This window comes from Streptomyces sp. NPDC029152 (assembly GCF_055564355.1).
In genome coordinates this window covers 167,775-280,881 of record NZ_JBVHWR010000002.1, presented here as the reverse complement: position 1 = coordinate 280,881, position 113,107 = coordinate 167,775, and the positions used below count along the sequence as shown (strand labels likewise).

The 113,107-nt window shown below is 73.6% G+C and carries 100 protein-coding genes and 2 pseudogenes (1 of these 102 running past the window's edge); 50 read left to right on the top strand and 52 right to left on the bottom strand.

Going from position 1 to position 113,107, the window contains the following annotated elements; translation table 11 throughout:
* The 9 genes in view from ACZ4V6_RS05130 to ACZ4V6_RS05090 are tightly spaced (at most 45 nt apart) and all read left to right on the top strand, a layout consistent with a single transcriptional unit that may run on beyond the window.
* A protein-coding gene (locus tag ACZ4V6_RS05130) for a Rossmann-like domain-containing protein (protein WP_467822621.1) crosses the window boundary here: on the top strand, positions 1–660 show its 3' portion. Its footprint begins 189 nt before the window's first position; the window shows 660 of its 849 coding nt (coding positions 190–849); the start codon falls outside the window, past its left edge; its stop codon occupies positions 658–660.
* Positions 657–1,763 (top strand): PLP-dependent cysteine synthase family protein, encoded by a 1,107-nt coding sequence (locus tag ACZ4V6_RS05125; RefSeq protein ID WP_467822620.1) that lies wholly within the window; start codon positions 657–659, stop codon positions 1,761–1,763. The genes ACZ4V6_RS05130 and ACZ4V6_RS05125 overlap by 4 nt, the downstream gene beginning before the upstream one ends.
* Positions 1,760–2,821: an enolase C-terminal domain-like protein gene (locus tag ACZ4V6_RS05120; protein ID WP_467822618.1), complete on the top strand. Its 1,062-nt coding sequence runs from the start codon at positions 1,760–1,762 to the stop codon at positions 2,819–2,821. The genes ACZ4V6_RS05125 and ACZ4V6_RS05120 overlap by 4 nt, the downstream gene beginning before the upstream one ends.
* A complete protein-coding gene (locus ACZ4V6_RS05115) occupies positions 2,805–4,067 on the top strand; it encodes an MFS transporter (protein ID WP_467822617.1) in 1,263 nt (420 codons plus the stop codon). Before ACZ4V6_RS05120 ends, ACZ4V6_RS05115 begins: the two co-directional genes overlap by 17 nt.
* A gap of 14 nt (positions 4,068–4,081) precedes the next feature.
* On the top strand, positions 4,082–4,888 hold the full coding sequence (locus ACZ4V6_RS05110; RefSeq protein ID WP_467822615.1) for a class I SAM-dependent DNA methyltransferase: 807 nt from the start codon (positions 4,082–4,084) through the stop codon (positions 4,886–4,888).
* A gap of 45 nt (positions 4,889–4,933) precedes the next feature.
* On the top strand, positions 4,934–6,535 hold the full coding sequence (locus ACZ4V6_RS05105; protein WP_467822614.1) for an ABC transporter substrate-binding protein: 1,602 nt from the start codon (positions 4,934–4,936) through the stop codon (positions 6,533–6,535).
* On the top strand, positions 6,532–7,482 hold the full coding sequence (locus ACZ4V6_RS05100; RefSeq protein WP_467822612.1) for an ABC transporter permease: 951 nt from the start codon (positions 6,532–6,534) through the stop codon (positions 7,480–7,482). Before ACZ4V6_RS05105 ends, ACZ4V6_RS05100 begins: the two co-directional genes overlap by 4 nt.
* The gene (locus tag ACZ4V6_RS05095; protein ID WP_467822611.1) at positions 7,479–8,300 is read left to right on the top strand and encodes an ABC transporter permease; all 822 of its coding nucleotides are present in this window, start codon (positions 7,479–7,481) and stop codon (positions 8,298–8,300) included. The genes ACZ4V6_RS05100 and ACZ4V6_RS05095 overlap by 4 nt, the downstream gene beginning before the upstream one ends.
* The gene (locus tag ACZ4V6_RS05090) at positions 8,297–9,910 is read left to right on the top strand and encodes an ABC transporter ATP-binding protein (protein WP_467822610.1); all 1,614 of its coding nucleotides are present in this window, start codon (positions 8,297–8,299) and stop codon (positions 9,908–9,910) included. Before ACZ4V6_RS05095 ends, ACZ4V6_RS05090 begins: the two co-directional genes overlap by 4 nt.
* 416 nt (positions 9,911–10,326) lie before the next feature.
* Here the strand turns inward: ACZ4V6_RS05090 and ACZ4V6_RS05085 are convergent, their stop codons facing one another.
* The 5 genes from ACZ4V6_RS05085 to ACZ4V6_RS05065 form a co-directional block, all read right to left on the bottom strand.
* On the bottom strand, positions 10,327–11,979 hold the full coding sequence (locus ACZ4V6_RS05085; RefSeq protein ID WP_467822608.1) for a TlrC/CarA/OleB/SrmB family ABC-F type ribosomal protection protein: 1,653 nt from the start codon (positions 11,977–11,979) through the stop codon (positions 10,327–10,329).
* Positions 11,980–12,426: 447 nt separating this feature from the next.
* Positions 12,427–13,347 carry a LysR family transcriptional regulator gene (locus ACZ4V6_RS05080; RefSeq protein ID WP_467822606.1) on the bottom strand — a complete coding sequence of 307 codons (921 nt, stop codon included), beginning with the start codon at positions 13,345–13,347 and terminating at the stop codon, positions 12,427–12,429.
* 52 nt (positions 13,348–13,399) lie between these two features.
* Positions 13,400–13,978: a Dps family protein gene (locus tag ACZ4V6_RS05075; RefSeq protein WP_467822605.1), complete on the bottom strand. Its 579-nt coding sequence runs from the start codon at positions 13,976–13,978 to the stop codon at positions 13,400–13,402.
* Between the two features lie 417 nt (positions 13,979–14,395).
* Positions 14,396–15,112, bottom strand: coding sequence for an alpha/beta fold hydrolase (locus ACZ4V6_RS05070; protein WP_467822604.1), 717 nt, complete (start codon positions 15,110–15,112; stop codon positions 14,396–14,398).
* Positions 15,113–15,151: 39 nt separating this feature from the next.
* The gene (locus ACZ4V6_RS05065) at positions 15,152–16,123 is read right to left on the bottom strand and encodes an alpha/beta hydrolase (protein ID WP_467822603.1); all 972 of its coding nucleotides are present in this window, start codon (positions 16,121–16,123) and stop codon (positions 15,152–15,154) included.
* Between the two features lie 356 nt (positions 16,124–16,479).
* Here ACZ4V6_RS05065 and ACZ4V6_RS05060 point away from each other — a divergent pair, with 356 nt between their 5' ends.
* The 7 genes from ACZ4V6_RS05060 (at position 16,480) to ACZ4V6_RS05030 (ending at position 24,794) form a co-directional block, all read left to right on the top strand.
* Positions 16,480–18,357, top strand: coding sequence for an amidohydrolase (locus ACZ4V6_RS05060; protein ID WP_467822601.1), 1,878 nt, complete (start codon positions 16,480–16,482; stop codon positions 18,355–18,357).
* A gap of 99 nt (positions 18,358–18,456) precedes the next feature.
* Positions 18,457–19,119, top strand: coding sequence for a hydrolase (locus ACZ4V6_RS05055; protein WP_467822600.1), 663 nt, complete (start codon positions 18,457–18,459; stop codon positions 19,117–19,119).
* A 46-nt stretch (positions 19,120–19,165) separates the two neighbouring features.
* On the top strand, positions 19,166–19,699 hold the full coding sequence (locus ACZ4V6_RS05050; protein WP_467822598.1) for a DoxX family protein: 534 nt from the start codon (positions 19,166–19,168) through the stop codon (positions 19,697–19,699).
* Positions 19,680–20,417 carry a YoaK family protein gene (locus ACZ4V6_RS05045; RefSeq protein ID WP_467822597.1) on the top strand — a complete coding sequence of 246 codons (738 nt, stop codon included), beginning with the start codon at positions 19,680–19,682 and terminating at the stop codon, positions 20,415–20,417. Before ACZ4V6_RS05050 ends, ACZ4V6_RS05045 begins: the two co-directional genes overlap by 20 nt.
* Positions 20,418–20,963: 546 nt before the next feature.
* Positions 20,964–22,208 (top strand): MFS transporter, encoded by a 1,245-nt coding sequence (locus ACZ4V6_RS05040; RefSeq protein ID WP_467822595.1) that lies wholly within the window; start codon positions 20,964–20,966, stop codon positions 22,206–22,208.
* A gap of 388 nt (positions 22,209–22,596) precedes the next feature.
* Positions 22,597–23,661 carry an AraC-like ligand-binding domain-containing protein gene (locus ACZ4V6_RS05035; protein WP_467822593.1) on the top strand — a complete coding sequence of 355 codons (1,065 nt, stop codon included), beginning with the start codon at positions 22,597–22,599 and terminating at the stop codon, positions 23,659–23,661.
* 137 nt (positions 23,662–23,798) lie between these two features.
* The gene (locus tag ACZ4V6_RS05030) at positions 23,799–24,794 is read left to right on the top strand and encodes an alpha/beta hydrolase (protein ID WP_467822592.1); all 996 of its coding nucleotides are present in this window, start codon (positions 23,799–23,801) and stop codon (positions 24,792–24,794) included.
* Positions 24,795–24,864: 70 nt separating this feature from the next.
* Here the strand turns inward: ACZ4V6_RS05030 and ACZ4V6_RS05025 are convergent, their stop codons facing one another.
* Both ACZ4V6_RS05025 and ACZ4V6_RS05020 read right to left on the bottom strand, forming a co-directional pair.
* Entirely contained in the window at positions 24,865–27,162 is a 2,298-nt protein-coding gene (locus tag ACZ4V6_RS05025) for an ATP-binding protein (RefSeq protein WP_467822590.1), read from the bottom strand.
* 243 nt (positions 27,163–27,405) lie between these two features.
* Positions 27,406–28,059, bottom strand: coding sequence for a TetR/AcrR family transcriptional regulator (locus tag ACZ4V6_RS05020; protein ID WP_467822589.1), 654 nt, complete (start codon positions 28,057–28,059; stop codon positions 27,406–27,408).
* A 350-nt stretch (positions 28,060–28,409) separates the two neighbouring features.
* On the opposite strand from ACZ4V6_RS05020, the gene ACZ4V6_RS05015 reads away from it, so the two are divergent.
* From ACZ4V6_RS05015 to ACZ4V6_RS05005, 3 genes are all read left to right on the top strand, one after another.
* On the top strand, positions 28,410–28,808 hold the full coding sequence (locus tag ACZ4V6_RS05015; protein WP_467822587.1) for a VOC family protein: 399 nt from the start codon (positions 28,410–28,412) through the stop codon (positions 28,806–28,808).
* 96 nt (positions 28,809–28,904) lie between these two features.
* Positions 28,905–29,561, top strand: coding sequence for a CatB-related O-acetyltransferase (locus tag ACZ4V6_RS05010; RefSeq protein ID WP_467822586.1), 657 nt, complete (start codon positions 28,905–28,907; stop codon positions 29,559–29,561).
* Between the two features lie 470 nt (positions 29,562–30,031).
* Positions 30,032–30,364, top strand: coding sequence for a plasmid stabilization protein (locus ACZ4V6_RS05005; protein WP_467822584.1), 333 nt, complete (start codon positions 30,032–30,034; stop codon positions 30,362–30,364).
* A 349-nt stretch (positions 30,365–30,713) separates the two neighbouring features.
* On the opposite strand, the gene ACZ4V6_RS05000 is transcribed toward ACZ4V6_RS05005, so the two are convergent.
* The 5 genes from ACZ4V6_RS05000 to ACZ4V6_RS04980 form a co-directional block, all read right to left on the bottom strand.
* Positions 30,714–31,943, bottom strand: coding sequence for a cytochrome P450 (locus ACZ4V6_RS05000; RefSeq protein ID WP_467822582.1), 1,230 nt, complete (start codon positions 31,941–31,943; stop codon positions 30,714–30,716).
* A 69-nt stretch (positions 31,944–32,012) separates the two neighbouring features.
* Positions 32,013–32,825 (bottom strand): SDR family NAD(P)-dependent oxidoreductase, encoded by an 813-nt coding sequence (locus ACZ4V6_RS04995; RefSeq protein ID WP_467822581.1) that lies wholly within the window; start codon positions 32,823–32,825, stop codon positions 32,013–32,015.
* A gap of 161 nt (positions 32,826–32,986) precedes the next feature.
* A complete protein-coding gene (locus ACZ4V6_RS04990) occupies positions 32,987–34,198 on the bottom strand; it encodes a PP2C family protein-serine/threonine phosphatase (RefSeq protein ID WP_467822579.1) in 1,212 nt (403 codons plus the stop codon).
* A 212-nt stretch (positions 34,199–34,410) separates the two neighbouring features.
* On the bottom strand, positions 34,411–35,409 hold the full coding sequence (gene ku, locus ACZ4V6_RS04985; RefSeq protein WP_467822578.1) for a non-homologous end joining protein Ku: 999 nt from the start codon (positions 35,407–35,409) through the stop codon (positions 34,411–34,413).
* A 285-nt stretch (positions 35,410–35,694) separates the two neighbouring features.
* The gene (locus ACZ4V6_RS04980) at positions 35,695–37,074 is read right to left on the bottom strand and encodes a SpoIIE family protein phosphatase (protein ID WP_467822577.1); all 1,380 of its coding nucleotides are present in this window, start codon (positions 37,072–37,074) and stop codon (positions 35,695–35,697) included.
* A gap of 569 nt (positions 37,075–37,643) precedes the next feature.
* Here ACZ4V6_RS04980 and rfbB point away from each other — a divergent pair.
* Positions 37,644–38,636, top strand: a complete 993-nt coding sequence (gene rfbB / locus ACZ4V6_RS04975) for a dTDP-glucose 4,6-dehydratase (RefSeq protein ID WP_467822576.1) — start codon at positions 37,644–37,646, stop codon at positions 38,634–38,636.
* 182 nt (positions 38,637–38,818) lie between these two features.
* On the opposite strand, the gene ACZ4V6_RS04970 is transcribed toward rfbB, so the two are convergent.
* Positions 38,819–40,222 (bottom strand): APC family permease, encoded by a 1,404-nt coding sequence (locus ACZ4V6_RS04970; protein WP_467822575.1) that lies wholly within the window; start codon positions 40,220–40,222, stop codon positions 38,819–38,821.
* Complete coding sequence (locus ACZ4V6_RS04965; RefSeq protein ID WP_467822573.1) at positions 40,215–41,906, bottom strand: amidohydrolase; 1,692 nt, start codon at positions 41,904–41,906, stop codon at positions 40,215–40,217. Before ACZ4V6_RS04965 ends, ACZ4V6_RS04970 begins: the two co-directional genes overlap by 8 nt.
* Before the next feature lie 118 nt (positions 41,907–42,024).
* Between ACZ4V6_RS04965 and ACZ4V6_RS04960 the strand changes: the two genes are divergently transcribed.
* Positions 42,025–42,624: a TetR/AcrR family transcriptional regulator gene (locus ACZ4V6_RS04960; protein WP_467822571.1), complete on the top strand. Its 600-nt coding sequence runs from the start codon at positions 42,025–42,027 to the stop codon at positions 42,622–42,624.
* 342 nt (positions 42,625–42,966) lie between these two features.
* Positions 42,967–43,170: a cold-shock protein gene (locus ACZ4V6_RS04955; protein ID WP_467822569.1), complete on the top strand. Its 204-nt coding sequence runs from the start codon at positions 42,967–42,969 to the stop codon at positions 43,168–43,170.
* A gap of 490 nt (positions 43,171–43,660) precedes the next feature.
* Here the strand turns inward: ACZ4V6_RS04955 and ACZ4V6_RS04950 are convergent, their stop codons facing one another.
* Entirely contained in the window at positions 43,661–43,981 is a 321-nt protein-coding gene (locus tag ACZ4V6_RS04950; RefSeq protein ID WP_467822568.1) for a DMT family transporter, read from the bottom strand.
* Positions 43,978–44,628 (bottom strand): FMN-dependent NADH-azoreductase, encoded by a 651-nt coding sequence (locus ACZ4V6_RS04945; protein WP_467822566.1) that lies wholly within the window; start codon positions 44,626–44,628, stop codon positions 43,978–43,980. The genes ACZ4V6_RS04950 and ACZ4V6_RS04945 overlap by 4 nt, the downstream gene beginning before the upstream one ends.
* Before the next feature lie 110 nt (positions 44,629–44,738).
* On the opposite strand from ACZ4V6_RS04945, the gene ACZ4V6_RS04940 reads away from it, so the two are divergent.
* Both ACZ4V6_RS04940 and ACZ4V6_RS04935 read left to right on the top strand, forming a co-directional pair.
* The gene (locus ACZ4V6_RS04940; RefSeq protein ID WP_467822564.1) at positions 44,739–45,290 is read left to right on the top strand and encodes a TetR/AcrR family transcriptional regulator; all 552 of its coding nucleotides are present in this window, start codon (positions 44,739–44,741) and stop codon (positions 45,288–45,290) included.
* 196 nt (positions 45,291–45,486) lie between these two features.
* A complete protein-coding gene (locus ACZ4V6_RS04935) occupies positions 45,487–46,518 on the top strand; it encodes an LLM class flavin-dependent oxidoreductase (protein WP_467822562.1) in 1,032 nt (343 codons plus the stop codon).
* 309 nt (positions 46,519–46,827) lie between these two features.
* On the opposite strand, the gene ACZ4V6_RS04930 is transcribed toward ACZ4V6_RS04935, so the two are convergent.
* The 10 genes from ACZ4V6_RS04930 to ACZ4V6_RS04885 all read right to left on the bottom strand — a co-directional run bounded on the left by ACZ4V6_RS04930 (position 46,828) and on the right by ACZ4V6_RS04885 (position 56,839).
* Entirely contained in the window at positions 46,828–47,706 is an 879-nt protein-coding gene (locus tag ACZ4V6_RS04930; protein WP_467822560.1) for a Cgl0159 family (beta/alpha)8-fold protein, read from the bottom strand.
* An 80-nt stretch (positions 47,707–47,786) separates the two neighbouring features.
* Positions 47,787–48,707: a TIM barrel protein gene (locus ACZ4V6_RS04925; RefSeq protein ID WP_467822558.1), complete on the bottom strand. Its 921-nt coding sequence runs from the start codon at positions 48,705–48,707 to the stop codon at positions 47,787–47,789.
* Between the two features lie 147 nt (positions 48,708–48,854).
* Entirely contained in the window at positions 48,855–49,064 is a 210-nt protein-coding gene (locus ACZ4V6_RS04920) for a hypothetical protein (RefSeq protein ID WP_467822556.1), read from the bottom strand.
* Positions 49,065–49,231: 167 nt separating this feature from the next.
* Positions 49,232–50,047 carry an HAD hydrolase family protein gene (locus tag ACZ4V6_RS04915; protein WP_467822555.1) on the bottom strand — a complete coding sequence of 272 codons (816 nt, stop codon included), beginning with the start codon at positions 50,045–50,047 and terminating at the stop codon, positions 49,232–49,234.
* Positions 50,044–50,874, bottom strand: coding sequence for an inositol monophosphatase family protein (locus ACZ4V6_RS04910; protein ID WP_467822553.1), 831 nt, complete (start codon positions 50,872–50,874; stop codon positions 50,044–50,046). The genes ACZ4V6_RS04915 and ACZ4V6_RS04910 overlap by 4 nt, the downstream gene beginning before the upstream one ends.
* Complete coding sequence (locus ACZ4V6_RS04905; protein ID WP_467822551.1) at positions 50,871–51,674, bottom strand: HAD family hydrolase; 804 nt, start codon at positions 51,672–51,674, stop codon at positions 50,871–50,873. Before ACZ4V6_RS04905 ends, ACZ4V6_RS04910 begins: the two co-directional genes overlap by 4 nt.
* Before the next feature lie 103 nt (positions 51,675–51,777).
* Positions 51,778–52,563 (bottom strand): HAD family hydrolase, encoded by a 786-nt coding sequence (locus tag ACZ4V6_RS04900; RefSeq protein WP_467822549.1) that lies wholly within the window; start codon positions 52,561–52,563, stop codon positions 51,778–51,780.
* Entirely contained in the window at positions 52,551–53,693 is a 1,143-nt protein-coding gene (locus ACZ4V6_RS04895; protein ID WP_467822547.1) for an ABC transporter ATP-binding protein, read from the bottom strand. The genes ACZ4V6_RS04900 and ACZ4V6_RS04895 overlap by 13 nt, the downstream gene beginning before the upstream one ends.
* 7 nt (positions 53,694–53,700) lie before the next feature.
* Positions 53,701–55,557, bottom strand: coding sequence for an ABC transporter permease (locus ACZ4V6_RS04890; protein WP_467822545.1), 1,857 nt, complete (start codon positions 55,555–55,557; stop codon positions 53,701–53,703).
* Between the two features lie 67 nt (positions 55,558–55,624).
* Positions 55,625–56,839 carry an ABC transporter substrate-binding protein gene (locus tag ACZ4V6_RS04885; RefSeq protein WP_467822544.1) on the bottom strand — a complete coding sequence of 405 codons (1,215 nt, stop codon included), beginning with the start codon at positions 56,837–56,839 and terminating at the stop codon, positions 55,625–55,627.
* Positions 56,840–57,125: 286 nt separating this feature from the next.
* Between ACZ4V6_RS04885 and ACZ4V6_RS04880 the strand changes: the two genes are divergently transcribed.
* The 3 genes from ACZ4V6_RS04880 (at position 57,126) to ACZ4V6_RS04870 (ending at position 60,181) form a co-directional block, all read left to right on the top strand.
* Entirely contained in the window at positions 57,126–58,433 is a 1,308-nt protein-coding gene (locus tag ACZ4V6_RS04880; RefSeq protein ID WP_467822543.1) for a phytase, read from the top strand.
* A gap of 138 nt (positions 58,434–58,571) precedes the next feature.
* Positions 58,572–59,540 carry an inorganic phosphate transporter gene (locus tag ACZ4V6_RS04875; RefSeq protein WP_467822542.1) on the top strand — a complete coding sequence of 323 codons (969 nt, stop codon included), beginning with the start codon at positions 58,572–58,574 and terminating at the stop codon, positions 59,538–59,540.
* The gene (locus ACZ4V6_RS04870) at positions 59,537–60,181 is read left to right on the top strand and encodes a DUF47 domain-containing protein (RefSeq protein ID WP_467822540.1); all 645 of its coding nucleotides are present in this window, start codon (positions 59,537–59,539) and stop codon (positions 60,179–60,181) included. Before ACZ4V6_RS04875 ends, ACZ4V6_RS04870 begins: the two co-directional genes overlap by 4 nt.
* An 86-nt stretch (positions 60,182–60,267) precedes the next feature.
* On the opposite strand, the gene ACZ4V6_RS04865 is transcribed toward ACZ4V6_RS04870, so the two are convergent.
* Positions 60,268–61,011 (bottom strand): GntR family transcriptional regulator, encoded by a 744-nt coding sequence (locus ACZ4V6_RS04865; RefSeq protein WP_467822539.1) that lies wholly within the window; start codon positions 61,009–61,011, stop codon positions 60,268–60,270.
* Between the two features lie 167 nt (positions 61,012–61,178).
* Here ACZ4V6_RS04865 and ACZ4V6_RS04860 point away from each other — a divergent pair, with 167 nt between their 5' ends.
* Complete coding sequence (locus tag ACZ4V6_RS04860) at positions 61,179–62,204, top strand: Gfo/Idh/MocA family protein (protein WP_467822537.1); 1,026 nt, start codon at positions 61,179–61,181, stop codon at positions 62,202–62,204.
* 386 nt (positions 62,205–62,590) lie between these two features.
* Here ACZ4V6_RS04860 and ACZ4V6_RS04855 read toward each other — a convergent pair whose 3' ends face one another.
* From ACZ4V6_RS04855 to ACZ4V6_RS04830, 6 genes and pseudogenes are all read right to left on the bottom strand, one after another.
* On the bottom strand, positions 62,591–63,127 hold the full coding sequence (locus ACZ4V6_RS04855) for a hypothetical protein (RefSeq protein WP_467822536.1): 537 nt from the start codon (positions 63,125–63,127) through the stop codon (positions 62,591–62,593).
* A 328-nt stretch (positions 63,128–63,455) separates the two neighbouring features.
* Positions 63,456–63,893 (bottom strand): annotated as a pseudogene (locus ACZ4V6_RS04850) (pyridoxamine 5'-phosphate oxidase family protein); the annotation flags it as partial.
* 12 nt (positions 63,894–63,905) lie between these two features.
* Entirely contained in the window at positions 63,906–66,593 is a 2,688-nt protein-coding gene (locus ACZ4V6_RS04845; RefSeq protein WP_467822535.1) for a SpoIIE family protein phosphatase, read from the bottom strand.
* 190 nt (positions 66,594–66,783) lie between these two features.
* Positions 66,784–67,206, bottom strand: coding sequence for a DUF6003 family protein (locus ACZ4V6_RS04840; protein ID WP_467822533.1), 423 nt, complete (start codon positions 67,204–67,206; stop codon positions 66,784–66,786).
* Positions 67,207–67,356: 150 nt separating this feature from the next.
* Positions 67,357–67,629, bottom strand: coding sequence for a DUF4190 domain-containing protein (locus ACZ4V6_RS04835; protein ID WP_467823132.1), 273 nt, complete (start codon positions 67,627–67,629; stop codon positions 67,357–67,359).
* Positions 67,630–68,115: 486 nt separating this feature from the next.
* Positions 68,116–68,487: a MerR family transcriptional regulator gene (locus ACZ4V6_RS04830; protein ID WP_467822531.1), complete on the bottom strand. Its 372-nt coding sequence runs from the start codon at positions 68,485–68,487 to the stop codon at positions 68,116–68,118.
* Positions 68,488–68,548: 61 nt separating this feature from the next.
* Between ACZ4V6_RS04830 and ACZ4V6_RS04825 the strand changes: the two genes are divergently transcribed.
* Together ACZ4V6_RS04825 and ACZ4V6_RS04820 are read left to right on the top strand one after the other, a co-directional pair.
* Positions 68,549–69,118, top strand: coding sequence for an RBBP9/YdeN family alpha/beta hydrolase (locus ACZ4V6_RS04825; RefSeq protein WP_467822530.1), 570 nt, complete (start codon positions 68,549–68,551; stop codon positions 69,116–69,118).
* A 405-nt stretch (positions 69,119–69,523) separates the two neighbouring features.
* Entirely contained in the window at positions 69,524–69,712 is a 189-nt protein-coding gene (locus tag ACZ4V6_RS04820; protein WP_467822529.1) for a DUF6381 family protein, read from the top strand.
* A 237-nt stretch (positions 69,713–69,949) separates the two neighbouring features.
* Here ACZ4V6_RS04820 and ACZ4V6_RS04815 read toward each other — a convergent pair whose 3' ends face one another.
* On the bottom strand, positions 69,950–70,513 hold the full coding sequence (locus ACZ4V6_RS04815; protein ID WP_467822527.1) for a dihydrofolate reductase family protein: 564 nt from the start codon (positions 70,511–70,513) through the stop codon (positions 69,950–69,952).
* A gap of 349 nt (positions 70,514–70,862) precedes the next feature.
* Here ACZ4V6_RS04815 and ACZ4V6_RS04810 point away from each other — a divergent pair, with 349 nt between their 5' ends.
* Complete coding sequence (locus ACZ4V6_RS04810) at positions 70,863–74,621, top strand: S8 family peptidase (RefSeq protein WP_467822525.1); 3,759 nt, start codon at positions 70,863–70,865, stop codon at positions 74,619–74,621.
* Positions 74,622–74,774: 153 nt separating this feature from the next.
* Here the strand turns inward: ACZ4V6_RS04810 and ACZ4V6_RS04805 are convergent, their stop codons facing one another.
* On the bottom strand, positions 74,775–75,467 hold the full coding sequence (locus tag ACZ4V6_RS04805) for a TetR/AcrR family transcriptional regulator (protein ID WP_467822524.1): 693 nt from the start codon (positions 75,465–75,467) through the stop codon (positions 74,775–74,777).
* A 164-nt stretch (positions 75,468–75,631) separates the two neighbouring features.
* Between ACZ4V6_RS04805 and ACZ4V6_RS04800 the strand changes: the two genes are divergently transcribed.
* Entirely contained in the window at positions 75,632–77,152 is a 1,521-nt protein-coding gene (locus ACZ4V6_RS04800) for an APC family permease (protein WP_467822522.1), read from the top strand.
* A gap of 88 nt (positions 77,153–77,240) precedes the next feature.
* Entirely contained in the window at positions 77,241–78,875 is a 1,635-nt protein-coding gene (locus ACZ4V6_RS04795; RefSeq protein WP_467822520.1) for an amidohydrolase, read from the top strand.
* A 350-nt stretch (positions 78,876–79,225) separates the two neighbouring features.
* Here the strand turns inward: ACZ4V6_RS04795 and metX are convergent, their stop codons facing one another.
* The 3 genes from metX to ACZ4V6_RS04780 all read right to left on the bottom strand — a co-directional run bounded on the left by metX (position 79,226) and on the right by ACZ4V6_RS04780 (position 83,307).
* Positions 79,226–80,362 carry a homoserine O-acetyltransferase MetX gene (metX, locus tag ACZ4V6_RS04790; protein ID WP_467822518.1) on the bottom strand — a complete coding sequence of 379 codons (1,137 nt, stop codon included), beginning with the start codon at positions 80,360–80,362 and terminating at the stop codon, positions 79,226–79,228.
* Between the two features lie 5 nt (positions 80,363–80,367).
* Entirely contained in the window at positions 80,368–81,729 is a 1,362-nt protein-coding gene (locus ACZ4V6_RS04785) for a bifunctional o-acetylhomoserine/o-acetylserine sulfhydrylase (protein WP_467822517.1), read from the bottom strand.
* A gap of 552 nt (positions 81,730–82,281) precedes the next feature.
* Positions 82,282–83,307: a helix-turn-helix domain-containing protein gene (locus tag ACZ4V6_RS04780; protein ID WP_467822516.1), complete on the bottom strand. Its 1,026-nt coding sequence runs from the start codon at positions 83,305–83,307 to the stop codon at positions 82,282–82,284.
* A gap of 68 nt (positions 83,308–83,375) precedes the next feature.
* Here ACZ4V6_RS04780 and ACZ4V6_RS04775 point away from each other — a divergent pair, with 68 nt between their 5' ends.
* On the top strand, positions 83,376–84,692 hold the full coding sequence (locus ACZ4V6_RS04775) for an MFS transporter (protein ID WP_467822515.1): 1,317 nt from the start codon (positions 83,376–83,378) through the stop codon (positions 84,690–84,692).
* A gap of 475 nt (positions 84,693–85,167) precedes the next feature.
* On the opposite strand, the gene ACZ4V6_RS04770 is transcribed toward ACZ4V6_RS04775, so the two are convergent.
* Positions 85,168–85,329: a hypothetical protein gene (locus ACZ4V6_RS04770; protein ID WP_467822514.1), complete on the bottom strand. Its 162-nt coding sequence runs from the start codon at positions 85,327–85,329 to the stop codon at positions 85,168–85,170.
* 67 nt (positions 85,330–85,396) lie between these two features.
* Positions 85,397–86,779 carry an APC family permease gene (locus ACZ4V6_RS04765; RefSeq protein ID WP_467822512.1) on the bottom strand — a complete coding sequence of 461 codons (1,383 nt, stop codon included), beginning with the start codon at positions 86,777–86,779 and terminating at the stop codon, positions 85,397–85,399.
* 460 nt (positions 86,780–87,239) lie between these two features.
* On the opposite strand from ACZ4V6_RS04765, the gene ACZ4V6_RS04760 reads away from it, so the two are divergent.
* Entirely contained in the window at positions 87,240–88,154 is a 915-nt protein-coding gene (locus tag ACZ4V6_RS04760; protein ID WP_467822511.1) for a YceI family protein, read from the top strand.
* 96 nt (positions 88,155–88,250) lie between these two features.
* On the opposite strand, the gene ACZ4V6_RS04755 is transcribed toward ACZ4V6_RS04760, so the two are convergent.
* Complete coding sequence (locus tag ACZ4V6_RS04755; protein ID WP_467822510.1) at positions 88,251–90,527, bottom strand: FlgD immunoglobulin-like domain containing protein; 2,277 nt, start codon at positions 90,525–90,527, stop codon at positions 88,251–88,253.
* A 279-nt stretch (positions 90,528–90,806) separates the two neighbouring features.
* On the opposite strand from ACZ4V6_RS04755, the gene ACZ4V6_RS04750 reads away from it, so the two are divergent.
* The 4 genes from ACZ4V6_RS04750 to ACZ4V6_RS04735 all read left to right on the top strand — a co-directional run bounded on the left by ACZ4V6_RS04750 (position 90,807) and on the right by ACZ4V6_RS04735 (position 94,116).
* On the top strand, positions 90,807–91,388 hold the full coding sequence (locus tag ACZ4V6_RS04750) for an HD domain-containing protein (protein WP_467822509.1): 582 nt from the start codon (positions 90,807–90,809) through the stop codon (positions 91,386–91,388).
* A gap of 94 nt (positions 91,389–91,482) precedes the next feature.
* On the top strand, positions 91,483–91,965 hold the full coding sequence (locus ACZ4V6_RS04745) for a hypothetical protein (RefSeq protein ID WP_467822507.1): 483 nt from the start codon (positions 91,483–91,485) through the stop codon (positions 91,963–91,965).
* Between the two features lie 276 nt (positions 91,966–92,241).
* The gene (gene nadE, locus ACZ4V6_RS04740; protein WP_467822505.1) at positions 92,242–93,072 is read left to right on the top strand and encodes an ammonia-dependent NAD(+) synthetase; all 831 of its coding nucleotides are present in this window, start codon (positions 92,242–92,244) and stop codon (positions 93,070–93,072) included.
* 162 nt (positions 93,073–93,234) lie between these two features.
* Positions 93,235–94,116 (top strand): SDR family oxidoreductase, encoded by an 882-nt coding sequence (locus tag ACZ4V6_RS04735; protein WP_467822504.1) that lies wholly within the window; start codon positions 93,235–93,237, stop codon positions 94,114–94,116.
* A gap of 117 nt (positions 94,117–94,233) precedes the next feature.
* Here the strand turns inward: ACZ4V6_RS04735 and ACZ4V6_RS04730 are convergent, their stop codons facing one another.
* Positions 94,234–94,911, bottom strand: a complete 678-nt coding sequence (locus tag ACZ4V6_RS04730; RefSeq protein WP_467822502.1) for a hypothetical protein — start codon at positions 94,909–94,911, stop codon at positions 94,234–94,236.
* 208 nt (positions 94,912–95,119) lie between these two features.
* Positions 95,120–95,524, bottom strand: a pseudogene (locus ACZ4V6_RS04725) (protein kinase domain-containing protein); the annotation flags it as partial.
* A gap of 439 nt (positions 95,525–95,963) precedes the next feature.
* On the opposite strand from ACZ4V6_RS04725, the gene ACZ4V6_RS04720 reads away from it, so the two are divergent.
* Complete coding sequence (locus ACZ4V6_RS04720; RefSeq protein ID WP_467822500.1) at positions 95,964–96,908, top strand: RICIN domain-containing protein; 945 nt, start codon at positions 95,964–95,966, stop codon at positions 96,906–96,908.
* An 81-nt stretch (positions 96,909–96,989) separates the two neighbouring features.
* Here the strand turns inward: ACZ4V6_RS04720 and ACZ4V6_RS04715 are convergent, their stop codons facing one another.
* From ACZ4V6_RS04715 to ACZ4V6_RS04700, 4 genes are all read right to left on the bottom strand, one after another.
* Positions 96,990–97,709 carry a VOC family protein gene (locus tag ACZ4V6_RS04715; protein WP_467822498.1) on the bottom strand — a complete coding sequence of 240 codons (720 nt, stop codon included), beginning with the start codon at positions 97,707–97,709 and terminating at the stop codon, positions 96,990–96,992.
* A 61-nt stretch (positions 97,710–97,770) separates the two neighbouring features.
* Positions 97,771–98,079 (bottom strand): non-oxidative hydroxyarylic acid decarboxylases subunit D, encoded by a 309-nt coding sequence (locus tag ACZ4V6_RS04710; RefSeq protein WP_467822497.1) that lies wholly within the window; start codon positions 98,077–98,079, stop codon positions 97,771–97,773.
* A gap of 55 nt (positions 98,080–98,134) precedes the next feature.
* Complete coding sequence (locus tag ACZ4V6_RS04705) at positions 98,135–99,565, bottom strand: non-oxidative hydroxyarylic acid decarboxylases subunit C (RefSeq protein ID WP_467822496.1); 1,431 nt, start codon at positions 99,563–99,565, stop codon at positions 98,135–98,137.
* Between the two features lie 71 nt (positions 99,566–99,636).
* Positions 99,637–100,227 carry a non-oxidative hydroxyarylic acid decarboxylases subunit B gene (locus ACZ4V6_RS04700; protein ID WP_467822495.1) on the bottom strand — a complete coding sequence of 197 codons (591 nt, stop codon included), beginning with the start codon at positions 100,225–100,227 and terminating at the stop codon, positions 99,637–99,639.
* 97 nt (positions 100,228–100,324) lie between these two features.
* Between ACZ4V6_RS04700 and ACZ4V6_RS04695 the strand changes: the two genes are divergently transcribed.
* Entirely contained in the window at positions 100,325–101,224 is a 900-nt protein-coding gene (locus tag ACZ4V6_RS04695; RefSeq protein WP_467822493.1) for a helix-turn-helix domain-containing protein, read from the top strand.
* 55 nt (positions 101,225–101,279) lie between these two features.
* Here the strand turns inward: ACZ4V6_RS04695 and ACZ4V6_RS04690 are convergent, their stop codons facing one another.
* Positions 101,280–102,302, bottom strand: coding sequence for an Lrp/AsnC family transcriptional regulator (locus tag ACZ4V6_RS04690; RefSeq protein ID WP_467822491.1), 1,023 nt, complete (start codon positions 102,300–102,302; stop codon positions 101,280–101,282).
* Positions 102,303–102,409: 107 nt separating this feature from the next.
* Between ACZ4V6_RS04690 and ACZ4V6_RS04685 the strand changes: the two genes are divergently transcribed.
* From ACZ4V6_RS04685 to ACZ4V6_RS04655, 7 genes are all read left to right on the top strand, one after another.
* Positions 102,410–103,831 (top strand): MFS transporter, encoded by a 1,422-nt coding sequence (locus ACZ4V6_RS04685; protein WP_467822490.1) that lies wholly within the window; start codon positions 102,410–102,412, stop codon positions 103,829–103,831.
* Positions 103,828–105,057 (top strand): amidohydrolase, encoded by a 1,230-nt coding sequence (locus ACZ4V6_RS04680; RefSeq protein ID WP_467822489.1) that lies wholly within the window; start codon positions 103,828–103,830, stop codon positions 105,055–105,057. Before ACZ4V6_RS04685 ends, ACZ4V6_RS04680 begins: the two co-directional genes overlap by 4 nt.
* Before the next feature lie 126 nt (positions 105,058–105,183).
* Positions 105,184–105,651 carry a hypothetical protein gene (locus tag ACZ4V6_RS04675; RefSeq protein WP_467822488.1) on the top strand — a complete coding sequence of 156 codons (468 nt, stop codon included), beginning with the start codon at positions 105,184–105,186 and terminating at the stop codon, positions 105,649–105,651.
* 442 nt (positions 105,652–106,093) lie between these two features.
* The gene (locus ACZ4V6_RS04670) at positions 106,094–106,483 is read left to right on the top strand and encodes a VOC family protein (RefSeq protein WP_467822487.1); all 390 of its coding nucleotides are present in this window, start codon (positions 106,094–106,096) and stop codon (positions 106,481–106,483) included.
* Positions 106,484–106,491: 8 nt separating this feature from the next.
* The gene (locus tag ACZ4V6_RS04665) at positions 106,492–107,856 is read left to right on the top strand and encodes a PP2C family protein-serine/threonine phosphatase (RefSeq protein ID WP_467822486.1); all 1,365 of its coding nucleotides are present in this window, start codon (positions 106,492–106,494) and stop codon (positions 107,854–107,856) included.
* 62 nt (positions 107,857–107,918) lie between these two features.
* Complete coding sequence (locus tag ACZ4V6_RS04660; protein WP_467822484.1) at positions 107,919–108,122, top strand: alpha/beta fold hydrolase; 204 nt, start codon at positions 107,919–107,921, stop codon at positions 108,120–108,122.
* Positions 108,123–108,170: 48 nt separating this feature from the next.
* On the top strand, positions 108,171–108,932 hold the full coding sequence (locus ACZ4V6_RS04655) for a ZIP family metal transporter (RefSeq protein ID WP_467822483.1): 762 nt from the start codon (positions 108,171–108,173) through the stop codon (positions 108,930–108,932).
* A 26-nt stretch (positions 108,933–108,958) separates the two neighbouring features.
* Here the strand turns inward: ACZ4V6_RS04655 and ACZ4V6_RS04650 are convergent, their stop codons facing one another.
* Positions 108,959–109,858, bottom strand: a complete 900-nt coding sequence (locus ACZ4V6_RS04650) for an aminoglycoside phosphotransferase family protein (protein WP_467822481.1) — start codon at positions 109,856–109,858, stop codon at positions 108,959–108,961.
* 305 nt (positions 109,859–110,163) lie between these two features.
* Here ACZ4V6_RS04650 and ACZ4V6_RS04645 point away from each other — a divergent pair, with 305 nt between their 5' ends.
* Positions 110,164–110,580 carry a PGPGW domain-containing protein gene (locus ACZ4V6_RS04645; RefSeq protein WP_467822479.1) on the top strand — a complete coding sequence of 139 codons (417 nt, stop codon included), beginning with the start codon at positions 110,164–110,166 and terminating at the stop codon, positions 110,578–110,580.
* A 28-nt stretch (positions 110,581–110,608) separates the two neighbouring features.
* On the opposite strand, the gene ACZ4V6_RS04640 is transcribed toward ACZ4V6_RS04645, so the two are convergent.
* From ACZ4V6_RS04640 to ACZ4V6_RS04630, 3 genes are all read right to left on the bottom strand, one after another.
* The gene (locus ACZ4V6_RS04640; RefSeq protein WP_467822477.1) at positions 110,609–111,109 is read right to left on the bottom strand and encodes an SMI1/KNR4 family protein; all 501 of its coding nucleotides are present in this window, start codon (positions 111,107–111,109) and stop codon (positions 110,609–110,611) included.
* Between the two features lie 126 nt (positions 111,110–111,235).
* Positions 111,236–111,793, bottom strand: coding sequence for a pyridoxamine 5'-phosphate oxidase family protein (locus ACZ4V6_RS04635; protein ID WP_467822476.1), 558 nt, complete (start codon positions 111,791–111,793; stop codon positions 111,236–111,238).
* A 66-nt stretch (positions 111,794–111,859) separates the two neighbouring features.
* Positions 111,860–112,282 carry a DUF3291 domain-containing protein gene (locus ACZ4V6_RS04630; RefSeq protein WP_467822474.1) on the bottom strand — a complete coding sequence of 141 codons (423 nt, stop codon included), beginning with the start codon at positions 112,280–112,282 and terminating at the stop codon, positions 111,860–111,862.
* Between the two features lie 192 nt (positions 112,283–112,474).
* Here ACZ4V6_RS04630 and ACZ4V6_RS04625 point away from each other — a divergent pair, with 192 nt between their 5' ends.
* Positions 112,475–113,044, top strand: coding sequence for a TetR/AcrR family transcriptional regulator (locus ACZ4V6_RS04625; RefSeq protein WP_467822472.1), 570 nt, complete (start codon positions 112,475–112,477; stop codon positions 113,042–113,044).
* The last annotated feature ends 63 nt before the right edge of the window (positions 113,045–113,107 follow it).

Sequence of the window (113,107 nt, the reverse complement as noted above, 5' to 3'; positions counted from 1 at the left end):
GCCGAGGCCGTCGGCAGTTGCGCCGTCGAGCCCGGGGCACTGGCCGACGGCGCGGTCGAGGACTGCGTCGGCGCGGACGTGGCCCGGCTGCTGGAGCATCCACTGCCCCCGGTGCGCGTGGCGGCGCTGGACGCCTACCTGATGCACGTCACCCCGCACACCCCGGAGCACGGGGCACGGGCCGTGACGCTGCCCGCCGGGACGTCGCTGGAGAAGTCCCGGGCCCGGGCGCGGGCGGTGACCGAGCTGCTGGACCTGCCGCCGGGGGCGAGGGTGCTCGTGGTGGGGGTGGTCAACTCCTTGCTGGAGGCGCTACGGGCGCGGGGCCTGGAACACGTGCCGTGCGACCTCAAGGGCGGGGTCACCGAGTGGGGCGAGCCGGTCGTCACCGACGCGCTCGCCGAGGCCGGCCGGTGCGACGCGCTGCTGGTGTCCGGGATGACGCTGGGCAACGGGACCTTCGAGCCCCTGCGCACGCACGCGCTGCGGCACGGCAAGCAGCTGGTGATGTTCGCCCAGACCGGCAGCGCCGTGCTGCCCCGCCTCCTCGGGCACGGGGTGAGCGCGGTGTGCGCGGAGCCGTACCCGTTCTTCTGGCTGGACGGCGGTCCCGGCACGCTCCACCGCTACCGCGCCGGCCGTCCGGGAGGCGCCCGGTGACCGCCCCCGCCGCGACCGCCGTCCGCCCCGTCGCCCGTCCGGAGCTGCTCGCCCTGCTCGGTCGCACGCCCGTCGTGCGCGTCACGGCCCGGCTCCCCGGACCGCACCCCGGGTTCTGGGCCAAGCTCGAAGGGCTCTCCGCGGGCGGGATGAAGGCCCGGGCCGCGGTGTCCATGCTGATGGGTGCCCGCGAGCGCGGCGAGCTGCGCCCCGGCGCCCCGGTGGTGGAGTCCACCTCGGGCACCCTGGGCATCGGCCTGGCCTTCGCGGGACAGGCCCTCGGCCACCCCGTCGTGCTGGTCGGGGACAGTGAACTGGAGCCGTCCATGCGGCAGTTGCTGCGCGCCCACGGGGTGCGGCTGGAGATCGTGGACCGGCCCGCACCGCAGGGCGGCTGGCAGGCGGCGCGCCTGGCCCGGCTGCGGGAGCTGCTGACCGTCCTGCCCGGCGCGTACTGGCCCGACCAGTACAACAACCCCGACAACACCGCCGGTTACGCCTCCCTGGCCGCCGAACTCGCCGCGCAGCTCGACCACCTGGACGTCCTGGTGTGCAGCGTCGGCACCGGCGGACACAGTGCCGGCATCATCGGCCCGCTGCGCCGGCACTGGCCCGCGCTGCGGCTGATCGGTGTCGACTCCACCGGCTCCACCATCTTCGGCCAGCCCGCCCGGCCCCGGCTGATGCGAGGGCTGGGCAGCAGCATCCACCCGCGCAACGTCGCCTACGACGCGTTCGACGAGGTGCACTGGGTCGGCCCGGCGGAGGCCGTGGACGCCTGCCGCCGGCTGGCCCGCGGAAGCTTCGTCAGCGGCGGCTGGAGCACGGGCGCCGCCGCCCGCGTCGCCGCCTGGGCGGCCCGCGTCCATCCCGGCGCGGTCGTCGCCACCGTCTTCCCCGACGGTCCGCACCGCTATCTCGGCACCGTCTACGACGACGACTTCGCCGCCGCCCACGGCCTCGACCCCGCCACGGCGGCCACCCGTCCCGTGGAGATCCCGCACCCGTACGCGGTCGAGGCCACCGGCTGGACGCGGTGCGCCCGCGTCACCGACCCGCTGGGGGACGCCCCCTCTCCACATCCCCCGGAAAGGAACCCATGAAGGCCGGCCTGCGCACCGTACGGCTCGAACTGGCCGAGCCGCTGCGCATCTCCCGCTCCACGATGTCCGCCCGCGAGGCCGTGTGGCTGAGCATCACGCACGAGGGCGCCACCGGGCACGGTGAGGCCGTCACCAGCGTCTACTACGGTCTCGACGCGGCACGGCTGGAACGGCTCCTCGCCGACGCCGGCGCGGCCCTCGCCCGCTTCCCCGGGCCCGAGAGCGCGCTGGAGTCCCTGCACGCGGGCGAGTGGCCCGGCGACGGCACTCCCCCGGCCGTCACCGCCGCCGTCGAGGCCGCCCTGCTCGACCTCGCCGGCAAACGCGCCGGCCGTCCCGTCCACCGGCTGCTCGGCACGCCCGGGGCCCCGGTCGCCGCCACCGCGCGCACGATCGGCATCACCTCCCCCGCGCGTGCGGCGGCGCAGGCCCGTTCCCTCGCGGCGAGCGGCTTCGAGGTGATCAAGGTCAAGGCGGGCTCGCCCGATCCCGAGGACGACGTCGAGCGGGTGCGTGCCGTCCGGGCCGCCGCGCCCCGGGCCCGGCTGCTGCTGGACCCCAACGGCGCGTGGAGCGCGACGGTGGCGGGGGCGCTGCTGCCACGGTTCGCCGACCTCGGCGTCGAGGCCGTCGAGCAGCCGCTCGCGCCGGGTGACCCGGAGGCGCTGGCGGCGCTGGCCGCCCGCTCGCCGCTGCCGGTCATCGCCGACGAGGACGCCGTGTCGCCGGAGGACGTGCGGCGGCTGGCCGGCCGCGTCCACGGCGTCAACGTCAAGCTCGCCAAGTGCGGCGGGACGCACGCGGCGCTGCGCATCGCCGAGGCGGTCGAGGACAGCGGCACCGAGCTGATGCTGGGGTGCCTCACCGCGAGCAGCCTCGGTCTCGCGCCCGCCGTGCACCTCGCGGGGCGGGCCCGCTGGGCCGACCTGGACGGGCATCTGCTGCTCGCGCACGATCCATGGACCGGCATCGGCGGCGAGGACGGCCGGGTGCGGGCCGGCGGGCTGCCCGGGCTGGGTGTACGGCCGCGGGGGGTGAGCCGTGCAGACGTGGCGTGAGATGCGCCGCTTCCCGCTCGCGGTGCGGCTGCTGCTGGTGAACCAGTTCGGCGTCAACACCGGCTTCTACCTGCTCATCCCCTACCTCGCCACCCACCTGACCGAGAACCTCGGCATGTCGGCGGCGGTCGTCGGGGGCGTCCTCGGCATCCGCAACCTCAGTCAGCAGGGCCTGTTCGTCGTCGGCGGCTCCGCCTCCGACCGGCTCGGCGCACGCGGCGTCATCATCGCCGGCTGCGCGCTGCGCACCGTCGGGTTCGCGCTGTTCGCGCTGGGCGACGACCTGGCGGTGCTGCTCGCCGCGTCCGTGCTCAGCGGCTTCGCCGGGGCGCTGTTCAACCCCGCCGTGCGCGCCTACATCGCCCAGGAGGCCGACGAGCGCAAGGCGGAGGCGTTCGCCCTGTTCAACGTGTTCGCCACCACCGGAGCGCTGGTCGGGCCGCTGCTGGGCGGCGCGCTGCTCCTGGTGGACTTCCGCGCCTCGGCCCTGACCGCCGCCGGTGTCTTCGCCGTCCTCACCGTCGCGCAGGCCCTGGTCCTGCCGGCGCGGAGGACCGCGCCGAGCGGGGGCACGGTGCTCGGCGACTGGCGGGAGGTCCTCGGCAACCGGGCCTTCCTCGCCTTCGCGCTCGCCATGGTCGGCATGTTCACCCTGGAGAACCAGCTCTACCTGCTGCTGCCCGACGGCGCGCGCCGGGCCACCGGCTGGGAGGGCGCCGCCGGGCTCGTCCTCCTCGTGGGCACCCTCGCCAACCTCTCCTTGCAACTGCGCCTCACCCGCGTCCTGAAGGAGCGGGGGGACCGGGCCCGCTGGATCGCGGCGGGGCTGGGGCTGATGGCGCTGGCGTTCCTGCCGCCCGTCCTGGTCCCCGCCGCCTCCGGCGGGCCGGACGGCACGGCGGACGCGGTGCTGCGCGCCCTGCCGGTACTGGCCGGGGCGCTGCTGCTCCACCTCGGGGTGATGGTCGCCCAGCCCTTCGTGATGGAGCTGATCCCCGGCTTCGCCCGCCCCGAGCTGACCGGCACCTGCTTCGGCGTCTTCTACGTCGTCTCGGGCATCGCCGCCGCCGTGGGCAACACGGTCGTCGGCCGGGCCATGGACGTCGGGGAGCGGAGCGGCGCCGGCTGGCTGCCGTGGGGGTGCTGCGTCCTGTTCGGGCTCGCGTCCGCGCTGGGGGTGACCTGGCTGCACCGGCTCGGGTCGCTGCCCACGCCGTCGAAGCCCGTCGTACCCGCGACGGCCTGAGGAGGGACACCGCCATGACGACGACCGCGAGCGCCCGCAACCTGCTCACGGACGACCCCGGGCTGTACGAGGCCCGTTTCCCCGACCCCGGGCGGCTGGCCGGGCGCTGGGCGGAGGACTGCCTGCGCCGGCACGGAGCGGGGCCGCGTGTGCTGGACATGGGCTGCGGCACCGGCCGCGACGCCGCCCGTCTGCACGGTGCCGGCCGGCGGGTGACCGGCGCCGACCTCTCCGAGGCGATGCTCGCCCACGCCCGCGTCCGCCATCCGGGACCGGAGTACGTGCGGGCGGACCTGCACGGCTTCGACCTCGGCCGGGGGGTGTACGACGCCGTGGTGTGCCTGGACAGCGCGCTGCTGTACTGCCACACCAACGACCAGCTCGACGGCTTCCTCGCCTCCTGCCGCCGCGCGCTGTGCCCGGGCGGCCTGCTCGTCGCGGAGATGCGCAACGGCGCGTACTTCCTCGGCCGCACCGACCTGCTCGACGCCCCCGCCGTCCACGCGTTCGTCCGGCGGGGCGTGCGCTACCGCTCCACCACGACGCTCACCGTGGACCGCGCGGCCCAGTTGCTGCGCCGCACCCGCGTGTGGACCGTCGACGGCGTGCCGGAGCCCGTCGAGCAGCGTTCGGCGTGGCGACTGCTGTTCCCGCAGGAGCTGCGGTACGTGCTGACCGCCCACGGCTTCGAGGTGCTGGAGCTGCACGACGGGCCCGGCCCGCGCACTGAACCGCCCTGGCACGAGGGCCTGGAACCCGGCCGCACCACCGACGCCGACCGGCTGCACGTGGTGGCCCGCCTGGCCGGCCCCGCCTCCTGACACCTTCCGGCACGCATCCACCGACACCCACCCGAGGAATTCCGCATGTACGACATGACGTCCCGTCACCGACCCTCCCGCGACCGCTTCCCGGGCCTGCGCCGGCGCGGCTTCCTCGCCGCCGGCGTGGCCGGCTCGCTCGGCGCGCCGGCCCTCACCGGGTGCGTCGGCTCCGGCGACGGCGGCCACGGCGCGGACAAGGGCGGCGTCCCGAAGCGGGGTGGGCGGCTGCGGGCCGCGTTCGTGGGCGGCGGCGCCGGCGAGACCCTCGACCCGCACCTGTCCAACCTGTTCGCCGACGTGGCCCGCGCCAAGGCCCTCTTCGACAAGCTCGCCGACTACGGCGCCGACCTGTCCGCCCGGCCCCGCCTCGCCGAGAGGTGGGAGCCGAACAAGACCCTGGACCGCTGGCGGGTCACCCTGCGCGAGGCCGCCTTCCACGACGGCGGTCCGGTCACGGCCGAGGACGTGCTGTACAGCTACCGCCGCATCGCCGACCCGGAGCGGGCGTTCCGCGCCAAGGCGTCCCTGGAGCCCATCGACCTCGACGCGAGCCGGGCCACGGGGCGGCGGACGGTGGAGTTCGTCCTCAAGCGGCCCACCGCCGAGTTCCCCGACGTCATGGCCGCGTTCGGGGCGTACATCGTGCCCGAGGGCGCGGCCGACTTCGACAGGAGACCGGTCGGTTCCGGCCCGTTCCGCTTCGTGTCGTTCGCCCCGGGCCGCTCCGCGGTGTTCCGCCGCAACGACGACTACTGGGACGGCGCCCCGTACCTGGACGAGATCGAGTTCGTCACCGCCAACGAGGAGTCGGCCCGCGTCAACGCCCTGCTCGGCGGGCAGGTCGAGTACGCCCACGAGCTGAACCCCACCACCGCCCGCGCCCACGAGGGCAGGGGACGGATCGAGATCGTGCGGCTGCGTGGCAGCACCATGCAGGCGTTCTGCATGAAGACCGACCGGCCGCCCTTCGACGACAAGCGGGTCCGCCAGGCGTTCTTCCTCATCGCCGACCGCGCGGAACTGGTCGCCGGCGCCCTGTCCGGCGCCGGCGAGGTGGGCAACGACCTGTTCGGCAAGGGCTACGAGTACTACGCCGACGGCCTGCCCCAGCGCGAGCAGGACCTCGGCAAGGCCCGCGCCCTGCTCAAGCGGGCCGGCGCCGAGGACCTCCGGGTCACCCTGGACACCTCCGCCGTCGCCGCCGGGTTCATCGAGGCCGCCGGCATCTTCCGCGACCAGGCGAGGAAGGCGGGCGTCACCGTCGAGGTGAGGACGGGCAGCAAGGACTCCTACTGGAGCGACATCCTCGACAGCGGCACCCTGTGCTGCTACCGCTCCGGCGCCATGCCCATCGAGGCGCACATCTCCCAGCGGCTGCTCACCGGCTCCACCACCAACGCCACCAAGTGGCGGCACAAGGACTTCGACGCCTTGTACCAGCAGGCCCAGTCCACCCGTGACAAGGCCGCCCGGACCGCGGTGTACGAGCGGATGCAGCGCCGCCTGTACGCGGAGGGCGGCTTCCTCGTCTGGGGCTTCGCCGACTGGATCATCGGCACCGCGCGCGCCGTCCGCGGGGTCGAGACGGACGCGCCCGCCAACACCCTCGACTGGGCCCGGTTCGACAAGGTGTGGCTGGCGTGAGCGGACTGCGCCTCGTCGCCCGGAGGCTGATCACCGGTGCCGTGCAGACCGTGGCCGTGGTGCTGCTGGTCTTCGCGCTCACCGAGGCACTGCCGGGCGACGCCGCCGTCGCCCTCGCCGGGGACCAGCCCGACCCGGCCCGCATCGAGGCCATCCGGGAGGCGATGGAGCTGGACCGACCGGCGTGGGAGCGGCTGGCGGAGTGGACGGCTGGGCTGCTCCACGGCGACCTCGGCACCTCCCTGGCCTCGGGGCGGCCGGTCGGCCGGTACATCGCCGACGGTTTCGGGCCGACCCTGGTGCTGGCGGCGCTCACCGTGGCGCTGCTGGTGCCGGCCGGCGTCGGGCTCGGAGTGCTGGCCGCCCGTCACGAGGGGCGGTTCGCCGACCGGCTGATCAGCTCGGTGACGCTCGGCGTGTACGCGGTGCCCGAGTTCGCCTTCGGGGTGCTGCTGGTGACGGTGTTCGCGCTGCGGCTGGGCTGGCTGCCGCCGACCGCCGTCGGTCACGGCACCGACCTGCTCGGGCACCCGGCGGCACTGGTGCTGCCCGTGCTGGTCCTGCTGTCGCGGCCGGTGTGCTCCCTGGCGCGGCTGGTGCGCGCCGGCATGATCGAGGCGCTCGCCTCCCCGTACGTCGCCCAGGCCCGCCGGTACGGCGTCCCCGGCGTCCGCGTCCGCTACGCCCACGCGCTGCCGAACGCCGCCGCTCCCGCCGCCCAGCAGCTCGCCCGCACCGTCGACTGGCTGCTGTGCGGTGTCATCGTCGTGGAGGCGCTGTTCGTGATCCCGGGTCTCGGCACGGTGCTGCTGGGAGCCGTCGCCGAGCGCGACGTGCCCGTGGTGCAGGGGCTCGCCGTGGTGTTCGGCGTCCTGACCGTCGTACTGAACCTGGGCGCCGATCTGGTGGCACACCGGCTGGCGCCGCGGGCGGGGGCGGCCGCGTGAACGAGCCGCGTACGGGCCGTTTCGCCTTCGGTCTCGCCGTCGTCACCGTGCCGCTGGCCCTCGCCCTCCTCGGTCCGCTGTTCGCGGGGGAACCGGGGCCGCGGGGCGTGTCGTTCACCGTCGGCGGCGGCCACTGGCTGGGCACCGACTTCGTCGGCCGTGACGTGTGGAGGCAGGTGTTGCACGGCGGACGACCGGTCGTGCTGACCGCGCTCGCCGCGACCGTCCTCGCGTACGCCGTGGCCCTGCCCGTGGGGCTGTTCGTCGCGCTCACCCACCGCCGTCGGCTGGAGGAGCTGCTGATGCGGCCGCTGGACGTGGTGCTCGCCGTGCCGTCGCTGCTGCTGGTCCTTCTGACGGCGACCGTGTTCTCGCCCGGGCCCGTGGGTCTGGCGCTGCTGGTCACGCTGGTCAACGTGCCCGACGCGGCCCGTCTGGTGCGCGCCGCCGCCGCCGAGGCCGCCGCGCGTCCCGCCGTGGAGGCGCTGCGCATGCAGGGCGAGACGTGGGGGCGTATCGCCGTCGGCTACGTCGGCTGCTCCATGCTGCGCACGCTGGCCGCCGACGCCGGGACGCGGCTGACCGGGGTGCTCTACCTGGTCGCCACGGCGGCGTTCCTCGGCGTCGGGGTGGCGCCGGACGCCGCCGACTGGGCCGTGATGGTGGACCGCAACCGCACCGGTCTGTTCGTCCAGCCGTGGGCCGTGGTCGTCCCCGCCCTGCTGATCGTCGCCCTGACCACGGGCACCAACCTGCTCTTCGACGCCGCGCTGGACAGCGGCGGGAGCCGGACGCGGAGGAAGGAAGCACGCCCGTGAACGAGGCAGCCGATGTGGCGGGGACCGGTGACGGCAGCGGTGCCGCCGCGCGTGCCGTGGCGCGGATCCGCGACCTGCGCGTCGAGTTCGACGGCCGGGCCGTCGTGGACGGCGTGAGCCTCGACGTCCTGCCCGGCAGGGTCACGGCCCTGGTCGGTGCGTCCGGCAGCGGCAAGACCACCACCGGGCTCGCCCTGCTCGGTGAGTACCCGCCCGGCGCCCGGGTCACCGGCGAGGTGCACCTGCCCGGCACCGGGCCGGTCGGTTACGTCCCCCAGCATCCGGCGACCGTGCTCAACCCCGCCCGCCGCGTCTCCGCGCTGCTCACCGACATCGCCCGCGCCCAGGTGCGCGAGCTGCCGCGCGGCCGGCGCCGGGCGGCGGCCCGCGAACGCGTCCTGCGGGCCCTCGAAGAGGCCCAGCTCTCCGGCGCCGGGTCGCTGCTGCGGCGCTACCCGCACCAGCTCTCCGGAGGCCAGCAACAGCGTGTCGTACTCGCCCAGGCGTTGCTGCTCGGCGCGCGGGTCGTCGTCGCCGACGAACCGACCACCGGGCAGGACGCCCTGACCAAGAGCCGCATCGTCGAGCAGTTCGCGACGGTCGCGGCCCGCGGCATCGGCGTCGTCCTGCTCAGTCACGACCTCGACGTCGTCCGTGCCCTCGCCGACGACGTGCTCGTCATGCGGGCGGGCCGGGTCGTCGAATCGGGTCCGGCCGAGCGGGTGTGGCGAACGCCGCGGCACGCGTGGACCCGCGAACTCCTGGACGCCGAGAGGGGGTTCCGGCCACCGGAGGGCCCCGTGGGCGGCGGTCCGCCGGTGCTGCGGATCCGGGGGCTGACCGCCCGCCACCGCGACGGTGCGCGGGGTCCGGCCGTGGTGCTCCGCGTGACCGAACTGGACCTGCGCGCCGGCGAGTGCCTGGCCGTGGTCGGCCGGTCGGGCAGCGGCAAGACCACCCTGGCCCGCTGCCTGGCCGGGTTGCACCGCGACCACGACGGGGAGGTCCTCCTCGACGGCGTACCGCTCCCCCGCAGCCTGCGCGACCGCGACCGCGGCCGGCTCGCGGCGGTGCAGTACGTCTTCCAGGATGCGCGCGACGCCTTCGACGAGCACCGTCCGGTCTTGACGCAGGTCGCCCGCACGGCGATCCGCCTGCGCGGCACCGACACGGACGCCGCGACGCGGGAGGCACTGGCCACGCTGGGCCGCCTCGGGCTCGCCGAGGAACTGGTGCGGCGTCGTCCGGGCGGGCTCTCCGGGGGCGAACTCCAGCGGGCGGCCCTGGCCCGCGCGCTGCTGGCCCACCCCCGCGTCCTCGTCTGTGACGAGGTCACCTCCGGGCTCGACACGGTCACCCGCCGGAGCATCCTCGACGCCCTGACCGCGCTGGTCCGCGACCGCGACGACCTGTCCCTGGTCCTGATCACCCACGACCTGGACACGGCCGCCCTGGCCCACCGTGTCGCCGTGCTGGACGCGGGCGCGCTGGTGGAACAGGGCCCGGCGCGGCGCGTGCTGACCGAGCCGCGGCACCCCTTCACCGTCTCCCTGGTGGAGACCACCGAACACCTGGCCACCGCCCGGTCCCCTCGGGCCACCGGCCCGTGACGCGCCGCGCACGGTGACGGCCGGCCTCCCCGGGAGAGGGGCCCGGCCGTCCTTCCCCGGCCGGACGGCGACTGCGCTTCGAGGCCCGTCGCGCCGCAGCCCTGTTCACCTTCGCGGTGCGGTCCGGCCGCTCATCACCCGTACCGCCCGGCGAAGAAGCCCTCCGGGGCCGCCTCGGTCGCCTGCCCCGTGGTGACGGACGCGCCCCGTCGCCTGTTCCGCCGCACCCTCGCACGCGGCCCCGCCGGTCCCTGCCGCACGCGCGGCATCGGCGCCGCCCCGGTCCTTGTCCGTGAGCGGTTCGCGCGGTGCCACGGGCAGGCCGGCCGCGGCACCGCACGAGCCGCACGTGGCCGACGGGGTTCACGACGGCCGGGAGAACCCTTCTCGGCCGGACGGAGGGGGGCAGCAATCCATCACGCCGTCAGGACCCTTCCGGCCTCCGGAAGTTGCAGATGATCGCCCTGGAACCGCGCCCGCAGTGCGCGATCGTGGGTGACCAGCACGATCGCCCCCGGGTAGCCGGTCAGTGCCTCCTCCAGTTCCTCGACCAGCGCCGGTGACAGGTGGTTCGTCGGCTCGTCGAGCAGCAGGAGGTCGGCGGGCTCCGAGACCAGTCGTGCCAGATCCACGCGGCGGCGCTGGCCGTACGACAGCTCCCCCATGCGCAGCCGCAGTTCCGCGGGGCGGAAGAGGCCGAGGGCGAGCAGGGCGTCGGCGTGCTCGTCGGCAAAGCCCACGCGACCCAGCCCGAACGCCTCGGCCACCGTCAGATCCGGCGGCCACGGCGTCTCGTCCTGGCGCAGATGACCCACCCGGCCGGGCACCCGCACCGAGCCCTGGTCCGGCCGCAGCTCACCGGCGAGCAGCTTCAGCAGCGTCGTCTTGCCGGCGCCGCTGGGGCCGGTGACGAGGAGCCGGCCGCTGCGGCCGAGGGTGAGGGAGCGCAGGTGCAGGCGGTTTCCCACCCGTACGTCCGACAGCTGGGCGGCGGGGAGTTCGGCGGAGGCGGTGCCGGTGCCTCCGTCCGCCGCGTTCCCCGCCGTCGCCATGCGCGCCGTGAAGGCCAGCGGGTCCGGCGGCGGCGTCACCGGGTTCGCGGTCAGCCGCTCGACCCGCTCGCGGGCGTTGCGGATGCGGGCCATCGCACCGTGCGCCCGGCCGCGGGCCCGGAAGCCGCCGTGGCCGAAGTTGGCCGGCGGCGCCTTGCGCGGGATCGTGGCGAGGCGGACAGCGTGGCCGGCGGCCAGCCGCTCGTTGCGGACCAGTTCGGACCGCCACTCCTCGTGCTCCTGGAGCCGGCGGCGGCGCTCCGCCGCCTTCGCCGTGCGGTAGCCGGTGTAGCCGTCGCCGTAGCGGGTGACCTTTCCCTCCTCGGCCTCCAGGACCGTGGTCGTCAGGCGCTCCAGGAAGACGCGGTCGTGGGTGACCGCGAGCACCGTGCCGCGGTGCGCCCGCAGTTGCGCCTCCAGCCATTCCACGGCCCGATCGTCCAGGTCGTTCGTCGGCTCGTCCAGAAGCAGCAGCTCCGGGCGGCCGGCGAGGACGCCGGCCAGGGCGAGGCGGGAGCGCTCGCCGCCGGAGAGGGTGCCGAGCCGGCGCTCACGGCAGAGAGCCGGCAGGCCCAGGTGGTGCAGCGCGATGTCCACCCGGTGGTCGGCGTCGTATCCGCCTCGGGCCTCGTAGCGTCCGAGGAGCGCGGCGTAGGCGGCGAGGGCCGCCGGGTCCTCGCCGTCACCGAGCTCCTGCTCGGCCCGGCGCAGCTCCGCCTCCAGAGCACGCAGGTCCGCAAGGGCCAGGTCGACGGCGTCCTGGACGGTGGCGGTCGGGGGCAGGGGAAGGGTCTGCGGCAGATAGCCGACGCCGCCTGCGGCGGTCACGGTCACCTCGCCGCTGTCCGGACGCTCCCGACCTGCGACGAGCCTGAGGAGCGTGGACTTGCCGGCGCCGTTGTCGCCGATCAGCCCGGCCTTCTCGCCCGGCTTCAGCGTGAAGGAGACGTGGTCCAGCACGGTGCGGCCGGGGTAGCGCTTGGTGACGTGGCAGAGAGCGACTTGTGAGGTGTGCAAGATCGGATCCCTCCTGGCCGTGCGGGCTTCGGCCCGGGCCGGATCGGGGTGGACGGCTGCGCGGCGAGGCGCGGCGACGGCGGAGCACTGCTCTACGCGGTCGGCGCCGGTGATCTCACAGGGAACCCATGTGAAGGACAGTACGTCACGAGGAGCCATATGACAAGACGATACGTCTCGCCTTGTTGGATGTGTTCGCGCGGACGGCGAGCTGCTCGAACGTGCGTGCAGATCAGAAGCCCCGGCAAGGTGCCGGACGTGACGGTGACGAGGGGCTGAACCATTCGACCGGCGTCGAGGACCTCCGCGTACGAGCCGTCGGCCCCCACGACGGCCTGCCTGTCCGGTCCGGCCGGGCGCTCACGGCCCGCTGGACACCCCCCGCACCACCGCCGTCCCCGGCACCACTGCGGGTCGTCGAAGCGGGTGCCGTCCGTCCGGATCCTGTCATGTGATGTGCTTCAGCAGCGCGGCGACTGCGGGGGGCGCCTCTCCGGGAGGCCGTACCACCATGATCTTCCAGTTCGGGGCGTGCCGCCGGAACGGGTGCCGGCGCAGGTCGTCGAACCGGTCCGCGATCGACCTGGGCATGATGCACACGCCCAGGTCGTTGCGGACCAGTTCGGCCGCCGCGACGATGTCGTTCACCTCGAACGTCGTGCTGTGTTCGACGCCGGCGGCGCGGAAGGCCCGGTCGACCGCGTAGCGGATGGCCCAGCCCGGCGAGAAGTCGACCACGGGCAGTCGGGCGAGGTCGGCGAGGTCGACCTCGCCGTTCGGCTTCGTCGTGGGGAGTTCCCTGCGGGGCGAGGCCACGAGCACCATGTCCTCGCGGGACAACAGGCGGGTGGTCAGTCCGCGTTGCTGTTGCCGGTCCAGTGCCACGACCGCCAGGTCCACGGTGCCGTCGCGCAGGGCCTGGCGGATGTCGGCGACCGCGGCCTGCCGTAGCTGCACCACGACGCCTGGGTGCTCCGTACGCAGCGCGGCCAGTGCGTGGTGCAGCCCTGCCCATACGCCTTGCATGGTGCCGACCGTGATCCGTCCGCGTAGCTGTCCCTTGACGGCGTCGACCGCTTCCCGGGTCAGTTCGGCGGCGCGCAGGGTGGCCCGGGCGGCGGGGACGAAGGCTTCGCCCGCCGGGGTCAGGGCGACGCGGTGCGTGGTGCGGTCGAAGAGGGGAGTGCCCAATTCGCGTTCCAGGGACCGGACCGTGCCGGACACCGCGGACTGGACCACGTGCAGGCGCCGCGCCGCCGCCGTGAAGCCGCCCGTGTCGGCCACCGCGACGATGACTTCCATCTGCCGCAGATCCATCGTCAGCTCCCGCTCGCCCAGCGCCTCGCCCCGTGCGAAGACGACCGTCACCGCTGCATCGTATGCGGGCACGAGCAGCGGCTCGGGCGTCGGCGCAGTGGGTTCAGGAGCGGACGAGGGGCGTGTCCACCAGGTGTTCGGCCAGGAACCAGGACTGCAGCTCGCCGGTCCTGATCACCTGCGAGACGAAGAGGTCGTTGGTGCCGTCGTCGCCCAGTTCGGCGGTGCGCGCGGCGGCGTCGTGGGCCTCGACGAGAATGGTCTCGTGGGCTTCCAGGAGCCGCGACAGCATCGCGGGGACCTCCTCCACGCCGTCCGGGGGCCTCGGGATCGACGTGATCTCCGCGACGTGGCGGGGGTCGCCCACCGCGACGCCGCCGAGTGACTGCACGCGCTCGGCCAGGGCGTCGACGAGTTCCAGCTGCTCACCCGCGTGCTTGTCCAGCACCAGGTGCAGCTGGTAGAAGGTCGCGCCGCGCATCAGCCAGTGGTGCTTCTTGTAGAGGCCGTACAGGATCTGTGTGTCCGCCAGGACCTTGTTCAGGCGCTGGCAGGAGTACATCCGGGCCTCGTACGACAGGCCGAGCGGGAACTGCTTGACGGTCCCGAAGTCCTGGATCACCTCGCCCTTCTGGTGCAGCCACGGCTGGCTGCCGCTCACGTGATGGGAGCTGGTGGTCATGATCCGCCTCCTGCGGTGCCGTGCTGTGTGTACTCCGACGACGCTAGACGGCACCACGGCGTCCACTTGCCCGACAGCGCATGCGCCGATGCCCGCCAGCGCACGGCGGTCGAAACCGGCGTTCGCCGTCGGGCAGGCATCCGTGCGCCGGCGGGCTCCGGCCCTCCCCCGGCCCTTCTGAGGATGCGCCCACCGCGCGCCGGCCGGCCCGAAGCCACACGCGGGACGCCTCGTCGTCGGGAGGAACCAGGTGCTGTCGGCCCGGCCGTCCGGAGCCGTCCGAAGGCGAGTGCGGGCCGCACCGCACCCGCACCGCCCGTGGGGGGGGCGGACAGGGGACGACCACGCGCGAAGGCCGCGCGGTCCCTCCGGGGGACGTCCGCGCGGCCTTCGTGCCGGCTGCCGATGACAGCGGTATCAGGTGGTGGCGCGCACCGCGTCGCGGATCAGCGCGGCGACCTCCTCGGGCCGGGAGACCGCGACGGCGTGCGAGGCGCCGTCGATCTCGACGACCGTCGCTCCGGCCCGCTTCGCGCCGAAGCGCTCCACCTCCGGGTTGATCGCCTCGTCCGCGCCGGCCACGAGCGCCCAGGACGGCTTGGTCCTCCACGCCGCGACCGAGGCCGTCTCCGTGAACGTCGAGGCGGCCAGCGGACGCTGTGCCGCCGCCAGTACCTTGGTGACGGCGGCCGGAACGTCGGCGGCGAAGACGGCCGGGAACGCCTCGGCCTCGATCGTGACCTCGACCGCGGGCTCTCCGCCGTCGACCGGGTACGTCCTCTCCGTGAGATTGCCGGTCAGCGGCGACAGCGGGAAGCGCCCCTGCAGCTCGCCGAGGCTCTCCCCTTCTTCGGGGATGTAGGCCGCGATGTAGACCAGGCCCACGACGTTCTCCGCGGCACCGGCCACGGAGATGACCGCCCCGCCGTAGGAGTGGCCGACCAGGACGACCGGGCCGTCGGTCTGGGAGGCCTGCGAGGCGATGTAGGCGGCGTCGGAGGCCAGGCCGCGCAGCGGGTTCGGCGGCGCCACCACGGGAATGCCCTGGTTCTGCAGCTCCGCGATGACGCCGGACCAGCTGCCGGCGTCCGCGAAGGCACCGTGGACGAGCAGGACGGTCGGAGTGGTGGTCATGCGTGTGCTCCTTGGATCGGGGTGAGTCGGGCCGGCACGTCAGCGGGTGTGCAGCGCGGCGCGCAGGACGGTGACGGCCTGGGTGATGGCGGCCTGGGCGGCGTGGGTCCCGCGCAGGGCGTTGAGCATCACGAAGTCGTGGATGACGCCCTGGTAGCGGACGGCGGTGACGGGCACGCCGGCCTCGCGCAGCTTGTTGGCGTACGCCTCGCCCTCGTCGCGCAGCACGTCGGCCTCGCCGGTGATGACCAGCGCCGGGGGAAGGCCGGTGAGCTGCTCGGTGGTGGCCCGCAGCGGCGAGGCGGTGATCTGGGCGCGCTCCGCCTCGTCGGTCGTGTACTGGTCCCAGAACCACTGCATGCCGTCGCGGCGCAGGAAGTAGCCCTCGGCGAACTGGTGGTAGGAGGGCGTGTCGAAGCTCGCGTCGGTCACGGGGTAGAAGAGGACCTGCGCGGTGAGGGGGACGTCACCGCGTTCCTTGGCCATGAGCGTCAGCGCCGCGGTCATGTTGCCGCCGACGGAGTCGCCGGCCACGGCCAGCCGCGTGCCGTCCAGCCCCTTGGCCGCGCCCTGCCGGACGACCCACCGGGCGACGGCGTAGTTCTGCTCGACGGCCACGGGGTAGCGGGCCTCGGGCGAGAGGTCGTACTCGGGGAAGACCACGGCGGCCTCGGCGCCGACGGCGAGTTCGCGCACCAGGCGGTCGTGGGTGTGGGCGTTGCCGAAGACCCAGCCGGCGCCGTGGATGTAGAGGATCACCGGCAGGGTGCCCTCGGCCCCGGCGGGCTTGACGATGCGGGCGCGGACGCTGCCCGTCGGGCCGCCGGAGACGGTGGTCCATTCTTCGTCGACGTCCGGCAGGGCGATCTCGCCGGACTGCACCTCGTCGACGGCCTTGCGGCCCTCGGCCGGCGGCAGGTCGAACAGGTAGGGCGGGTTGGCGGTCGCCTCGGCGAACGCGGCGGCGGCCGGTTCCAGTACGGGCTGAACCGGCTCGGCGGTGTGCGACATGTGAACTCCTGGGACTCGTGCTCGTGCCGGCGTTTCCGGCGAAGCGGCCCTCGGCGGATCGGGGATCCGCCGGGCCGGCCACCGCCACGCTAGGAGCGCGTGGACAGCCGCTGTTGCCCGCCTGCGCACCGCCTCTGACCTCACCGTGCACGGTGGGGCGTCGAGTGCGCTGTCGGGCAAGTTCCCGTGCGCCGACCAGAAACCGGGCCAGGACCGTCCGGCATAGCGTGACCGGCGAAGCAGCCGCAGCACGGTCCCTCGTGCGCCTCGCCGCGACCCCGTCCGGCTCGAGCACGCGGCCCCGACACGGATCCCACGCCGTACGTCCCGCAGGAGGTTGTCGAAAGGTGTCCACGATGCCGGTAGGCGGGCTGATTCCCCGCGCCACCGACGACGCGGCGGACCTCGTCGTCCGCAACGCCAAGATCCACACCGGCGATCCCCGTCTCCCGCAGGCCGAGGCGATCGCCATCCGCGACGGCGTCATCACCGTCGTCGGCGGTGACAAGGACGTGGCCGGCCAGGTCGGACCCGCCACGAGAGTGGTCGACGCGCTCGGCCGCAGGATGCTCCCCGGCCTCAACGACGCCCATCTGCACGTGATCCGCGGCGGCCTCAACTACGTGCTGGAGCTGCGCTGGGACGGCGTCCGGAGCCTGCGGCAGGGCCTGGCCATGCTGCGGGAGCAGGCGGCCCGCACGCCCGAGGGCCAGTGGGTGCGGGTGGTCGGCGGCTGGTCGGCCGAGCAGTTCGCCGAGCGGCGGCTGCCCACCGTCGCCGAGCTGAACGCCGCCGCACCGGACACCCCCGTGTTCGTGCTGCACCTGTACCAGTCCGCGGTCCTCAACCGCGCGGCGCTCAAGGCGGTGGGCTACGACAAGGACACCCCCGACCCACGGGGTGGCCAGATCATGCGGGGACGCGACGGCGAACCCACGGGCATGCTGCTGGCGGCCCCGAGCGCCCTGATCCTCTACTCGACCCTGGCCAAGGCACCGGTACTGGACGAGGAGCACCGGAAGACCTCCACGCGTCACTTCCTGCGGGAGCTGAACCGGTTCGGACTCACTTCGGCGATCGACGCGGCGGGCGGGTTCCAGAACTTCCCCGGCAACTACGAGACGGTCACGGAACTGGCCAGGGAGGGCGAGCTGTCCCTGCGCATCGCCTACCACCTCTTCCCGCAGACCGCGGGCCAGGAGATCGACGACCTCACCCGCTGGATCGGCATGGTCCGCCCCGAGGACGGCGACGAATGGCTCCGCCTCAACGGCGCCGGGGAGAACCTCACCTGGGCGGCGGCGGACTTCGAGAACTTCGCCGAGCCGCGCCCCGAGCACGCCCCCGACTACGAGGCGGAGTTCGAGAGGGCCGTGCGTCTCCTCATGGAGAACGGCTGGGGCTTCCGCCTGCACGCCACCTACGACGAGACCATCCGCCGCGACCTCGCCGTGTTCGAGAAGCTCGCCGCCGAAGGGCTCTTCCCCGGCGGGAACCGTTGGCTGTTCGACCACGCGGAGACCGTGTCGGCCGACAGCCTCGACCGCATCGTCGCCCTCGGCGGAGCCATGTCGGTGCAGAACCGGCTGTCCTTCCAGGGCGAGGCGTTCGTCCGCCGCTACGGGATCGGAGCCGCCGCGGACGCGCCGCCGATCCGGGCGATGCTGGACCGGGGCCTGACCGTCGGCGCCGGCACCGACGCCACCCGGGTCTCCTCGTACAACCCGTGGGTCGCCCTGCACTGGCTGGTCACCGGCCGTACGGTCGGCGATCTGACCATCCGTCCGCCGCACAACCGGGTCGACCGGGAAACGGCGCTGGAGATGTTCACCACGGCCGGTGCCGCGCTCACCGGTGAGCAGGACCGCAAGGGTGTCCTGCGCCCGGGCTTCCTCGGAGACCTCACCGTGCTGTCCCAGGACTACTTCACGGTTCCGGACCCGGAGATCGCGCACATCGAGGCCCTGCTGACGGTCGTCGGCGGCCGGATCGTCTACGCCGCCGGCGAGTACGAGGGCGTCGACGAGCAGGTGCCTGCGGTGACGCCCGAGTGGAGCCCGGTGGCACACTTCGGCGGCTACCAGGCGGCCCCGGCGCCGGGCAGGTCGGGAGTCCGCCAGGCCGAACTCCTCGGCGAGGCCGCCGCCGAGTCGGAACAGCACCGGCAGTGGCGGGCCCGCCGCGGCCTCGCTCCGGAGCACGACGGCCCGGTCCTCGACCCCTGCTTCCTCTGAGCCGGACGCACCGCGATCGAGCCGGCCCCAAGACCTTCTCCCCCACCTCACGGACGACCGTCCGTGAACGTCGTGCACCACTCACCGAAAGGCATACTCATGGTCGACATCGCCGAGGTCACCGCTGCTCCCGCCCCGGACCTGCTGACCCCTGACAACTGTGCGGTGCTGTTCGTGGACCACCAGCCGCAGATGTTCTTCGGCACGGGCAGCGGCGACCGCACCGCCATCATCAACGCGACCGTCGGTCTGGCGAAGGCCGCCAAGGTCTTCGACGTTCCCGTCGTGCTGAGCACCGTGGCCGCCGAGTCCTTCTCGGGCCCGCTCATGCCGCAGCTGGCGGACGTCTTCCCCGGCCAGAAGATCATCGACCGCAGCACGATGAACGCCTGGGAGGACGAGGCCTTCGTCGAGGCCGTCAAGGCGACCGGCCGCGAGAAGCTCGTCATCGCCGGCCTGTGGACCGAGGTCTGCGTCGTCCTGCCCGCGCTGTCCGCGCTCGCCCAGGACTACGAGGTCTACGTCGTCACCGACGCGTCCGGCGGGGTCAGCCCCCAGGCCCACGAGCACGCCGTCCAGCGGATGGTCCAGGCCGGCGCGGTGCCGGTGACCTGGGTGCAGGTGCTCCTCGAACTCCAGCGTGACTGGGCGCGCACCGAGACGTACCTGCCCGTCATGGACGTCGTGAAGGAGCACGGCGGCACCTACGGTCTCGGTGTCGTCTACGCGCAGGCCGTCATCGGCGAGCACGCCGCCGGCTGACTCGTTTCCCACAGGTGACGGACGTCAGGAACAGGCGGACAACGCGATGGACAGCGGATTGTTGGTGCTCCGGCTGGTGGTGGGACTCCTCGTCGCCGGGCACGGAGTGCAGAAGGTCAGTTTCCGGCTGGGGGGTGACGGGCTGGCCGGAGGCACCGAGGAGTTCCGCCGGGACGGCTTCCGCGGTGGGAGACTCACCGCGCTCGTCGCGGGCGGCAGCCAGATCGGTGCCGGCCTGTTCCTGGCGGCCGGTCTCCTCACTCCCCTGGCGGCGACGGCCGCCATGGGAGTGATGACGGTGGCCGCCACCGTCAAGTGGCACAAGGGGCTGTGGGTCCAGAACGACGGCTACGAGTACCCGCTGGTCCTCGTGGCCGTCGCCGCGGCCCTCGCGCTCACCGGCCCGGGTCGCTGGTCGCTCGACCATCTCCTCGGGCCGGTCCCCCGGCCGCTGTGGGTCTCCCTCACGGCGATCGTCCTCGGCCCGGCCAGTGGACTGGTCACCCGCGCCGCGCTGCGGCGCCCCGCCGCCGGTGGCACGACGAACGGAAGGACGCGGCATGCGAAGGCTGCTGGCTGACGCCGCCCGGACACTCGTCCCGCCGAGGGGCGACCGGCACGGACCCCTGCCGCCGCTGATGCTGGTGCTGACGGTGGTGACCGGTCTCGTCGACGCCGTGAGCTATCTGGCGCTCGGCCGGGTCTTCGTCGCCAACATGACCGGCAACGTGGTCTTCCTCGGCTTCGCCCTGGCGGGCGCGCCGGGGCTGTCCGTATCCGCATCCATCGTCTCGATGGTGTCGTTCCTCACCGGAGCACTGGCCGGAGGGCGGTTCGGCACCCGGTTCGCGGCGCACCGCGGCCGGTTGCTGGCCGCGACGACAGCCGTCCAGGCCGTCCTCGTCGCCGGGACGGTGACCGCGGCCGCGATCGCGCACGGCGAGGTGACCAGCCCGGTCCGCTACACCCTGATCGTGCTGCTCGGCATCTCCATGGGCATGCAGAACGCCGTCGCCCGGCGGCTCGGCGTCCCGGACCTCACCACGACCGTCCTGACACTCACCCTGACAGGACTGGCCGCGGACTCCTCCCCGGCCGGCGGGGCGGCCCCCCGGCCCGGTCGGCGCGTCCTCTCCGTCCTCGCCATGTTCCTCGGGGCCCTCGTGGGCGCCCTGCTCCTGGAACACGCCGAACTCCTCCTCGTTCTGGGGCTGTCACTGCTGCTGCTCGTGGTGACGTCGACAGCCGCACACCGCCTGTCGGCCTCCGACCCCGCCTGGACCAGACCGCCGTCATGAGGCTCGCGGCCGGTCCGGCTCGAGCGCCACCGGGGCGGCGCTCGAGCCGGACGGCCTCGAACCTCCCCGGCGTCCTGCTCGCGCCGCCCTCCGGTGTGCCGGCCGACCGTCACGGCCGGCCCAGGGCGCTCCTGGCCGTCCGGTTCACCATGCCTGCCGTCCCCGCCGCATCGACCGTGCTCGCGTTCCAGGACGCCCTCGCCCCGGGCATCCTTCCCGGTCCCGCCCTCCTGCCGGGCTGCGGCACGGCACCGAGGCGAAACGGTCACGAGGACCACTCACGGGGCTCCTGCCCAAAAGTGCCCGGGAGGAGAGACCCCGGACGCGGGCGAGGAGGCCACGGGCGAGACCGAGCCGTCGCGCTCCGGCTCCGCCGGCTCATCTCCGATCGAGATGACTGACTTCACGAACCATCGCACCTGGTGCGGAAGACCGGGGCACGGCCGGACGCTTACGCCTGCGTGACGGCACCGAAGAAGCTGCCGGCCACCGCGCAACGCTTCCGTCCCGAGCCCGTCCTCCGGCTCTCCCGTCAAGAAGGTGTACATGTCCGAATCAACCGACGCCCAGAGCCCGCACCGCTCCGAGACCGCTGTGACTTCACCTGCCGTGCCGGGCCGGCTGGTCGCGCTCCTGGCCGTCGCCTCCGGCATGACGGTGGCCAACCTCTACTACGCCCAACCCCTGCTGTCCACGCTGAGCGATGTGTTCGGCATCAGCACGGCCACGGCCGGCGCCCTGATCACCCTCACCCAGGCCGGCTACGTGATCGGCATGCTCTTCGTGGTCCCGCTGGGCGACCGGCTGGAGAAGCGCAACCTGATCACCGTCCTGCTCACGGTCACGGTCCTCTCCCTCCTGGCGGCGGGACTGGCCACCAGTTTTCCCATGCTGCTGATCGCGTCGCTGGTCAGCGGCGCCACCTCGGTCGTCGCCCAGGTCCTGGTGCCCCTTGCCGCCGGCCTCGCTCCCGACCACGCCCGGGGCCGTGTCGTCGGCCGGGTGATGAGCGGCCTGCTCACCGGCATCCTGCTCTCCCGCACGCTCAGCAGTCTGGTCTCGGACCTCGCCGGCTGGCGCGTCGTCTTCCTCGGCTCCGCGGCCCTGACGGCCGTACTCGCCGTGGCCCTGCGCGCAGCCCTGCCACAGCACGCGCCCACCACGTCCCTTCCCTACCACCGCGTGCTGCGCTCCACCTTCGAACTGGTACGCACGCACCCCGCGCTGGTGCGCCGCGGTCTCTACCAGGCGGCCATGTTCGGCGCCTTCAGCGCGTTCTGGACCACGGTCTCGTTCGTCCTGACCGGCCCCCGGTTCCACTACTCATCGGTCGGAGTCGGTGTGTTCGCCCTCGTCGGCGCGGCCGGTGCGGCCGTCGCCCCGTTCGCCGGTCACTGGGCCGACCGGGGGCTCGTGCGCCCCATGACCGGCATCGCCTTCGTGGTGGCCACTTCGGCCTTCGTTCTCGCCGGGTTCGGCGGACACAGCGTCGTCCTGCTCGCCCTGGCCGCGATCCTCATCGACGTGGCCGTCCAGGCCGGCCTCGTCCTCGGCCAGCACACCGTCTACCAGCTCGATCCCGCCGCCCGCGCCCGCCTCAACAGCGCCTTCATCGCCATGTTCTTCGCCGGCGGCGCAGCAGGTTCCCAGCTCGGCTCCGTCCTCTACCACGCCGGAGGCTGGAGCGCCCTGACCGTTCTCGGCGCCGCCCTTCCGCTCGTCGCCCTCCTCTACTGGAGCACCGAACGGCGGGAGCACGCGGCGGCGGAACAGGGCACGACGGGCCCGTGACGCTGCCACGGTGGCCATCGCGCAGAGCACGCGCCGAGGACGGCGCGGGGGCCGGACCGCGCCGTGCGCACGGGGGACGCGCACCCGGCGGGTGACGAGCCGGCGCCGTCCGGGCGCCCGAGCCCCACTCCTGCTGCCCGTCTCCGCTCGCGTGATTTCTGCCTGCGGTTCTGCCTGGGCTCGACAGCCGTGCGCTGCTTGGCTGTTCCTCGCGGGTAGGAACCGGGCCTCGCCGAAGCGGCACGGTTGTGCTCCGGCGAGGCCGCCGCCCGTACGAGGAAACGTCCGGCCCTGCCGGGCACCGGCCGCCGTCGCCCAGGGAGAGGCGGCCGTCCGTTCCGTTCCCGTGCCTCGCAGCCCTCGGACGTTCCCCTGAGCGGAGAGCAACGTGAGCTTGGTGCTGACAACCACTTCCGTACCGGACCAGGACAAGGTCGCGTACTGGAACGAGGTGGTGAGCAGGACGCTGGTGCCGATGACGGTCACCCCGCGGGGCGACGGCCCGTTCGACGGCCGGATCGCCACCCACCGCCTCGGGTATCTCCAGGTCTCCACCCTGGAGGCCGATGCAGAACGGGTCAGCCGCACCCCGGCGCTGATCGCCCGGTCGTCCGAGGCGCTGATGGCGGTCGGAGTCCAGATATCCGGCACGGCCACCTTCGTCCAGGACGACCGGCGGGCGGAGATGTGCGAAGGAGACCTGGTGGTGTACGACACGACACGGCCGTACTCCTTCGACTATCCGCGGCGATTCGCCGCGCACGTCTTCCAACTGCCCCGCCGCGCCCTGGGTGTGCCGGACAGCGACATCCGCCGGGTGACGGGCGATGCCATCGGCACGGAGGACGGCTTCGGCGCGGTGCTGCTCCCCTTCCTGGCCACCCTCGCCTCCTCGGCCGGCAGCTACCCCGCGGCCGTTGCGACCCGGCTGGCCGGCAACGTCGTGGACCTGCTCGCCACCCTGGTCGCCGAACGGGTCCACCCCGGCGGCGCCGCCCCGGACACCGCCCGCGGCCACCTGCTGATCCGGGTCCGCGAACACATCGACCGGAACCTGGGTGACCCGGGTCTGTCTCCGGAGAGCATCGCCCGGGAATTCCGGATCTCCGTCCGGTACCTGCACCGGTCGTTCGAAGGCGAGGGGATCACGGTCGCCCGGCTCATCCAGCAACGGCGGCTGGAGGAGTGCGGCCGGGAACTGGCCCGCCGCGCCAGGACGGTTCCCACCGTGTCCTCGGTGGCTCAGCGGTGGGGCTTCGTCAGTCCCGCCCACTTCAGCCGTGCCTTCCGCGCCGCCTACGGCGTCTCCCCTCGTGAATGGCGGAGCCTGCGCACCGCCCAGGACCAGGGCGGGCGACCGCCGGCCGACGCGCCGACACCGTCGTCGGCGGGGGCCGACCGGCCAGGGACCGGCTTCCCGGACCCGGCGAGCAGGGTGCCTTCGGGGCCGTGAGCGCCTGCCCCGTGCCCGCGCCGGCACCGCCCGGTCCCCGCGGCCGCACCCTCGCCGCCCCTCGCTCCGGTCACGTACCCGGTGCGCCGCACCACCGCCTCGCCCCGTCCCGCTAGGCCTTCTCGGCTGGAGACCGTATGACCGACTTCGCCCCCTCTCCCCACCCCCGTACGGTCCTGAACCGGTCCACCCGGGCGTTCGTGGACAGGTACGGCTGCCCACGGCCGGCGCACGCCCCGGACCCGGAACAGGCGAGGCTGGTTCTGGCCCGCATCCAGGCGCGGGGCGGCGCCGGCCCTCTCGACGAGGAAGCCACCTCCACCCAGTGGTTCACCCTGCCGGGCGGCCCGACCGGTCACGTACGGGTGCAGGTGGTCAGGCCCTCCGACAGCACCGGCAGGATGCCCGTCGTGCTCTTCCTGCACGGGCTGGGCTGGGTCCTGGGGAACGCCGGCACCCACGAGCGCCTGGTGCGCGCGTTCGCCCTCGGCACGGACGCGGCCGTCGTCTTCGTCGAGTACCGGCGCGCCCCGGAGGCGCAGTACCCGGTCGCCGTCGAGCAGTGCTACGCGGTGGCGAGGTGGATCTGTGAGCGGGGCGGGGAGATCGGCCTGGACGGGAGCCGGATGGCCGCCGTGGGCGACTCGGCCGGCGGCAACCTGGTGGCGGCGCTGACCTTGCTCGCCAAAGAGCGCGGTGACGTGCGTCTGCTGCAGCAGGTGCTGCTGTGCCCGGTCACCGACGCCGACTTCGACACCCCTTCGTACCAGGAGTTCGCCGAGGGGTACTTCGTCGGCCGCGAGACCATGCGTTGGTTCTGGGACCAGTACCTGCCCGACGTGCGGCAGCGGAGCGCGGCCACCGCATCGCCGCTGAGGGCGACCGTGGACCAGCTCACCGGACTTCCCCCGGCACTGGTGGTCACCAGCGAGGCCGACGTGGTACGCGACGAGGGCGAAGCCTATGCCGCCAAGCTGCGTGCGGCCGGCGTGGCGGTGGTCTCCATGCGCTACCACGGCACCATCCACGACTTCATGGTGCTCGATCCGCTGTGCGACACCGACACCGCCCGTGCCGCCCTCGTCCAGGCTCTCGACACCGTGCACGTCGCTCTGCACCGGCATCGCGGATGACCCTGGTCCTTCGCCTCCCGCCTCCCGGCGGCCTCACCGAAGCCGGCCGGGCCACGGCGGCAGGCGTCCCTCACACGGCCGGGAGCGAGTCCAGGAGCTCCTGCGCCTTCTTCAGGACCACGCTGTCGGCCGCGTCGCCGAGGTCGAGGGCCTGGCTCAGGCAGGAGCGGGCTTCCGTGCCTTCTCCCAGTCCGATCAGGGCCTCGCCCAGACCCACGAGCGCGCTTCCCTCCATGTGGGGCATGCCGACGCGCTGGAACTGGGCCACGGCCTCGCGGTGGTGGCCGGCGGCCTCGCTCCACTGCTTCAGGGCGGTGTGGTCGAGACCGAGCGCGTAGGTCGTGTGGGCACGGGTCATGTCGGAGACGTGCCCGCTGACCGGGCGGTCCGGCGCGTCGAGGAAGGCGATGATGCGTCTGTGCTGGGCCCGCGCTTCCTCGGCACGGCCGAGGAAGCGCAGGGCGGAACCGTAGGTGACCATGGCGCCCAGCCAGCCCTCGCAGTCGTCGGCCTTTTCGTACAGGTCTATGGAGGCGAGGGACTTCTCGGCGGCCGCCCGGGCCTCGCCGAGCTTCCGGTGCGCGGCTGCCGCGTGCGACAAGGCCGAGGCCTGCTGGGGGACGTTCCCGGCTCGGCGAGCGCACCGCAGGCCTTCCTCGGCCTGTTCGATGGCCTCGCGGTACCTGTGGTCGCACTCGATCAGGGCCCAGGCGTGCATGTTGTGGTGGAAGGCCTGCAGGCCGGGGTCGCCCAGCGCGGCGGCGGCCCGGCTGGAGAGGTGGTAGACCTCGGACCAGTGCCCCCAGAAAACCCACAGATCGCAGAACCACTCCATGGCATCGGCGGTCTCCACGACCCGGGTGTGCTCGCCCTTGCGCGCGGCGCTGTGCAGCGCCGCGCGCCAAGAGGGGGCTTCGCTCTGGAGCCACGCCCGGGCCTCCTCGGCGTCCTCCAGGGCGACCAGGCCCTGCCAGGAGGACGGCGGAGCCCCGTACCGGGGCTTGTACCAGCGGCCGGCGACCACGGCTGTCTCCAGCAGCCAGGCGCGCAGCCGGTCCTCGGCGGCTTCCCGCGGGCCCGGTTCCTCCTCCTGGGACAGCCGTGCGCGGGCGAACAGCCGTATCAGGTCGTGCAGTTGGTAACGGCCGGTGAAGGCGGCCTGCAGCAGTCCGGCCTCGACCAGCTCCTCCATCACGTCCTCGGCCTCGAAGACCCCCGTCCCGGTCAGCGCCGCGCCGTACGCGGCGGTCATGTCCGGGCCGGGGACCAGGCTCAGCAGCCTCAGCATCCGTGCGGCCTGGCCGCTCAGCTCCCGGTAGGACAGCTCGAACGCCGCCTCCACCCGCACGTCACCCGCTGCCAGGGCGCCCAGACGGCGCTCCTCGTCGGCCAGGCGGCGGACCAGGTGGTCGACACTCCAGCCGGACCGCACGGTCAGCCAGTTTCCCGCCACGCGCAGGGCCAACGGCAGACGTCCGCACAGCTCCGCCACCCGGGCCACGGCTGCGGCTTCCGCGTCCGCCCGTTCCGCGCCCAGGATGCGGCGCAACAGCTCGACCGCCTCGTCCTGCGCCATCTCCGACAGCGACAGCCGGTCGACGTCCTCCAGCCCCGTCAACGGCCTCCGGCTGGTGACCACCACCAGGCTCCGCCCGCCCGCGGGCAGCAGCGGACGCACCTGCCCCTCGTCGCGCGCGTTGTCCAGTACGACCAGGCACCGCCGTTCGCCCAGCAGCGCTCTCAGCAACCCCGCGCGCCCGGCCGCGTCCTCCTGTGCCAGCCGTCGATCCGACACGCCCAGGGCCTTCAGCAGCTTCAGCAGCGGCTCGGCCGGGTCCACGGGAGCGTCCACCCCGCGCAGGTCCACGACGAAGCACCCGTCGGAGAACGACTCCGCCAGGTCCGCCACCGCCTTCAGCGCCAGCGTCGTCTTCCCGCACCCCGGGGGGCCCGAGACGACCGACACCGGCACGCCCCCGCCGGTCCCCGCCCGTTCCGCCGCTTCCCGCAGCCGGGCGAGTTCCGGACCGCGCCCCGTGAAGTCCCCCACCGATCGCGGCGGCACCGTCGTCCCGGCCACCGCGACCGCACGCGTCGCACGCCCGGCCCGCGCGGCGGCGAGCAGGGCCTCCCGCTCCCGCTCCGCGAGCCCCAGCCCCTCCGCCAGCGCCACCACCGTACGGCGCTGCGGAACCCGGCTGCGCCCCCGCTCCATGTCACCGATCGCCCGGACGCTGACACCCGACGTCCCGGCCAACTCCTCCATCGTCAGGCGCGCCTGCTGCCGCAGAGCACGCAGAACGACCCCGAACGGCTTCTGCCCGGACATGATCACCCCTGTTCTCCCCGGACCGAAGAATAGCTTCATCCCGCAAACTGTTGAACATTCATGGAATATGGAAGTGTGCCGCCCCCACACCGGCGCCTCCACGCCCCGCCCTGCCGAGTCGGCGAGGACCCGTGGCCGCGCACCCGGGCCCACACGACCGGGTGCCCGTCCGCGGGCGGCGCGTCGGCCGCTCGGGGGTGCCGCGTCCGCCGGCACCGACGCTCGTCCGGCATGCCCCCGGCGACGCGGCCGTTTCGGTGGGTCGCTCTCGCGATGCCCGGCTCACGCCGTGGCGTAGTCGGCGAGCGAAGGCTCCAACAGGCCGAAGGCGCTGTCCGCCTCCGCGGTGACGGTGGCGGTGATCCGGGCGTCGTCCTGGCCGGTGAGGGTGAGTTCCTGGATGCGCTGGAACAGGGTGCGGTGCACGGCACCGAGCAGGGCTGCGGCGGTGCGGGGGACGATGTCGCCGCGGGGCGCGCCGGTGGCATCGGCCAGGGCGTCGGCCAGGGCGGCTTCCCGCAGGTCGTGCAGGTCGCGCAGCCGGGCGGAGAGGGTGGGGCTGTCGGCGATCATGCGGGCGAAGTCGGGGCCGGAGAACCCGGCGACCGGGTCGGCGTCCGCGGCCGCGCGGGCGAAGGCGCGGCGCAGGGCCGACAGGGCCGACTCGCCGGACCGGCGGCCGGTCACCGTGGCGGCCAGGGAGGCGGTGAAGGCGTCCTGGTGGTCCAGGGCCAGGTCCTCCTTGCGCGGGAAGTAGTTGGTCACCGTCTTTTTCGCCACCCGCGCGGCGGCGGCGATCTCGGCGATGGTGGTCCGTTCGAAGCCCTGGGCGAGGAACAGACCGGTGGCGACGTCGGAGATGAGCTGCCGGGTCTCCTGCTTCTTGGATTCCCGCAGGCCGGCATGGGGTGCGGACGAGAGGGCGTCAGTACTCATGGAGCAATCTTACTACCGTTGTATTTTTATGTTGACACCCAAGGAAGCATCGGACTAAGTTTACGTCCGTCGTAAATTTTTCTTGAGGCGAAGAACGGACGTGCCCGTGCTCGAACCCCGTCCCGTCACCCTTCGGACCGCACCCGTCGTGACCGGCCCGGCCCCGGCCCTGCGCGACGACCGCGCCCCGGCTCCGCCCCGCGGCGATCAGCGTTCCGTCCGCGCCCTTCCCCCAACCGGCCGACGGGTCCTCCCGAAGGCCCACCCCCTGCCGCGCCGCTCCGGCTGCTGACCCGCACCCGCACCTCCCCCGTCCGGGGACCCGCCGAGAAACCTCTGAGGAGAATCACTTGCAGATCACCGCGTCCACCGTCTCGCTCACCGTCGACGACGTCGCCGCGTCCCGGCGGTTCTTCACCACCCACCTCGGTTACGCCGAGCAGGCCGCCGCCGACGGATTCGCCTCCCTGTCGCGCGGCGACGCCGCGATGGACATCGTCCTGCTCGCCCGCGGCACCGGGGTGCTGCCTGCCGACCAGCGCGACCAGCACGCTTCCGGCCTGATCCTGGCCTTCACCGGCACCGGCATCGAGGACGAGGAGAAGCGGCTGCGCGCCGAGGGCGTCGAGATCACCATGCCGCTGCGCGAGGAGCCCTGGGGCGAACGCCTCTTCCAGGTCACCGACCCCAACGGCGTGATCGTCCAGTTCGTCGAGTGGGTCGCCCCGTCCGGCCCCGAGGACGCCTGACAGCCCACCGTGTCAGGCCGCGTCCGGGCCCTGCCCCCGCGATCGCACGGCCCGGACCACGTGCGACATCCCGAGACCCGGCGAAGGAGCTCGACCTTGTCACCTGATCCGACCACCGTTCACCCGCTGCCCGCCCACGACCGCGTGGTGTTCCTGAAGCCCCTGGTCACCTCACCGAAGATCGCCGTGGGCGAGTACACCTACTACGACGATCCGGACGACGCCACGGGCTTCGAGCACCGCAACGTCCTCTACGCCTACGGACCGGAGCGCCTGATCATCGGCAGGTACTGCGCGATCGCCTCGGGGACCAGGTTCCTGATGGCCGGTGCCGGACATCCGGCGATGGGGGCGTCCACGTACCCGTTCACCATGTTCGGCGGACGGTGGGCCGAACAGACGCTGGACATCGTCACCGCCATGCCCGGCCGCGGCGACACGGTCGTCGGCAACGACGTGTGGTTCGGCTACCAGGCCACCGTCATGCCCGGAGTACGGATCGGCGACGGTGCCGTCATCGCCGCCGGCGCGGTGGTCACCGCGGACGTGCCGCCGTACACGATCGTCGGCGGCAACCCGGCCCGTCCGATCCGCCGACGGTTCGACGAGGCCGACGTCGACCGGCTCCTGCGCGCCGCCTGGTGGGACTGGCCCGCCGACCTGGTCACCGAGCACGCCCGCACGATCATGGCCGGCACCCCGGCCGATGTCGCACGCGTCGCCGCCCGGCACGGCCTGGAGAAAACCCCGTGACACGGGTGCCGGTCGAGGAGCGCGCGCCGGCGGGCGGTGGACCGTACGCGATCACCGCAGGGCCCGACGGCGCCCGGTGGACGGCTCCGGAAACCCGCGCCCCGGCCCGCGTCTCCCCGTGACCGCTGTCCCAGCCCGGGGAACGGCCCGGTCCGGCAACAGTTCGACGTCCTGGTCACACCTCTGCGCGACCTCGCCACCGGCGTCGGGCAAGGCGGACACGGGCCGGACGGCGGCCGGGGCGATCGCCGGCAGCGGCAACGGCAGCAGGTGCGCGCCGAAACCGCCCGCCAAGAGGACAGGGGGCGGTGGCAGGTGCCCCGGCACGCCGCCGAAGCCGGGGCACAGGGAAGCCCGACCGCCGCCCCCGCAGCCGTTTCACCTCCGCGCCGGGGGAAACCCGCATGCGGCCCATGGAGCCGACGGGTGCGCCCGGAACGCTCCGTGCCGACACCGGAAGGAGAGCGATCATGCCCGCAGGGTCCAGCTCGAAGCGGGAACGCCAGTACGAGCACATCAAGGACAGCGCCGAGGAGCGAGGTGCGTCCGAGGGGCGGGCCAAGGAAATGGCCGCCAGGACGGTGAACAAGGAACGCGCCCGGTCCGGGGAGGCGAAGTCGTCGAGCAGCAGCTCGACGAAGGGCAAGTCGCCGTCCCAGCGAGGCGGGGAAAGGTCCGGCGGCTCCAGCGGCGGCGGTGAGGGCCCGACCCGCGACCAGCTGTACGACGAAGCGAAGAAGAAGGGCATCGAGGGCCGGTCCACCATGAACAAGGACCAGCTCGCCAAGGCCCTGGGCCGCTGACCGCCTCCGGCGGCGCCCCGGCGACGCATGCGAACCGTGCGCGTCCTCCCTCGGCCCCTCCGGCCGGCGGTGGCTCCCGCCGGGTGGAGGAGAGGGAGGACGGCCGTCCTCCGCCGGGCCGGCAGGGCGGTGCTCACCGAGGCGGGGCACCCGGCGGGTTCGCGGCCGGCACGCGTGCGGTGCCGTACGGACCGGCGGCCGTCGCGCGGTCGGTCCCGCGGGCCCGCTCGTGAGCGCCTCGGTCGCCGGGGTGGTGCGGAGACGGCACCGGCCCCACGGGGCACGGCCCCGGTCAGCACGGGTCACGGCCCCTGCCGACGCTCCGCGTCGGCAGGGGCCGTGACCCGTGCTACTCGAGGGGCCGGATGATCATTCCGCTGCGCGGCCGGGCGGGAATGCGGTTCAGGGGAATGGTCAGGTCCTGCGGCGGAACGTCGTACCGCAGGTCGGCCAGGTGCCGGGAGAGCGTCTCCAGGACACCCACGGTCATGGCCTCTCCGGGGCAGCGGTGCCCGGTGCGGGGGTCGGCCCCGCCCTGGGGGATCAGTTCGTCCCTGCCGGGCGGGTGGTCGAGGAACCTCTCGGGACGGAAGACGTACGGGTCCTTCCACAGGCGTTCGTCATGGTTCTGGCCGTAGACGTCCAGCAGGACGAGGCCGCCGGCCGGGACGTGGCGGCCCTGCCAGGTCAGGTCGGCGACGGCCCGGCCGCCCAGGAAGGGGGCGAAGGGGTAGAAACGGCGGACCTCATGGGCGAACGCCGTGGCGAACCCCCTCTCGCCCGACCGGAGCCGCTCCTTGTGTTCGGGCCGGCGGTGCAGGGCGTGCGCGGCGAAGGCCACGAACCAGCTCAACGCCGTGGTGGGGCGAATGACGTTCAGCAGTTCCACCGCCGCGATCCGAGGTGCCAGCTCGGCGCCGGAAGCGTCGCGGTGGCGGCAGACGCGGTCCAGCACGGAATCCGCCGGGGCCCGGACCGCCCCGGCCCTCACCGAGGTGACGAGGTCGGCGAACCGCCGTTCTTGGCGGGTGCGGGCCCGCCTGGCCCGCCAGTGCCGGGGACCCGCCGTGGCGAAACCGTCCACCATGGCCACCAGGTCCCGCGCCAGCGGACCCTCCTCGTCCTCCGTGAGCGGGACGCCGGCCCACCGGCAGACCCCGCGCGTGATCACCGGGCCGACGGCGTCGAAGAGCACCACGTCCGGCTGCGCCCGCCAATGCGGCACGGCCTCGTTCCAGGCGGCGGCGATGTGCTCGGCCGAGCCCGTCACCGCGTCGGTCTCCAGCAGGGGCAGGAAGAACGACTTGCGCTGCCGGTGGGCGTCACCGTCGAGGGTGTGGACCGCCCCGTGGCCGAAGAGCGTGCTCAGGACCGGGCCGGGAAGCGCCCCGTGCCGCCGGACGTGCTCCTCGTCGTAGAAGAAGCGGACCGCGTCCGGCCCCCGCACGGCGAGTGCCGGCCGGCCGAGGACACGGAGGTTCAGCGCGGTGTCGCCCTCGGCACGCATCAGGTCGGGCAGCCAGGCGTAGCCCTCGGTCAGCAGGGCCAGGGACTCGGGGACCAGTCGTCGGGGACTCATTTCCCTGAAGTGCCCACGACGGCGGCCGCGACACCGGCCCGATCCGGCGGCCTCATGACCGGCACGGCGTCACTCCCGCCGCTCGGAGTCCTCCCCGGCCCCGGTCCCCGGCTCCGCCATCCGCCGGTGGGCCGCCGCCTTGACCCCGTCGGGCAGCACCTTCCCCGCCCACCCCTGCGCCTTGGCCTTCAGCGACCCGGTCACGACCTTCTTCTCGCCCCTCACGATCGCCTCGAACGCCTGCTCGGCCACCTGTGCGGGGTCGTCCTTCTTCATGGTGCCCATCCGGGTGTCCTCCGCCATGCCCGCCCGGTCGAAGAAGTCCGTGTCCGTCGGCCCCGGCATGAACGAGGTGACCGTCACGCCGGTGTCCTTCACCTCTTCGGCCAGCGCCTGGGCGAACGACTGCACGAACGATTTGGAGGCGTTGTAGACGGGCTGGAACGAACCGGGCATCGTCGCGGCGACGGAGGAGGTGAAGGCGATCCGGCCCGCACCGCGCGTCACCATGGCCCGCAGCAGCGGCTTGGCCAGCCGTACGGTCGCGGTGACGTTGAGGTCGATGACCTCCTGGTCGTCGGCGAGGTCGGTGTCGACGAAGGCTCCTCCCCGGCCCACCCCCGCGTTGAGGGCGGCCACGTCGATCGTCAGCCCGTCGAGCGCGTCCAGCAGCCGGTACCGGCCTTCGGCGGTCCGGAGGTCGGCGCGCACCGCGCGGACCTCCACGCCCGTCTCCCGCAGGTCCCGCGCGGCGGACTCCAGTCGTTCGTCCTCGGCGTTCACCACCAGGTCGTAACCGTGCAACGCGAACTGCCGGGCCAACTCGTGGCCGATTCCGCTGGACGCGCCGGTGATCAAGGCGAGTGGCCGTGTGTCGTTCATGACGTGCGGGTAACCGCCACGCCCGGTGCCAAGCCCCGGGAAAACGCACGCGGCCGTCGCTCTCGGGTCACCGTTGCGGTCGGCGCGGTCGACGGCGCTCCCCCAGAGCCGGCGGGGTGGCTCGGCCCGCCGCTCGTCGTGGACCGTGACGGCACCCGGGGTCAGGGGGTGAGGTCGTCCTGGTGCCCGCCGCGCCACTCGGCCAGCAGGACGGTGGCGTCGTCGTCCATCCGCCCGGCGTGGTGGTCCAGTACGGCGCGCATGAGACGGCGCAGGGACTCGTGGAGGGTGAAGCGGTCCGAGTGGTGGCGCAGGACGAAGTCGACGAAGCGGTCCTTGCCGAATTCGTTGCCGTCCGCGTCGCGGGCTTCGATGACGCCGTCGGTGTAGAGCACGAGCCGGTCTCCGGGCTGCAGCTGTTCGCGGCACACGGTGACCGGGAGCTCGAAGTCGGTGCCCATGGGGCCCGCGGGCGGGCAGGTCAGAGTGGTGCTGACGCGCTGGTCACGGATCAGGATGGGCAGGTGGTGGCCGCGGTTGATCCAGGTCAGCTCACCACTGGTGACGTCCAGGTCGGCGAGGACGCCCGTGACGTAGCGCCTGGTGCCGAACTGTGCCAACAGCGCCTGTTCCACCGCCCGGCTCGCCTCGGGCAACGACGCGCCTTGGCGGCGGGCGCTGCGGCAGGCGGCCACGGCGACGTTCGCGGTGATGCCCGCGGCGGTGTCGTGTCCCATCGCGTCGAAGACCGCCAGGTGCAGGGTCGTGCCGGCCAGTGCGAAGTCGAAGGCGTCGCCGCCCAGGTCGTAGGCGGGCTCCAGCACCGCGCCGACGGTGACGTTGTGGCCGGCGTAGGCCGGGGGCGGCATGAGGTTCGTCTGCATCTCCGCCGCCACGTTCATCGGCGCGCTGCGCACCAGCCGTGCGTAGGAGTCGCTGAAGGACCGCTTGCTCAGCAGCAGCAGCGCGAGCACCGAGGCCACATCGCTCAGTACCTGCTGCGGCCGCTCGTCCTCGGCGACGTCCGTGCGCAGCACCCCCAGGCGCTCCACACCGTCCGTGATCGGTGTCCACCACCGCCGCCGCCCCCGCCTGCCGCCGACTTCCGCGACGCTCTCCACCTGCTGCCAGGCCCGGCCCGGCAGCGTGCCGTCCACCCGCAGTTCCTCACCGCCCTCCCCCGCGTCGAGCCCGCGGCCGGTGACCTGCCGCATCACCCGGTCCTGGAGATCGACCAGGAACACCGCGCTGTCGTACAGCCCCAGGGGCCGGACGTGTTCGGCCACCAGGCGCGGCAGCGCCTCCAGGTGGGTCGTGTGGGAGACCTGGATCAGGTCCATCAGCGCCTGGGACGCGCGCCCTCGATCGATCACGTGAACCAGTCTCCCCGCACCCTGCGCACCAGTCACCCCGGCCTCGTCACACCAGCTCCTCAGGGCACCTCCCGGCGAACGGTCCCGGGGAACACCGGTGCGGCGGCCGCCGGTGAGAACGGTCGTGGCCGGCCGCCGTCACGCCCCGGCGGATTCCCGCTCAGGAGCGGCCCACCACCGTTCTCCCGTCGCCGGCCGTGTCCGGCGGGGGCTCAGGCGGTGCGTCCGCGGGAGGCCGTCTTCTTCGCCGGGGCCTTCTTCGCGGCGGTCTTCTTCGCCGGCGTCTTCGTCGTCCTCCTCACGTCCTGCCCGGCCTTCGCGGCCGGCTTCCCCGTCGGGGTCTTTCCCCCCGAGGTCTTTCCCTCCGGTGTCTTCTTCGCCGGTGTCCTCTTCGCCGCGGTCGCCGGCTCTCCCTCGCCGGTCTCCCCGGGGGCGGCGCGGGACTCGCGGGCCTGCCTCAGGCTCATCTCCAGGGCCGTCGTCAGGTCCAGGATCCGGCCGCCGTGCTCCGGCTCGGGCGCCTCGGGCAGGGCCTCGCCGGAGATCTTGGCGGCGACGACCTCCTCCACCGCCTCGCGGTACTCGTCGCGCAGGTCCTCCAGACCGGCCCCGCCGAGGGCGTCCACCAGGGCGTCCGCGAGGTTCAGTTCCCGGTCGGGGACGGCGACGTCCGTACCGGGGGCGAGTCCCTCGGGAGCGCGGACCTCGTCCGGCCAGAGCAGGCCGTGCAGGACGATCGTGTCGCCGATCACCCGGAGCATGCCCAGACGCTCACGGCCCCGCAGCGCGAACTTCGCGACGGCCACCTTGTCGCTGCGCCTCAGCGCCTCCCGCAGGAGCGCGTACGGCCTGGCGGCCGGTGCCCTGCCCGCCGCCAGGTAGTACGCGGCACCCATCTGGAGCGGGTCGATGCTGTCCTCGGGAACGAAGGTGACGATCCCGATCGTCCTGGCGGTGGGGATCGGCAGGTGGGACAGGTCCTCGTCGGTGATCGGGATGATCGTGCCGTCCGCCTCCTCGTACCCCCTGCTGATCTCCTGGGCGGTGACCTCGCGGTCCTCGAGCTCGCAGAACTTGCGATGGCGGATCCGGCCGCCGTCCTCCGTGTGGATCTCGCGGAAGGGGATCGCGTGGCTCTCGGTGGCGTTCACGAGCTTGACCGGGACCCTGACCAGGCCGAACGAGATCACGCCGTTCCAGATGGACCTCACGTGCAGCACCTTTCCGGTCGCCTGCCGGCCGATGCTGCCATTTTGTCCTACTTCGCATCTTTCCTCCTGCCGGGGTTCCGGCCGCCGCCCCCGGGAGCCCGGCCGGGTCCGGCGCGGCCACGCCGTACCGCGCGGGACCGGCGGCGTGGGCGCGGCGCCCGCCGACGAGCGGCACGGCGGTCGCGGGCCGTGGGTGCCGGGACGGCGGGACGAACTGCCCTCCCGGGCCCCGGTGCGCAGGCGAAGAGGCGGTCCGGCGAGGGGACGGCGAGCGCGGCGGCCGGGTCAGGAGCAGGCGTAGCCCGTCAGCGGCGGGGTGCGCAGGGCGATGACGGCCTTGTCGTCGTGGCCTTCGTCCGGGCGGTGGGCGACCAGCGCCCGGCACAGTTCGTCCGGCGGCAGGCCGGCCAACCGGGAGGCGGTGACGGCCAGGGCGTCCAGGCCCCGGTCCAGTGGCCGGCCGGGAACCTCCACGAGTCCGTCGGTGAAGAGGATGACGGTGCTGTCCACCGGGACCGCCTGGCAGTGGTCCGGGCGCGGCAGGTCGGGGGCCACCCCGAGGGGGACCCCGGGCTCGGTGTCCAGGTAGCGGACCCGTCCGTCCGGCAGCAGCAGGAGCGGGGGCGGGTGTCCGGCGCTGGACCAGCACAGCCGCCAGGCACGGTCGACGGGCTCCAGCCGGGCGAGCAGGGCCGTGGCGATGGGCGCCTCGTCCAGGGCGGCGCCCATGATGCGGTCGAGCCGTGCGAGGGAGGCGCTGGGCGGGGCGCTCCTGTCGAAGTACAGGGCCCGCAGCATGTTGCGGATCTGGGACATGTCGGCCGCGGCCCGCAGGTCGTGCCCGACGACGTCGCCGATCACCGCTGCGCATGCCCCGTCGGGCAGCAGCATGGCGTCGTACCAGTCGCCGCCCACGGCGGCCGGGACGCTCGCCGGGCGGTAGGCCGCGCCGGCGGCGAAGGGCCGCAGGTCGGGCAGGCGGGGCAGCAACAGCCGCTGGAACTGTTCGCTGCTGTTGCGGACCTGCTGGTACAGACGGGCGTTCTCGATCGCCACCCCGGCCGTACCGGCGAGCGCGCGGATCACGCCTTCGTCGTGCCGGTCGAAGGGCTGCCCGTCCTTGCGTTCGGAGAGGTAGAGGTTGCCGTACACCCGTCCTCGTACGCTGATGGCGACGCCGAGCAGGGTGCGCATGGGCGGGTGTCCGGGCGGGAAGCCCGCCGACTCCGGGTGATGCGAGATGTCCTTGACCCGCAACGGCTCGGGGTGGTGGATCAGATGTCCCAGCAGGCCCCGCCCCCTCGGCAGCTCCACCCCTTCCAGGTCGCCCAGCTCCTTGGCGGTGAGCCCCAGGGGGATGAACTCCTCCAGGAGCCTGCCCTCCTGGTCGAGCACTCCCATGGCACCGTAGCGGGCGCCCACCAGATCCATCGCCGTGCGCACGATGCGGCGCAGCACCATGGGCAGCTCCAGCTCGCCGGTGATGTTCACCACCGCCTGGAGCAGTTCCTGCAAGGTGCTCTGCGCGCGGGCCAGGGCGTGCAGCTGCTCGCCGATCCGGTTCAGGTCGGAGCTGAGGGGCAGGTCGAGCAGCGAGGTGTAGGGCTCGGCCGGGCTTTCGTCGACCGGGTCGTCGCCCGCCGGCCTCTGCCAGTCCGCCGCCATCGCGCCCGCCTCACGTCCGCCGTCCGCTCAGGATGCCCCGCGTGCCCGTCCCCTGCCCGCCGCGTCCGCTCGCCGGGCGCACGCAAGCCGGAGCCGCTGCTCGAATCGGCTCCCGCCACCCTCACCCTACAGCCGGACGTGTACCGCCCACGGGCAGCCGGCCGGCGTGACACCGCGCCTCCCTGGCCTCCCTGGCGGGAAAGAGCGTTCTGCCCCGGCGGGCTGTTCGGGGGCAGCGGCGGTTCGCCGGCCGCACGAAGTGCTGCGACAAGTCCGAGGTGTGCGTGCGGGTGCCGGGTCGGGAAGACCCGCGCGTACCGCCCGGCCACCGCATCGGGGCCTCGACAGGCGCCGTGGTGGGTGCGGACCCGGCCACGCCGGTCCCGGACGGCAGCCGCGACACCCCCGGCGCGGACACGTCCACCGTCCTGGACAATTCGTCCGTGCGCGGAACCCGCCGCGGGGAAGGGCCGACCACCGGTACGCGGTGGGGAGGCGACGCCGCGCCGCGGGCACCCGCCGTGCACCGGCTCCCTTCCCGGCGACCACAGCGAGGTACGGATCTCGTCATGCCCCTCACACGCATTCTCGTCACCGGCGGCGCGGGTTTCATCGGTTCGCACTACGTCCGCACGCTGCTCGGCGCCGACGGGCCCGGTGACGTGAGCATCACCGTGCTCGACAAACTCACCTACGCGGGCAGCCCCGCCGGCCTCGACCCGGTCCGCGGCCACGCCGGTTTCCGGTTCGTGCGGGGCGACATCCGCGACCGGGACCTGGTCACCGCGCTGGTGGCCGAACACGACCAGGTCGTGCACTTCGCCGCGGAGTCCCACGTCGACCGCTCCCTGCTGGACCCGGCCGGGTTCGTCACCACCAACGTGCTGGGCACCCAGACCCTGCTGGAGGCGGCGCTGCGCCGGCCCGGGGGCGGCGCGCGGTTCCTGCACGTGTCCACCGACGAGGTGTACGGCTCCCTGGCCGAAGGCTCCTGGCCGGAGAGCGCCCCCGTGCGGCCCACCTCCCCCTACGCCGCGTCGAAGGCCTCCTCCGACCTGATCGCCCTGTCCTACCACCGCACCTTCGGCCTGGACGTGCGCGTCACCCGCTGCTCCAACAACTACGGCCCCCACCAGTTCCCGGAGAAAGTCATCCCGCTGTTCATCACCAACCTGCTCGACGGCCGCAAGGTACCGCTGTACGGGCAGGGTCTGAACGTGCGGGACTGGCTGCACGTCGACGACCACGTACAGGCCCTCGAACTCGTGCGCGCCTCGGGCCGGCCCGGCGAGGTGTACAACATCGGCGGTGGCACCGAACTGACCAACGAAGAACTCACCGCACTGCTGCTGGACCTGGCCGGAGCCGGCTGGGACAGCGTGGAACACGTACGTGACCGGCCCGGACACGACCTGCGCTACTGCGTCGACTCCACCAAGATCACCACCGAGCTGGGTTACCGCCCGCGCAAGGACTTCGCCCGGGGCCTCGCGGAGACGTTCTCCTGGTACCGCGACCACCGCCCCTGGTGGGAGCCCCTGAAAGCACGTGCCGCCCTGTGAACGACGACCGCGGTCACCCCGAACGCTGCCACCACGGGCCTGGCGGCCACGGCGTTGCCCGGCCGACCGCCGACGGCGTGTGCGGGCAGGTGCCCGATCGCCCGAGGGCGCTCAGGAAGCGGGTTCCGCACCACAGGGGCGAGGACAGCCGGAGAACCACCCCGTCCAAACGCCCTCCGGGCTCACTCCCCCGGGTCCGGCGTCCGCGCGGGGCGGCGGAATCCGCCCGTGCGGAGCGCGAGGACCGCCACGCCCAGCAGCGCCCAGAGGACGCCCACGGTCTTGGCCGGGGTGTCCAGGCTGATCCACAGCGCCGCGTTGACGACGAACCCGAGGGCCGGCAGCAGCAGTTGCAGCGTGACGGCGACGGGCCCGCGGGCCTCCGCCCGCCCCGCGCGCCGGTCGCGCACCCAGAACCCGATCACCGCGATGTTCACCGCGGCGAAGGCGACGTAGGCGCCGAAGTTGATCAGCGACGCGGCGCTGCCGAGGTCCAGGAAGACGGCGGAGGCGGCGACCAGGCCCACGACGAGCACGTTGACGGCGGGGACGCCGGTGCGCGGGTCGATCCGCCCGAAGACCGCGCGCGGCAGCATGCCGTCGCGCCCCATCGCGAAGAGCAGCCGCGCCGCGCTCATCTGCTGGGTCAGGCCGCACCCGAGCACGGCGGTGAGGTAGCCGCCCACGAACACCGCCTGGAACGCGGCACCGCCGATGTACTCGGCGATCTCCGGTGAGGCGCCCACGATGTCGCCCACGGCCGAGACGTCCGGGAAGAGCGTCTGCATGGCGTAGGTGACGGCCAGGAAGAACACCCCGGCGGCGGCCACGATGAGCAGGATGGCCCGCGGGATGTCCCGGCGCGGGTGCTCGGCCTCCTCGGAGAGCGTGGAGACGGCGTCGAAGCCCAGGAAGGACAGGGCCAGCAACGACGCGCCGCCGAACAGGTCGGGCAGCGACACCGTGGCCGGGTCGAACCCGGTGGTCCCGAAGGACCCGCCGTGGGTGACGACGGCACGCACGGCGAACACGAGGAACGCGACGGCCACGCCGGCCTGGACGATGACGAGCGCCACGTTCACCTTGGCGGCCATCTTCACGCCCACCAGGTTCAGCACGGTGCAGACCACCACGGTGGACAGCACCCACACCCACGCCGGGACGGCGGGGACCACCGCGCCCATGTAGATCGCGGCCAGCAGGGCGTTGAGCATGGGCAGCAGCACGTAGTCGAGCGTGGCGGACCAGCCGACCAGGAAGCCCACGGGTGATCCGAGCGCCTTGCCGGCGTACGTGTACACGGATCCTGCGGAGGTGATGCGGCGGGCCATCCGCGCGTAGCTGAGCGCGGTGAGTCCCACCGCCGCGAGCACGGCCAGGTAGGCCAGCGGCACATGGCCGTCGGTCGCCTCGGAGACCAGGCCGAAGGTGTCGAACACCGCCAGCGGCGCCATGAAGGCCAGGCCGAGGAAGACGACGTGGCGCAGCTTCAGGCTGCGGCGCAACCGTGCGTCGTTCGAGGCGTCCGGGGCCCGGCCGACGGCGGACGAGGCGCCCTCGTCGGCGCACGGGGAGAGGTCAGGCATGGGCGTGACCGCCTTCGGCGTGGGCGGAGCAGGAGGTGAGCGCGCCGTAGTGGCCGGCGGTGGCGCGCGCCGTGGCGGCCTCGTGGACGACCTCGCCGCCCACCCAGGTGATCTCGGCCCGCTGCTGCAGCAGCGCGGCCGGGTCCGGTTCGAGCGCGTAGAGGTCCTCGGACCAGGCGACGAGGTCCGCCCGGGCCCCCTCGCGGACGACGCCGTACTCGTCCTGACGGTGCCAGGCCCAGGCGCCCTCGGCCGTGTAGCCGCGCAACGTGTCGTCGAGCCCCAGGCGTTCCTGCGGGGTCCAGGCGTCCTCGCCGTCCAGTCCGGCCCGCGTCAGCGCCGAGTAGAACCCGACCAAGGGGTCCATCTCCCCCACCTGCCAGTCGCTGGAGAGTGCCACGTGGGCGCCGGAGGCCATGAGCGAGCGCAGCCGCCAGGCACGGTCCCAGCGGGCCTCGCCGATGTTCTCCATCCAGGTGCCGGCCACGAGGTCCGGGGAACAGTGGCGCGGCTGCATGACGGCGGTGACGCCCAGCCGGGCGAAGCGCGGCAGGTCCTCGGGGGCGAGGCACTCGACGTGCACGATCCCGTGGCGGCGGTCGCGCGTGCCGTTGGCGCGCGCGGCGTGCTCGATCGCGTCCAGTGCCAGGCGGATACCGCCGTCGCCCGTCGCGTGGGTGTGGGTCTGGAAGCCGAGGCGGTCCAGTTCGGTGATGACCCGGGTGAGTTCGCCCAGCGGCGCCGAGGGGTGGCCGCGGTGTCCGGGCCGGTTGGCGTAGTCCTCGAGCATCCAGGCGTTGTGGGGCTCGATCACGTCGTCGGCGTAGAGCTTGACGGGGCCGAAGGCCAAGCGGTCACCGCCCGGTGCGGAGTCGGCCGCGGCGCGCAGTCGCCGCCGGAACGCGCCGTCGGATCCCATGGGGTGGAAGAGCGCCGCGATGACGCGGGAGCTGAGGCGCCCTTCGTCCCGGGCACGCTGGAACAGGTCGATCTCCGCGAGCGGGACCTGCGGTTCCACCACGGTGGTGATGCCGGAGGCGGTGGCCATCTCGAGGCTGCCCAGCAGTTTGCGGTAGCGCCGCTGCGGCGAGTACATGGGGATGTCGCGCTGCAGGCCGGCCAGACCTGCCGTCGTCATGGCGCTGGTGTAGAAGTCGGTGACCCATCCGGTCGCGCGGCCGTCGGCGTCCCGCTCCGGACGGCCCCAGGGGATGTCGCCTCCGTCGTCCAGGCCGAGCGCGCGGACGGCGGCGTCGTTGAGCCACACCGAGTGCTGGTCGTAGGTGGTCACGAAGACGGGGCGGGAGGTGATGCCGGCCAGGTCGCGGGCGGCGGGCCGCCGGCCGTGGACCACCGAGTAGACCGCGTTCTCGGCGCAGATCCAGGTCAGGTCCGGGCGCGCGTCGGCGAGTTCGGCGATGCGGCGGCGGACCTCCTCGAGGGTCTCGGCTCCCTCGAGGCTCACGGCGTCGGGGTCGAAGCCGAGCAGCAGGTGGTTGTGGCTGTCGATGACGCCCGGCGTGAGGAGGCCGCCGTCCAGGCGGCGGTGCTCGCGTGCCGCGGGGGTGTCCGCCGCCTCACCCACGAAGGCGATGCGCCCTCCGGTGATGCCGACGGCGTCGGCCCAGGGACGGGCGTCGTCGAAGGTGCGCACACGAGCGCCGGTGATCAGGGTGTCCAGCATGGTTGGTCCTCGGTTCTGGGACGGGCCGCGAAGGTGTGCCGAGACGATGCGCGCATTATTTGTCACCGGCGTCAAAGAATGGGTCGAGTGTGCTGAGGGCCTCGGCTACTGTCAAGGCATGGCCCGCCCCAAGAACCAGGACGAACGCCGCGCCCACCTCATCCAGGCGGTCATCGACACGACCGCCAGTACCGGGCTGCGCTCCCTCTCCCTCGCAGACGTGGCACGCAATGCCGGCCTGACCCGAGGGGCCGTCCTGTACTACTACGACGACCTGGACGCCCTGCTGAGGGAGGCCTACCGCGCGGGCATGGAACGCTTCTGCGACCGGCGGGACGCGCTGCGGGAGACCGTCGGGGACCCCGCGCGACTGCTGGGCGAGACGATCCGCGCCGGGCTGCCCACGGGGCCCGACGACGCGCTGATGCGCCTGCTGTACGAGTTCGACGTGCTGGCGGGAAGCTCCCCGCTGCACACCACGCTGGTCGAGTCGATGTACGAACGGCAGTTGGCCACGTACCGGGCCGTGCTGGAGCGCGGTACCGACGCCGGGGTCTTCAGCCTGTCCCTGGACCCCTCGACGGCGGCTCTGAACCTCGTGGCGCTGGAGGACGCCTACGGCCTGCACATCGTGGCCGGCAACGGTCAGATCGGCGTGCCGCAGGCCGTGCGGGCGATGTTCGACGCGGCACGCGCGTTCGGCGCACCGGCTGCGTGACAGGGTGCCGGGCACAAGGGTTCAGGTGCCCTGTGCCCGCCGCGCCGGGCGCCTGGCCGAGCGCCCTCGTCAAGGACGCCGGCCGCCCGGGGGCCGGGCTTCCCCGTCCGCCGGAAGCGGGCCCACCGCTCGGTCCGCGCCCCCTCGACGCCGTGCCGCACCCTTCGGAGCGGCCGAGCCGCTCCGGGGGGTGCGGAGGGCCGTGGTGGCATGCAGGGGAGTGAGGTCGGGCGACGACCAGCGTTTCGGCTTCCCCGTTCCCGAACCGACGACGATGATCGACCACCCGGCGTGGCAGCACACGGCTGCCCGGCGTCCGTTCCCCGCGGGAGGAGACAGACCATGGCCACCGGCACAGTGAAGTGGTTCAACTCGGAGAAGGGTTACGGTTTCATCGAACAGGACGGTGGCGGGCCGGACGTGTTCGTCCACTACTCGGCCATCGCCGGCGGCGGCTACCGGGAGCTCGGCGAGGGCCAGAAGGTCCGCTTCGACATCACCCAGGGGGACCGAGGCCCGCAGGCGGAGAACGTCAGCCCGGCCTGAGACCCCGATCGGCTCGTGGGCCGGCATGGGGCCGGTCCACGGCCCGGCGCGGACACCCCGGCGCGCGGTCGGGCCGGGAGTCACTGGCATCCGCCGGGGCCGAGCCGGCGGCGCGTTCGACAGCGACCTTCCCCGGGGAGGCCGGGTCCCGGGCGCTCACCGGTCGGCGCGGCCGCCCCTTCCGCGCCGGCCGGGTCCGCGTCGACGCCTCCGTCCCGCGCCCGGCGGCCGACATCGAGCACCGAGGCCGGCGGCCCGGCCGCCGCGGTCTCCCGGCCACGCGTGCCGCACCCGCACGGCTGAGGCGTCCCCCGCCGTGCGGGTGCACGGTGTTCCGGCGGCCGCGCGGCAGGACGGTGCGGCCGGGACGGTCACCCGGGCCGGCCGCACCGTCCGTCGCGGGGTGCGCCGTCCTGGACCGGGGCCGCGGGCGTTGCCGTGGCGCGGACTTCCGCCGGAGCCGCCGTCCGCCGACGCACGGTTCACTCCCTCACTCCGCCGATGTGGCGCGCGCGAGGGCCACACCGGCGACGACGAGGGCCAGGGCGGCGATGCGGCCGACACCGACCGGGTCCTTGTGGACGACGATGCCCAGCACGATCGCGCCCGCCGCACCGATCCCGGTGAACACCGCGTACGCCGTGCCCACCGGCAGGTCCCGCATCGCCAGGGACAGCAAGTACACCGCCAGGGCGGCGAGAAGGAAGCAGACCAGGGTCGGCAGCGGCCGGGTGAAGCCCATGGTGGGCCTGATGCTCTGTGACCAGGCCACCTCCACGCCGCCCGCGGCCAGGAGCAGCAGCCAGTTCACAGTTCTCCCCCCAGCGTCCGGGCGGCGGCGAGGGCCGTGTCACGGGACTCCTCGTGCTGGGCGCGCCGGCCGGCCAGGGCCGGATCGACGAGGGAGTTGACCAGCTCGGTGCCGACGAAGGTGACGTCCTCGACGGCGTAGTGCCCGAGGAAGAAGTCCCGCAGATAGCGCTCCTGGTGGTCGTACGGGTGGCGGGGCGTGCCGGGGCCGTACGCGCCGCCGCGGGCGTGGGTGACGACGAACCGCCGCGGGGCCAGGTTCATCTTCGGGAAGGTCACCTGGTCGATCCACGCCTTGAGGGAGGCGGGTATCGAGAAGTTGTACATGGGTGCGGCGATCAGGACGACGTCCGCGGCGAGGAGTTCGGACAGCAGGGGCTCGATCACGGCCCAGGCCTCGGACTGGGCCGGGGTGCGCACGGCCTCCCGGTAGCGGTGCGGGTCGGTGATCCCCTGTTCCAGCACGTGGTCGCACAGCTCGGTCCACGCCTCGCCGATGAAGGGGACGGGGTCGAGCGCGAGGTCGCGGTGGAGGTGGGTGCCGTCCGGATGGGCCTCCCGCCAGGCGCCGGCGACGGCGTCGCCGAGTTCGCGGCTGAAGGAGGTGCGGCGGGCGCTGGCGTCGAGGTGGAGCAGGGTCGTGCGCATGGGTGTGCCTCCCTGGCAGATAAGTGGACGCGGCGTCCATTTGTAGCATCCGAGAAGAGCCAACCGGACACGTCGTCCACTTATTCCGGTGGAAGCCTTAGAGTGGATCCGTGACCAAGGAACGTGCCGACGCCGCCCGGAACCGGAAGAAGGTGCTCGCCGCCGCGGCCGAGCTGTTCGCCGCGAGGGACCCGCGGGGCGTCACGATGGAGGACGTCGCCCGAGCCGCCGGCGTCGGCCGCGGAACGCTGTACCGGCGCTATCCGGACGTCCCCTCCATCGCCGTCGCCCTGCTGGACGAGCACGAGAAGGCCCTCCAGCACGAGTTGCTCCGGGGAGCCCCGCCCCTCGGTCCCGGGGCGCCGCCCCGGGAGCGGCTGGCCGCCTTCTTCGCCGCCATGATCGAGCTGCTCGACCGGCACGCCCACCTGGCACTCGCCGCCGAGACCGGCGCCGGGCGGTACGCCACCGGCGCCTACGGCTTCTGGCACGCCCACGTCCTCGTGCTCCTGCGCCAGGCCGGCGCGTCCGACCCCGACGCCCTGGCCGACGTCCTGCTGGCCCCTCTGGCCCCCGACGTCTTCACGCACCAGCGCCGGCAGGGCGTTTCGACGGCCCGGATGACGGCCGCGCTCACCGGCCTCGCCCACGCCGTCGCCTGACCTCGCGCAGTGCACCGGGCGGCCGCCCTGGTCCCCGGCGCGCTCGTCGGCGTTCTCCCCGCGGGTGTTTCGTTCTCGTGAACACCCGGGCGGAAGGCGTTCCCCGGGGACCATTCCGCGGGGACGAGGAGGCATGATCCGTCTGTCGGGAGGTGGCGGGCCCGTGCGGGCGCCGGTCGGTGGGAGTCGGGTGGAGATGGGTGGCAGGGCGCTGAAGAAGCTGGGGTTCCTCACGATCGGGCTGTTCGACGAGGACGATCCGGGCCGCGGGCACGAGGACACGCTGCGCATGCTGGAGCTGGGCGAACGGCTCGGCTTCGACAGCGCGTGGGTGCGCCACCGCCACCTCCAGTACGGGATCGCCTCGCCGGTGGCGGTGCTCGCGGCCGCCACTCAGCGCACCAGCCGCATCGAACTGGGAACCGCGGTCACGCCGTTGGGCTGGGAGAACCCGCTGCGCCTCGCCGAGGACTGGGCGACCGTGGACATCCTGTCCGGCGGCCGCCTCAACCCGGGCGTGAGCACCGGGCCCCCGGTGCACTACGAACGGGTGAGGGACGCGCTGTACCCGGACACCGCCGACGCCGAGGATTTCGGCTACGCGCGGGTGCGGCGCCTGCTCGACCACGTCGCGGGCGAGCCGGCCACGGACTTCCGCGGCACGGAGGGCATCGAGACCTACTCCGACCGCGTGCAGCCCCACTCGCCCGGCCTGCGGCGGCGCATGTGGTACGGGGGCGGCAGCCTGCGCTCGGCCCGCTGGGCCGGGGAGAACGCGATGAACCTCCTCACCAGCAGCGTGGTCAAGGCCGAGCGGTCCGAAGGGGACCCCGGGGCCGGGGACTTCGCCGCGATCCAGCTCTCCCACGTCCGGGCCTTCCGCGCGGCGCACCCCGACGGGGAGGCCGCGCGGGTCTCCCAGGGGCTCGTGGTGGTCCCCACCGACTCCGCCGACGCCGCGCAGCGCGCCAAGTACGAGGAGTACGCCGCGGAGCGGCTGCCCCGCACCAGGCGTCCGCAGGGTCCGGCCCGTCTGCTGTTCGCCCCGGACCTCGTGGGCCCCTCCGAGTGGATCGCGGAACGCCTGCGGGCCCACGCGGCGTTCCGGGAGGTGGACGAGGTGGCCTTCGCCCTGCCGTTCGCCTTCGGCCCCGAGGACTACGAGCAGATCCTGACCGACATCGCCGGCCGGCTCGGTCCCGTGCTGGGCTGGAGGCCGGCGGCCTGACGGCCACCGTGCCGGACGGGCGTCGGAGCCGGCCTCGGCGTGTCCTGGTCGTGTGTCCCAGCCGGTCCGGTCGGCGGAAGCCGGGAGAGACGTCCGTCGCGCCCCGGGCGCCCGTGTGCCGAGCCCGCACACGGTGTGGGCTCGGCACACGCTACGGGCTCGAGGGGCCGTACGGCCCGAAGACGCCCCCGTCCCACGGTTTCCCTGCGGCCCCGGCAGGCGGATCCGCGGCCCGCCGTCCTCGACGGGGGCAGTGGCCGCGGTCTGCCGTCCGGGGCCGGTGACCGTGCACCGGTCGGGCGTGGTCGCTCATGCGCCGCTCCCGTGGACGATCCCGGCCGCGATGTCGACGGCGGCGGCGACGTCGCCGTCGGGCGGGTAGAGCAGGGTGCGCCCGACCACCAGTCCCCGCACGGCCGAAAGCGACATCGCCGTCGCCCAGGACGCGTACGCGTCGTGCGGATCGCCCTGCGGGTCGCCGCCGAGCAGCAGGGTCGGCAGGGTGGTCGCGTCCAGGACGCGCTCGAGTTCGTCGACGACCGGCAGCTTCAGCCAGGTGTAGGCGCTGCTCGCGCCGAGTGCGCTCGCGATGTGGATCGACCTGATGACGCTGTCGGGGTCGAGGAGGTTGCGGGCGCGGCCTTCCTCGCGGACGGTGAGGAACGGCTCGACCATGGCCATGAGGCCGTGCTCGGCGAGGCTCGTGACGGCGGCGGCGGTCGCCTGCAGGGTGGCCACGGTGCCGGCGTCGTCGAGGCAGATCCGGGTGAGCGTCTTGCCGCCCTCGAGTCCGTGCGCGGCGATCGCCTCCGCGGTGTAGGCGGTGAACCGGTCGTCGAACTCGAAGGAGGCGCCCTGGAGGCCGCCGCGGTTCATCGATCCGATGGCGATCCGGTCCTCCAGGGCTCCCATCAACAGCAGGTCGTCGAGCAGGTCGGGGGTGCCGAGCACGCCGTCCACCCCGGGGCGCGACAGGGCGGCCGCCAGGCGGTCGAGCAGCGCGGTGCGGCTCGCCATGGCCGCCTCGTCGCCGCGCGCCCCCAGGGCTCCCCGGGCAGGGTGGTCCGCCGCGACGATGAGCAGGCGGCCGTCCTCACCGGTCAGCGGACGGCGGGAGCGCTTCTGCCAGGACCGTTCGATACGGCCGGGCTCGCGGACGCGGATCTCGGTCAGGTGTGCTGCGTCCATCGCGCGTTCCCTTCACCGTGGTCGAGCGGGTGGTCGTGGATGCCGGTCCGTCCGTCGACGGCGGGCTCGTGGACCATCGGTCAGTGCTCCACGGCGTCTGCGGCAGGCCCGTTGCCGACGGCGAGGGAGCGGAGGTGGGCGACCGAGGCGCGGACGTCGTCGAGGGGATCGGCGCCCCCGTCCTCGCCGGGTGCGGCCCGCAGGATGGTGTCCTGTTCGAGTACGTACCATCCGGCGTACCCGTCCGCCTCGAGCAGCCGGACGATTCCGGCGATGTCGACGTCGCCGGCGCCCAGGGGGACGTACATGCCCTCGGCGACGGCCTCGGTGTACGTCGTGCGGCCGGCCCGCACCCGGTCGGCGAGGTCCAGGCGCACGTCCTTGAGGTGCACGTGGGCGACGCGGCCGGGTTGCCGGGCGGCGAGGGCGAGGGGGTCGCCGCCGCCGATGAGCAGGTGGCCGGTGTCCAGGCACAGTCCGATGCCGGACCCGTCGAGCACCCGCTGGGTCTCCTCTCCCGACTCGACCATCGTCCCCACGTGGGGGTGCAGGGTCGCGAGGACGCCCGCGCCGGCCGCGGCGGCGGAGATCCGGTCGAGGTTGGCCAGGAGGACGGACCACCCCGCCGCGTCGAGCACCGGCCGGTCGTCGTAGCCGTCGGCCCCGGTCGCCGCCGCGACGACGACCGTGCGGGCGTCGGCGGCCAGGAGACCGGTGAGGGCCGCCTCGACCCCGGGGACCGGGTCGTGGTCCGGGTCGTGGAGGACGACCGGCACGAACTGGCCGACGGCGCGCAGGCCGTGCGAGGCGAGCGTCGCGGCCTTGTCCGCGGGGGCATCGGGCAGGAAGCCTTCCGGGCCGAACTCGGTGGCCGCGAGTCCGGCCTCGCGCATCTGCCGCAGGACCAGGTCCGTGCCGAGCTGGTGTCCCCAGTCCGGGACTTCGCAGACGCCCCAGGAGATGGGTGCTCCCGCGATGCGCTGGGTGAGGGGTGTGGTCACGGCCTGCCTCCTTCGGCGACGTGGACGGCGTGGGTCGGCCTGATCGGCATCCGTGCCTCTTCTCTGTCCGTCGTGGTGTGCCGGGCGGCGCCCGGCTCTCGTGATCGAGCCTGCCCTCACCCGCAGGGACCTGTCAATCTATTGTCCTTACATATTGACTGGCATGTGCCGGCGATGGGGCGGCGTCCTTCGGTCCGCCTCGTCCCGCAACAGCGTCGCCTCGGTGATCCCCTCACGATCGGAGAGGCGGGGCACCAGTTCGTCGTGCACCCCGTTGCCGGACAGCTCCAGCAGGACGCCCACCTGGGCGGGGGCCGCGTCCACCGACGGGAGACCGGCCGTCCGCAGTCCGGCCACGTGGAATCCCGCCCCCGTGCATTCCCGGACGATGTGGCGCAGCAGTCCGCGCCCGTGCCCAGGTCCAGGAGCAGCCGGTGTCCGCGATGCTCGACCAGGTGCCCGAGCACGGGTTGCCCGGACCCGGGGCCGGCCTTGAGGACCCGAGGACCCGAGGACCGTGACGATCACCGCCCGGTGCCTTCGACGACGCGCTCGACGAGGTCGGCCACCGCGCCGAGCGCGCACGGTCCCACCACGACGTCCGCGGCGGCCCGGACCTCCTTGTGCCCGTCGCCGACCGCCGCGCCCAGCCCGGCGGCCCGCACCATGGCGGTGTCGTTGGGGTTGTCACCGATGGCCGCGACGCGGTCCATCGGCACGCCCGACCGCTCGGCGAGCCGGCGTACCGCCACTTCCTTTCCCGCGGCGCCCGGCAGGATCTCCAGGTAGGTGTCCTCCGACTGCAGGAGGCGCGCCGCCGGGCAGTGCCGGGCGGCGAGCCGCGCCAGCGGGCCGAGGCCCGGCCGGTCGGCGATCAGCATCACCTTCGTCGGGGCCCGGCGTACGGGGTCCTCGCGCAGTTCGATCCGGTCGCGTCCGGCGTACGCCGCCAGCGAGGGGGCGTACCGCAGCACGTGGGCGTCCTCGCCGGCGAAGGCCACCGCCCCCACGCCCTCGGGCAGTTCGGGGAGCAGGTTCTCGCACAGCGCGGGCCACGAGGGGCCCAGGTCCAGGTCCAGCAGCCTCTTCCCGGTCAGCGGATCGACGACGCGGGCACCGTTGCAGACGATCATCGGTGTGCTCAGGCCGAGTTCCCGGTGGTAGCGGCCCGCCGACACCTCGTTGCGGCCGGTGGCGACGACCACGGTGCCGCCCAGGTCCTGGTAGCGCCGCAGTGCCCGGGCACTGCGGGGCACGATCCGCAGGCCGCGGTCGACCAGGGTGCCGTCGAGGTCGGTGACGATCCACAGGTAGCGCAGGTCCGCTCCGGGCGGTGTCATGAGGCGCTCCTCGCGGGCAGGCGGGAGAGGTACCAGTCGACGAATTCCCGGGCGGCGACCGGTTCGAGGTCCGCCCCGTGTGCGAGGTAGCCCGGCTGGTCCCAGCCGTCTTCGCCGGCGAAGGCGCGGTAGACGCCGCCGGAGCGCTGCACCAGCACTCGGGCGGCGCAGATGTCCCAGGCGTTGACGGAGGTGCCCAGGGCCGCGTCGCACCAGCCGGCCGCGACGTGGGCGAGGGTCAGCGCGGCGCTCCCGGTGCGGCGTACGGTGCCGTAGCGGGCGACGAGTTCACCGAACCGGGGCAGCGTCTGCGGGTCGTTCCACGCCAGTTCGCGGGTGGTGGGGAAGCCGGTGATGAGCAGTCCGCGGGCCTCGTCGCGCACTCCGCCGGGGCGCAGCGGCTCGCCGCCCAGGCGGGCGCCGGTGGCGTCGGCGGTGAAGACGTGTCCGGCGACCGGGTCGACGATCGCGCCGGCCACCGGTTCGCCGTCGACCGTGACACCGACGGAGGTGCAGAAGAAGGCCAGTCCGCGGGCGAAGTTGGCGGTTCCGTCGATGGGGTCGACGTACCAGGCGATGCGGCCGCCGCCGTCCTGGCGGCCGCCCTCCTCGCCGACGACGGTGCTGTCCGGCACCCGCTTGAGCAGCAGTTCGCGGATCCGCTCCTCGGCCCGCCTGTCGTGCACGGTGACGGGGTCGTGCTCGTCGCGCTTGAAGTCGACCTCCATGGCGGCGCGGAAGGCCGCCACCAGGTCCGGGGCGACCGCCAGCGCCGCCTCGGCGGCCGTCTCGCGCAGCCGCACCGACAGCTCGTCCAGCTCGTTCATGCCGCCCCCTCATGTCCGGCGGTGTGCCCGGTGCCGCGGCGGGCCAGTACGGCGCGCAGCAGGCCGAGCAGTTCCGTTCCGTCGGCGACCTCGGCGTCCGGCTGCGGACGTGCCTTCGGGTCGCGGCGCTCCACCGGGCGCATCAGGATCGTCGCGCCGGCTCCGGCACGTCTGCCGCACACCACGTCGCGGTCGTAGTGGTCGCCGACGTACCAGCAGTCGGCGGGGTCGACCGACAGGGCGCGGGCGGCCAGCCGGATCGTCTCGGGGTCGGGTTTGCGCAGCCCGGTCTCGTCGGAGTAGACCTGCACGTCGAGCAGGGGGTGGGTGCCGAAGCGGCGGGCGAGGTCGCGGTTGAGCGAGCCCACCAGGGTGTTGGACACGATGCCCGTGCGCACGCCGTGCTCGCGGGCGAGCCGCAGCGTCTCCAGCATGCCCGGGGCGAGGGTCCTGTCGCTCCCGGCGAGGACCATCTCGCGGCACAGCGGGATCGCCTCCGCGCCGACCAGGGCGCGCGCCGCGGGGGGCCAGTCGGCGGCGACGAAGTCCTCCCACAGCTCGCGGTGTCCGGTCTCGCGGGGCGCAGGGGTCCGGACGAGCCCGTTCTTCCAGGCGCGGTAGGCGGCCCTGCCGGCCTTGATGTCCTCCAGCACGGTGTCGCGGTCGAGGCCCGCCGAGGGGCCGATCAGCGCGTGCACGCGGTCGGCGAAGGCGGCCGTCCGCCCGGGTCGCTCGACGGACCGCATCAGCACACCGCCGTGGTCCAGCAGCAGCGCCCGCGGGGGGCGGAGCGTCGTCACGGGGTCTCCCCTCGGGTGGTTCGGTCGGTTCGGACGGCCGGAAGGGTGTGCGGCGCGCGGCCGGCCTGCCCGGTCCCCCGGGCGGCGCCGGGGCGGGCGGGCCTCATCGGGCCTGCGGGGCCGCGGCCCCGAGGAGCAGTTCGCGCAGTCCGTCCGGGTCGCCGACGACGGCGTCGGGTTCGGCCCGGACGGTGTAGGGACGGTCGTAGGTGCCGCGGGCTTCCATCAGGACGGTCGCGCCGGCCCCGGCGCGCCTGCCGCACACCACGTCGCGGTCGTAGTGGTCGCCGACGTACCAGCAGCCGGCCGGGGCGGTGCCCAGGGCGCGGGCGGCGATGCGGATCATCTCCGGGTTGGGTTTACGGACGCCGGCCTCGTCGCTGTAGACCTGTACCGCCACCCGTTTGTCGAGGCCGTGCCCGGCCATGTAGTCGCGGTGCACCGATCCGGCGAGCGCGTTGGAGACGATGGCGACGGCGATGCCGAGGTCGTCGCAGGTGTCGAGGAGTTCGGGGATTCCTGCGCGGGTGGCGCGGTCCTGCTTGAGTTCGCCGAGGCGGTGGCAGAGCGGGGCGGCGTGGGCGGTCACCCAGGCGTGCGCCGCGGGGGGCCAGTCCGCGGCGACGAACTCGCTCCAGAAGCGCCGGTGGGTCATCTCCTCGGGGGCTGCCGGCCGGCTCATCGCGTTCTTCCAGTGCGAGTCGGCCGCGGAGCCCGCCTCGAGGTCCGTCTCGATGTGTTCGACGCTCAGTTCGCGGCAGCCCGCCGCGGTCAGGGCGGTGTGCAGTTCGGTGGCGAGTTCGTGCGCCCACGTGGGCCGGTTGGTCGTGGCCACGACCACCCCGCCGAAGTCGAGCAGGAGGGCTGTGGGGCGGGTCAGCTGGCCCATGTGGCGGTGTTCTCCTTCGTCAGTGCGGCCTCGGCCGCTTCGTCGGGCAGCCTGTCCCCCGACGTGTCGAACAGGTGCAGGTCGCTCGTGCGGACGGCGCAGCGCACGACCGAGCCCGGGGCGGCGCGCACGTCGGTGTACGCGACCAGGTACAGCTCGGTGTCCTCGGCGCCCACCAGCACGGTCCAGCTGGATCCGGTGGGCAGCGCGGTCTTCACGGTGGCCTCGAAGACGAAGGCGTCCGCGGGCGGCCGGTCGCCGTCGCCGAGCATCCGCAGGTGCTCGGGGCGGACGCCGATGGTGGCCAGCCGACCGGTGAGACCGGGACGTTCGGCCAGGACCCGGTCGCGGGCGGCCTCGGTGAACGCGTCGGCGCCGGTCTCGAAGAGGTTCATCGGGGGGCTGCCGACGAAGCGGGCCACGAAGGTGTTGGCCGGCCGGTTGTAGACCTCCATCGGCGGGGCCATCTGCTGGACGAGCCCCTTGTTCATCACCACGACGTGGGTGGCCATGGTCATGGCCTCCAGCTGGTCGTGGGTGACGAAGACGATGGTGTGGCCGGTCTCGTCGTGGATGCGCTTGAGTTCGGCCCGCATGTCCAGCCGCAGCTGGGCGTCGAGGTTGGACAGCGGCTCGTCGAGCAGCAGCACGTTCGGGTTGACGGCGAGCATGCGGGCCAGTGAGACGCGCTGCTGCTGGCCGCCGGAGAGCTGGGCCGGGTAGCGGTCGGCGGCCCACTCGATCTGCATCATCTTCAGCGCGGCGGCGGCGCGTTCGGCGCGCTCGGCCGGTTTGACCCTGCGGACCCTCAGGCCGAACTCGACGTTCTTGGCGACCGTCAGGTGCGGCCACAGTGCGTAGTTCTGGAAGACGAGGCCCATGCCGCGCTTTTCCGGGGGGACGAAGACGCCGTCGCGGGTGGAGTCCATGATGCGGCCGCCGACGGTGATGGTCCCGGCGTTGAGCGGCTCCAGCCCGGAGATCATGCGCAGGGTGGTGGTCTTCCCGCACCCGGAGGGGCCGAGCAGGCACGTGAACGAGCCGTCGGGGATCTCCAGGTCCAGGTTGTCGACCGCGGGCGGTCCGGAGCCGTAGCTCTTGCGCACCGACGAGAGCGTGATGGTCGGCATGACGTCTTCAGCCTCCGAGTCCGGACGACAGGTTTGTCTTGGTCAGGCGCTGGGTGAGGTAGGTGGCGAGGAAGGAGACCAGCGCGATGACGAGCACCACCGCATTGGCCATCTGGTCGTAGGCGTAGTCGACGAGGTTGATCGACAGCGTGGTCAGCAGCTGGGTGCCGGTGGTGGTGAGCATGATGACGATGCTCAGTTCCTTCAGGCCCGAGATGAACGGCAGGATCACGCCGGTGGTCAGGGCGCCGCGCTGGATCGGGATGATGATCTTGCGCAGCCGGGTGAACCAGCCGGCCCCGGAGACCTGCGCGGCCTCCTCGGGTTCCCGGCCGAGCTGTGTCATGGCGCTGATGCCCGAACGCGAGGCGTAGGGCAGGTGGGTGACGGCCAGGACGATCACCAGCAGGCTGACCGAGCCGTACAGGGCGGGCACCGGCCCGCGGCGCACGGCGAACAGCGAGAGGAAGGCCGCCGCGAAGGCGATGCCCGGCACCATGTACGGCAGGAAGCTGATCTGCCGCAGGAGCGAGCCGGTCCTGCTGCCGCCGGCGCGGACCACGACGTAGCCGACGAGCAGTCCCACCACACCGCAGATGAGGGCGGCGAGGCCCACGATGCGCAGACTGTTCCACGCGGCTTCGTAGAGCGTGCTGCCGCGCAGCACACCGTGCGGGAAGCCGGGGGCGCCCGGCAGGTGGGCGCCGATCCAGTACTTGAGGGTGAAGTTGTCGGCGCGGAAGACGCCGGGGGTCTTGCTGACGGTGGACAGGGCGAGGGTGGCCACCGGGACGACGACGCCGGCGGTGAACACGGCCAGCGCGGCGCCGAGTGCGGGCCGGCGCCAGCGTCCGAGGGCGCAGACGCGGTCCATGGCACCCTTGCCGCCCACCGTGATGAACCGTTTCTGTTCCCTGGCGAGCCGGGTGTCGACGAGGATCACCAGGACCCCGATCACCACGATGACCGCGGTCAGCACGGCGGTGACGCCGCGCTGGTGGCTGTTGACGGCCCGGAACAGCGAGGTGGACAGCAGGCTGTAGTCGACGGGCAGCCCCAGGATGTAGGGGGTGCCGAAGGTGCCGAGGATGCGGCCGAAGACCAGCAGGACCGAGGACGACAGCGACGGCAGCATCAGCGGGAGGGTGATCCGGGCGGCGACCGTGCGGCGACCCGCGCCCAGGATGCGCGCGGAGTCCTCCAGCTGGCTGTCGATGCGGCGCAGCGCGTTGCCGAACAGCAGGAGGACGAACGGGTAGTAGTGCAGGCCCAGGCAGAGGATGATCGGTACCTGGCCGTACGCCAGCCAGTTCGGCGTGTGCACGCCCCACGACTCCAGGATGCCGATCTGTCCGCCGGAGGAGTCGTTCTTGAACAGCGCCAGCCACGCCAGCGCGAAGGTCCAGGACGGCAGCATGTACGGCACGACCAGAGCGGTGGACAGCCACTTGCGGCCCGCCACGTCGGTGCGGGTCAGCAGCCAGGCCATCGATCCGCCGAGCACCACGGCCACGACCGTGACCCCGATCGCCACCACGACGGTGTGCAGCAGCGGCTCCCAGAACAGCAGCCTGGCCACCGGTGAGCGGAAGACCCGCCAGAAGTAGTAGCCGGTGAGGCTGCCGGGCCTCTGCCGGGCCTGGCCCTCGTCGCCGTACTGCACCTGCGTGGAGTCGGAGAGCACCGCGATCAGCGGTGCCAGGACCAGATAGAGGAGGACGGCGACGAGCAGGACGCCCAGGAGGTGCGTCGGCTCGTGCCCGAGGACGCTCAGCCGGTAGCGCAGCCGGCTGAGCCGGGTCCCGGCCGGCCCGTCGTCGGCTTCGGACGGGGCGGTGGCGGGTGAACGGGTGGCGGCGGCCATACGCGGGTCTCCGTAACGTGTCTGTGTGCGGGCCGGCCCGGCCCGGGCGGACGGGGCCGGCGGTCGGTCAGCCGTGGTTGAGGCGCCAGAGGTCCTGCATCGACTGGAGGTTGTCGAAGTCGCTGCCGAGCTTGGCCGGGTCGAACACGAAGAGCTGCTTGTTCCAGTCGGTCAGGCCGTCCGGCATGAACGACCCCTGCTTCAGCTTCGGGCTGCCCGGTACGCCACCGGTCTTCAGCTGGGTGTCCACGCCGTCCTGCGTGAGCATGAAGTACACGAACAGCTTGGCCGCGGCGGGATGCTCGCTCTTCGTGGCGACGGCCGCGTACTTCGGGTACTGGTAACCGGCCCAGGGCCGCATCCCGGTGCAGACCCTCATGCTGTAGTTCTTCTCCTGCACGTCACGGAACTTCGCGTTGGACACCAGTGCGACGCGGTCCTTGGTCTGGTTCGGCGAGGCGACCGCGGCAGCGGCGTCGTCGTCGGAGGAGGTGAGGATCGGGCTGTTCTTGGCCAGTCCCTTGATCCAGGCCTCCGCGGCGGAGTCGCCGGCCGGGAGTTCCTTTCCGTACTTCGCCTGGTACGCCTGCCGCAGCCGGGTCTCTCCGCCGGCCTTCAACTGGTTGAAGAACTCGACGATGTTGGGCTTGCCCAGCGGATCCTGCATGGCGACCTTGCCCTTCCAGGCGGGGTCGGCCAGGTCCCAGATGTTCTTCACCGGGCACCCCTCGGGGAAGAGCTTGGGGTTGTAGATCCACATGTTGCCCTTGGACAGGATCTGCAAGGGGCTCTGCCGGGCGGCGGGGATGTCCTTGGCGAGGCTGCCGGGTATCCAGGTGTAGACGACCTTCTGCGCCAGCAGCTGGCCGACGAGCGAGGGCCCGTCCTCGTAGAAGGTGGCGTCGATGGTGACGTTGCCCGCCTGGTTCTCCCGGGTCATCTTCTCCAGGGTGTCGCCGACCTTGCTCTTGACCCCTGTGGCCTTGACGCCGTACTTGGCGGTGAAGGCCGCGGCGGTCCTGGTGATGTCACCGGTGCTGTCGTAGACGGTGACGCTGCCCTCCTTCTTCGCCTCGGTGACGAGCGTGCCCAGGTCGAAGCCGGAGTCGATCTGCGGCTTCGCGCCCGCCTTGGCGCCGGCGTCCGAGCCGGTACCGGTGGAGCCGCCGGACGGCACACAGGCCGCCGCGGCACCGAGCGCGCCGGCGAGGACGACGGAGACGGCGATGCGCCGACGACGGCCGCCGGACAGGGCGATGGCCCGGAAAGAGGAGCTGGGCATGGTGTGACCTCCCGCGGTGTCCCGGGGGAAACCGGGCTCGTATGGCGTGGTCCGAGGCCATCGAGCACCGCTCGGCGACCTGATGCCCGACAGCTTCGACCGGCCCGAAGCCGTATGTCAAGACATAAGGATGAAACCAGAACACACGATGTTCACCTCACGGCAATCTGTAGGCCACCTTTCGTACACCCGGAGAGCGACCGACAGACCCCTTTATTTGTCAGCACATTCTTATGTAAGGTCCGTCCTCACCGATGGGGTGACCCGCCTTCGCCAAGGAGGAACCATGCACAGACGCACCCGCCTGGCCGCCGGCCTCGCCGTGCTCATGACCGGGCTGACCGCCGCGACCGCCACCGCCTCCACACCTCCGATCCCGGGCGACCAGACCGTCGCGCCGGTGTACGCCAAGGCCGAGACACGGGCCCTCTTCGACGACGACGCCGGCGGCAACTCCAACGCCGACGACCCCGCGATCTGGTACAATGCCGCGCATCCGGGCTCCAGCCTGGTGCTGGGCACGGCCAAGGAGGGCGGCCTGGACGTCTACCGCCTCGACGGCGGACTGGTGCAGGCCCTCCCGGCCCCGGCCGCGCCCGCGGCCGACTCCGCTCCCGGCCGCTTCAACAACGTGGACGTACTCGCCGGCCTGCGCTTCCCCGACGGCCGGCGCTCGGACGTCGCCGTCGTCACCGACCGCGGCCGCGACCGCATCCGCTTCTACCGGATCGACGGCTCCCGGCCGGCCGCGCCGCTGACCGACGTCACCGACACCGCCGTCCCGCGCGCCTTCGCCGCCACCGAGGCCGAGGTCGACGACCAGTACACCGCGTACGGCACGGCGGTGTGGCGGGACCCGGACTCCGGCCGCTCGTACGTGCTCGCCAGCCGCCGGCACTCCCCCGACCTCGCGCTGTTCGAACTCCGTGTCACCCGGTCCGGCACCGTCACCTACGAGAAGGTCCGCACGCTCACCCTGCCGAGCAGCTTCCGCACGCCCGGCGGCGTCTGGAGCCCGTGCCAGGATCCGGGCGAGGGTCCGCAGATCGAAGGCCTGGTGGTGGACGCCGAGGAGGGGGACGTCTACATCGGCCAGGAGGACGTCGGCCTCTGGAAGGTGGACGCCGACCTGGACGACGAGCCGGAGTTGATCGACCGGACGCGCCAGTTCGGCATACCGGCGGTCTACGACCCGGAGGGCGACGAGTGCGTGGCCGGCGCCGATCCGGGATACGGCGGCAAGCACATCACCGCGGACACCGAAGGAGTGACCCTGTTCCGCGGGCCCTCCGGCCGGCAGTACCTGATCGTCTCCAGCCAGGGCGACTACACCTACTCCGTCTACGACACCTCGGACGACGACGAGTGGGTCGGCTCCTTCCGGGTGGCTCCGGGCACGGTGATCGACGGCTCCGAGGAGACGGACGGCATCGCCGCCACGGGCCGTGCGCTCGGCACCGCGTTCCCGAACGGCCTGTTCGTCGCCCAGGACGGCTACAACGCGCCGGCCGGCGGTGACGACGGCGACCGCACCGACACCAACTACAAGCTCGTCGACCTGTCCGGCGTGCTGCGCGCCGCCGGAGTGCGCTGACCGCACGGACCGCACGGACCGCCCGGGAGGGCGGCGGCCGCCGTTCGCGCCGTCCTCCCCTTCCCCGGGCCCCGCCGTGCGCGACCGCGCCCCCGCGTCCGTGCCGTGCCCGGCATCCAGCCGTGAGAGAGGCCCTCCGTGACCGTCACCGTCGCCCTGTGCGTCACCGCAGTCGCCTTCGTCTTCATCTGCGGGGCCAACGACGGCGGCGCTCTGCTGGAGCTCGCCGTACGGCACCGCAGCCGCTCGGCGGGACCGCTCCTCGCGCTGCTGGTCCTGGCCGTCGGGCTGGGGCCGGACCTCTTCGGCCTCGCCGTCGCCCGCACCTTCACCGGGCACCTCGGCCAGGGGCCGCCCGACGCGGCGCGCCTGGTCTTCCTCGCGGGCGCCGGCGCCTCGGTCGTCCTCGTCCTGCTGCTGACCTGGCGCGGCGTGCCCACCTCGCTGACCCTGGCCGTCCTGGGCGGACTGGCCGGGGCGGACGTCGCCCTGGGGGTCCGGCCGGCCTGGGGCCACCTCGGCGTGGTGCTGGCCGTCGGCGCCGCCGCGCCGCTGGTGGGGGTGGGAGCCGGCTGGCTCATCGGCCGCGCCGTGCACCGGATCCCCTCGCTGCGCGGCATGCCGCGCGTGGTGAGCGGCCTGCAACTGGCGGCGTTCGGCTCGCAGTGCCTGGCCTACGCGGCCAATGACGGGCAGAAGATGTTCGCGGTGGTCGCCGTGGCCTTCGCCGGCGACGCGCTGATGCCGCAGCCGTGGCAGGCCGGTGACGTCATGGTGGCCGCGGTGTTCGCGGTGGGTGCGATGGCGGGGGCGCGCAGGGTGGCCCGCGGCGCGACCAGCCGGCTGCTCACCACCCGGCCCTGGCACGTGATGTCCGCCGAGTTCGCCTCGTCCGCGGCGGTGCTGTCCACCGCCGGTCTCGGCATGCCGGTCAGCATGACCCAGTCCGTGGCGGGCGGGCTCGTCGGCACCGGCGCCAGCGAGGGCGGACGGCGCGTGCGCTGGCAGTTCACCGTTCCGCTGCTGACCGCCTGGCTGGTGACGCTGCCGGCCGGTTTCGCCACCGGCGCCGTGGCCGGCCTGATCCTCAAGGGAGTCACCTCATGATGAGCGCGACCGTGCGCCGCTTCATCGGCGACCTCACCGGACGCTCGCACCGCAGGACGATCGACCTGCTGACCGCCCAACTGGACGCGACGGTCGAGGGCGTCGACCTCGCGGCGGAGCTCGCCACCGGGCGGGTCGCTCCGGCCGAGGCGCGCGTCCGCATGGCCGACGTGGAGCACGAGGGCGACGGATGCCGGGCCGCGCTGGTGGCGGAGCTGTTCACGACGCTGACCACGCCGATCGACCGCGAGGACCTCTACCGCTTCTCCCGCTCCGTCGACGACGTCCTCGACGGTCTGCGGGACCTGGTCCGCGAGACCGACCTGTTCGGCATGCCCGGCGACCCGGCCGATCTGCCCGCGCTGGAGGCGGTGCGCGAGGGACTGGTCCGGCTGCGCGAGGCGGTCACCGAACTGCTGGGCGACCCCGGGCGGGTGCACGAGGGCGCCATGGCCGCCCGCAAGGCCGCGGGACGGGTGCGGCGCGCGTACCAGGAGGCCGTCGCCGCACTGCTGCGCGGGGAACTGAGCGCCGGCACGCTCAGCCGCCGGGAGCTGCTGCGCCGCCTCGACGGCATCGGGCTGCGCCTGAACGACGCCGCCGCCGACCTGTCCGACGCGCTGCTCAAGCGGGGGCACTGATCCGCGCGGCGCCGGACCTCACGTGCACGCACCGGCGGCGGCCCCGCACCGTGTCCGGGCACCGGCGTGCCGGCCCGCCTTGCACGTCAGTGCGCGGCGACGGTCATCTCGAACGAGTAGCGGGAGGCCCGGTAGACGTGCGTTCCGTACTCGACCGGCCGCCCCGAGCCGTCGAAGGCGGTGCGGGTCATGGTGAGCAGGGTGGCGCCGCGGGTCTCGTCGAGCAGCCTGGCCTCCGCGGCCGTCGCCCCCCGGGCGCCGATGGTCTGCTCGGCGGTGCTCAGGGCCACGCCGGACCGGCGCAGCATCTGGTACAGGCCCCCCTCGGCCAGCGCCTCGAGGGTCAGCTCGATCAGGCCCTCCGGCAGGTAGTTGTGCAGGAGCGCGATCGGCTGGTCGTCGGCGAGGCGCAGCCGTTCGACGGACAGCACCGGCTGCCCCTCCTCCAGACGGAGCGCGGCGGCGAACTCCCCCTCGGCCGGGACGGTCTCGACGGAGAGCACCTGCGTGGACGGGTGACGGCCGTCCCGTTCCAGATCCTCGTAGAGGCTGGTGAACTCGACCTGGCGCCGTATGCGGTTGGTGACGACCTGGGTGCCCACGCCCCGCTTGCGGGCCAGCAGCCCCTTGTTGACGAGGTGCTGCATGGCCTGACGCATCGTCGGGCGGGACAGCCCGAACTCGTCGGCCATGGCGATCTCGTTGCTCAGCCTGGTGCCGGGCGGCAGCTCCCCCGCCTCGATGAGGTTCTGCAACTGCTGGGCGAACTGGAAGTACAGGGGGACCGGGCTGCTCCGGTCGATCGTGATCTTCTTCGTGAGCGGTTCCACGTCATCCTCCTGCGCACTGCTGCCGTAGCCCGTCAGTATGCCTCACTTCCCGTTAAGCTCTGTACGTCTTTATGTCTGAACAAAGCCTTGCTCCCCCGCTTCCCGGGGGATAGAAAGCACCTGGGCCGCTCCGGCTCCTTCCCACGTCCGCACGAAAGGCTCCGCACATGCGCATCGGACTCATCGGTACGGGCCGTATCGGCGCGTTCCACGCCTCGACACTGGCCGCTCTGCCGGCCGTCACCGGCCTGGTCGTCCACGATCCCGACGAGCGCTCCGCCCGCACCGTGGCGGACCGCGTCGGGGCGGAGTTCGCCGGTGACCTCGACGCGCTGCTCGGCGCCGGACCGGACGGAATCGTCATCGCGGCGCCCACCGGTTTCCACGCGGAGCTGATCCTCGCCGCGCACCGCGCGGGACTGCCCGCCTTCTGCGAGAAGCCGGTCGCCGGCACCCTGGAGGAGACCGACCGGGTGCTGTCCGCGCTGGAGGGCTCCGACGTCCCCCTGCAGATCGGCTTCCAGCGCCGTTTCGACACCGGCTACCGGGCGGTGCGTGAGGCCGTCGCGGCCGGACGGCTCGGCTGGACGCACACCCTGCGGGCCTGCACGTCGGACCCCGCTCCCCCGCACCCCGGCTACATTCCCGGTTCGGGCGGGATCTTCCGCGACTGCTCCGTGCACGACTACGACGTCGTCCGCTGGGTGACCGGCCGCGAGGTCACCGAGGTCTACGCCACGGGCGCCAACCGCGGCGCGGAGTTCTTCGCCGCCGCCGGAGACGTCGACACCGGCGTCTCCGTGCTCACCCTGGACGACGGCACCCTGGCCACCTGTACCGCCACCCGCTATAACGGGGCCGGCTACGACGTACGTCTGGAGGTCTGCGGTTCCGAGGGCACCCTCGTCGCCGGCCTGACCGAACGGGCGCCCCTGACCTCGGCCGAGGGGACGGCTTGGCCGGCCGGCACCCCGTACCCGGGCTTCATGGAGCGTTTCCGGGACGCCTACCGCGCCGAACTCACCGCGTTCACCGAAGTCGTGGCGGGCGTCCGCCCCAGTCCGTGCACCGGCGCGGACGCCCGCGCCGCCCTCGCCGTCGCCGAGGCCGCCGCCCGCTCGCGGGCCGAGGGCCGCCCCGTCCCGGTCCCCGCACCCGCGCGTCCCCGTGCGTTCGGCGACCGACTGGCCTGAGCGGCACGGAGGGGACCGCGGGCCCGGCGGACCGCCGGGCACCTGAGGGCGGGCGTGGAGGGCGCCGGCCCCGGCCTCTCCCGTCGGGTGGGCGGAGGGGGCCCAGTGCTCCCAGAGCGCCGGCGTGGCCGCGGGCACCGGTACGGCGCGTTCCGCCTCTTCGCGCCCCTCCCGCAGGAACGTGACGGAGACGGGCTCGCCGACCGCCTCGGCCGGCCCGAGCACCCTCCCCATCCCGTCGTCGTCCGGGCAACTCGTCACCACGTCCATCCGCACTCCCACGGGTGTGAGGCTCATGGCCGCTTCCACGGACCGGGCCCGCCGCTTCCGGCACCCCGACGCCGAGCGGCGGAACGCGCGCGACGGCACGGCGGCCGACGCCCGCGCTACTCGATCAGCACGTCCGCGGCGATGACCACGAGCCCGATCAACATGTCCACGACCCCTGCCCGGCAGGAGGACAGCCAGCCGAGCCCGGCGGTACGGGCCGCGGAGACCCCCAGGACGAACAGGGCGACGGTGTTGAACAGCAGAGCCACGTCGACCGCCGTGTTCTCCGTCCACCACCCCGCGACCGCGCCGAGCAGGAGCGCCACGGTGGGCAGCACGGTGGCGGGCAACGGCCACTCGGCGAGCACCGCCCGCGCCCTGCTGTGCTCGGCCGCCCCGTCGGCGGACGCGCGCCGGGCGATGACGTGCGCGTACCCGTGGGCGGCACCCGACGCCAGCGCGGTGAGAAGCACCCACAGCGCGTCCTGGCCGGGATCGGCCGCTTCGCCCGGCACGTCCAGCGCGGCCACCAGGGCACTGGCCAGCACCAGGCCGTAGATCCCCCTGAACAGCCAACGCTCCGCCTGTTCGGGCCGCAGGGCTCCCCTCGGCGCGGTGCCCTCGGGACGGACGTGGTCAGCGCGGTCGGGCATCGCATCGCCTCGGTGCGGGTGGAGGACTGGGTCACCACATGCTCACGTGCGCGTCGTCACGGAGCACGACGCCACGCGGGCCGGGACGCTCGCCGAGCCGGAGGACCACCACCGGTCCGGTCCCCACGGCCGCCGAGGACAGGCAGGCTCGTCGTCTTCCCCGTGTTCCCGTCGAACGTGCGGCTCCAGCCGCTGGAGTACGTCCCCACCGTCCTCGACGGGCCGCCCGGGACCGAGGACCGGACCCCCCGCCCGGGCGCGGTCGCCGGGTGCCGGACGCCGGGGGCGGGGTCCTCGGCCGGCACGTCCGCTCAGGGCGGCGTGCGGGTCAGGGCACGGGGACGGGACCGCCTGGCCGGAACCGCTCCACGCCGACGACGTGCCGCACCTCGAGCGGGCGCCCGATCACCGCGACGCGCCGCTCCCCCGGCATGATCCGTTCGAAGCGCTCGCTGCCCAGGTACTTACGGGCCGGACGGTCCATCCGGTCGTGCGCCTCCTCGCCCTCGACGAAGCGGGACACCGCGCCACTGATCCGCCCCCGGTCGAAGGGGTCGGCGGCATCGGCGTGCGACAGGTGCACGCGGGGATCGCGGCGCGGGTTCTCCTCCTTCACCCGGCCCACCGACGTGTCGAAGGCCAGCCCCCCCTCCAGATCCACCCACATCGGGCTGACCTGCGGCGCTCCGTCGGCGAACACGGTGCCGACGTACCAGATGCCGGGGGCTCGCAGCCGGGCACGGACGGCTTCGCCGAATGCCGCGGTCGTTCCGCGAGGCTACCAACCATGATCGGCGGGGCCATGGTCCCGGGCGAGGGACTGTTCGGTCCAGATGACTTTGCCGTGTCTCGTGTAGCGCACGCCCCACCGATCGGCGAGCTGGGCCACGAGGAACAGACCGCGTCCGCCCTCGTCGAATTCGGCTGCCTGGACCACGCGCGGCGCGGTGCTGCTCGCGTCGCGCACCTCGCAGATCAGGACATGGCGCCGAAGGAGGCGCACGGTGACGGGCGGCGCGCCGTACCGGACGGCGTTCGTGATCAGTTCACTGAGGATGAGTTCCGTGGTGAAACCCGTGTCGCCGAGTCCCCAGCTCTCCAGTTGCCGCACGCACTGGGCGCGGACGGCGCCGACTGCCGCGAAGTCGGCGGGAACGTCCCACTGGGCCATGTCCCCGGCCGGGAACCGGCGGGGGGCCGCCACGAGCAGGGCGACGTCGTCGTGCGGCCTGTCCGGCACCATGGCGTCGATGACGGTGCTGCACGTGCTCTCGCAGTCCGGCTCCGTGCGGGCGAGGACCGACCTCAGCAGCTCCAGTCCGGTGTCGATGTTCCTGCCGCGGCTCTCCACGAGCCCGTCGGTGTAGAGAACGAGGCGGCTTCCCCGCGGGAGGTCGACGTCGGCGGTCTGGAACGGGACGCTTCCCAGGCCGAGCGGCAGATTGGCCGGCACGTCGAGGAACTCGACCGATCCGTCGGGCAGGACGAGCGCGGGCGGCGGGTGCCCGGCGCCGGCGACGGTGCACCGGCCGTCGACCGGGTCGTAGACCGCGTACACGAGGGTCGCGCCTGTGACGGTGTGCTCTTCGCCGCCCGGCTGGTCTGCGGCATCCAGGCGCGTGACGAGCTGGTCCAGGTGGAAGAGGAGGTCTTCCGGGGGCAGATCGAGAGCCGAGAAGTTGAGGACCGCGGTTCTCAGTCTGCCCATGGTGGCGGCGGCCTGCAGACCGTGCCCGACCACGTCGCCCACCACCAGAGCGACCCGGGCGCCCGACAGGGGGATGACGTCGAACCAGTCACCGCCGACGCCCGACCGGGCCGGCAGGTAGTGGTGGGCCACCTCCACGGCCTCCTGCCGGGGCAGGCCCCGCGGCAGCAGGTTGCGCTGGAGCGAGACCGCGGTGGCGTGCTCCCGTGTGTAGCGGCGCGCGTTGTCGATGCACACCGCCGCGCGGGCCGTCAGCTCCTCCGCGGGCGACACGTCGTCCGGCTGGAACGCAGGCCGCCGCCCACGCCAGAACATGACGAGTCCCAGCACCACCCCCCGGGCACGCAGCGGCACCGTGACGAGCGAGTGGAAGCCCAGTCGGAGAACACGCTGCGCGCCCTCCGGATCCGGTGCCCGCCAGTCCTGTGACCGTGCCAGATCGGGCACCAGTACGGCCCCGTCGCCGTCGGCCGCCTCGCGCCGCCGCAGGACCGGTCCGTACTCCAGGCTGCTGCCCGCCTCGTGCCAGGGCCAGTCCTCGGCCGCGCCGCGTACCGCCACCCGCCGCACCGACGACGCGACTCCCGGCACAGGTTCGTCCCCGCGCAGCACCAGATCGAAGAGATCGACGGTGACGACGTCCGCGAACTGCGGGACGACGAGATCCGCGAGCTCTTCGGCGGTGCGCACCACGTCCAGGGTGCTGCCGATCTCCGCGCTCGCCCGGTACAGCAGTTCCAGGCGCTCGCGGGCGACTTCCGCTCGCCCGGTGAGAGCGCGGAGCTCGGTGGTGTCGCGCAGCGTGGCGACGCCACCGGCCGGGCCGCCCCCGCCGCGGCCGGTCCGCCTCACGTTGACCGCGAGCAAGCGGCCGCCCACCGGCTGGACGGCGTCGTCCACGCTCCGGCCGGACTCCAGGAGCCGCACCATCGAGGGGGGCAGGCCCAGATCCCGCAGCGACCGCCGCTCCGCATCGGCGGGAAGCTGCAACAGCCGCCGCGCCTCGTCGTTGACCAGCGACAACCGGCCGTCCGCGCCGATCACCAGGACTCCTTCGCGCGCCGCGTGCAGCACCGCGTCATGGTGTTCGTACATGCGCGTCACCTCGGTCGGCCCCAGCCCGTGCGTCTGCCGGCGCAACCGCCGGCTCACCAGCCATGCCGCACCGGTGGCCAACGCCAGTGACCCCGCGGCACCTGCTGCCAGCAGCGGCAGTTGCCTGTAGAAGGTGCTGCTCACCGTGCTGATCTCCAGGCCGGCCGTGACCATGCCCACGACCCTGCGGTCCGCGTCGGTGACCGGTACGACCGCGCGTACGGCGTCCGTCGGCGCTCCCATGAACAGCTCGGTGTAGGACTCGCCGGCGAGTGCCCGGCTGAAGTCTCCGCTCGCCCTCCTGCCGATCAGCCGGGGCCGGGCGTCGGTGTAGCGGACACCGTCCCGGCCCAGCACGGTGACGAAGTCCACGCCCGAGGTCCGGCGTGCCTCTTCGGCCGGCGGCTGCAGTACGGCTGTCGGGTCCGGGCTCTTCAAAGCCGCCGCGACGCCGGGAGAACTGGCGAAACCCGCCGCCACGGCAAGCGCCTGGTGCCGCGCCCCGCGCACCGCCTGACTCCGCGTCTCGTACGCCAGTGTGATGTCGCTCAGCACGGCCAGGAGCAGCACGACCAGCAACTGCAGCACGAAGACCTGCGCCGCGACGCTGTGCAGCCCTGGTTTCCGTGATGCCGGTGATGCGCCGCTCGTCCCCTCACGCATTCACCAGTTTTAGCACCTATTGGTCCGTTATCGCCCTACCGAGGGCGCGGCATGGTCCCCTCCTCGGCACCGCGCCGCGGCACCGGACGGCCACCGGTGCACAGAACCCGGCGCGGGCGGGGCGGCGCCTCGGGCGTCCGCCCCGCCCCCGGCCGCCGGCCGTGGGGCGCCGCCGGGCCCGGTGGCGGCGTCAGTGGGCGATGGCCTTGACGGCGGTCAGGTCCTCGCCGGTCAGCTCCGCGACGCGGTGCGCCGGCACACCGGCCGCCAGCGCGCGGGTGAGCAGCGCTTCGCGGCCGTCCGCGCAGGAACGGTAGGCCAGCAGCTCCTCCTCCAGCCGCGCGACGCCCTCCGGCGCCGCACGGTGGCGCAGACGGCTCATTTCCTCTTCCCCGAGGGGGACGGGCAGCCGCTCGGCGCCCTCGGGGATGGCCTGCGTCTCCTCCGGCGGCAGCAGGCGCAGCGCGGGGGACGAGGCGGTGACACCCTGCGCGTCGAGCCAGGCGCGTACGGCGGGGGTCTGCATGCAGGCCAGGTCCCCGAGAGCCGTGGGGGGCGTCCCGAGCTCCGGGGCCGGGCCGTTCAACAGGACGAGGTAGGCGTCGTCGGTCATGCGTGGTTCCTCACAGGGATGGACGGTCGACTCGCAGGCCTTCCCCCTACCCGCTGCGGGCGGCCTCACCGGGGTGACGTCCCGCAGCGGGCCGCCCCGGCCTCCGCTCCGGGGAGCCCGGCCTGACGGGCGTGGGCGGCGGGCCGTGGGTCAGCCGATGGTCCAGGTGAAGCTGCCGCCGTTGCCGGCCGCGACGGCGAACATCACGATCATGAGGAGGATGTCGGCCACTCCGAGGCCGATGTCCCACTTCGCCATCGTGGAGCCGGTCCGGCGCAGCGCCACGGCGCCGAAGATGATGGCCAGCGGACCCAGGACGATCGGCAGGATGAACAGGCCGACGATGCCGCAGACCAGTCCCGCGATCGCCAGTCCACTCGTCCGGCTCGTCTCGTGCGCACCCGCTCGGCTATAGGACGACATCGTCATCTCCCAGTCTGTCGTGGTGGGCTTCCTTCGCCCCTACGGTTCCTTTCTGGTTGCCCGTCCCGGCCGGGGCATGCCTGTGACGGCCGGTCAAGTGCCGCCGCTCCGTGGCCGGTTGCCGGACCGGCGGCGGGTGGGGTCATCGGTGCCCGGCCCCCTGGCCGGGGGCGGGGGGGCCGGTTCGGTGACCGGTGTGCCGCCGAGGGCACGCTCGGTCGCGGTCAGCGGACCCCCGGGCGGCTCCACGCCGGCGGAGGCGAACCGGCTCCCCTCGGGGACGGGCTGTCCGGGCGTGTGCTCGCCGGTGAGGACGCCCTGGGCGAGCGGTGACCGGGTGATCCGGGAGGTGCCGCCCGCGGCGCACGGGCCGAGGACCCCGGCCCGGGGCCCCTGCCACAGCATGGAGGACCGGGGCCGGGAGGAGACGGACAGGGCGGCGCCGGCGGTGCCGATCGCGGCCCGGACCCGCGCGACCTGTTCCGGTCAGGGCATCGCCGGCGCGCCTCGGCCGGCCGAAGCGAGCTCGCTCAGCCGCCGTCGCGTCTCGCGGAGTTCGGCCTGCCTGGTGTCGAGGCGTCTGGCCACGGCGTCCAGCTCGGCCCGCAGACCCGGGCACATCTCCAGCGAGACGCCGTGATCGCCGGTGCGAGCGCAGTCGAGGTACTGCCGGATGACACCGGTTCCCAAGCCGGCGGAGATCATCATCCTGATCTGCGTGACACGGACGACGTCGGACTCGGAGTACTCCCGGTACCCGCTGCTGTTGCGGACCGGGGCCAGGAGTCCTCGGTCCTCGTAGTGGCGCAGCGCTCGCGCGCTCACTCCGGTCCGGTCGGCGAGCTCGCTGATCAGCACCGTCGGCTCCTCCCCATCGGCTTGACCTTCACGCTGACGTGAACCCCTACCGTCCTGCGGCATGACACGCGGAACACTCCGACAGCGCGCCTCGATTATCCACGGCTACGGCGCGGGCCCCGAGGACCACTGGTTCGGCTGGCTGGCCGAACGGCTCCGAGCGGACGGCATCCCGACCACGGTCCCGGCCCTCCCGGATCCGCGGGACCCGGACCCCGGGCGGTGGGGGGACGCCGTACGTACCGAACTGGGGACGCCCGACGAACACTCGATCGTCGTCGCCCACAGCCTGGGCTGCCTGACCGTGCTGCGCCATCTGCGCTCCCTGCCGGGCCCCTGGCGTCTCGGCACGCTCGTGCTGGTCTCCGGTTTCGTCGACCGGCTGCCCGCGCTCCCGGTCCTGGACGCCTACATCGGACACGGCTGCGACGTGGCGGGACTCGGCGACCACATCGATCGGCTCACCGTCATACGGTCGGACGCGGACCCGTACGTGCCGCCTGCTCACACCGACCGTCTCGCCGGCCTGCTCGGGGTCTCCGCACGGGTGATACCCGGATGCGGTCATTTCCTCGCTTCCGACGGCGTCACCTCGCTGCCCCAGGTCCGGGAAGCCGTCGCGTCGTCGTGACCGGGCCGGCATCGCCGCCGCGGACGGCCCGGGCCCTCGCCGGGCCGTCCGCGGCGTCCGGGCGAGGGCTTCACCGGCGGGTCCCCGGGAAGGCCGGCACGGACGCGCCGGCCGCGACGACCGACGGCGGGGGACGTGTCCGCCGGGTCGGACGTCCCCGCGGGAGTGGCCGCACGCGGGCGCGGCCCACCCCGGGCTGCGGGTACGACGTCACCGGCGCACCCTGGAGACAGGGCGAGCGCCCCGGAGGCCGTGCGCCCGCCGTTCGGCGCGGGTGGCCGGCGGGTGACCGGGCGCGGCCGGCTCCTCGGCCCCGCGCACGGCGACCGGGGCGTCGTCGGGCTCCTGCGCCGCGCAGGTCCCGGCCGTTCGTCCTGGCGTTTCCCATTCGCGAGGTGATCGACCATGAGCTCAGACGAAACGCGCGAGCGGTTGCAGCAGATGCGGGAGAAGGCCAAGGGCCTGGCCGACGCCGCGGAGCGGACCGACGATCCGCAGCGGCGTGCCCGTCTCCAGGAGGAGGCGCGCTCGCTGCGGTCCCGGTGCGAGCAGGAGAGCGCCATGCGCAGCGGGGACATCTACCCCTCGGAGTAGAGGGGCCGGCCGGGGTGAGGCGGCCCTCGCCCCGGCCGCGTGGCCAGTCGCCGCCTCGGCCGCCGGGCGCATGTCCCGGACCGTGCGGCGCGGCGGGCAGCGCGCCGGCCGGGACCCGGGCGTCCCCCGCCGCGGGGACCTGCCCCACCGTCGCCGACAGCACGGAGCCGAAGTGCCACGTCGTCCTGTCGTGACCCCGCGACGGCCCGGTCCCGGCCGCCGGCTCCTGGAGCGGGGCTAGCGCACCACGCGGTGGCGCAGGTGGACGACTCCCGAGCCGAAGGTGCGGGTCTCGACCAGTTCGAGACCCACCCGGCGTCCGTGCCGGGGGAAGAACGGAATGCCACCGCCGACCAGCACCGGGTGGACCACGGCCCGGTACTCGTCGATCAGGTCCAGCGCGGCCGCCTCGGCGGCGAGCGTCGCGCCGCCGATCGCGATGTCGCCCTCCCCCGGCTCGGCCCGCAACCGCGCGATCTCCTCCGCCAGGCCCCCGGAGGCCAGGCGGGCACGGCCCTGCACCGCCGGCAGCGTGGTGGAGAACACCACCTTCGGGAGCGGTTTCCACAGCGCGGCCCACTCGCGCATCGAGTCGTCGAGCGAGGGATCCCGGTCGGCGGTCTCCCAGTACAGCATCGTCTCGTACAGCCGCCGTCCCAGCAGGTGGACGCCGGTCCCCCGGATCTCGTCGATCCAGAAGCGGAAGACCTCCTCGTCGGGCCCCGCCCAGTCGAAGTCGCCGTCCGGCCCGACGATGTAGCCGTCGAGGGAGACACCCATCGAGTAGGTCACGCTGCGCATCAGACATCCTCCTCGGGAACGGGTCCGACACTACGACCGCCGCCCACCGCGGGACTCGTCGCGGCGCGCGGGTTCCCCCGGGTGTCTCCGCCCCACGCGCACCGGGCCGGTTCCGGGCACGTGTCGCGGAGCGAACCGTCCCTCCGGCTGTACGGAACGGCGCTCGGCGTCCATGGCCGGAACCCACCGGGTCCGTGGCGGCCCCGGCCGGTCCGGTGCGGTTCCCGGGACGGGACCGCTCCCGTGGCGGGTACCGGTCACGGCACAAACCCGCCTCACCACGTCGCCACTGCCTCACCTGTCTCTCTGTCAGGGTGTCGCCACCGCACACCTCTAGCTGGGGAGACCGATGCGCGCGATATTGCGGAGTGCTCTGGTCACGGCCATGGCCGTGACGCTGGCCGCGACCGCGGCCGCACCGTCCGTGGCACAGCCACGGACGGCCGGACCGGAGAAGAGACCGCTGGTGGGAAGCGAGGCCGCCGCCGCGCAGGGGCAGCGCTCGACCGTCACCCTGATCACCGGGGACCGCGTCCTGGTGACCACCGACGCGTCCGGCCGCAGCACGGCCGTGGCACTGCCCCGTGAGGACGGCGGCGTGCCCGTCGTCCAGACCAGGCGGGCGGGCGACGACCTGTACGTCTACCCGGAGGCCGCCGTCGACGCGCTGGCCGCGGGCCGGGTCGACGAGGAGCTCTTCAACGTCACCGGTCTGGTCCGCCAGGGCTACGACGACGCCCGCACCGGGTCGCTGCCGCTGATCGCGGTGTACGACACGTCGGTCGACGTGGCCCGCACCACCCCCGCCGTTCCGTTCGGCGCGCAGCGCGCTCTGGTCCTCGCCGCCGTCGACGGTGTCGCCCTGAGGGCCGACAAGAAGAAGGCGGCCGGTTTCTGGGCCGACGTCTCGGGTGCCGGGTCCCGTTCCTCCAGGGACCTGAGGAAGCTGTGGCTGGACTCGAAGGTCGAGGCCCGGCTCGACCGGTCGGTGCGGCAGGTGCACGCCCCCGAGGCCTGGGCCGCCGGCTACGACGGCAAGGGCAGCAAGGTCGCCGTGCTCGACACCGGTGCGGACGCCGAGCACCCGGACCTCGAGGGCCGCATCACGGCGCAGAAGAACTTCACCGACTCCGACTCCACCGACGACCGCCAGGGACACGGCACCCACGTGCTGTCCACCGTGGGCGGCAGCGGCGCCGCGAGCGGCGGGAAGAAGAAGGGCGTCGCCCCCGGCGCGGACCTGCTCGTCGGAAAGGTCCTGAACGACGGCGGCTCGGGGGCCGAGTCCTGGATCATCGCCGGGATGGAGTGGGCGGTCGAGCAGGAGGCCGACGTCGTCTCCATGAGCCTCGGCAGCCCGCAACCCACCGACTGCACCGACCCGATGAGCGTGGCCGCCCAGCGACTCGCCGAGACGTCGGACGCGTTGTTCGTCGTGGCCGCCGGAAACTCGGGGCCGTCCCTGAACACCGTCTCCTCGCCGGGCTGCGCTCCCGGTGTGCTCACGGTCGGCGCCGTCGACCGGGACGGCTCCACCGCCTGGTTCTCCAGCCGCGGTCCGGCCCCCTTCACGCACACCCTGAAGCCCGAGATCACCGCGCCCGGAGTGGACATCTCCGCGGCGGCGGCGGGCGGCCGGGGCGTGTACGCGTACCGGTCGATGTCGGGGACGTCGATGGCCACCCCGCATGTGGCGGGCGCCGCCGCCGTCCTGCGCCAGCGGCACCCGGACTGGACGGCGCGGCAGCTCAAGGCGGCCCTGGTGTCCTCCGCCGACGGCGACGTCCCCGGTGACGTGCGCGAGACCGGCGGCGGCCTGCTCGACGTGAAGGCCGCGACCGACGCCACCGTGCTCGGCGTCCCCGCGGTGCAGGGCGGCACCTTCGCCTGGCCGCAGGACGACAGCGACCGCACCACCGTCGACGTGCCCTACACCAACATGGGCGACAGGACGGTGCGGCTCGGCCTGCGGGTCGAAGGGGTCACCGGCAACGACGGCTCGCCCGTCCGGTCCTCCGTGGCCAGGCTCGTCGACCGCTCGGTCACCGTCCCGGCGGGCGCCACGGTGAGGGTCCCGCTGCGGATCGACCCCACCGCCCGCCTCGCCGCCGGCCAGTACGGGGACGTCACCGGCCGCATCGTCGCCGAGGCCGACGGGGTGGCGGTCTCCACGCCCTTCTCCCTCTACGTCCAGCCGGAGACCGTCTCCCTGCGGGTCAAGCTCGTGGACCGCGCGGGGAAGCCCGCCGACGGGTCCTCGTCCCTCGACGTGATCGGAACCGACGACGCCACCGGTGAGCGGCGCTTCAACGACGGCGCCGCCGACCAGACGTACCGGCTGCGTCCCGGCAGCTACTTCCTGTCCGGCTTCGTCGAGACGCAGGACGCGGGCGGGAGCATGACCGACTCGGTCACCTACCTCGGCCGTCCGCAGCTGAAGCTGACCGAGGACACCACGGTGGTCCTCGACGCGCGCAAGGCGCACCGGCTGAAGGTCGCCGCCGACCGGCCGGCCGAGACCCGGACCGCCACGCTCTCCTTCTCCCGTTCCTGGGGCGAGAACTGGCTGCACGCCGGAACCATCACCGCCCAGGGCACCGTCCGCGGCTTCTACGCCTCGGTCGAGGGCCGCGCCCAGGACGGCGATTTCACGTTCGGCAGTCATTGGCGGCAGTACGCCCCGCTCGTCTCCGAACTGAGGACCACGGACGGTCTCGCGCTGCACCCCGTCCCGTCCGGCAAGGGCAGTGTCAACCTCGACGGCACCGGCCGGTCGGAACTCGTCGACGCGGGCGGGGGTTCGCCCGAGGAGCTCGCGGCGGCGGACGTCAAGGGCAAGATCGCCCTGGTCCTCGCGCCGGACGACGGGGCCGTCGGTGCCCTGGCCGCGGACGCGAAGGCCGCGGGCGCGAAGGCGCTCGTGGTGCACCGCGCCGCCCCCGGCCGCTGGCAGCCGCTGGCCGGCATCACGGGCGCGGTGCTGCCGACGCTCGCCGTACCGGCGGACGAGGCCCGCGCGCTGCTCGACAGGCTCGCCGCCGGCGAGGTGACGCTGCGCTGGAAGGCCACCGCCAGGAGCCCGTACGTCTACAACCTCTCCTTCGCCGAGGACGCGCCGATCCGCGGCGACCGCACCTACCGGGTGCGCGACGAACGGCTCGCGACGGTCACGTCGACGTACCACGCAATGGGCGTGGCGGGCGACTTCTTCGACACCGTGGGCGCGTACTCCTCCGACGGGACCACGGCGTACCTGGGCTTCGGCGAACCCGTCCCGGCGCCGGGCAGGCGCACCGAGTTCTACTCGGCGGGCGACATCGCGTGGGACCACTCCGTCTCCAGCAGCTTCCCCTGGGGCGAGGCGATGAACGACCGGCGGCGCACCTACCGGGCCGGCAGCGAGCGTTCCGAGTCCTGGTACGACGGCGTGGTGGCCCCCACCGCACCGCGTGACACCGAGGGCGGGCCGGTGCTCGTCGCCGAACGGCAGGGCAACCTGATCGGCTTCTCCGCGGCGATGTGGGGCGACGGCGCGCACCACGCGCAGCCCGGCTCCTTCGGCGACATCGGCAACCTCGTCCTGCGCAAGGACGGCGAGGAACTCGCCCGCAGCAGTCACCCGTTCGGGACCTTCGACGTGCCGGCCGGGGAGGCCGTGTACGAACTGGAGCAGGACATCAGGAAGTTCGGTTCGCCCGCCCGGGTGTGGGAGCGGTCGCAGCAGGTGCGGACCGTCTGGAGCTTCCGCTCGAAGCTCGACGAGAACCGGTACTCGCAGGGCCTCGGCATCCTCTTCCCGCGCTACGACCTGCCGGAGGACGGCCTCAAGACCGTGCCCGCGCGGGACGGTCTGCGGATCGGACTGCGCGTCACCGGCCACGCCGGGTACACCCCGGGCAGGCTGAGGTCCGCGAAGCTGTCCTACTCCTACGACGAGGGCAGGACGTGGACCGAGGCGGACGTCACCGTCACGGGCGACGGTGCCACGGCCACGGTGGACCACGCCGGCGCCGCCGGCCGGCAGGTCTGGCTCCGGTCCGAGTTCACGGACGCCGCCGGCGCCTCCGTGCGCCAGACCGTGTCCCGTGCCTACGACGTACGCCCGTAGCGTCCGCGCAGGCCGATGACCGGTCCGCCGGACCGCCCACCCGTGAGGGGGCGGCCCGGCGGTTCCCTTCCCGCGACGCGCCGGCCGGACCCGGCTCCCGGCCCGTCCCGGCGAGCCGGCCGCCCCCGCTCGAGACGCTGCCGCGGCGGGCGGTCAGCGCGCCGGAGGCCCGCCCTCCCGGCCGGGGCCCGCCGTCCGGGCCGGCCCCTCCCCCGCCTCGTCGGCGTCGGCGGCGGACCCGTCACCCGCGAGGACGTCGCGGCAGTGGGCCAGGAACCCCGCGAGCGTCAGGCCGAAGGCACGGTCGGCCCGGGACGGCCCCGTGGCCGCCTGGGCCCGGGCCAGTTGCGGGGCCCGGGCCTTCTCCTCGACCACCCACATCACCTCGGGTGCCGACATGTCCAGGGCCGAGCCGAGGACGATGTTGTCCAGGCCGGTGATGACCGGCATGACGGTCTCCGGCGCGAATCCCGCGTCCAGCAGCAGGCCGGCCACGCGTTCGTACTGCTCGATCACCCGCGGCGCGCGCACCGGCGAGGTCATCAGCATGGGGATCGCCCGGGGATGGGCCGCGAAAGCGGCGCGGTAGGAATGGGCCCACGTCTCCAGGGCGGCGTCCCAGGGGCGTTCGTCGAGCGTCGCGGGATCGAGGCCGTCGACCACCCGGTCCCGCAGCAGCTCGATCACCCCCGCCCGGCCGTCCACATGGTGATACACGGAGGCGGTCTGGACGCCGAGCCTGCGCGCGATCTCCGGGACGGTGAAGTCGCCCGTCTCGTCGACGAGTTCGAGGGCCGTACGCCCGATGCGCATCCGGTCGAGCAGGGCCTTCCGCGGCCGCGCCATATGCCGTTCTCCTGACGTGAGGTCTTCCCGAATCGTACGTCCTCCGTCTACATTGCCTAAACCGAAATGGTTTAGGTTTCGCGGCGGCCCCGCCCACCACCCCGCTTCCGGACGCTCAGGGCCGCCGTCACCCCCGATCCTCCGTCGAAGAAGGGCCGAGCGTCATGGCCATTGAGTCCGCCTCCCGCGAGGGAACACCGGAAGGCACCCCGCCGCAGGGCACGAGCACGACAGACGGCAAGAGCGCCCGGGACGGGGACGAGTCACCCGGGTTGCGCCGGGCCGGCCTCGGCGTCGCGGACATCGCGTTCTTCGTGGTCTCGGCCGCCGCGCCCCTGACCGTCATGGCCGGTGTGGCGCCCCTCGCCATCGGCATCGGCGGCATCGGCGCGCCCGTCGGATACCTGGTCGCCGGCGCCACGCTCGCGCTCTTCGCCGTCGGCTTCACCGCGATGACCCGGCACGTCCGCCACGGCGGCGGGTTCTACGCCTTCATCACCCGCGGGCTCGGCCGGCCCGCCGGCTTCGGCGCCGCCACACTCGCCCTCCTCGCCTACAACGGCATGCAGATCGGCGTCTACGGGCTGCTCGCCACCGGGACCCAGGACACGCTGGAGGCCCTGTGGGGCGTTCACGTGCCCTGGCCGGCCATCGCGGTCGCGGGCGTCTTCGTGATCTGGTTCCTCGGCCACCGCAGCATCGAGTTCGGTGCGAAGGTCCTCGGCGTGCTGCTGCTCGCGGAGACCGGCATCCTCGTCCTGCTCGCGGGCGGTGTCCTCCTCGACGGCGGCGCCGAGGGCCTCGCCCTGGACTCCTTCGCCCCGGACAACGTCCTGGTGCCCGGCACCGGCGCGGTGCTCACCTTCGCGTTCGCCGCGTTCACCGGCTTCGAGTCCACCGCCATCTACCGCCGCGAGGCGCGCGACCCCGAACGCACCATCCCCCGGGCCACCTACGCCGCCGTCGCGTTCCTCGGCCTCTTCTACGCGTTCTGCGTCTGGATCATCATCCAGGCCTTCGGCGGCTCGCAGATCACGAAGGCCCTCGCCGCCGACCCGATGGGCCTCTTCTTCACCGCGACCACGCACTACGTCGGCGGCTGGGCGACCGGCCTCATGCACGTCTTCATCGTCACCAGCATCATCGCCTCGCAACTGGCCTTCCACAACGCGATCAACCGCTACGGGCTCTCGCTCGCCCAGGAAGGCGTCCTGCCGAAGGCACTCGGCCGGATCCATCCCAGGCATCGTTCCCCGCACGTGGCGAGCATCGCGCAGAGCGTTCTCGCGCTGGTGGTCGTCGTGGGCTTCGCCCTGGCCGGCGCCGACCCGTACCGGCAGCTCCTGCTGTGGGTGAACACCCCGGGCGCGATCGGGCTGCTGGCTCTCCAGGCGGTCACCGCCGTCGCCGTCCTCCGCCACTTCCGGCGCGTCCGGCACGAGGAGGGCCGCTGGCGCACCGTGATCGCGCCGTCGGCCGCCGCCGTCCTCATGGCCGGTGCGCTGTGGCTGGTGATCAGCAAGATCGACCTGATGACGGGGGCGTCGTCCACCACCAACGCCGTGCTCGTCCTGCTGGTCCCCGGCGCCTTCGCCCTCGGCATCCTGATCTCCCTGCGCATCCGCCGCAGCCGGCCCGGGGTGTACGCCCACTTCGCCCAGGAGCCGGACGACGAGGCGAGCTGACCCCCACCGGCCCAGTCCTTCCCACCAGTCGCCGGCCCGCCCACCGGGGCCGGCACCCGATCGGCACCGACAGCAAGGAACTTCCTCCGTGTCACACTCCCCCGCATCCCGTCCCGCCGTCGCCGACACGATCCTGACCGGCGCCCGGGTCCGCACCCTCGACCCGGACCGGCCCTCGGCCCGTGCGGTCGCGGTCAAGGACGGTCACGTCGTCGCCGTCGGGGACGAGACGGACGTACGCGACTGGCGCGGCGCGGGGACCCGGGTCGTCGACCTGGCCGGGGCCGCCCTCACCCCCGGCCTGGTCGACGGCCACAGTCACCCGTACCTGGGCCTGACCATGGCCACCGGGCTCGACCTCTCCGGCTGCCGGGACCTGGACGCGCTGCGGGCGGCGCTGGCCGCGGCGGCCCGCGCGGCCGGCCCCGGCGACTGGGTCCTGGCCCACGGACTCGACCACAACGCCTTCCTCGGCCGTCCCGTCCACCACGACGAGATCGACCAGGCCCTCGGCGGCGTACCGGCCTTCATCCGGCTCTACGACGGCCATTCCGCCCTGGCCAGTGGACCGGCCCTGACGGCCGCGGGCATCGACGGACCGCGCCGCTTCGAACAGCGGGCGCAGGTCGTCTGCGACCCGGACGGCCGGCCCACCGGGCACCTCGTGGAGTTCGCCGCGATGAGCCTGATGGATCCCGTCCTGCCGCGCGAGAGCACGGCCGTGCGCCGGGAACGCCTCCTCGCCCTGCTGCGCGACATGGCGGCGACCGGCCTCACAGGCGCCCACGTGATGGACCTCCAGGAACCCGGCCTCCTGGACCTCCTGACCGGCATCGAGGAGGACGGCGAGCTGCCGCTGCGCCTGCGGATCGCCCCCTGGTGCATGCCCGGCACGGACGAGGAAGGCCTCGACCACCTCGTCGAGACGCAGCGCGCGCACGGGCGGCGCTGGCGCGTCGGCGGCGTGAAGTTCTTCATGGACGGCACCGTCGAGGGCGGCACCGCCTGGCTGGAGCACCCCGACTGCCACCACCAGGGAACCGAGGCGTTCTGGCCGGACCCCGCCGCCTACACCCGGGCGGTCCACCATCTCGCCCACGCCGGGGTCCGCACGGTCACCCACGCCATCGGGGACGCGGCCGTGCGGCACGTCCTCGACACCGTCGAACTCCTCCACGACCCCCGGCAGCGCGCCCTGCACCGGATCGAGCACATCGAGACCGTGCCGGACAGCCAGCTGCCCCGCTTCGCCCAGCTCGGAGTGGCCGCCTCCATGCAGCCCACCCACGTCGCCTACACCCGCGCCGACCACCGCGACGAGTGGTCCCTGCGGCTCGGTGAGGAACGCGCCGGCCGGGCCTGGCGCTGCCGGGACCTGCGGGACGCGGGCGCGAGCCTGGTCCTGGGATCGGACTGGCCCATCGCGCACTACGACCCGCGCGAGGTCCTCGCCACCGCCCGCCTGCGCAGACTGCCCGGACGGCCGGACGTCGAGCCGGTCGCCGCCGAGCAGGCCCTCACCGGACTGATGGCCCTCGAGGGCTACACCTCGCACTCGGCACGCGCGGTCGGCGAGCAGGACGTGGCGGGGCGCATCGCGCCGGGCTGCCGGGCGGACCTGACGGCCTTCGCCGTCGACCCCGTCACCGCGCCCGCGGACGAACTGGGCGAGGCGCCCGTCGTGCTGACGATGACCGGCGGCACGGTCGTGCACCGGGCCTGAGCCGGGAGCCGGCGGAGGCTCACCAGGGCCCTCGTCCTGGTGAGCCTCGCCCTGCGGGACAACCGGGACCTGCCCCCCGTTGTCTTCTCCGCGGTCCTGCAAGAGGGCCGCTGGCCTCCGGGCCCGGCGTGACTGTTGCCCCCTGTCGATGGGATGACCTGGGGGGTGGTGTCACCGGGCCCGAGGGGTGCCGTCACAGACGCTGATCAGAGGTCCGGCCACCGCCCGCCGGGCGCAATGCCCGGCCGTTCGCGGGCGGCAGGTCTGCATAACGTGGCTGCGCGAGAACGGCTCCCGACCTCAGGGCCGGCACCCCCCGGGGACGCCGCGAGCGCGCCGGCCCGGCCTGCTCAGCGCAGGAGCTCCGCCACGAGCGCGGCGACCTGCTCCACCTCGACGAGGAAGCCGTCGTGGCCGCAGGGGGACTCGACGACCCGCAGGCCGTCGGCCGTGCCGATGCCCGCCGCCAGTTCCGCCTGCTGCGAGAGGGGGTAGAGCCGGTCGGAGTCGACCCCGGCCACCAGGGTCCTGGCGGTCACCCGGCCCAGCGCGGCGCGCACACCGCCGCGGCCACGGCCGACGTCGTGGCTGTTCATCGCCTCGCACAGCACGACGTAGCTGCCCGCGTCGAAGCGGCGTACCAGCTTGGCGGCGTGATGGTCGAGGTAGGACCCGACCCGGTACCGTCCGCCCGACCACGGGTCCTCCCCGGCCTGGGCGGAGCGGCCGAAGCGGGCCTGGAGTTCCGGCTCGCTGCGGTAGGTGACGTGGGCGAGGCGTCGGGCGAGGCCGAGTCCCGCGTGCGGGCCCCGCGCCGTGGCGTGGTAGTGGCCTTCGCGCCAGTGCGGGTCGGAGCGGATGGCACGCAGCTGGATGTCGGCCCACGCGATCTGCTCGGCGCTCGCGGCGGCCGTCGTGGCGAGCAGCAGCAGCGCGCCCGTCCGTTCCGGGTGCGCCACGGCCCACTCCAGCGCCCGCATGCCGCCCATCGAGCCGCCCACCACCAGGGCCCAGCGGTCGATGCCCAGCGCATCCGCCAGACCGGCCTCGGCGGCGACCTGGTCGCGTGGTGTCAGGAACGGGAAGTCGCCGCCCCAGTACCGCCCGTCGGGGCGGCGCGAGGCCGGCCCCGTGCTGCCCTGGCAGCCGCCGAGGACATTGGGGGCGACGACGAACCAGCGGTCCGTGTCGAGCGCCCGCCCGGGTCCGACGAGCCCGTCCCACCAGCCCGGGGACGGGTGTCCGGGCCCGGCGGGGCCGGCCACGTGGCTGTCGCCGGTGAGGGCGTGCAGGACCAGCACGGCGTTGGAGCGGTCCGGTGCGAGCCTCCCCCAGGTCTCGAACGCCAGCCGCGGGGCGGGCAGTCGGCCGCCGGCCTCCAGGCCGAGCGGCGCCCCGTGCTCGTACCACTGACGACGCCCGGGCGGGTCCCCCTCCCGCCAGGCCCCGGAGGCCGGCGGGAGGGGGACCTGTGAGGGCGTCAGCACCGTGTTCAGGACGCGCCCTTCGCCGCCCGGAACCCGGCCTCCAGATCGGCCTTCAGGTCGGCGAGGTTCTCGATGCCCACCGAGAGCCGCACCAGGCCGGGCGAGGCGCCGGTGGCCTCCAGCTGCCGCTCGTCCAGCTGGCTGTGGGTGGTGGACGCCGGATGGATGATGAGACTGCGGACGTCGCCGATGTTCGCGAGGTGGCTGAAGAGTTCGACGGCGTCCACGAAGCGCTTGCCGGCCTCGACACCGTCACGCAGTTCGAAGGCCAGGACGGCGCCCCCGCCGCGCGGCAGGTAGCGCCGGCCGGCCTCGTACCAGCGGTTGGAGGGCAGTCCCGGGTAGTGGACGGCGGCGACCTCGTCGCGCTGTTCCAGCCATTCCGCCAGGGCCTGGGCGTTCGCGGAGTGCCGCTCGATGCGCAGGCTGAGCGTCTCCACGCCCTGGAGCAGCAGGAACGCGGAGTGCGGCGAGAGGGCGGGGCCGAGGTCGCGCAGCAACTGGACCCGCAGCTTGACGGCGAAGGCGCCGGGTCCCAGCGCCGGCCAGTACCGCAGACCGTGGTAGCTGGGGTCGGGCTCGGTGAAGTCGGGGAAGCGCTCGGCGTGGGCGCCGAAGTCGAAGGTGCCGCCGTCGACGACGACGCCCCCGATCGTGGTCCCGTGCCCGCCGAGGAACTTGGTGGCCGAGTGGACGACGACGTCGGCGCCGTGCTCGATGGGCCGCAGCAGGTACGGCGTGGGCACGGTGTTGTCCACGATCAGCGGCACGCCGGCTTCGTGCGCGAGGTCCGCCACGGCCCGGACGTCGAGCACGTTGCCGCGCGGGTTGCCCAGCGTCTCGGCGAACAGGGCCTTGGTGCCGGGCCGGATCGCCGCCCGCCATGCCTCGGCGTCGTCCGGGTCGTCGACGAAGGACACCTCGATGCCGAACTTGGGCAGCGTGTGGCGGAACAGGTTGTACGTGCCCCCGTACAGGGACGCGCTGGAGACGATGTGGTCGCCGGAGCCGGCCAGCGTGAGGATCGCCAGGGTCTGCGCCGCCTGCCCGGACGCCAGGGCCACCGCCGCGACGCCGCCCTCCAGCGCGGCGATGCGCTGCTCGAAGACGTCCTGGGTGGGGTTGTGGATGCGGGTGTAGATGTTGCCGGGCTCGGCGAGCGAGAACAGGTCGGCGGCGTGCCGCGTGTCCCGGAACACGAACGACGACGTCTGGTAGATCGGCGTCGCCCGGGCTCCGGTCGCCGGGTCCGGTGCGGCACCCGCGTGGATCTGCTTGGTCTCGAAGGACCAGGCCGAGGTGTCGGGCCCGGAGGACTCCTCGTCGGGCGTGTGACCGGCGGTGACGGAGTCGATCGGCTGGCTCATGGTGCTGCTCCCTTGTGCGGAGGGCGGAGTGCGCGACGCGCGGGTGCGGCACCGCGACAGGACGTCGCGGCGCGCTGACGGCGCGAGGAGGGGGGCGGCCGCGGGACCGAGCGCCGTGCCCGGACGGGGCGGCGGTCGGTGCGGCGCGGAGGAGAGGCGGGGCAGAGGCCCGAGCGGGGCGTCAGCTCCGAGCGGTACAGCCCGTGGTGGTGACACGCACGTAGTCGACGTGGCGGCGGGTCACGAGCACGGTCATGAGGCCAGGGAAGCACACGCCGGCGTCGGGGCACCAGTACAGCGGCCCGTGGTGCGGATCCTGACACACGGCCGCAACACAACCGCCGTGAACGCTCGTTCGGGTGCTGGGACACGGGCGGGGCCGGGGGGTGCCGGTGGGTGCGGGCTCCACGGGCATGCGGGAGGGGCTGGTCCGCGCGGTGGTCCGCCGGACGGGCGCGGCCACCGGGTGCGGGCAGGTGCGGGTGCCCGGTGCGCCGCGGTCAGCGGCAGGTGCGCCACGCGCCGTTCGCGTGGTGCTCCCGGCCCCCCCGGTCACGGTCCGGCCGCCCGGGCCGGCGTCCCTCCGTCCCGGCCCCGGCCGTCGTCGCCACCGGCCCCCGAGGCCTCGACGAGCGCCTCCCCGGCCGCCGTCCGGGCGTACAGCACCGACCGCCCGGCCCGTCGCCGCCGCACCAGCCCCGCGTCCAGCAGCACCCGCAGGTGCCCGCCCACCGATCCCAGCCCCTTCCCGGTGACGGCGACCAGTTGCGTGGTGCTCATGGGAGTTCCGAGCAGCATCAGCAGTCCGGCCCGCGCGGTGCCGATGAGCGCCCCGAGCGCGGCCGGGGCCGGGCGCCGGCCGTGATCGCCGGCGAGCACCCCGAGGCACGGGTAGACGACGGCGTACCGTTCCCGCCCCTCCCACGACACCCAGCTGGTCCTCGGCGTGACCGGCATGAACAGCAGGTCGGCCCCGTCGGCGACCTCCCGCGGGGGGTAGGAGTTCGGGTTGACCTGGAGGCGGCTCTCCCCGATCCACCGGGCCCCCGGTTTCAGGGAGTCCAGCACGGCCGCCCAGCCGCCCTGGCTCACCTGCGCCGTCCGGGCGGTCACGTCGGCCTCCAGGACGCGCCGCCGACGCTCCCAGTACGGCCTCACGGTCTCGTCCCAGACGTACGTCAGAAGCGCGGTCGCCCGCTCGGGCAGGTCGTCCCGCTCCAGGGCGGCGGGGAGCGGGCCGCCGAGGGACACACGGAGGTCGGCCCGGGCCTCCCCGGGCCCGGTCGCCCGCACCCGGGTCACGGTCTCCTCGAAGCTCTCGCCGACGCGTGAGGTGGGGCAGAAGAAGTCGGCGATCCAGGAGGCGCCGAGTGCTGCCCGCACGAGCGGGGCGGCCACCGGGTCGGCCGCGAGGCGCGCCCGGTAGCCGGGCAGGTGCGCGTGCAGCCAGGCCTCCTCGCCCTGGTGGGCGCCTGCCCCCGCGTGCAGCAGTTTCAGGCTCGCGAACGTCTCGGCGAACGGCGAGAGGACGAACCGGCTGCGGGCGAGGGTGTCGGTGCCGATCTGCCACAGGCCCATGCGGACGACCTTTCGTGTGCGGGCGAAACAGTATCCACGCTCCTCCGGCCGGTCCGAGACTTCGGCGCATGCGCAGCTACCGCTCCCTGTTCCGCACCCCGGAGTTCACTCCGTTCCTGCTCTCCTTCGCCGCTTTCGCCGCGGCCCAAACGATCGGCGGCCTGGCCCTCGGCACGATGGTGTTCCGGGTCACCGGCTCCCCGTTCCTCTCGGCGGTGAGCATGTGCGGTCCACAGCTCGCGCAGTTGCTGGGGGGCGTGTTCCTGCTCTCGGGTGCCGACCGTCTGCCCCCGCGGGCGGTCCTGTCCGGTCTCGGTCTCGTCTTCGCGGCCGGCACGGCGGTGCTGGCGCTGCCCGGCCTGCCCGTCCCGGCGGTCTTCGCCGTCGTGCTGCTGCAGGGCCTGGTCGCGTCGCTGGGCGGCGGGGTGCGCGGCGGGCTGATGAACGAGATCCTGTCCAAGGACGGCTACGTCCTCGGGCGTTCGGTGTACAACATGCTCTGGGGCCTGACGCAGACGGCCGGTTTCGCGACGGGCGGCGCGCTGCTGACGCTGCTGTCCCCCCGCAGCTGCCTGCTCCTCGCGGCAGCGGTGTACGTGGTGTCGGCCCTCGTCACCCGCCTGGGCCTCACGGCCCGGCCGCCGCGGGCCCCGGGCCGGCCGTCCGTCCGTGCGACCTGGCGCACCAACGCCTTCCTGTGGTCCTCACGCTCCCGCCGCCTGACGTACCTCGGGCTGTGGGTCCCCAACGGTCTGATCGTCGGCGGCGATTCGCTCTACGTCTCCTACGCCCCCGAGGCCGCCGGCACCCTGTACGCGTTCGGCGCGCTGGGCATGTTCGTGGGTGACCTGGCTGTGGGCCGCCTGGTACCGGCCGCCGTACGCTCCCGCCTCGCGACCCCGCTGCGCCTGCTGCTGGCTTTTCCTCACCTGTTCTTCGTCCTACGTCCGGGAGTGGCGCTGTCGGCCGTGGCGGTCACCGTCGCCTCCGTCGGCTTCGCCGCGAGCCTGGTCCTGCAGGAACGCCTGATGTCGCTCACCCCCGACGACCTCGCCGGCCAGGCCCTCGGCCTGCACGCCACCGGCATGACGGCCCTGCAGGGCGTCGGCACCGTCCTCGCGGGCGCGCTGGCCCAACTGACCTCGCCCGCCGCGGCGATGACGCTGATGGCGGCCGCCTCCGTCACCGTGACCCTGGTCCTCGCGACGCTGGGCCGGCACGGGGGACGACGGTCGGCCGTCGCCGGTACGCGGCCTGGTGCCACGACGGAGACCCCGACGGAGCGGGGCCCCGCTTCCGCACGGCCTCGTCCGGAGCCGGAACGCGGACGCGGTCCGGGCGCCGCGCCGGAACTCCGCGGAGGCCGTCCGTCGGACACCACCTGAGCCGGCGGCCGCGCGCACCCCGGGCGGCGGCGAACGGGGATCCCGTCGTCCGGGGCCCGGTGACCGGCGGCGGTCCCGGTCGTGCGTGGGCGACCGGGGCGGCGGGGCTGCTGGTCGCGTACCTGGTGACGAGTGAGACGTGGCCGTGGAGGTGGGGACGCGGGACCGTGCGGGTGTGGGGCGAGGCGGTCGGAGCCTGTGCGGGGGCCGGGGTGGTGCTGGTGGCCGCGGCGGCTCCGGTGACCGGTGCGGGGTTCGGGGTGGAGCGGCTGGTCGCGGCCGGGGTCGTCGCGGGGGTGGCGGTGGCCGTCGGCCGGGCTCTGGGTGCTCGGTGGTGGGGCGGGAGGCGGGTGGTGTTCCGCCGGGCGGCGGACCGGCCCGGCTCGACCGTCCGGCCCTCGCGGAAGCGGCGCGGCGCCGCTTCCTGAAGCAGGGACGGGTGCCTCTTCGGAGACGGGCGTCGGACCGGCGCCGCTCACGGCCGCGGCCGGGCCGTGTCGCCGGAGCCGGCGGCGGCCGGGAGCGCGATGCGGTCCGGGGTCTCGCCGGTACGCCCCTGGTCCACGAGGTGCCTGCCGGGGCGGCGTTCCCCGCCGTCGGCCGCTTCCCCGGCCGACGGCACGCCCGTCCCGGCCATCGCGCTCCGCCGCCCCTGCGCGACGGCGCCCACCCCCGCGGCCGGCACACCGGCCGCCGGGAAGCGGCTACCGCACGTTGTCGGACTCCCGGGGGGAACCGGCGCCGTCAGGGTCCCCCTCCCGCTCGCCGCGGCCGGTACGCCGTACGGCCGCGACCGCGGCGAGCGCCGTGCCGACGGCGACGACCATCAGCCCGCGCAGCCACACCTCGGCCTCGATCTGCGTGGCCAGCGCGACGCAGGACGCGGCACCCAGCACGGGCAGCGCGGTCGGGGTCCGGAAGTGATCGGTGCCGCCCGGGTCGCGGCGCAGGACCAGCACGGCCGTGTTGACCATGAGGAAGACCACGAGCAGCAGCAGGACCAGGGTGGACGCCAGGGTGGCGACGCTTCCGGTGAGCGCGAGGAGCATCGCCAGCAGGGTCGTGACCGCGATGGCGGCCCACGGCGTACGGCGGCCGGGCAGCACCTTGGTCAGCACGGCGGGCAGGAGTCCGTCCCGGGCCATGCCGTAGGCCAGCCGGGAGGACATGATGCCGGTGAGCAGCGCGCCGTTGGCGACGGCGACGAGGGCGATGGCGCTGAACAGGCGCGTCGGCACTCCGCCGGCCGCCTCGACGACCTCGAGCAGCGGCCCGCTCGACTCGGCGAGCCGGGACGTCGGCACGGCCGCGGACGCGGCGAGGCCCACCAGGACGTACACGGCCCCCGCGGTGGCCAGGGCGCCGAACAGGGCGCGCGGGTAGGAACGCCGCGGGTCGCGGGTCTCCTCGGCGACGTTCACGGACGTCTCGAACCCGACGAAGGAGTAGTACGCCAGCACGGAGCCGCTCAGCACGGCCGCCGCGGCCCCCTTCTCCGGCGTGCCGAGCTGGACGAGCCGTCCCGCGTCGCCGTCTCCGCGCAGCAGCAGCCACCCGCCGAGGACGACGATGACGGCCAGGCCGCCCACCTCGACGAGGGTGGCGACGACGTTGGCGCGGGTCGACTCCTTGATGCCGCGGGCGTTGACCAGCGCGAGCGCGGCGAGGAACAGGACGGCGACGGCGCCCACCGGAAGCGTCACGAAGGCGGACAGGTAGTCGCCCCCGAAGCCCCGGGCGAGTGCGGCCACGGAGACGATGCCGGCGGCGAGCATGCAGAACCCCGCGACGAACCCGGCGAATGGCCCGAAGGCACGCGTGACGTAGTGGGAGGCTCCGCCCGCCCGCGGGTACTTCGTCGCCAGCTCCGCGTAGGACGCGGCGGTCAGCAGCGCCAGCAGCAGCGCGACGAGGAGCGGCACCCACACCGCTCCCCCGGTGTCGGCGGCCACCTGCCCCACCAGGACGTAGACACCGGCGCCGAGGACGTCGCCCAGGATGAAGAAGTACAGCAACGGGGTGGTCAGCGCTCGCTTGAGCGCGGGGCCCGGTACGTCCGCCGACACGTGCTTTCCGACATTCGCCATGCCGCCTCATGTCCCCCGAACGCCGGGAAACACGCTCACGGTGGCGCGAACGGTCGAGCGGGCCGTGGTCCGTCCTGCCGCGACGAGGGCCTCTCCTGAGAACCGCCGACCCCCGAAGGCTCCTCCCGAGGACGGTGTGTCGAGTGTGTGACGGAACCGCGGGCCGTGTGCGGGCGTCGCGAATTCCTCGTGTCCTTCGCCACAGCATCTCTGCAAATCACGGAGGCCGGGGCGTGGTGTTTCACCTCGCCGATGCGCCGATCTGCCGGGATCGACCGGTCCGGAGGCGATTTCCCCAGCTCCAGGACCCGGAGTGAACCCCTCCGGACCCTCGGCTCTATGATCGTCAACGAACTGACGCCCCACGCCCGTGTCCCCGTTCCGGATGGTTCTTGACGACCGCGAACACAGGGACGACGCGGGCCGCGCGACGGTGACACAGTGAAGAAAGGTGGACTCCATGGCCCTCGGGCTGCTCCGACGCCGGCTTTCCCGCGGCACGTCCGGCGCCACACCGAGCCTCTCGGTCCCCCTGCCGCCCGGTGCGGGGGGATTCGGCTTCGAGGTCGTCGACCCCATGGGACAGCCCATGGGCGGAGCCGAAGTGACCGTGACCGCCCTGGACAGCCGCCGCGTCGCGACACACGGGACCACGGATCCGAACGGCTGGTTCGTGGCGACGCTGCCGGCCGGCTCCTACAGCGTGATGACGGTGGCCGAGGGCCTGTCACCGGCCCGCGAGGATCTCGACATCACCGCCGGAGTGGCGCTGCCTCCCGTGCGCGTCGCCCTGCAGTCCGCCCGCCAGCCGGAACTCCCGACCGCCGGGACCTGGCTGTTCGACCCTCCGCACACCGCGATCCGCTTCATCGCCAAGCACGTCGGCATGGCCCACGTCCACGGCCGCTTCACCCGCTTCGAGGGCGGTATCCGCGTCGCGCCGGACATGACCGACTCGCACGTCTCGGTGCGCATCGACGCCTCCAGCATCTCCACAGGCAACAACACCCGTGACAACCACCTGCGTTCCGCGGATTTCCTGGACGTCGAGCGCTACCCGTACATCGACTTCACCAGCACCCGGTTCGCCTACCGCGGCGGCTCCCGGTGGACGCTGCACGGCACGCTCACGATGCACGGCACCAGCCGCTCCGTCGGCCTCGACACGACCTATCTCGGGACGGTGAACGGCGGTTACGACCAGGAACTGCGCTGCGCCGCGCTCGCCAAGGCGGAACTCCACCGGGAGGACTTCACCCTCAACTGGCGGTCCATGCTGGCCCGTGGCATCGCGGTCGTCGGGCCGACCGTCCAACTGGAGCTGGACGTGCAGGCGATGTACCGCACCCACGACACCCCCACGCCCCCGGAGTAGGCGACCGGACGGCGGGTGCCGCCGGCGGTGCGCGGGCGACGGGTCCTCCCCCGAAGCGCTCTCGGGGGAGGACCCGTCGCCCGTCCGGCGCCGCGCTCAGCCGGTGGCCTTCACGACGCCCGAGGCCGTCGCGTCCGCGCCCGTGCCGTCCGCCGGCGTGGCGGTCAGCCGCCAGGTGTAGCCGCCGGCCGCCGCCGGGGCGCCCGACTCGGTCGTGCCGTCCCAGGTGACCCTGACCGCGCTGAGGGCGTCCCGGCCCGTCCAGGTGCGGACGACCTCTCCGGTGGCGCGGCGGGTGAGCGTCACCCGCCAGGAGGCCGCGGGCTTGGAGAGCCACCACGCGGCGGCCCACTCACCGGCCGCCGTCCCCGGAGCGGCGGTGCGGGCGATGCGCAGCGCGGAGACCGCGTGCTGCGGCGCGGTGACGTGCACGGTGTCGTCCGCGTCGACCCAGGCCAGCTTGCCGGCGCCCGCGTCGAGGGTCCAGGTGGAGCCGCGTCCGTCGCCTTCCGCGGACTGCTTCAGCCCGGTGACGGTGCCCAGGTCGGCCGTGCCGCCGTCCGTCCGCAGGGCCGTCAGACGCAGCTCGCCGGAGGTGTCGCGGTGGGCCGTGAAGCGGTCGCCCAGCAGGACGCCGGTCGCCGGGGCGGGGTAGGTGCGCCCGGTCGCCAGGTCGCGTACGCCCGCCGCGTCCTTCGAGGCACAGCTCCAGTACAACAGGGTGCCACTGTACTGGAGTTCGTCGGGCACGCAGGCGGAGCCGAGGTCGACGGTCCTGATCGGCTCGCCGGAGCGCACGTTGATCACCTTGACCTTGCCGGGCTGGTTGAGCGCCGGCTTGAACAGCCTCTTCTGGTCCAGCGCAGCGGCCTGTGCCGGCTGTTCGCGGACGACGAGGTCGCGTGCCGTGTCCACGACGTACTGCCGTCCGCCCGCCTCGTAGAGCACGAACTCCGGCGCCGTGTCCAGGATGCGGCCGTCCCGGCCCGGCAGCGGGAAGCTGTCCGCCGGGTGCTCCGGGTCGTCGCCGGTCACCAGCACGTCCGCCCCCGTGTCCGGATCGGCGGTCAGTCTGGCCAGGCCCTCGTCGGCACCGTCCGCGAAGCGGTCGGCCTCGAGGCCCGGGAGGTCGGCGAGCGCCGCTCCGTCCACCGGATCGAGCCCGGCGCCGATGTCCTTGCCGTGCAGCGTCCGCGTGCCGGTGAGGGAGTTGACGTACCGCAGTCTCCCCCGGTCGAGGCTCAGCGCCGTGATCGCACCGTCCGCCGTCTTGCCCCGGGGCACCTGTCGCAGGAGGAGATCGAAGACGAGCCCCGAGCCGTCCACGCTGAAGTGGTGCACGGCGCGCTTGCCGTCGGCGTCCTTGCCGAGCACGACCAGCGAGCCGGTGCCCTCGGCGCGCAGGAACGCCTGCTCCACGTCGTCGAGCAGAGTCCGCCCGGTCTCCGCTCCGGCGAACGGGGTGAGGTGCAGTGGACCGCCGTCGCCCTCGTACCACAGGACGTTGTCGCCCACCACGAAGGAGCTGACCTCGCTGTCGGGGGTCTGCGTGGCGAGCGGCACGATCCGCGGGGCGGCGGTGCTGCCGCGGGGCATGACCCGCACACCCGGTGTTCCTTCGCGGGAGAACCAGCTGACGGTGGTCTGCGTGATCCGGAAGCTGCTCGCCTCGCCGGTCACGGGCAGCGGGACGACCCTGCCGTTGTACGCGGTGAGGGTGCCGTAGCCCTGGGTGCCGTCGGCGGTGCGGTAGCCGATGAGCAGCTGGTTGTCGTAGGCGCCGAGGAGCATCGGCTCGGCGCCGGTGGCAGCTCCGGCGGGAAGCTGCACCACGGGGTCGCTCGCCGGGTCCCCGCCGCGCGCGACGCGCAACTGGTAGGTGCCGTCCCCCCGGTCGACGGTGGCCAGCACCCAGCCGTTGCCGATGCGCGGATTGAGGTATCCGGCGGGCACCTTGAGGGTGCTGGTGTTGGCCGGGTCCTCGATGCCGATCCGCACGACGTCCGTGCCGCCGTCCTCACGCGGCCTGGTGTGGACGACGCGGTTGAACCCGTCGTGGCCGCGCACGACGGCGTCCTGCGGGACGCCGTCGAGCTCCGGGACGGGCTTGGTGGTCCTGTTGTACGTCGTCGTCCAGAGGTACCTGCCGCCCTCGTGGTGCAGCACGCCCTGGGCGCCGGTCGCCAGGACCGTCTCCGTCCCCTCGCCATAGGCGTCGGGCGCGGGTACGAGGACCTCGGCCGCCTCCGCCGCGTGTGCCGTGGCCGGCAGTACGGTCGTCAGCCCCGCGGCGAGGACGGCCGCGACGGCCGCCGCCGTGGTGGTGCGGCGGATGCGCCGGGCGTGGCTGTTCGTGCGCAGGTGATGGGACACCTGAACCCCCTCCTGTTGAGCCGTCAACACCCCTTCCGGGTGTGAACTCGGTCAACAGTACGCAGATACGCGGGAGTTGTGTGGGGAACGTGTTCCGCTCGTGTCGCAGGAGTGTCACAGCGCCCGGGGGCGACGGACCGGCACCGAGGACGCCGGCTGCCACACCCCGCCGGAGGCCGCTGCCGGGCGGCAGCCCGCACGGCGCGACGCCGTCGAGGAGCACGCCTGGTCCGAACGACCGCCCCCGGGTCCCCGCACCGGCGTTGTTACGCTCCCCTGGTGAGGATTCCGGGACCCGAAGAGATCCGTGCGCTGCACGAGAAGTACGCGCCGACCGCCGAGGCGTTCGACCTCGTGCACACCCACTGCGAGATCGTCTGGAGCACCGCCGAGCAGCTGCTCGCCGCTCCGCGCCTCGGCCACCTCGACGCCGAACTGGTCCGCGCGGGCTGCCTGCTGCACGACATCGGCGTCTACCGCCTCTACGGGGAGGAGGGGCGGCTGGACCACGGCAACTACATCCGGCACGGGCTGCTCGGTCACGAGATCCTGGAGAACGAGGGCTTCCCGGAGGAACTGCGCCGCTTCTGCTCCCACCACACCGGGGTGGGGGTCACGAAGGAGGACATCGTGCGCCAGGGCCTTCCGCTGCCCGTCGCCGACTACCTGGCGGTGACGGACGAGGAGCGGCTGGTCATGTACGCGGACAAGTTCCACAGCAAGTCCAGGCCCACGGCGTTCCTGTCCGCCGACGAGTACGCCTCCCAGGTGCGCCGCTTCGGCGAGGCCAAGGTCGCCGCCTTCCAGGCGCTGCGCACGGAGTTCGGCGACCCCGACCTGGTCGCGCCCGCCCCGCGGTGAGGTGCCGGCCGGCCGGTGTGCACGACCCCGCCGAGCCGGTGCCGCTTCCCGTCATGGCACGATTCCCCGCACACCACACGCATACGGGGGGACCATGAACCACCGCACCGTCATCGGCACGGCCGCGCTCGGGCTGCTCGTGGCGGCCCTGACCGGCTGCTCCTCCTCCGGCGACGACACCGCCGACGCCGCACCCGCGGCCGGCGGCGCCACGAGCGGCCCGGCCGCCGGGCAGCCGTCCGCCGGCCCGACGCCGAGCGAGGACACCGCGCCTGCGAAGGCGGCGCTGGAGAAGGCCGTACGCGAGTACACCGCCGCCTACTTCGCCGACGAGCCGGACACGACGTACGGCATGCTGTCCGCGCGCTGCCGGGGAGTCATCACCCCTGCCGGCATGGCGGCGCTGACCGAGCGGGCGGTCGGTGACTACGGGCAGCAGGACGTGAAGCGATTCGCCGTCGACGCGCTCTCCGGGGACACGGCCCGCGTCTCCTACGGTGTCGGTCTGCCGAAGTTCGACCAGAAACAGCAGCCCTGGCTGCGGGAGGGCGGCGTCTGGAAGTACGACGCCTGCTGACCGCCACCGCCTCGCCGACGGCGGCTTCGTCACGACGGAGCGAGGGCTGCGCACAAGTCCCCGGTGACGGCGGCGGGCACCTCGCCTCCCTCCCCCCCTGCGGACGGGAGCGTCCGGACGCGCACGGCGTACCGTACCGTCGGCAGCCGCTCCCCGGGACGGCGCGGCTCGCGTCCCCGGAGGTGTTCCCGGTGATCGACGCGGCTCCCTTCCCGGTGGGGGCGTCTGGGTAGGCTGGGTACGGCCAGCATCCAGCGAACCAGATCAGGAGCAGACGTGAGCGAGCCGGCGTCCATCGCCCAGCAGCAGGAAATCGCCCGGGAACTCCAGGTGGCGGAGAGCTTCGACGCCGAGCAGGAGATCGAACGCCGGGTGGCCTTCCTGGCCGAGCGGCTGACCTCCACCGGCCTGCGGTCCCTCGTGCTCGGTATCAGCGGCGGGGTCGACTCCACGGCCGCCGGCCGCCTGTGCCAGCTCGCCGTCGAGCGGGCCCGCGCCGCCGGTCACGAAGCGCTCTTCCACGCGATGCGGCTGCCCTACGGAACCCAGGCCGACGAGCACGACGCCCAGCTCGCGCTCTCCTTCATCCAGGCCGACCGCGTGCTGACCGTCGACATCAAGCCCGCCAGCGACGCCGCGCTCCAGGCCGCGGTCGCCGCCGACGTCGCCTTCCGCGACGCCCACCACCAGGACTTCGTCCTCGGCAACATCAAGGCCCGGCAGCGCATGATCGCCCAGTACGCGGTGGCGGGGGCGCACGACGGCCTGGTCGTCGGCACCGACCACGCCGCCGAGGCGGTCTCCGGCTTCTTCACGAAGTTCGGCGACGGGGCCGCCGACCTGGTCCCGCTGTCCGGCCTGACCAAGCGCCGGGTGCGCGCCCTCGCCGACGCGCTGGGCGCACCCGCCGAGCTGGTGTGGAAGACGCCGACGGCCGACCTGGAGACCCTCGATCCGGGCAAGGCCGACGAGGACGCCCTCGGCGTCACCTACGACGACATCGACGACTTCCTGGAGGGCAAGCCGGTGGACGAGGCGGTCTTCGAGAAGATCGTCGCGCGCTACCGCCTCACCGAGCACAAGCGCCGGCTGCCCATCGCCCCCTGAGGAAGCCCGCGTCGGCCTCCGGTCCGTTTGAGCGGCCGCGGTCCGGACACGCGAGGGTGAACGGGCCGCCCGCCGGCGGCGCCGGAAGCCGTACGAAGCGTGTGGAGGTCAGTGACTGTGGTGAGCGACGAGACGGGCCGTGGGCCGCTCGACCGTCCGGCGATGCCCCAGGAGGAAGCGGAGATCTCCCCGCCGTACCGCTTCCGGCGCCAGCAGCGCCCCGGTCTGGAGGCGCAGATGGAGATCCGTCCGCGTTATCTCGCCCCCCACTACCGGGGTTCGGGGAAACTCGCCGGGAAGGTCGCGCTGATCACCGGGGGCGACTCCGGGATCGGCCGCTCGGTCGCCGTCCTGTACGCGCGCGAGGGAGCGGACGTGGCCATCGTCTACCTCCCCGAGGAACAGTCCGACGCCGACGAGACCCGCGAGGCGGTGGAGAAGGAGGGCCGGTCCTGCCTTCTCCTGCCGGGCGACCTGTGCGATCCGTCGTTCTGCGGCGAGGTCGTCGAGCGGACCGTCGCCGAGCTGGGCGGCCTGAACGTCCTGGTGAGCAACGCCGCCTACCTCAACAGCCAGAACAGCCTGTCCGACCTGACCGCCGAGGATTTCGACCGGGTCTTCAAGACCAACGTCTACGCCTACTTCCACCTGGTGATGGCCGCCCTGCCGCACCTCTCCCACGGCGACGCCGTCATCGCCACCGCGTCCGAGGAGGCGCTCAAGGGCAGCGAGATGATGATGGACTACGCCGCCTCGAAGGCCGCCGTGGTCGCCTTCACCAAGTCCATCGCCTCGCACCTCGCACAGCGGGGAGTCCGCGCGAACATCGTCTCCCCCGGCCCCACCTGGACCGTGCTCAACCTCTCCGGGCAGCGTTTCCCCGACGACTACCTCACCCACCTGGGCAGCTCCTCCCCCATGGGACGCGTCGCCCAGCCCGAGGAAGTGGCCCCCGCCTACGTGTACCTGGCCTCCGACGCGGACTCCAGCTTCACGGTCGGCGAGGTCATCGCCGTCACCGGTGGCTTGACGGACACCCGCTGAGCGTGGCCGTCACCACGGACCACAGCGGACACGACGGACGGCCGGGCGCCTGTCCGCGGTGACACGCGTCCGGCCTCGCGGGTGCCGGCCGCGAACGGCCGGCGGGGCGTCCACGGCTCAGCGGAGGTCGATCAGCCGGTGCAGCGGGGTCCCGCGCGCCCACCGTCTCAGCAGCCTGCCGTCCACCAGGCGGATGTCACCGCTCGCCCGCGCCCACCGGACGTCGCGGAGGGTGAACGTGCCGCGGTGCACGACCAGTCGGAGCCGCGGCGGGCGGTCGTCGCCGAGCCGCTCCCGGGCGAGCGGCGGGTCCTCGTCCGGGAGCGGCTCGGCGACGGGGCGGAACGCGACCTCCAGCCGGTGCCCGCGGTCGTGGCGGGCCCGCACCCACGGCCGGACACCGTCGTCGGCCGCCCGCCGTACGGTCCAGCCGTCCCGGCGGAGCATGCGGCACACGGCCAGCGCGAGGCCGTCGACGTCCAACTCGGCGATTTCTTCCGGCGTGTAGTACCCGCGACGGCGCCGGGCCCGGGGCCGTCGCCGCCCGACGACCACCGCCGCGACGATCGCCACGAGGGCGAGCACGGCCGACAGCGCCGTCGGGCCGTGGAAGCGGTAGGTCACGACCAGGCCGGTGAACGCGCCGCACCCCGTGAGGACCGTCCCGATCAGTGCGGGCAGCACCTCGCGCAACTCGGGTCCGTACGTCCCCCGGGCCCGCAGCAGGCGCACCGCCTGCCGCCGCCGGGACCTCCTCGATCCCTGTCCGCCGGTTCCCGGACGGCACCATGTCACCGGGCAGCTCCCCCCAAGCCTCCGCACACGCGCGTGGACGGGACATACCCGTGGCGGGAGGGCGCATCCCCGCGGGGGGTGACTTTCGGACAGGTCTCCCCGGCGGGCACGGCGGGGTACGGCTCGGGAGGCGCAACGCCCGGCCGCTCCGGCGAGCGCCCTGTCGGCGGGCGGGAGACGGTGAGGAACGGGTGAGATCCGTGGCCCGCGAGATGTCGAAGTCGATCAGGCGCGGACCGTCCTCCGGCAGCAGGACGTTGGACGGCTTGACGTCGCGGTGCACCAGGCCCGCGGTGCGGATGCTGGTCAGCGCCTCGGCCGTGCCCGCCGCCACCCAGTGCAGCGGATCGGCCGGCAGCGGTCCGCAGGAGTCGACGAGTTCACGCAGCGAGGGGGCGGGGACGTACTCCGTGGCCGTCCAGGGCGACGGCGCCTGCGGGTCCGCGTCCACGACGCCGGCGGTGTACGCCCCGCGCACACGGCGGGCCAGGGCCACCTCGCGGACGAAGCGGCGCCGGTCGGCCTCGGCGGGGCTCCGGCCCGCCGAGGGGAGCAGGGTCTCGACGGCCACGGTGCGGCCGCCAGGCGAGCGGGCCGGGCAGACCCGGCCCATGCCACCGCTGGCCGGCTCGGCCAGTACGGTGTACGGCCCGATCCGGCCACCGGGAGGCACGGCAGCCACCGGCCCGGTCCGCTCGCCCCGCACCTGCGCCTCCCCGAGGTGGACGTCGACCCGGGTCAGGGCAGGGCTTGTTCGGCACCGCAGCGGATCGGTCCGTGCCCGCTGGTGGGGCGGCCTCGGCCGCCCCACCAGCGCCCCCCGTCCCCCCTGTTCATGCGGTCGGTGGCCGGTACGGCCCGCTCCCCCACGGGCCTCGGGTGTCACAGAGACTGCCGCCGGTCGGCCGGCCGGGGCAACGGTCGACGGCTGTCCCGGACAGCGGACGGCTGTCCGGGCTGGTCAGGGGCGGGTCCGCAGCGTGTCCCGGACAGCGCGGCGTGGCGGAACATGTCATTGTCCCTTCCGCCGCCGACGCAGCAGGATGACCTTCATGGGGAACCTGGGGGAGCTGTCGCCGTACGACGCGAAGGACGCCGCGGGCTTTGTCGAGTCGATGCGGCGGCTCAAGGCGCTTTCCGGGCGGACGTATCGCGAGCTGGAGGAGCGGGCCGCCCGGAACGGCGACGTGCTGGCGCGCAGCACGCTGGCCGACCTCCTCAGGCGGACGAGCCTGCCGCGGCCCGATCTGCTGGCCGCGTTCGTCCGCGCCTGCGGGGACGAAGGGCGGGTCGACGCGTGGCTGGACGCGAGGGACCGGATCGCCGCAGGCGTCACCGTCGGGGGCGCGACGGCGCCCGATCCCGGCCCCGACGCCGGGGACATCGCGGACGAGGCCCCGTCGCGGACCGGGGGACCCCCGGCCCCGCGGCCCCGCCGGAACAGGAGGCGCACGGCCGCGCTCGTCGCCGCGCTCGTGCTCCCGCTGCTCGCCGTGGCCGCCTGGGGACTGCTCCCCCACGGCTCCGACGGTCCGGACTCGGGGACCGTCACCGCCGGCTGGGTCACCGTCCGCCCCGCCCGCACGCCCGACCTGTGTCTGACCGACGGGCGGGACCGGAAGGGTGCCTACGCCAGCGCCGTCGCCGTCCAGCTCCCCTGCGCGCGGAGCACCGTGCCGCGCACGTACCTCGAACCGGTCGGCGAGGGCCTTTACCACATCCAGTGGCACCACCCGGAGGAAGGAAAGGGCTGCCTGACGGTGATGAGTTCCGGTCCGGTCAGGGGCATGCTCGAACCCTGGGACGACTGCACCCGCGCGACCCTCTTCCGTCTGGAGGCCGACCCCGCCGAAGGCACCGAGGGCGTCCGGATCCGTCCGGTCACCGGCAGCCGGTGCATCGGCATCGCCGACGACCTCACCACCGAGGGCGCGGAGGCGGTCGAGGAACGCTGCACCGGCGAGGCGGACCAGCGGTTCCTCGTCCGGGCGGACTGACGTCGGGAAGACGGTGCCGCCGCCGGCGGCGCCCCGTGGGCGCGGGGACACCACCTCGCGCACGGCACCCCGCGGGAGCCGCTAGCGGGGCCTCTGTACGAAGAACTCGTTGCCGTCGGGGTCGAGCATCAGCGCCCGGTCGCCGCCCTCGCCGGTGCCGGTGCGCGTCGCGCCGAGCGAGACCAGGCGGCCGGCCTCCGCCTCCCAGTCGGCGCCGGCGGGGAGCGCCAGCTCGAAGCACAGCCTGTTCGTGCCCGTCTTCGGCGCCACCGGAGGGCCACCCCACGTGATCTTCGTACCGCCGTCCGGCGACTGGATCGCGGTCTCCTGGTCCTGGTCCCAGACCAGCGGCCACCGCAGCGCCTCGCTCCAGAAGTAGCCGACCTCCTGCGTACCGTCGCAGGCGAGCGCCCCGATGAGACCGGTGTCGGCGAGGAACTTGTTGCCCGGCTCGATGACACAGAACTCGTTGCCGTCCGGATCGGCGAGCACCACGTGTCCCTCTTCGGGGAGTTGGCCCACGTCGATGTGTCTGCCGCCGAGTTCGAGCGCCCTGGCCACCGTCTGCCGCTGATCCTCGGCGGAGGTGCTCGTCAGGTCGAAGTGCGCCCGGTTCCGGCCGGTCCTCGGCTCCCGGCTTGGCAGGAAACGGATGCGGAACCCGGCGGCACCGGGGGGCAGGACCGCGACGTCGCCGTCCGGGCCGTCGACCGGTTCCCGGCCGAGGACACCGGACCAGAACCGTGCCAGGTCCGAGGGCCGGTCCGTGTGGAAGCAGATCGTGAACAGTCGACTGGTCATGCTCCGGTGCGTCTCCGATCCCTGACGGCCGGCACGGCGCCTCGTCCGTGCCCCGCGCAGCCTAGGAGCGGTCGGCCGGCGCCCGCATCCGAGTTTCCGCCGCCGGGCCGGACGCCTGCCCCGCCTCCTGGTGGGAGCCGGGGGTGCGCAGGGGTGGGACGGCGGGGACCTCGACGGCGTTCGCCATGTCCTCGGGGGTCAGCCGGAACGCCTCCGGGTAGGCGTCGCGCCGCGTGCGCCGGGCCGGCTCGCTGGTCCGCCAGGTGTAGAAGCAGCGCCCGCACTGCAGGACGTCCCAGGCACCGGGGACGGGCGAGGAGTGCAGGGTCCTGAGGCTCTCGTGGGCACAGCGGGGGCAGCAGTCGGTCATGGGAGTGCCTTCCTTTGATGCGGAGGGGGCGTTCGGTCGGTGCCGGAGGCGGGCGTCAGCCGCGGGCCTCGGACAGCAGGCGCTGGAGCCTGGCCGCCCAGTCCTTCGCCTCGGGGAGGTCCTTGGTGGGCGTGGAGAAGTTGCCGCGCGCGTCGGGGTGCACGGGCGTGGTGGCGTCGATGATCATCTTGCTGGTCAGACCCGCCGGCTGGGCGGCGGGGGCCAGTTCCACCACGGAGAGGTTGGGCAGGACCACGACGTCGTCGGCCGGATTGACCTTCGACGACATCGCCCACATGACCTGCGGCAGGTCGAACGGGTCCACGTCCTCGTCGACGACGATGACCGTGGTGATGTAACCGAGGCCGTGCGGGGTCGTCATGGCGCGCATGGCGACGGCCTTGGCGAACCCACCGTACCGCTTCCTCGTGGAGATCACGGCCAGCAGACCGTGCGTGTACATGGCGTTGACGGCCTGGACCTCGGGGAACTCGGCGCGCAGCTGCTTCAGCAACGGGACACAGGTGTTGGGGCCCACGAGGTAGTCGCACTCGGTCCACGGCATGCCCAGGTAGAGGGACTCGAAGACCGGGTTCGTGCGGTAGGAGACGCGGTCGATGCGGACGACGGGCATGCGGCGGCCGCCGGAGTAGTGGCCGGTGAACTCGCCGAAGGGGCCCTCGATCTGCCGCTCGCGGCCTTCGATGACGCCCTCGATGACGACCTCGGAGCCCCAGGGCACGTCGAAGCCGGTGAGGGGGGCGGTGGCGATCGGGGCGGGCGCGCCGCGCAGGGCGCCGGCCATCTCGTACTCGCTCTGGTCGTATCCCATGGGCATCCCGGCCACGATGGCCATCACCGGGTCGTTGCCGAGGGTGATGGCGATGGGGAGGTCCTCTCCCCTCTCCTCGGCCTTGCGCAGGTGGAGCGCGATGTCGTGCACGGGTACGGGCTGTATCGCGAGCCGGTTCCGGTCGACGACCTGGAGACGGTAGGTCCCGACGTTCTGCTTGCCGAAGTGGCCGGGGTCCTCGGGGTCGCGGGAGACCACGGCGGCCTTGTCCAGGTAGAAGCCGCCGTCGCCGTCGTTGAGGCGGAACAGGGGAAGCACCGAGAAGAGGTCGACGTCGTCGCCCTCCTGGGTGTTCTCCCGCCACGGCGCGTCCTCGCGCCGCTCGGGGGCGACCGGGAAGGCGTCCCAGCGCCGGGCGAACTCCTCCACCTGTTCCTTGACCGGGGTGTGCTTGGGCAGGCCGAGGGCGAGGGCGTGGTTGGCCCAGGAGCCGTGGACGTTCAGGGCGATCCGGGCGTCGGTGAAGCCCTTGACGTTGTCGAACCACAGGGCGGGTGCGCCGTCGCCGATGCGTCCGGCGGCGTTGGCCGCCGCGGCCAGGTCGGGTTCGGGAAGGACTTCTTCGGTGATGCGCAGCAGCTGGCCTTCCTTCTCCAGCGTGCTGAGGAAACCGCGCAGGTCGTCATGGGCCATGGGTACTCCGTGGAAGTCGAACGTCAGGGGGGCGGGGAAGCGGCGGGGCGCGGCGGCCCCGGGAACGGGGGTCAGGAAGCCGGTCGCAGCAGGCGGGCGGCGCGCATGCCCTCCCACCTCCTGGCGGCGGGGGCGGGCAGGTCGAACTGGTCGAGGATCCGGGCCACGACGTGGTCGACGATGTCGTCCACCGACCGCGGGTGGTTGTAGAAGGCGGGCATGGGCGGCACCATCCGCACGCCCATACGGGAGAGCGCGAGCATGTTCTCCAGATGGATCTCGCTCAGCGGTGTCTCGCGCGGGACGAGGACGAGCCTGCGGCCCTCCTTGAGCACCACGTCGGCGGCACGCCCGACCAGACCGTCGGCGTATCCGGCGCGGATCCCGGCGAGGGTCTTCATCGAGCACGGCACGACCACCATGCCGTCGGTGCGGAACGAGCCGGAGGAGATGGTGGCGCCCTGGTCCTCCGGCCGGTGCACGACGTCGGCCAGGTCTGCGGCCTCGTCCACGGACAGGCCCGTCTCCAGCTCGATCGTCGTCCGCGCCCACCGGCTGAGGACCAGATGGGTCTCGACGTCCGGCAGCCGGGCCAGCACCTGGAGGAACCGGACACCGAACACGGCGCCGGTGGCTCCCGTCATCCCCACGACCAGTCTCATACCGGGTTTCCCTCCCGCGTGCACCGCGCTGATCTGTGTCTACGTCCCCACGCTAGGAGCCCGGTCACGGGGAGCGGCGGTACACTCGGGACTCGACATGGGGAAAAACGGACAGGTTGCGCAGCGGTCGGTCATCCGGGAGCTGGCCCTGCGGCGTACGGCCGGTTCCCCGCCGGGGCTGGAGCTGGTCGAGCTGGCGGGACTGGCCGAGCGCGCCCGGCGGCACGGCAACGACCCGTACGCCTCGCTGCGCCCCGCCTTCCACCAGCTCGTCACCGTGCGCCCGGGCAGCCGCCTGACGGTCTCGGTGGACTTCACCCGGTACGAGTTGTCCGGCGGCGCCTGGCTGTGGATCCGCCCCGGGCAGGTGCAGCGCTGGGGCACGGACCTGGTGAGGGCCCGGGGCCTGGTGGTCGCCTTCCCCTCGGGCTTCCCCGACACGGAGACGGCCGCCGCCTCGGTCGCCGACGTGGCACCGGCCCAGGCGCCCCTCACCCCGGGCGCGCCGGACGCGGAGGGTCTGCGCCGGGCGCTGGACCACTTGCGGTACGAGTACGAGGCCATGGCCGAGCTGCCCCTGGAGTCCCATGTGCAGGTGCTGCGGCATCTGCTGGCGGTACTGGTGGCGCGCCTGGCGGGGGCGTACGGGTCCGAGCCCGGCAGGCCGGCCCCGAACGAGACGTTCCGCCGTTTCCGCGCGGCCGTGGAACGCGACTTCGCGGTCACCCGCCGGGTGGAGGACTACGCGGCGGCACTGGGCTACAGCCGGCGCACGCTCACTCGGGCCACGGAGGCCGTCACCGGCATGCCGGCGAAGCGCTACATCGACGAGCGCGTGGTGCTGGAGGCCAAACGGGAACTGGCCCACGGCCCGCTGACCGTCGCCGCCGTCGCCGCACGACTGGGTTTCGCCGACGCCAGCGACTTCACCAAGTTCTTCCGGCAACGGGCGGGCACGACGCCGACGGCCTTCCGCAGGACGGCTCGCGGCGCCTGACCGAGGGGGCGGCGGCATCCGGGACCGGTGCCGGACCCGGGTGGGAGACCTCGGCCTACCACACCTGGATCGCCCGTGTCCCCGTGCGGCAGCCGTCGGCGTCCAGCAGGTGCCCCATGCGTTTGACGGCACGGACGCCGATGACCCGGTCGATGACCTCCAGGGACGGGAGGCGTTCGCACATCACCGTCTCGCGGTGCTGGACGGTTGCGATGTCCGGCAGCCAGTAGGTGGCCAGGACGTTGGCGGTGCCGGTGACGGCGGCGACGAGCCGGCAGCCGGGGAGGGTGGCCAGCGTGCGGTGCAGTGCGCCGACGTCCTTGGCCGGTGCCCGGCAGCGGAAGGTCACCGGGACGGACAGCCCGACCAGGGGCGGAGCCACGTCACAGCGGAACGCGACCACTCCGGAGCGGGTGAGCCGGCCGAGCCGTCGCCGGGCCGTCGCGGCGCTCGTCCCCACGCGCTGGGCCAGCTCCGCCAGTGCCAGGCGCCCGTCGAGGGCCAGGAGGCCGAGCAGCTCGCGGTCGATGTCGTCGAGCGCGGCCACGGGCGGTGCGGTACCCCGGTCCGCCGTCACCGGCCGGCCGAGCTCAAAGAGCTGGGCCGGGTCCAGGGAGCCCAGCCGCCATCTGCTGCCCTCCGTGTACAGCGACGTGGCGTACAGGCACTCCACCCCGGTGACCCCGGGCAGCCGGGCCAGCCGCTCGTCCACGAAGCGGTGCAGGGCGGCCAGGTCCGGGGCCAGCACGTCCAGCAGCAGGTCGGCGCCGCCCGGCGCGGTGAGTTCGACGGTCACCGCCTCGCTCAGCGAGGCGATCCGTTCGGCCAGCCGCTCCCGTGCCGCGGGCCGGCAGCCGACGAGGACGAACGCCGTGCACCGGGTGCGGGAGAAGGCCGGACCGGGGACGGCGGACAACCAGGCGAGCCCTCGCTCGGTGAGCCGCTCCCAGCGGCGGGCCAGTGTCACCGCCGCGACGCCCAGTGAGGGGGCGAGATCGGCCCATGTGGCACGGGGGCGGATCTGGAGCGCGTGCACGAGTGCGAGGTCCAGTTCGGTGGTCGTGCCCGATTCCTTCATCCCGGCCGGGCCTCCCGCACGCTTTCCGCCGAGTCGGCGGCCGATTCCTCCAGCGCTCGCACTGTAGTCACCATGTCGTGTTCCAGCCAAGGAAAGAGGGTGACACAGTGCCGGATGCCATCGGTCGCAACCGGGGCCTGCTCGCGACCATGACGGTGATCGTGGTGTGCAGCGGCGTCGTCCAGGGCTACCTGACGCCCCTGCTGCCAGTGGTGGGCCGCCACGTCGGGCTGGGCGGCGTGGGGCAGAGCAACCTCTACCTGGTGTCGCAGCTCGCGTTCGCGGTGCTCACCCCTCTGCTGTCGCGCTGGGGCGACCTCTGGGGCCATCGGCGGCTGCTGCGGGTGGCCGTCGCCATGGTGGCCGCGGGGTCCCTGCTGATCGCCCTGAGGCCGACGACCGCCACGCTCGCGCTCGGCATGACGCTGCAGAGCGCCGTCGTCGGCTTCTTTCCGCTGCTGGCCGGGATCCTGCGGTCCCGTGCCCCGGAGTACGGCCGCTTCGGGATGTCGGTGCTCGTCGGCGCACTGCTGCTGTCCATCGGCACCGGTGGTTTCGTCGCCGGCTCGCTGAGCGAGGAGCACGCTCTGGCGGGTCTGTGGACAGCGGTCCCGTTCGGGGTCATGGCCCTGGCCGCGGCGTTCGTCCTGCCCGCCGGCACCGCCGCGCGCGCCGGCCGGTTCAACACCCCGGCCGCGGTGCTGCTGACCCTCGGTCTGGGCGCCCTGGTCCTGGTGCTGACGGAGGGCGGCTCCTGGGGGTGGGCCTCGGCGGCCTCGTTGCTCACCGGGGCCGTCGCCGTGGTCCTCCTCGCCGTGTGGGTCCGCGTCGAACGCACGGCGGACCATCCTCTGGTCGACCTCGCTCTGCTGCGCAACCCGCGGCTGGCCGTGGTCAGTGCCCACACGTTCTGCGCCGCCTTCGGCGCCATCGGCTTCCTCGGCGCGAACGCGGTCTTCCTGGGCGCGGAGCCGGGCGACGAGGGCTACGGGATGGGGCTGGGGTCACGCGCCATCTCGTCGGTGACCCTGGCGATGGTCTTCGCGGGCTTCGGCGGCTCCACGGCTTCGCCCCGGCTGGCCCGGCTCGTCGGCGACCGGGTGACCCTCGTCGCCGGCGGCGGTGTCGGCGCGGCGGGCTTCCTCTGCCTGATGCTGTTCCACGGTTCCCTGCCCCAGTACCTCGTGGGGGCGCTTCTGGTGGGCGTCGCGACGGGGATGTTCGAGGCCGTCACGCGCACCCTGTCCGTCGAGGTCGTCGACGAGACGGAGACGGCCCTGTCCGTCGGCATCAACGAACTGGCCCTCTCCCTCGGGGCGGCGATAGGGGCGGCGTCCATCGGCGCCCTGTTCGCCGGGCATCCCGCGTCCGGCGGCGGTGTCGCGGGGGCGGGGTACCTCTGGGCCTGGGGGACGTGCGCGGCGGTCGCCTCGGGCGGGGCACTGCTCGGTCTGCTGTTCCGCGGCGGGCCCGCGCCCTCCGCCCTCCCGGGCCTCCCACGCCTCGCGCACAAGGAGGAGACGGCATGACGCACGTCCGACCGGAACAGCCGGAACGGTCGCGGACGGCTGCGCGCGAGAATGCCCTCGCCGCCGCCACGGACGCCGTCCGCTCCTGGGGCGAGGCCCTGGTGGGACTGAGCCACAGTCTGCACGCGGAGCCCGAGACGGCACTGCGGGAGCACAGGTCGGCCGCCAAGATCGCGGACCTCCTCGAGGGCGCCGGCTTCCGGGTGGAGCGGGGAGCGGCCGGAATGCCGACCGCCCTCGTCGGCACCTACGGCACCGGTGACCTCGTGGTGTGCCTGTGCGCCGAGTACGACGCGCTGCCGGGCATCGGGCACGCCTGCGGGCACAACGTCAACGGTGCCGCGGCCGTGGGAGCCGCCCTCGGTCTGGCAGCGGTCGCCGATGCCGTCGGGGTCACGGTGAAGCTGGTGGGCACGCCGGCCGAGGAGGACGTCGGCGGGAAGGTGACGCTGCTGGAGGCAGGGGTGTTCGACGACGCCGCGGCGGCGATGATGGTGCACGCCGCCCCGGAGGACTCGGTCGGTGCCTCGTCGCTCGCCGTCGGCGCCTGGGACGTCACCTACCGCGGGGCACCGGCCCACGCCGCCGTCGCACCCTGGCAGGGTGTGAACGCCCTCGACGCCGTCACCCTGGCCCACACGGCGGTCGGCATGCTGCGCCAGCAGTTGCCGCCGGGGACGCTGGTCCACGACGTGGTCCTGGAGGCCGGTCACACGGTCAACGTCATCCCGGAGCTCGCCCGTGCACGCTACGAGGTACGGGCCCGCACGACCGGGGATCTCGCGGACGCCCGGCGCCGGGTGCGGGCCTGCCTCGAAGCGGGCGCGCTGGCCACGGGAGCGGAGCTGGAGCTCGTACCGCACGGTCACGACTTCGCCGACCTGCGGCAGGATCCGTTCCTGACCTCGGCCTACGTGGAGGCGGCCCGGGCTCTCGGCCGGAATCCGGTGGCCCGTCACGGTGAGCCGATGGCCTCCACCGACATGGGCAACGTCTCCCACGTCGTGCCCTCGATCCATCCCTGCATCGGGTACGACACCGGGGGCGCCCTCCAGCACACCGAGGACTTCGCCCGCTACGGGACCGGCGCGGGCGCCGACCGCGCCGTTCTGGACGGTGCGGTCGCCCTGGCCCGAACAGCGGTGCATCTGGCCACCGACCCCGTGCAGCGGGACCGCTTCCTCCACGGCGTGGCCCGTCGTCGGGCGGCGGCCCCGCCGGGGTGACTCGGGCGCCCGGCCGGCAGCGGGCCAAAGGCCGTGGGAACCGCGACCGCGGTTCCCACGCTCGCCCCGTCGTGCGGCGACTGGGACACGTACGGCGGTGACGACGGGGCATACGGGATCCCGAGCATGGAACGTCGCCGACCAGTGGGAGTCCTCGTGCCGCCGACCCTGCGCACCGTCCGCGCGTGCAGCGCAGTCGCCGTCCTGCTTCTCGGGTGCGCCGGTTACGCGGCCACGTACCACCCCTGGCTGGCCCTGCCCGGCCTGTTCGGCGTGGCCGTCTTCGCCTGCTGTGCCGCCGACGCCCGTGCGGAGCACCGGCGTCGGATCGCTCTGGCGCGGCGGGCCGAGCGGCTCGCCCGGCCTCGCCCCGAAGGGCCGTTCTCCGCGCCGGCGCCGTGCTGCGCGTTCTGGCGGACCCCGGGCACGCTCGCGCACCGGCCGGAGTGCACCCGCTCCGCGGCGGTCCCCGGCCCTGCCGTCCAGGACTGCTGCGAGCGGTGGTGGACCTCGCTGGGCGACCTGCACGACGCGGCCTGCCGGCGGGGCGCCGACGCGTCGGCGGCCGAGCGGCAGTCGGACGCGCCGTCCTGACCGGCGCCGGCGGCGTCGAACCATGACGCGCCGGCCGTCCGTTCGCACGATCACGCGTTCTTGTCCGTGGGCACCGTGCACACGGCCCGCCACCGCCCCGCCGAGGGCCGCGTGACGCGCCACCGGCTCGGCGAGGACCGGGAGCCCTCCCTGACCGGCTTCGCTGCAAGTTCCCGCACCGTCCTGGTGGCTGAGCGCGGACCGGACGATGTGGCACCGTTCGGCGGCACGGGTGGAGCCGGCGGTCTCCGCGACCGCGAGGACGTAGCGCGTCCGCCGGAGATCCGTCCGTGGATCGTGAAGCACGATGGAGGGGATGACGGACATGCGTTGGACCGCTGGACGCCCGTCCGGCCATGCTGAGTCCCGGGCCGGACGACAGCCGCACCGGCCCCTCCCGGTCCCCTCGGCGCCCCGGGCGCCTTCACCTGTGGAGACACCCATGCGCGTGATCGACTTCGACCACCTCGTCCTGAACGTCGCCGACGTGGAGCGCTCGCTCGCCTTCTACACCGGCCCTCTGGGCCTGGAGCCCGTACGGGCCGAGGAGTGGCGGGCCGGCAAGGCGTCCTTCCCCTCCGTGCGGGTGAGCCCCACCACCGTCATCGACCTCGTCGAGGCGCCCGCCGGCGGCCCGCGGGGCTCGAACGTCGACCACGTCTGTCTGGTGGTCGAGCCCCTCGACTGGCAGCAGGTCGTCGACTCCGGCGTGTTCACCGTGCTGGACGGTCCCGGCGAGCGCTTCGGGGCCCGGGGCACCGCCGTCTCGCTCTACGTGGAGGACCCCGACGGCAACACCGTGGAACTACGCTGGTACCCGCAGGACGTCTGAGGGCCGCCATGACGAAGGGCGGGCGACGGCTCGTCACCGAGGTGGTGCCCGACGGTGCCGGCGAGGACGGCCCCGACCGCGTCCCGGACACACCTTCGCCCCGGGCGCGTGTCGTCACCGTCGGTCGACGGGTCCTGGCGGGCATGATGCTCGCCAGGGTCCTCGGGCCCGCCGGGACGCTTGACGGAGAGGGAGCGACAGCTGTGGGTGCGGGGCGGGCTGCTGTGGAGTCCAGGCGGCGGGCTGAGCAGCACCCCTGGCCGCCCCGGTGGCTTCGCTGGTTCCCGCCCGCGCTGATCGTGCTGGCCATGGTGCTCGACGAGGTGACGCCGCCGCAGTACTTCTTCGGGCCGCTGCTGTCGGCCTCGGTGGTGCTGGCCATCTTCGCCTACCCGCCGCTCGGCGTCGCCGCCACCGGTGCCGCCGGATGTGTCCTGCTGGCCGTCACCGAGCAGCTCGAGGACTACGTCGGTCCGCTGACCGTCGTGGCGCTGGTCGTGCTGGGCTCCGTCACGGTGCTGTCCGTCGTGCTCTGTGTGGTGCGCCGACGGGCCGAGAGCCGTTTCCGCCGCGTCCAGGCGGTCGCCGAGGCCGTGCAACTGGCCCTGCTCCGGCCCCTGCCCGACCGGATCGGACCGTTGCGGGTGGCCGGCTTCTACCGGGCCGCGGACGACGAGGCCCTCATCGGCGGGGACCTCTACAGCGTCCGTCCGACACCGTTCGGCGTCCGCGTGATCGTCGGGGACGTCAAGGGCAAGGGCATCGGTGCGGCCCAGACCGTGGCCACGGTGATCTCCACCTTCCAGGAGGCGGCGCAGCTCCATCCGACGCTGTCCCAGGTGGCCGGCCGGATCGACGTCGCCCTGGAACTCGACCGTGACAACCCCCCGATGGACCCCGTCAGCCGCATCCAGCCCGCTTCCCCGTCCGCGGACGGCGTGGCACTGACGGACGAGCTGTTCGCCACGGCCGTCCTGCTCGAGTTCTCCCCGGACGGGGACGCCGTGCGGATCCTGGACCGCGGACACCAGCCGCTGCTCGCCGTCCGGCACCGTTCCACGTCCGTGGTGGAGACCGAGCACAGCCTGCCCCTGGGCATGGCCGACCTGCTGCCCGAGCCCCCGGACACCGCCACACGCACGCTGGAGCCCGGCGACATCCTGGTGGCCTACTCCGACGGCGTCACCGAGGCGCGCAGCCGTACGGGCGCCTTCTACCCGCTGCGCGAACGGCTCCAGGCGTACTGCGACGACAGTGACCGGGCGGTCTCCCCCGCCGGCCTCATCACCTTCCTCCAGGACGACCTCGCCCGATGGGCGCCCACCCTGTGCGACGACGCCATCGCGATCGCCTTCCAGCCCACCACGGCCTGACAGGCGAGTCGCCGGCCCGCGTCCGAGCCCCCGCCCTCGTCGTCATCGGCAACGACGACGTGATGACGCCGGAGCACACGGCCGCCCTGTACCGCGCGGTCCCCGGCTCGCAGCCGGCCGTCGTCCCCGGAGTCTCCCATCTGGTCCCGCCGGAGAATCCGGCCCTCGTCAGCCGGCTGATCCTCGACCGCCTGGCGCAGGACGCGGTCGAGACGACGGTGCCCGTCCGGCGCGCGCCGGTCCCGGGACCCCGACGCAGGACCTGATGCGCGGGACGGCGGAGTCGTCGGGGCGTCGTCGGGTACCGGCACGGGATGAGTGAGGTGGTGCAGGCGGGATTGTGGGGACTGCTGGCGGGCTCGGCGCTGCTGCTGGGGGCGGCGGTCGGCTACGGGGTGCGCGTGCCGCAGAAGGTGATCGCCACGGTGATGGCGTTCGGCGCGGGGGTGCTGATCTCCGCGGTCTCCTTCGAGCTGGTCGGTGAGGCGTACGACCAGGCCGGGCTGGCTCCGGCCGCGATCGGGACGATCCTCGGCGCGGTGGCCTACACGGCCGGCAACCTCTGGCTGGCCCGCCGCGGCGCCCGGCACCGCAAACGCTCCGGTCACCGCACGGGGCACACACAGCCGTCCGAGGCCCAGCAGGGCGGCTCCGGGCTGGCGCTGGCGCTCGGGGCGCTGCTGGACGGGGTCCCGGAATCGGCCGTGATCGGGGTGAGCCTGCTCGACGGCGGCGCGGTCAGTCTGGTGACCGTGGCTGCCGTCTTCATCAGCAACGTGCCGGAAGGGCTGTCGAGCTCCGCGGGGATGAGGAGGGCCGGCCGGAGCAAGGGGTACGTCTTCGGTGTGTGGGGCGCGATCGCCGCCGCCAGTACCGTGTCCGCCGTCCTCGGCTACACCGTCGTCGGGGCCTTCTCCCCGGCGGTGATCGCCGCCGTCACGGCGGTGGCGGCCGGGGCGATCCTCGCCATGATCGCCGACACGATGATCCCGGAGGCCTTCGAGGACGCCCACCTGGCCATCGGGCTGGTCACGGTGAGCGGCTTCCTGGTCTCGTTCGCCCTGTCCCACGCCTGAACCGGGAGCGGTCGCGCGACGGTGGGTCAGCCGTCGAGAGCCGCCGTGATCTGCCGGGTGGTCTGCGCGGCGACCCGGGGGCTGACGGCGGCGTAGGAGGTGTAGGCGTTCAGGCCGGTGGCCAGGGCCCAGCCGCGGCCCCGCGTCCAGGTGGCGTCGTCCACGCCGAGCGCGTCGCGGAACGCGGCTCGGTCGCCGGCTGTCATCAGGGTGAAGGCGATCATCAGGTCGCAGGCGGGGTCGCCGATGCCGAGTCCGCCGAAGTCGATGACGGCGCTGAGGCGGCCGTCGACGGTCAGCAGGTTGCCGGTGTGGAAGTCGCCGTGGAACCAGACCGGGGGACCGTCCCACCCGGGGGCGTTCAGCGCCGCGTCCCACAGGCCGGTCATCGCCGCGGCGTCGAACACGCCGTCCACCCGGGCGATGGCGGCCCGCGTCGCGCGGTCCCGGTCGGCCAGCGGCCGGCCGGCGAGGTCTTCGCCGGTGGTGACCGCGGGCCGGTCCTCGGGCGCGAAGCGCTGGAGGGCGGTCAGGAACCGCGCCAGTTCGACGGCGGTCCTCGACGAGCCGGCCAGTGCCTCGACGGTCGCCACCTCGCCCTCCAGCCAGCGGGACACCGCCCACGGCCACGGATAGCCGAAGCCGGGCTTCCCCACCGCCACCGGGAGCGGGACGGCGAGGGGGAGGTGCGGGGCGAGCCGGGGCAGCCACTCGAACTCCTTCCCGGCCTGTCCGATCGCCCCGGCGTGGCGGGGCAGCCGGACCGTCAGTTCCCCGCCCAGCCGGTAGATCACGTGATCGGATCCGGCCGGGTCGAGCAGCTTCAGCGGAAGTCCCGCCCACTGCGGGAACTGGTCGTCGACCAGACGCCTGACCAGCGACCTGTCGATCCGGGGGCGGATGTCCGCGGTCGTCGCGGTGTCCAAGAGCGTCTCCTGTGGCCGGTTGCCCCGTGCAGCGGGCGGTAGGGGCATCACAGCCGATCGCCGGTGCGCCTGTCGACCGGATTACCGCCTCGTCCTCACGGCCGCGCGCTGCGCGAACGCCGCGGGCAGCAGGGTCCTGGACAGCGTCCGCGGCCGACGGCGGAACCCCGCCGTCGGCGCCGGAGGGCATGGTTTCCCGCCGTACCGGGAACAGAGGCGCGGTGGCACCGCCCGTACGGGGACGCGTGTCCCGTGGGGCCGGCCGAACGGGGCCGTCCGTGGTGGAACCGGGAGAGTGGGGCGACATGGCGCGAAGCGTCGAATCGGTCCGGCGAGTGGCGCTGGGTGTCCTCGGCGCGGTACTGGTGGTGATCGGCGTGGCCCTGTTGGTGCTGCCCGGGCCGGGGCTGCTGCTCGTGTTCGCCGGTGTGGTGCTGCTGGCCCGCGCCGTACCGGCGCTGGACCGGTTCGTCGCTCCCGTCCGCGAGCAGGCGATGCGGGCCGTCGAGGAGAGCGTCTCCTCGCCGTGGCGTATCGCCTGCTCGGTCCTGGCGGGGCTGTGCCTCGTCGGCGCGGGCCTGGTGTGGGGTCTGGTCCCCCGGGTGCCGTTCGCCGGATGGGGCACGGGGGCGAGCCTGATCGTCTCGGGTCTCGTCCTCTTCGCCCTCCTCGTCTGGAGCCACCGCCGCGTCCGGGCCGCCCGGGACGCTCCCGGGCGGTGACGCCGGCCGGCCGCGCCGTCCCGCGCCCCTACCGGCCGAGGATCTGCGCGTTGGGTACGAAAGCGCTCCCGTCCTGCGGGGCGGCGATGTCGTCGAGGCCGGTGAAGTAGAAGGACGTCGTCGTGCCGGACACCACCTCGAGAAGGAACTGGCTGCACGACATCGGCCAGGCCTCCCAGAGCGGACCGCGGCCCTCGTTGAGGATCACGGTCCACTCCTCCGGCTCGGTGCCGGGCCGGACCAGCCAGTACAGGAAGTGGCCTCCGCCCTCCTCGAACCCCCAGGGCACCAGCTCGACGCCGCCCTCGCGCAGTTCCGGCGGCTTCTCCTCGCCCGCTTCCCACAGTCCGGCGAGGATCTCCTCGCGCTCCGCCCGCTGGGCGACCAGGTCGTACACGGCGTCCGGGCAGCCCGGTTCGAGCAGCCAGAGGGCGCCCGCGAAGAGGCCGCCCCCGTACGTCTCGACGAGCCGCTTGTAGTCGGCCGGCAGGGTGACGCCCAGTTCCCGCTCCACAGCGGGCCACGTCACGGCCCGGCCTTCGTCGGGGGGCGGGCAGAGGCGTATCAGTCGTTCGGTGTGGCGCAGGCTCCGGGCCGTCCGCGTCCTGTGGTCGTCAGCAGGCATGGGCTCCACCCTGCACCATGCCTGCGGACCTCAGAACGCCCACCGCGTGTGGCTGTACACCCCGTCGTCCCGGCCGAAGCCGTACGCCGTGGCCGGGGCCACCGCGAACACCGTCGCGTCCCCCTTGCGGAACGCGTCCCCGATCCCGTGGAAGGTGCCCTCGGGCGAGGTGACGTGCCGCCCGTACTTCGCCTCGTACGCCGCGATCACCTCCTCGATGACCGCCGGGTCGGCGACCCGTTCCGCCCGGCCCTCGACGACCAGGTCGAGCCCCCGGGTGAGCGAGTTCCCCCCGGTGGTCAGGGCGCAGTGCGCGTTGTGAGCGAGGTTCCTCGCCTTCTGCTCGCCCGCGCCGGTGGAGAAGTACAGCACCCCGCGGTGCCAGGCGGCGATCACGGGGGTGACGTGCAGCCGTCCGTCGGGCCGCACCGTGGACACCCAGAAGATCTCGGCGGCCTCCAGGTGCCGTTGGGCCTCGGCCCATTCGGTGGCGGTGACGTCCGCGGCACCCGGGCGGGGATGGAGCGCGGAGCTGTAACGGGCGTCGAGCTCGGTCGTGGGCGGCTCGGGGGGACCCTGTGTCGGCATGGCGGATCTCCTTTCCTCTTCCCCATGACGACCGGTTTCCCGCGCCGGAGTCATCGCCGGCACCGGTCACGCGGCAAAGGTGTCACCCGCCGCGTCGCCGTGCGCCTGCTCGGTCAGGCGCCGCATGGCGTCCTCCCAGGAGAGGGGGAGTCCACCGGTGTCGACCTCCCAGAAGGTGAAGGTGGAGTCGCGCATGGCCGAGCGCATGGACGTCATGATGCCGCGGTGCGGCTCGGTCCTCGCGTAGGCGTACAGGGCCTCGCGGTCCTCCCAGGCGGACAGGGTCCAGAAGACCCGTTTGAACGGCCGGGCGACCAGGGAGGCCCCGTAGGCGCCGGGGGCGGTGCGGACCTGGCGCCAGGCGGCCAGGGAGCGCAGGAAGAACCGGGGTACGTCCTTGAGGGACCGCACTTCGAAGCGGGACGCCATGACGAACGCCGTGCCGTGCGGCGGGGGCGGGTTCGGGATGGTCCAGGGCAGGGTGGGCACCGTGTTCTCGCCTCCAACATTGGTGAGTGACGCTATCCATAATAGACAGTGCCGCTATCCAATAGCCAGTGGATTCACGGACCCCGCCGGCCGGACCCCCGCGACCCCGGAGAACTCCCCACAACCTCTAAGCCATTTGCCTATAAGCATTAGGGAAATGCATAATGGCCGATGTCGAACGGGAGGAAGATCATGGTTCGTGCGGGACTGACCCCGGAGCGCCTGACCCGGGCGGGCGCGGAGCTGGCCGACGAGGTCGGCTTCGACCAGGTGACCGTCTCGGCGCTCGCCCGGCGCTTCGACGTCAAGGTCGCGAGTCTGTACTCGCACCTGAAGAACTCCCAGGAACTCAGGACCAGGATCGCCCTGTTCGCGCTGGAGGAACTCGCCGACCGGGTCGCCGCCGCGCTGGCCGGCCGGGCCGGCAAGGACGCCCTGGCCGCCTTCGCGGACGCCTACCGCGACTACGCCCGGGAGCACCCCGGCCGTTACGCCGCCGCGCGTCTCAGGCTCGACCCCGAGACGGCGGCCGCCAGCGCCGGCGTCCGGCACGCGCAGATGACCCGGGCGATCCTGCGCGGGTACGACCTGACCGAACCGGACCAGACGCACGCGGTCCGGATGCTGGGCAGCGTCTTCCACGGCTACGTCAGCCTGGAGACGGCCGGGGGCTTCAGCCACACGGCCGTCGACCCGCAGGAGTCGTGGGAATGGGTCCTGGACTCCCTCGACGCGATGCTGCGGAACCGGGCCACCGCCTGACCGGTCCGGGGCCGCACGGCCGAACACGCGCCGCCGGTCGCACACCGGTACGTCCGATCCGCA

Excerpts from the sequence above, each read along its gene's own strand:
- ACZ4V6_RS04885 (WP_467822544.1), bottom strand. The coding sequence starts at position 56,839 with ATGCCCAGCTCCTCTTTCCGGGCCATCGCCCTGTCCGGCGGCCGTCGT.
- ACZ4V6_RS04805 (WP_467822524.1), bottom strand. The coding sequence starts at position 75,467 with ATGGCGCGGCCGCGGAAGGCCCTGCTCGACCGGATGCGCATCGGGCGT.
- ACZ4V6_RS04765 (WP_467822512.1), bottom strand. The coding sequence starts at position 86,779 with ATGGCGAATGTCGGAAAGCACGTGTCGGCGGACGTACCGGGCCCCGCG.
- ACZ4V6_RS04680 (WP_467822489.1), top strand. The coding sequence starts at position 103,828 with ATGACGCACGTCCGACCGGAACAGCCGGAACGGTCGCGGACGGCTGCG.
- ACZ4V6_RS04745 (WP_467822507.1), top strand. The coding sequence starts at position 91,483 with ATGAACCACCGCACCGTCATCGGCACGGCCGCGCTCGGGCTGCTCGTG.
- ACZ4V6_RS04895 (WP_467822547.1), bottom strand. The coding sequence starts at position 53,693 with ATGCCGACCATCACGCTCTCGTCGGTGCGCAAGAGCTACGGCTCCGGA.
- ACZ4V6_RS05120 (WP_467822618.1), top strand. The coding sequence starts at position 1,760 with ATGAAGGCCGGCCTGCGCACCGTACGGCTCGAACTGGCCGAGCCGCTG.
- ACZ4V6_RS04645 (WP_467822479.1), top strand. The coding sequence starts at position 110,164 with ATGGCGCGAAGCGTCGAATCGGTCCGGCGAGTGGCGCTGGGTGTCCTC.
- ACZ4V6_RS04675 (WP_467822488.1), top strand. The coding sequence starts at position 105,184 with ATGGAACGTCGCCGACCAGTGGGAGTCCTCGTGCCGCCGACCCTGCGC.
- ACZ4V6_RS04715 (WP_467822498.1), bottom strand. The coding sequence starts at position 97,709 with ATGACCAGTCGACTGTTCACGATCTGCTTCCACACGGACCGGCCCTCG.
- ACZ4V6_RS04915 (WP_467822555.1), bottom strand. The coding sequence starts at position 50,047 with ATGACACCGCCCGGAGCGGACCTGCGCTACCTGTGGATCGTCACCGAC.
- ACZ4V6_RS04635 (WP_467822476.1), bottom strand. The coding sequence starts at position 111,793 with ATGCCGACACAGGGTCCCCCCGAGCCGCCCACGACCGAGCTCGACGCC.
- ACZ4V6_RS05040 (WP_467822595.1), top strand. The coding sequence starts at position 20,964 with ATGTCCGAATCAACCGACGCCCAGAGCCCGCACCGCTCCGAGACCGCT.
- ACZ4V6_RS05065 (WP_467822603.1), bottom strand. The coding sequence starts at position 16,123 with ATGTCGCACACCGCCGAGCCGGTTCAGCCCGTACTGGAACCGGCCGCC.
- ACZ4V6_RS04825 (WP_467822530.1), top strand. The coding sequence starts at position 68,549 with ATGACACGCGGAACACTCCGACAGCGCGCCTCGATTATCCACGGCTAC.
- ACZ4V6_RS04710 (WP_467822497.1), bottom strand. The coding sequence starts at position 98,079 with ATGACCGACTGCTGCCCCCGCTGTGCCCACGAGAGCCTCAGGACCCTG.
- ACZ4V6_RS05045 (WP_467822597.1), top strand. The coding sequence starts at position 19,680 with ATGCGAAGGCTGCTGGCTGACGCCGCCCGGACACTCGTCCCGCCGAGG.
- ACZ4V6_RS04670 (WP_467822487.1), top strand. The coding sequence starts at position 106,094 with ATGCGCGTGATCGACTTCGACCACCTCGTCCTGAACGTCGCCGACGTG.
- ACZ4V6_RS04815 (WP_467822527.1), bottom strand. The coding sequence starts at position 70,513 with ATGCGCAGCGTGACCTACTCGATGGGTGTCTCCCTCGACGGCTACATC.
- ACZ4V6_RS05000 (WP_467822582.1), bottom strand. The coding sequence starts at position 31,943 with ATGAGTCCCCGACGACTGGTCCCCGAGTCCCTGGCCCTGCTGACCGAG.
- ACZ4V6_RS04665 (WP_467822486.1), top strand. The coding sequence starts at position 106,492 with ATGACGAAGGGCGGGCGACGGCTCGTCACCGAGGTGGTGCCCGACGGT.
- ACZ4V6_RS05050 (WP_467822598.1), top strand. The coding sequence starts at position 19,166 with ATGGACAGCGGATTGTTGGTGCTCCGGCTGGTGGTGGGACTCCTCGTC.
- ACZ4V6_RS05105 (WP_467822614.1), top strand. The coding sequence starts at position 4,934 with ATGTACGACATGACGTCCCGTCACCGACCCTCCCGCGACCGCTTCCCG.
- ACZ4V6_RS04700 (WP_467822495.1), bottom strand. The coding sequence starts at position 100,227 with ATGAGACTGGTCGTGGGGATGACGGGAGCCACCGGCGCCGTGTTCGGT.
- ACZ4V6_RS04820 (WP_467822529.1), top strand. The coding sequence starts at position 69,524 with ATGAGCTCAGACGAAACGCGCGAGCGGTTGCAGCAGATGCGGGAGAAG.
- ACZ4V6_RS04695 (WP_467822493.1), top strand. The coding sequence starts at position 100,325 with ATGGGGAAAAACGGACAGGTTGCGCAGCGGTCGGTCATCCGGGAGCTG.
- ACZ4V6_RS04780 (WP_467822516.1), bottom strand. The coding sequence starts at position 83,307 with ATGGGCCTGTGGCAGATCGGCACCGACACCCTCGCCCGCAGCCGGTTC.
- ACZ4V6_RS04655 (WP_467822483.1), top strand. The coding sequence starts at position 108,171 with ATGAGTGAGGTGGTGCAGGCGGGATTGTGGGGACTGCTGGCGGGCTCG.
- ACZ4V6_RS04965 (WP_467822573.1), bottom strand. The coding sequence starts at position 41,906 with ATGCTGGACACCCTGATCACCGGCGCTCGTGTGCGCACCTTCGACGAC.
- ACZ4V6_RS04955 (WP_467822569.1), top strand. The coding sequence starts at position 42,967 with ATGGCCACCGGCACAGTGAAGTGGTTCAACTCGGAGAAGGGTTACGGT.
- ACZ4V6_RS04960 (WP_467822571.1), top strand. The coding sequence starts at position 42,025 with ATGGCCCGCCCCAAGAACCAGGACGAACGCCGCGCCCACCTCATCCAG.
- ACZ4V6_RS04900 (WP_467822549.1), bottom strand. The coding sequence starts at position 52,563 with ATGGGCCAGCTGACCCGCCCCACAGCCCTCCTGCTCGACTTCGGCGGG.
- ACZ4V6_RS05025 (WP_467822590.1), bottom strand. The coding sequence starts at position 27,162 with ATGAAGCTATTCTTCGGTCCGGGGAGAACAGGGGTGATCATGTCCGGG.
- ACZ4V6_RS04845 (WP_467822535.1), bottom strand. The coding sequence starts at position 66,593 with ATGCGTGAGGGGACGAGCGGCGCATCACCGGCATCACGGAAACCAGGG.
- ACZ4V6_RS04935 (WP_467822562.1), top strand. The coding sequence starts at position 45,487 with ATGGGTGGCAGGGCGCTGAAGAAGCTGGGGTTCCTCACGATCGGGCTG.
- ACZ4V6_RS04970 (WP_467822575.1), bottom strand. The coding sequence starts at position 40,222 with ATGCCTGACCTCTCCCCGTGCGCCGACGAGGGCGCCTCGTCCGCCGTC.
- ACZ4V6_RS05055 (WP_467822600.1), top strand. The coding sequence starts at position 18,457 with ATGGTCGACATCGCCGAGGTCACCGCTGCTCCCGCCCCGGACCTGCTG.
- ACZ4V6_RS04880 (WP_467822543.1), top strand. The coding sequence starts at position 57,126 with ATGCACAGACGCACCCGCCTGGCCGCCGGCCTCGCCGTGCTCATGACC.
- ACZ4V6_RS05075 (WP_467822605.1), bottom strand. The coding sequence starts at position 13,978 with ATGACCACCAGCTCCCATCACGTGAGCGGCAGCCAGCCGTGGCTGCAC.
- ACZ4V6_RS04690 (WP_467822491.1), bottom strand. The coding sequence starts at position 102,302 with ATGAAGGAATCGGGCACGACCACCGAACTGGACCTCGCACTCGTGCAC.
- ACZ4V6_RS04890 (WP_467822545.1), bottom strand. The coding sequence starts at position 55,557 with ATGGCCGCCGCCACCCGTTCACCCGCCACCGCCCCGTCCGAAGCCGAC.
- ACZ4V6_RS05060 (WP_467822601.1), top strand. The coding sequence starts at position 16,480 with ATGCCGGTAGGCGGGCTGATTCCCCGCGCCACCGACGACGCGGCGGAC.
- ACZ4V6_RS04855 (WP_467822536.1), bottom strand. The coding sequence starts at position 63,127 with ATGCCCGACCGCGCTGACCACGTCCGTCCCGAGGGCACCGCGCCGAGG.
- ACZ4V6_RS04720 (WP_467822500.1), top strand. The coding sequence starts at position 95,964 with ATGGGGAACCTGGGGGAGCTGTCGCCGTACGACGCGAAGGACGCCGCG.
- ACZ4V6_RS05110 (WP_467822615.1), top strand. The coding sequence starts at position 4,082 with ATGACGACGACCGCGAGCGCCCGCAACCTGCTCACGGACGACCCCGGG.
- ACZ4V6_RS04800 (WP_467822522.1), top strand. The coding sequence starts at position 75,632 with ATGGCCATTGAGTCCGCCTCCCGCGAGGGAACACCGGAAGGCACCCCG.
- ACZ4V6_RS04910 (WP_467822553.1), bottom strand. The coding sequence starts at position 50,874 with ATGAACGAGCTGGACGAGCTGTCGGTGCGGCTGCGCGAGACGGCCGCC.
- ACZ4V6_RS05030 (WP_467822592.1), top strand. The coding sequence starts at position 23,799 with ATGACCGACTTCGCCCCCTCTCCCCACCCCCGTACGGTCCTGAACCGG.
- ACZ4V6_RS04835 (WP_467823132.1), bottom strand. The coding sequence starts at position 67,629 with ATGTCGTCCTATAGCCGAGCGGGTGCGCACGAGACGAGCCGGACGAGT.
- ACZ4V6_RS04705 (WP_467822496.1), bottom strand. The coding sequence starts at position 99,565 with ATGGCCCATGACGACCTGCGCGGTTTCCTCAGCACGCTGGAGAAGGAA.
- ACZ4V6_RS05070 (WP_467822604.1), bottom strand. The coding sequence starts at position 15,112 with ATGACCACCACTCCGACCGTCCTGCTCGTCCACGGTGCCTTCGCGGAC.
- ACZ4V6_RS04930 (WP_467822560.1), bottom strand. The coding sequence starts at position 47,706 with ATGGACGCAGCACACCTGACCGAGATCCGCGTCCGCGAGCCCGGCCGT.
- ACZ4V6_RS05020 (WP_467822589.1), bottom strand. The coding sequence starts at position 28,059 with ATGAGTACTGACGCCCTCTCGTCCGCACCCCATGCCGGCCTGCGGGAA.
- ACZ4V6_RS04870 (WP_467822540.1), top strand. The coding sequence starts at position 59,537 with ATGATGAGCGCGACCGTGCGCCGCTTCATCGGCGACCTCACCGGACGC.
- ACZ4V6_RS04735 (WP_467822504.1), top strand. The coding sequence starts at position 93,235 with ATGCCCCAGGAGGAAGCGGAGATCTCCCCGCCGTACCGCTTCCGGCGC.
- ACZ4V6_RS04770 (WP_467822514.1), bottom strand. The coding sequence starts at position 85,329 with ATGGCCGGGACGGGCGTGCCGTCGGCCGGGGAAGCGGCCGACGGCGGG.
- rfbB (WP_467822576.1), top strand. The coding sequence starts at position 37,644 with ATGCCCCTCACACGCATTCTCGTCACCGGCGGCGCGGGTTTCATCGGT.
- ACZ4V6_RS04785 (WP_467822517.1), bottom strand. The coding sequence starts at position 81,729 with ATGAGCCAGCCGATCGACTCCGTCACCGCCGGTCACACGCCCGACGAG.
- ACZ4V6_RS04775 (WP_467822515.1), top strand. The coding sequence starts at position 83,376 with ATGCGCAGCTACCGCTCCCTGTTCCGCACCCCGGAGTTCACTCCGTTC.
- ACZ4V6_RS04660 (WP_467822484.1), top strand. The coding sequence starts at position 107,919 with ATGACGCCGGAGCACACGGCCGCCCTGTACCGCGCGGTCCCCGGCTCG.
- ACZ4V6_RS04980 (WP_467822577.1), bottom strand. The coding sequence starts at position 37,074 with ATGGCGGCGGACTGGCAGAGGCCGGCGGGCGACGACCCGGTCGACGAA.
- ACZ4V6_RS04860 (WP_467822537.1), top strand. The coding sequence starts at position 61,179 with ATGCGCATCGGACTCATCGGTACGGGCCGTATCGGCGCGTTCCACGCC.
- ACZ4V6_RS04995 (WP_467822581.1), bottom strand. The coding sequence starts at position 32,825 with ATGAACGACACACGGCCACTCGCCTTGATCACCGGCGCGTCCAGCGGA.
- ACZ4V6_RS04810 (WP_467822525.1), top strand. The coding sequence starts at position 70,863 with ATGCGCGCGATATTGCGGAGTGCTCTGGTCACGGCCATGGCCGTGACG.
- ACZ4V6_RS04625 (WP_467822472.1), top strand. The coding sequence starts at position 112,475 with ATGGTTCGTGCGGGACTGACCCCGGAGCGCCTGACCCGGGCGGGCGCG.
- ACZ4V6_RS04840 (WP_467822533.1), bottom strand. The coding sequence starts at position 67,206 with ATGACCGACGACGCCTACCTCGTCCTGTTGAACGGCCCGGCCCCGGAG.
- ACZ4V6_RS04945 (WP_467822566.1), bottom strand. The coding sequence starts at position 44,628 with ATGCGCACGACCCTGCTCCACCTCGACGCCAGCGCCCGCCGCACCTCC.
- ACZ4V6_RS04760 (WP_467822511.1), top strand. The coding sequence starts at position 87,240 with ATGGCCCTCGGGCTGCTCCGACGCCGGCTTTCCCGCGGCACGTCCGGC.
- ACZ4V6_RS05005 (WP_467822584.1), top strand. The coding sequence starts at position 30,032 with ATGCCCGCAGGGTCCAGCTCGAAGCGGGAACGCCAGTACGAGCACATC.